Annotated in this window: 88 protein-coding genes and 1 pseudogene (2 of these 89 only partly in view); 51 read left to right on the top strand and 38 right to left on the bottom strand. The window is 64.6% G+C overall.

The window, feature by feature from the left end; all coding sequences use genetic code 11:
- Window positions 1-632 carry the 5' portion of an outer membrane lipoprotein chaperone LolA gene (lolA, locus tag K6G35_RS03375; protein WP_008643599.1) on the bottom strand. 13 nt of this gene lie to the left of the window's left edge, so 632 of the gene's 645 nt are visible here — the first part of the coding sequence; its start codon is at window positions 630-632; the stop codon falls past the left edge of the window.
- Between the two features lie 298 nt (window positions 633-930).
- Window positions 931-3,258: a DNA translocase FtsK gene (locus K6G35_RS03370; protein ID WP_495676092.1), complete on the bottom strand. Its 2,328-nt coding sequence runs from the start codon at window positions 3,256-3,258 to the stop codon at window positions 931-933.
- A 181-nt stretch (window positions 3,259-3,439) separates the two neighbouring features.
- Between K6G35_RS03370 and trxB the strand changes: the two genes are divergently transcribed.
- The 3 genes from trxB to K6G35_RS03355 all read left to right on the top strand — a co-directional run bounded on the left by trxB (window position 3,440) and on the right by K6G35_RS03355 (window position 5,841).
- Complete coding sequence (trxB, locus tag K6G35_RS03365; RefSeq protein ID WP_008643597.1) at window positions 3,440-4,393, top strand: thioredoxin-disulfide reductase; 954 nt, start codon at window positions 3,440-3,442, stop codon at window positions 4,391-4,393.
- Window positions 4,394-4,511: 118 nt separating this feature from the next.
- Complete coding sequence (locus tag K6G35_RS03360) at window positions 4,512-5,186, top strand: Smr/MutS family protein (protein ID WP_008643596.1); 675 nt, start codon at window positions 4,512-4,514, stop codon at window positions 5,184-5,186.
- Between the two features lie 7 nt (window positions 5,187-5,193).
- The gene (locus K6G35_RS03355; RefSeq protein ID WP_008643595.1) at window positions 5,194-5,841 is read left to right on the top strand and encodes a trimeric intracellular cation channel family protein; all 648 of its coding nucleotides are present in this window, start codon (window positions 5,194-5,196) and stop codon (window positions 5,839-5,841) included.
- 69 nt (window positions 5,842-5,910) lie between these two features.
- Here K6G35_RS03355 and glnK read toward each other — a convergent pair whose 3' ends face one another.
- Together glnK and K6G35_RS03345 are read right to left on the bottom strand one after the other, a co-directional pair.
- Window positions 5,911-6,249 carry a P-II family nitrogen regulator gene (gene glnK / locus K6G35_RS03350; protein WP_008643594.1) on the bottom strand — a complete coding sequence of 113 codons (339 nt, stop codon included), beginning with the start codon at window positions 6,247-6,249 and terminating at the stop codon, window positions 5,911-5,913.
- Window positions 6,250-6,362: 113 nt separating this feature from the next.
- Window positions 6,363-8,426, bottom strand: a complete 2,064-nt coding sequence (locus tag K6G35_RS03345; RefSeq protein WP_286879679.1) for an NAD(+) synthase — start codon at window positions 8,424-8,426, stop codon at window positions 6,363-6,365.
- 155 nt (window positions 8,427-8,581) lie between these two features.
- On the opposite strand from K6G35_RS03345, the gene K6G35_RS03340 reads away from it, so the two are divergent.
- Window positions 8,582-9,787 carry a GNAT family N-acetyltransferase gene (locus K6G35_RS03340; protein WP_495676091.1) on the top strand — a complete coding sequence of 402 codons (1,206 nt, stop codon included), beginning with the start codon at window positions 8,582-8,584 and terminating at the stop codon, window positions 9,785-9,787.
- A gap of 78 nt (window positions 9,788-9,865) precedes the next feature.
- Here the strand turns inward: K6G35_RS03340 and ppa are convergent, their stop codons facing one another.
- Complete coding sequence (ppa, locus tag K6G35_RS03335; protein ID WP_024570732.1) at window positions 9,866-10,393, bottom strand: inorganic diphosphatase; 528 nt, start codon at window positions 10,391-10,393, stop codon at window positions 9,866-9,868.
- Between the two features lie 164 nt (window positions 10,394-10,557).
- Here ppa and K6G35_RS03330 point away from each other — a divergent pair, with 164 nt between their 5' ends.
- From K6G35_RS03330 to K6G35_RS03315, 4 genes are all read left to right on the top strand, one after another.
- On the top strand, window positions 10,558-11,994 hold the full coding sequence (locus K6G35_RS03330) for an aldehyde dehydrogenase family protein (protein ID WP_495676090.1): 1,437 nt from the start codon (window positions 10,558-10,560) through the stop codon (window positions 11,992-11,994).
- Window positions 11,987-12,226, top strand: coding sequence for a hypothetical protein (locus K6G35_RS03325; RefSeq protein ID WP_008643588.1), 240 nt, complete (start codon window positions 11,987-11,989; stop codon window positions 12,224-12,226). The genes K6G35_RS03330 and K6G35_RS03325 overlap by 8 nt, the downstream gene beginning before the upstream one ends.
- A 70-nt stretch (window positions 12,227-12,296) precedes the next feature.
- Window positions 12,297-13,058, top strand: coding sequence for an SDR family oxidoreductase (locus tag K6G35_RS03320; protein WP_008643586.1), 762 nt, complete (start codon window positions 12,297-12,299; stop codon window positions 13,056-13,058).
- Between the two features lie 109 nt (window positions 13,059-13,167).
- Window positions 13,168-14,481, top strand: coding sequence for an MFS transporter (locus tag K6G35_RS03315; RefSeq protein ID WP_008643585.1), 1,314 nt, complete (start codon window positions 13,168-13,170; stop codon window positions 14,479-14,481).
- A gap of 72 nt (window positions 14,482-14,553) precedes the next feature.
- Here K6G35_RS03315 and K6G35_RS03310 read toward each other — a convergent pair whose 3' ends face one another.
- The 6 genes from K6G35_RS03310 to K6G35_RS03285 form a co-directional block, all read right to left on the bottom strand.
- Window positions 14,554-20,532 carry an Hpt domain-containing protein gene (locus tag K6G35_RS03310; protein WP_495676089.1) on the bottom strand — a complete coding sequence of 1,993 codons (5,979 nt, stop codon included), beginning with the start codon at window positions 20,530-20,532 and terminating at the stop codon, window positions 14,554-14,556.
- A gap of 32 nt (window positions 20,533-20,564) precedes the next feature.
- Window positions 20,565-22,766 (bottom strand): methyl-accepting chemotaxis protein, encoded by a 2,202-nt coding sequence (locus tag K6G35_RS03305; protein ID WP_035881477.1) that lies wholly within the window; start codon window positions 22,764-22,766, stop codon window positions 20,565-20,567.
- A 157-nt stretch (window positions 22,767-22,923) separates the two neighbouring features.
- Window positions 22,924-23,466, bottom strand: a complete 543-nt coding sequence (locus tag K6G35_RS03300; protein ID WP_008644881.1) for a chemotaxis protein CheW — start codon at window positions 23,464-23,466, stop codon at window positions 22,924-22,926.
- Between the two features lie 77 nt (window positions 23,467-23,543).
- Window positions 23,544-23,912, bottom strand: a complete 369-nt coding sequence (locus K6G35_RS03295) for a response regulator (protein WP_008644878.1) — start codon at window positions 23,910-23,912, stop codon at window positions 23,544-23,546.
- 34 nt (window positions 23,913-23,946) lie between these two features.
- Window positions 23,947-24,450 carry a response regulator gene (locus tag K6G35_RS03290; RefSeq protein WP_008644875.1) on the bottom strand — a complete coding sequence of 168 codons (504 nt, stop codon included), beginning with the start codon at window positions 24,448-24,450 and terminating at the stop codon, window positions 23,947-23,949.
- 377 nt (window positions 24,451-24,827) lie between these two features.
- On the bottom strand, window positions 24,828-24,998 hold the full coding sequence (locus K6G35_RS03285) for a rubredoxin (protein WP_008644874.1): 171 nt from the start codon (window positions 24,996-24,998) through the stop codon (window positions 24,828-24,830).
- A 245-nt stretch (window positions 24,999-25,243) separates the two neighbouring features.
- Between K6G35_RS03285 and hemL the strand changes: the two genes are divergently transcribed.
- Complete coding sequence (gene hemL, locus K6G35_RS03280) at window positions 25,244-26,536, top strand: glutamate-1-semialdehyde 2,1-aminomutase (RefSeq protein WP_035881475.1); 1,293 nt, start codon at window positions 25,244-25,246, stop codon at window positions 26,534-26,536.
- Here the strand turns inward: hemL and dapA are convergent.
- Entirely contained in the window at window positions 26,523-27,431 is a 909-nt protein-coding gene (gene dapA / locus K6G35_RS03275; protein ID WP_495676088.1) for a 4-hydroxy-tetrahydrodipicolinate synthase, read from the bottom strand. The two genes, hemL and dapA, sit on opposite strands and share 14 nt — an antisense overlap.
- Before the next feature lie 399 nt (window positions 27,432-27,830).
- Here dapA and K6G35_RS03270 point away from each other — a divergent pair, with 399 nt between their 5' ends.
- From K6G35_RS03270 to K6G35_RS03260, 3 genes are read left to right on the top strand one after another with little or no spacing between them, the layout of a single operon-like run.
- Window positions 27,831-28,433: a LemA family protein gene (locus K6G35_RS03270; RefSeq protein ID WP_008644868.1), complete on the top strand. Its 603-nt coding sequence runs from the start codon at window positions 27,831-27,833 to the stop codon at window positions 28,431-28,433.
- Window positions 28,434-28,446: 13 nt separating this feature from the next.
- Window positions 28,447-29,277 carry a TPM domain-containing protein gene (locus K6G35_RS03265; protein WP_008644866.1) on the top strand — a complete coding sequence of 277 codons (831 nt, stop codon included), beginning with the start codon at window positions 28,447-28,449 and terminating at the stop codon, window positions 29,275-29,277.
- 13 nt (window positions 29,278-29,290) lie between these two features.
- Window positions 29,291-29,827: a TPM domain-containing protein gene (locus tag K6G35_RS03260; protein WP_060784379.1), complete on the top strand. Its 537-nt coding sequence runs from the start codon at window positions 29,291-29,293 to the stop codon at window positions 29,825-29,827.
- Window positions 29,828-29,872: 45 nt separating this feature from the next.
- Here K6G35_RS03260 and K6G35_RS03255 read toward each other — a convergent pair whose 3' ends face one another.
- Both K6G35_RS03255 and K6G35_RS03250 read right to left on the bottom strand, forming a co-directional pair.
- The gene (locus K6G35_RS03255) at window positions 29,873-30,661 is read right to left on the bottom strand and encodes an MHYT domain-containing protein (protein WP_008644862.1); all 789 of its coding nucleotides are present in this window, start codon (window positions 30,659-30,661) and stop codon (window positions 29,873-29,875) included.
- Window positions 30,662-30,983: 322 nt separating this feature from the next.
- The gene (locus K6G35_RS03250; protein WP_035881473.1) at window positions 30,984-32,240 is read right to left on the bottom strand and encodes an MFS transporter; all 1,257 of its coding nucleotides are present in this window, start codon (window positions 32,238-32,240) and stop codon (window positions 30,984-30,986) included.
- A 77-nt stretch (window positions 32,241-32,317) separates the two neighbouring features.
- Between K6G35_RS03250 and K6G35_RS03245 the strand changes: the two genes are divergently transcribed.
- The 4 genes from K6G35_RS03245 to K6G35_RS03230 all read left to right on the top strand — a co-directional run bounded on the left by K6G35_RS03245 (window position 32,318) and on the right by K6G35_RS03230 (window position 37,449).
- Window positions 32,318-33,259: a LysR substrate-binding domain-containing protein gene (locus K6G35_RS03245; protein ID WP_008644858.1), complete on the top strand. Its 942-nt coding sequence runs from the start codon at window positions 32,318-32,320 to the stop codon at window positions 33,257-33,259.
- Between the two features lie 1,030 nt (window positions 33,260-34,289).
- Complete coding sequence (locus tag K6G35_RS03240) at window positions 34,290-35,666, top strand: sigma-54 dependent transcriptional regulator (RefSeq protein WP_008644856.1); 1,377 nt, start codon at window positions 34,290-34,292, stop codon at window positions 35,664-35,666.
- Between the two features lie 34 nt (window positions 35,667-35,700).
- The gene (locus K6G35_RS03235; RefSeq protein ID WP_495676087.1) at window positions 35,701-36,147 is read left to right on the top strand and encodes a GtrA family protein; all 447 of its coding nucleotides are present in this window, start codon (window positions 35,701-35,703) and stop codon (window positions 36,145-36,147) included.
- 75 nt (window positions 36,148-36,222) lie between these two features.
- The gene (locus K6G35_RS03230) at window positions 36,223-37,449 is read left to right on the top strand and encodes a glycosyltransferase family 87 protein (protein ID WP_186426336.1); all 1,227 of its coding nucleotides are present in this window, start codon (window positions 36,223-36,225) and stop codon (window positions 37,447-37,449) included.
- 24 nt (window positions 37,450-37,473) lie between these two features.
- On the opposite strand, the gene K6G35_RS03225 is transcribed toward K6G35_RS03230, so the two are convergent.
- The 3 genes from K6G35_RS03225 to K6G35_RS03215 are packed head-to-tail and all read right to left on the bottom strand — an operon-like array spanning window position 37,474 to window position 41,028.
- The gene (locus K6G35_RS03225; protein WP_024570737.1) at window positions 37,474-38,490 is read right to left on the bottom strand and encodes a glycosyltransferase family 2 protein; all 1,017 of its coding nucleotides are present in this window, start codon (window positions 38,488-38,490) and stop codon (window positions 37,474-37,476) included.
- A 41-nt stretch (window positions 38,491-38,531) separates the two neighbouring features.
- Complete coding sequence (locus K6G35_RS03220; RefSeq protein ID WP_035881468.1) at window positions 38,532-39,770, bottom strand: glycosyltransferase family 87 protein; 1,239 nt, start codon at window positions 39,768-39,770, stop codon at window positions 38,532-38,534.
- A gap of 1 nt (window position 39,771) precedes the next feature.
- Window positions 39,772-41,028, bottom strand: a complete 1,257-nt coding sequence (locus K6G35_RS03215; protein WP_495676086.1) for a glycosyltransferase family 87 protein — start codon at window positions 41,026-41,028, stop codon at window positions 39,772-39,774.
- A gap of 1,093 nt (window positions 41,029-42,121) precedes the next feature.
- Here K6G35_RS03215 and K6G35_RS03210 point away from each other — a divergent pair.
- The 16 genes from K6G35_RS03210 to K6G35_RS03135 all read left to right on the top strand — a co-directional run bounded on the left by K6G35_RS03210 (window position 42,122) and on the right by K6G35_RS03135 (window position 56,109).
- Window positions 42,122-42,295: a Flp family type IVb pilin gene (locus K6G35_RS03210; RefSeq protein ID WP_008644847.1), complete on the top strand. Its 174-nt coding sequence runs from the start codon at window positions 42,122-42,124 to the stop codon at window positions 42,293-42,295.
- A gap of 91 nt (window positions 42,296-42,386) precedes the next feature.
- Window positions 42,387-42,560, top strand: a complete 174-nt coding sequence (locus tag K6G35_RS03205; RefSeq protein WP_008644846.1) for a Flp family type IVb pilin — start codon at window positions 42,387-42,389, stop codon at window positions 42,558-42,560.
- Between the two features lie 40 nt (window positions 42,561-42,600).
- Window positions 42,601-42,774, top strand: a complete 174-nt coding sequence (locus K6G35_RS03200) for a Flp family type IVb pilin (protein ID WP_017511530.1) — start codon at window positions 42,601-42,603, stop codon at window positions 42,772-42,774.
- Between the two features lie 37 nt (window positions 42,775-42,811).
- Window positions 42,812-43,315: an A24 family peptidase gene (locus K6G35_RS03195; RefSeq protein WP_186426335.1), complete on the top strand. Its 504-nt coding sequence runs from the start codon at window positions 42,812-42,814 to the stop codon at window positions 43,313-43,315.
- A gap of 43 nt (window positions 43,316-43,358) precedes the next feature.
- Complete coding sequence (locus tag K6G35_RS03190) at window positions 43,359-44,771, top strand: DUF8689 domain-containing protein (RefSeq protein ID WP_495676085.1); 1,413 nt, start codon at window positions 43,359-43,361, stop codon at window positions 44,769-44,771.
- Window positions 44,772-44,816: 45 nt separating this feature from the next.
- Entirely contained in the window at window positions 44,817-45,662 is an 846-nt protein-coding gene (gene cpaB, locus K6G35_RS03185) for a Flp pilus assembly protein CpaB (protein ID WP_495676084.1), read from the top strand.
- 87 nt (window positions 45,663-45,749) lie between these two features.
- Complete coding sequence (locus K6G35_RS03180; protein ID WP_495676083.1) at window positions 45,750-47,615, top strand: type II and III secretion system protein family protein; 1,866 nt, start codon at window positions 45,750-45,752, stop codon at window positions 47,613-47,615.
- Window positions 47,616-47,650: 35 nt separating this feature from the next.
- The gene (locus K6G35_RS03175; RefSeq protein WP_008644454.1) at window positions 47,651-47,998 is read left to right on the top strand and encodes a hypothetical protein; all 348 of its coding nucleotides are present in this window, start codon (window positions 47,651-47,653) and stop codon (window positions 47,996-47,998) included.
- Between the two features lie 46 nt (window positions 47,999-48,044).
- Window positions 48,045-49,325 carry a pilus assembly protein TadG-related protein gene (locus tag K6G35_RS03170; RefSeq protein WP_008644460.1) on the top strand — a complete coding sequence of 427 codons (1,281 nt, stop codon included), beginning with the start codon at window positions 48,045-48,047 and terminating at the stop codon, window positions 49,323-49,325.
- 21 nt (window positions 49,326-49,346) lie between these two features.
- Window positions 49,347-49,877 (top strand): TadE/TadG family type IV pilus assembly protein, encoded by a 531-nt coding sequence (locus K6G35_RS03165; protein WP_008644461.1) that lies wholly within the window; start codon window positions 49,347-49,349, stop codon window positions 49,875-49,877.
- On the top strand, window positions 49,874-50,332 hold the full coding sequence (locus K6G35_RS03160; protein WP_495676082.1) for a TadE/TadG family type IV pilus assembly protein: 459 nt from the start codon (window positions 49,874-49,876) through the stop codon (window positions 50,330-50,332). Before K6G35_RS03165 ends, K6G35_RS03160 begins: the two co-directional genes overlap by 4 nt.
- Before the next feature lie 50 nt (window positions 50,333-50,382).
- Entirely contained in the window at window positions 50,383-51,576 is a 1,194-nt protein-coding gene (locus K6G35_RS03155) for a CpaE/TadZ family protein (RefSeq protein ID WP_495676081.1), read from the top strand.
- Between the two features lie 98 nt (window positions 51,577-51,674).
- The gene (locus tag K6G35_RS03150) at window positions 51,675-53,045 is read left to right on the top strand and encodes a TadA family conjugal transfer-associated ATPase (RefSeq protein WP_186426333.1); all 1,371 of its coding nucleotides are present in this window, start codon (window positions 51,675-51,677) and stop codon (window positions 53,043-53,045) included.
- Window positions 53,046-53,087: 42 nt separating this feature from the next.
- A complete protein-coding gene (locus tag K6G35_RS03145; RefSeq protein ID WP_495676080.1) occupies window positions 53,088-54,065 on the top strand; it encodes a type II secretion system F family protein in 978 nt (325 codons plus the stop codon).
- Window positions 54,066-54,116: 51 nt separating this feature from the next.
- Window positions 54,117-55,088, top strand: a complete 972-nt coding sequence (locus K6G35_RS03140; RefSeq protein WP_008644466.1) for a type II secretion system F family protein — start codon at window positions 54,117-54,119, stop codon at window positions 55,086-55,088.
- Between the two features lie 232 nt (window positions 55,089-55,320).
- On the top strand, window positions 55,321-56,109 hold the full coding sequence (locus tag K6G35_RS03135) for a metallophosphoesterase (protein ID WP_008644467.1): 789 nt from the start codon (window positions 55,321-55,323) through the stop codon (window positions 56,107-56,109).
- A gap of 133 nt (window positions 56,110-56,242) precedes the next feature.
- Here the strand turns inward: K6G35_RS03135 and tssJ are convergent, their stop codons facing one another.
- From tssJ to K6G35_RS03085, 10 genes are all read right to left on the bottom strand, one after another.
- On the bottom strand, window positions 56,243-56,812 hold the full coding sequence (tssJ, locus tag K6G35_RS03130; RefSeq protein ID WP_035881517.1) for a type VI secretion system lipoprotein TssJ: 570 nt from the start codon (window positions 56,810-56,812) through the stop codon (window positions 56,243-56,245).
- A 36-nt stretch (window positions 56,813-56,848) separates the two neighbouring features.
- Entirely contained in the window at window positions 56,849-57,931 is a 1,083-nt protein-coding gene (gene tssG, locus K6G35_RS03125) for a type VI secretion system baseplate subunit TssG (protein WP_035881461.1), read from the bottom strand.
- Between the two features lie 17 nt (window positions 57,932-57,948).
- Window positions 57,949-59,769 carry a type VI secretion system baseplate subunit TssF gene (gene tssF / locus K6G35_RS03120; protein ID WP_495676079.1) on the bottom strand — a complete coding sequence of 607 codons (1,821 nt, stop codon included), beginning with the start codon at window positions 59,767-59,769 and terminating at the stop codon, window positions 57,949-57,951.
- A 21-nt stretch (window positions 59,770-59,790) separates the two neighbouring features.
- Window positions 59,791-61,383, bottom strand: a complete 1,593-nt coding sequence (gene tssA / locus K6G35_RS03115) for a type VI secretion system protein TssA (RefSeq protein WP_495676078.1) — start codon at window positions 61,381-61,383, stop codon at window positions 59,791-59,793.
- Between the two features lie 156 nt (window positions 61,384-61,539).
- On the bottom strand, window positions 61,540-65,010 hold the full coding sequence (locus tag K6G35_RS03110) for an ImcF-related family protein (RefSeq protein ID WP_495676077.1): 3,471 nt from the start codon (window positions 65,008-65,010) through the stop codon (window positions 61,540-61,542).
- Window positions 65,007-66,248, bottom strand: coding sequence for a KPHS_23130 family T6SS system protein (locus tag K6G35_RS03105; protein WP_035881458.1), 1,242 nt, complete (start codon window positions 66,246-66,248; stop codon window positions 65,007-65,009). Before K6G35_RS03105 ends, K6G35_RS03110 begins: the two co-directional genes overlap by 4 nt.
- The gene (locus K6G35_RS03100; protein WP_008644479.1) at window positions 66,249-66,506 is read right to left on the bottom strand and encodes a PAAR domain-containing protein; all 258 of its coding nucleotides are present in this window, start codon (window positions 66,504-66,506) and stop codon (window positions 66,249-66,251) included.
- A 527-nt stretch (window positions 66,507-67,033) separates the two neighbouring features.
- Window positions 67,034-67,933, bottom strand: coding sequence for a tetratricopeptide repeat protein (locus K6G35_RS03095; RefSeq protein WP_495676076.1), 900 nt, complete (start codon window positions 67,931-67,933; stop codon window positions 67,034-67,036).
- On the bottom strand, window positions 67,930-70,533 hold the full coding sequence (locus K6G35_RS03090; RefSeq protein ID WP_008644481.1) for a glycoside hydrolase family 19 protein: 2,604 nt from the start codon (window positions 70,531-70,533) through the stop codon (window positions 67,930-67,932). The genes K6G35_RS03095 and K6G35_RS03090 overlap by 4 nt, the downstream gene beginning before the upstream one ends.
- Window positions 70,534-70,542: 9 nt before the next feature.
- Window positions 70,543-72,897 (bottom strand): type VI secretion system Vgr family protein, encoded by a 2,355-nt coding sequence (locus K6G35_RS03085; RefSeq protein ID WP_495676075.1) that lies wholly within the window; start codon window positions 72,895-72,897, stop codon window positions 70,543-70,545.
- A 288-nt stretch (window positions 72,898-73,185) separates the two neighbouring features.
- On the opposite strand from K6G35_RS03085, the gene tssB reads away from it, so the two are divergent.
- The 8 genes from tssB to tssE all read left to right on the top strand — a co-directional run bounded on the left by tssB (window position 73,186) and on the right by tssE (window position 82,840).
- Complete coding sequence (gene tssB, locus K6G35_RS03080; protein WP_495676074.1) at window positions 73,186-73,701, top strand: type VI secretion system contractile sheath small subunit; 516 nt, start codon at window positions 73,186-73,188, stop codon at window positions 73,699-73,701.
- 25 nt (window positions 73,702-73,726) lie between these two features.
- Entirely contained in the window at window positions 73,727-75,304 is a 1,578-nt protein-coding gene (tssC, locus tag K6G35_RS03075) for a type VI secretion system contractile sheath large subunit (RefSeq protein ID WP_035881455.1), read from the top strand.
- 116 nt (window positions 75,305-75,420) lie between these two features.
- Entirely contained in the window at window positions 75,421-76,767 is a 1,347-nt protein-coding gene (tssK, locus tag K6G35_RS03070; RefSeq protein WP_080709661.1) for a type VI secretion system baseplate subunit TssK, read from the top strand.
- The gene (locus K6G35_RS03065) at window positions 76,764-77,414 is read left to right on the top strand and encodes a DotU/TssL family secretion system protein (RefSeq protein ID WP_035881454.1); all 651 of its coding nucleotides are present in this window, start codon (window positions 76,764-76,766) and stop codon (window positions 77,412-77,414) included. Before tssK ends, K6G35_RS03065 begins: the two co-directional genes overlap by 4 nt.
- Window positions 77,415-77,424: 10 nt before the next feature.
- A complete protein-coding gene (locus K6G35_RS03060; RefSeq protein WP_186426021.1) occupies window positions 77,425-79,143 on the top strand; it encodes an OmpA family protein in 1,719 nt (572 codons plus the stop codon).
- Between the two features lie 14 nt (window positions 79,144-79,157).
- Window positions 79,158-79,643: an Hcp family type VI secretion system effector gene (locus K6G35_RS03055; RefSeq protein WP_008644490.1), complete on the top strand. Its 486-nt coding sequence runs from the start codon at window positions 79,158-79,160 to the stop codon at window positions 79,641-79,643.
- Window positions 79,644-79,727: 84 nt separating this feature from the next.
- A complete protein-coding gene (gene tssH / locus K6G35_RS03050) occupies window positions 79,728-82,409 on the top strand; it encodes a type VI secretion system ATPase TssH (RefSeq protein WP_495676073.1) in 2,682 nt (893 codons plus the stop codon).
- On the top strand, window positions 82,406-82,840 hold the full coding sequence (tssE, locus tag K6G35_RS03045; protein ID WP_286879658.1) for a type VI secretion system baseplate subunit TssE: 435 nt from the start codon (window positions 82,406-82,408) through the stop codon (window positions 82,838-82,840). Before tssH ends, tssE begins: the two co-directional genes overlap by 4 nt.
- Before the next feature lie 292 nt (window positions 82,841-83,132).
- Here the strand turns inward: tssE and groL are convergent, their stop codons facing one another.
- Complete coding sequence (gene groL, locus K6G35_RS03040; protein ID WP_495676072.1) at window positions 83,133-84,776, bottom strand: chaperonin GroEL; 1,644 nt, start codon at window positions 84,774-84,776, stop codon at window positions 83,133-83,135.
- Between the two features lie 84 nt (window positions 84,777-84,860).
- Entirely contained in the window at window positions 84,861-85,151 is a 291-nt protein-coding gene (groES, locus tag K6G35_RS03035; protein WP_008644494.1) for a co-chaperone GroES, read from the bottom strand.
- 361 nt (window positions 85,152-85,512) lie between these two features.
- Here groES and K6G35_RS03030 point away from each other — a divergent pair, with 361 nt between their 5' ends.
- On the top strand, window positions 85,513-90,123 hold the full coding sequence (locus K6G35_RS03030; protein WP_495676071.1) for an autotransporter outer membrane beta-barrel domain-containing protein: 4,611 nt from the start codon (window positions 85,513-85,515) through the stop codon (window positions 90,121-90,123).
- Between the two features lie 75 nt (window positions 90,124-90,198).
- Here K6G35_RS03030 and K6G35_RS03025 read toward each other — a convergent pair.
- The 3 genes and pseudogenes from K6G35_RS03025 to K6G35_RS03015 form a co-directional block, all read right to left on the bottom strand.
- A pseudogene (locus K6G35_RS03025) lies at window positions 90,199-91,656 on the bottom strand (sensor histidine kinase); the annotation flags it as partial.
- Between the two features lie 290 nt (window positions 91,657-91,946).
- The gene (locus K6G35_RS03020; RefSeq protein ID WP_008644506.1) at window positions 91,947-92,654 is read right to left on the bottom strand and encodes a response regulator; all 708 of its coding nucleotides are present in this window, start codon (window positions 92,652-92,654) and stop codon (window positions 91,947-91,949) included.
- 159 nt (window positions 92,655-92,813) lie between these two features.
- On the bottom strand, window positions 92,814-93,560 hold the full coding sequence (locus K6G35_RS03015; RefSeq protein WP_008644507.1) for a TetR/AcrR family transcriptional regulator: 747 nt from the start codon (window positions 93,558-93,560) through the stop codon (window positions 92,814-92,816).
- A 245-nt stretch (window positions 93,561-93,805) separates the two neighbouring features.
- Here K6G35_RS03015 and K6G35_RS03010 point away from each other — a divergent pair, with 245 nt between their 5' ends.
- The 6 genes from K6G35_RS03010 to K6G35_RS02985 all read left to right on the top strand — a co-directional run bounded on the left by K6G35_RS03010 (window position 93,806) and on the right by K6G35_RS02985 (window position 104,610).
- Window positions 93,806-95,518, top strand: coding sequence for an AMP-binding protein (locus K6G35_RS03010; protein WP_495676070.1), 1,713 nt, complete (start codon window positions 93,806-93,808; stop codon window positions 95,516-95,518).
- 4 nt (window positions 95,519-95,522) lie between these two features.
- The gene (locus K6G35_RS03005) at window positions 95,523-97,130 is read left to right on the top strand and encodes a carboxyl transferase domain-containing protein (RefSeq protein WP_035881452.1); all 1,608 of its coding nucleotides are present in this window, start codon (window positions 95,523-95,525) and stop codon (window positions 97,128-97,130) included.
- Between the two features lie 13 nt (window positions 97,131-97,143).
- The gene (locus K6G35_RS03000) at window positions 97,144-99,183 is read left to right on the top strand and encodes an acetyl/propionyl/methylcrotonyl-CoA carboxylase subunit alpha (RefSeq protein WP_008644510.1); all 2,040 of its coding nucleotides are present in this window, start codon (window positions 97,144-97,146) and stop codon (window positions 99,181-99,183) included.
- 201 nt (window positions 99,184-99,384) lie between these two features.
- On the top strand, window positions 99,385-100,317 hold the full coding sequence (locus K6G35_RS02995; RefSeq protein WP_008644511.1) for a hydroxymethylglutaryl-CoA lyase: 933 nt from the start codon (window positions 99,385-99,387) through the stop codon (window positions 100,315-100,317).
- Window positions 100,318-100,400: 83 nt separating this feature from the next.
- Entirely contained in the window at window positions 100,401-102,188 is a 1,788-nt protein-coding gene (locus K6G35_RS02990) for a SulP family inorganic anion transporter (RefSeq protein ID WP_186426016.1), read from the top strand.
- A gap of 118 nt (window positions 102,189-102,306) precedes the next feature.
- The gene (locus tag K6G35_RS02985; protein ID WP_186426015.1) at window positions 102,307-104,610 is read left to right on the top strand and encodes a patatin-like phospholipase family protein; all 2,304 of its coding nucleotides are present in this window, start codon (window positions 102,307-102,309) and stop codon (window positions 104,608-104,610) included.
- Here the strand turns inward: K6G35_RS02985 and K6G35_RS02980 are convergent.
- From K6G35_RS02980 to K6G35_RS02970, 3 genes are all read right to left on the bottom strand, one after another.
- Window positions 104,607-105,830, bottom strand: coding sequence for an alpha/beta fold hydrolase (locus K6G35_RS02980; protein ID WP_008651102.1), 1,224 nt, complete (start codon window positions 105,828-105,830; stop codon window positions 104,607-104,609). The genes K6G35_RS02985 and K6G35_RS02980 overlap by 4 nt on opposite strands.
- Window positions 105,827-107,116 (bottom strand): MASE1 domain-containing protein, encoded by a 1,290-nt coding sequence (locus K6G35_RS02975; RefSeq protein WP_495676069.1) that lies wholly within the window; start codon window positions 107,114-107,116, stop codon window positions 105,827-105,829. Before K6G35_RS02975 ends, K6G35_RS02980 begins: the two co-directional genes overlap by 4 nt.
- Before the next feature lie 133 nt (window positions 107,117-107,249).
- Window positions 107,250-107,534: a helix-turn-helix domain-containing protein gene (locus K6G35_RS02970; protein ID WP_008651105.1), complete on the bottom strand. Its 285-nt coding sequence runs from the start codon at window positions 107,532-107,534 to the stop codon at window positions 107,250-107,252.
- Window positions 107,535-107,782: 248 nt separating this feature from the next.
- Between K6G35_RS02970 and K6G35_RS02965 the strand changes: the two genes are divergently transcribed.
- Window positions 107,783-109,027, top strand: coding sequence for an efflux RND transporter periplasmic adaptor subunit (locus tag K6G35_RS02965; protein ID WP_035881510.1), 1,245 nt, complete (start codon window positions 107,783-107,785; stop codon window positions 109,025-109,027).
- Window positions 109,028-109,046: 19 nt separating this feature from the next.
- Complete coding sequence (locus tag K6G35_RS02960; RefSeq protein WP_008643550.1) at window positions 109,047-112,244, top strand: efflux RND transporter permease subunit; 3,198 nt, start codon at window positions 109,047-109,049, stop codon at window positions 112,242-112,244.
- Window positions 112,245-112,289: 45 nt separating this feature from the next.
- On the opposite strand, the gene K6G35_RS02955 is transcribed toward K6G35_RS02960, so the two are convergent.
- Window positions 112,290-112,664: a cupredoxin domain-containing protein gene (locus K6G35_RS02955; RefSeq protein ID WP_008643552.1), complete on the bottom strand. Its 375-nt coding sequence runs from the start codon at window positions 112,662-112,664 to the stop codon at window positions 112,290-112,292.
- Window positions 112,661-113,551: a metallophosphoesterase family protein gene (locus tag K6G35_RS02950; protein ID WP_017514820.1), complete on the bottom strand. Its 891-nt coding sequence runs from the start codon at window positions 113,549-113,551 to the stop codon at window positions 112,661-112,663. The genes K6G35_RS02955 and K6G35_RS02950 overlap by 4 nt, the downstream gene beginning before the upstream one ends.
- Before the next feature lie 231 nt (window positions 113,552-113,782).
- Here K6G35_RS02950 and K6G35_RS02945 point away from each other — a divergent pair, with 231 nt between their 5' ends.
- Entirely contained in the window at window positions 113,783-114,412 is a 630-nt protein-coding gene (locus tag K6G35_RS02945) for an RNA polymerase sigma factor (protein ID WP_495676068.1), read from the top strand.
- Complete coding sequence (locus K6G35_RS02940; protein ID WP_008643558.1) at window positions 114,399-115,199, top strand: anti-sigma factor family protein; 801 nt, start codon at window positions 114,399-114,401, stop codon at window positions 115,197-115,199. The genes K6G35_RS02945 and K6G35_RS02940 overlap by 14 nt, the downstream gene beginning before the upstream one ends.
- 97 nt (window positions 115,200-115,296) lie before the next feature.
- Here K6G35_RS02940 and K6G35_RS02935 read toward each other — a convergent pair whose 3' ends face one another.
- Window positions 115,297-115,343, bottom strand: partial view of a xanthine dehydrogenase family protein molybdopterin-binding subunit gene (locus K6G35_RS02935; protein ID WP_008643559.1) — the end only. The gene runs 2,206 nt beyond the window's last position; only the last 47 of its 2,253 coding nucleotides appear in the window; its start codon lies beyond the right edge, outside the window — the gene reads right to left on this strand; the stop codon is at window positions 115,297-115,299.

Raw genomic sequence — 115,343 nt, 5'->3', positions numbered from 1 at the left:
ACATCGGCGCCCTTGGGCACCGTGAAGCGGAATGCATCGGCGGGCAGCGACGGATTCTTCTGGATCGCCGAGAAGGTCAGGATGGTCGTGTTGCCGAAGGCGTCACGCAACTCCATCGCCTCGAGGTTGCCGCCCTTGAAACCGATGCCGATCCGCTCGAACTGCGTGTCTTTTTCCTTCGGCGTCAGTTCCAGCCATTCCACGCCATCGCGCGTGGCCCCGTTCTTCACGTCGAAATTCTTCGACAGGTCATTGCTGCCGAACAGGATGGCCGCCGGGCTCGACCCAAGCGCGCCATCGAGCTTACGCTCGGTCACCTGGTTCAGGTCCTTGTCGTAGATGTAGAGGATCTGGCCGTCGGCCTGCAGCAGTTGCTCGTATGGCTTGGTATAGCGCCACGCGAACTTGCCGGGGCGCGAGAACGCGAATGTCCCGCTCGACGTGCTGGCTACCTTGAGATCGGCGCCCTTCCCCTTCATCTGCTGCTGCGTGAATTCGCCGCGAGCCGTCTTCACGCTGGTCACGAAGGTCTGCAACTGGTCGGTTGCCGCCGCCTGCGCGACAGGCGCGGCCGCCAGCAGTGCCAGTGCGGCGCCCAGGGAAACCAGGGGAGCAAGAATGCGATATCGCATGTATCCGATTCCTTTCTTGAGTGGCTGATGCCCGGCGCTGGCCGGGATGTCGGGTTAGAGCCGGAGTCGGCGCCCTGAATTCCGCAGCGGCTTGTGAGCGGCGTAACGGTATATTAACCGTCACTTGCGAGGGGCCCGAAGCCGTGTGAAACGCGCTATGACGCGTTTCATCCTCCTCACGCCTTAGAAGCGCTGTCAAAATGATTCTGGCGTCGTTGCGCGGCCTTGCCGTACCACTTGTACTGTCTGCGGCCGCGCGTCTAGCCAGAACCGCTTTGCTTCATCTTGATAGCGCCTCTTACTCGTCGTGCGCGCCCGCGCCGGCCGGCACGAGGATGTCACGGTTGCCGTTGCCCGACATGGCCGAGACCAGTCCGGCCTTTTCCATGTCCTCGAGCAAGCGCGCCGCGCGGTTGTAGCCGATGCGCAGATGGCGCTGCACCAGCGAGATCGATGCGCGGCGATTCTTGATCACCACCTCCACGGCCTGATCGTAGAGCGGATCGGCCTCAGCGCCACCACCGCCAATCCCGGCACCGCCGCCCAGGCTATCGCCCGCGCCATCGCCGTCAACCAGACCGCCTTCGAGAATGCCCTCGATGTAGTTGGCTTCGCCGCTTTCCTTGAGCTTTTCGACCACGCGATGCACTTCCTCATCGGATACGAACGCCCCGTGGACACGCACCGGCAAGCCTGTGCCCGGCGCGAGGTAAAGCATGTCGCCCATGCCGAGCAGTGCTTCGGCGCCCTGCTGATCCAGAATCGTGCGCGAGTCGATCTTGCTGCTCACCTGGAATGCGATGCGCGTCGGCACGTTGGCCTTGATCAGGCCGGTAATCACGTCCACTGACGGCCGCTGCGTGGCCAGCACCAGGTGCAGGCCAGCCGCGCGCGCCTTCTGGGCGATCCGGGCGATCAGTTCCTCGACCTTCTTGCCGACCACCATCATCAGGTCGGCCAGTTCGTCGATCACGATCACGATCGTCGGCAGCCTGTCGAGCGGCTCCGGCGCGTCCGGCGTCAGGCTGAACGGGTTCGGAATCTTCTCTTCCCTGGCGGCGGCTTCGTCGATCTTCTTGTTGTAGCCGGCCAGATTGCGCACGCCGAGCTTGCTCATGAGCTTGTAGCGGCGCTCCATCTCGCCGACCGCCCAGTTCAGCGCGTTGCCGGCCTGGCGCATATCGGTGACCACCGGGCAGAGCAGATGCGGAATGCCTTCGTAGACACTCATTTCGAGCATCTTCGGGTCGATCAGGATCAGGCGAACCTGATCCGCCTTGGCCTTGTAGAGCAGCGACAGGATCATTGCGTTGATACCCACCGACTTGCCCGAGCCTGTGGTACCCGCCACCATGCAGTGCGGCATCCTGGCCAGATCGGCCACCATCGGCTTGCCGGCGATGTCCTTGCCGAGCGCCATGGTCAGGTGCGACACGCTCTCGTTGTAGACCTGTGAGCCCAGGATCTCAGACAAGCGCACGGTCTGGCGCTTCGGGTTCGGAAGCTCCAGACCCATGTAGTTCTTGCCCGGAATCGTCTCGACCACCCGGATCGACACCAGCGACAGGCTACGCGCCAGATCGCGGGCCAGATTGACCACCTGGCTGCCCTTGACGCCGGTGGCCGGCTCGATTTCGTAGCGCGTGATGACCGGGCCCGGATAGGCGGCCACGACCTTGACCTCCACGCCGAAGTCCTTGAGCTTCTTTTCGATCAGGCGCGAGGTGTATTCGAGCGTTTCGGCGCTGACCGTTTCCTGATGCGCAGGTATCGGGTCGAGCAGCGACAGCGGCGGCAGGTCCGAATCCTGGATATCGGCGAACAGCGGCTGCTGCTTCTCGCGCTCGACGCGCTCGTGCTTAGGCACCGCCTGCGGGCGCACGATCTGGATCGGCGGCGCCTCTTCCTGCCGGACGCGCTGCACTTCCACGGTCTCGGTGCGCTCCACCTTGGCAGCGGCGCCGATGATGCGGTCCTGCTTGTTCTCGCGGCGAGCCTTGATGCCCATGAACAGGGTTTCGACGAAGGCGCCGACGTGCTCGGCCACCGACAGCCACGAGAAATGGAAGAACAGGGACAGGCCGATCGCGAACAGCAGCAGCAACAGCAGCGTGGCGCCGGAGAAGCCGAGCGCAAGCTGCAGCCAGCCGCCCAGCAGGTCACCCAGCACGCCACCGGGCGCGCGCGGCAGGGCCGAGCGCAGCGGATACATGCGGATCGCCTCCAGGCCCATGCTGGACACCAGCGTCAGCCCGAAGCCAATCCAGCTGATGACCGTGCTGTGCTGCGGCTCCTGCACGCGCTCGGGCAGTTCGGCGGTCAGCTCGCGCCAGCCACGCCAGCAGCGGCGGATCAGCAACACGCTCCACCAGTAGGCCGAGAATCCGAAGATGAAGAACAGGACGTCGGCCACCCAGGCGCCCACACGTCCGCCAAGGTTATGGATGTCGGCCACCTGGCTCGCATGAGACCAGCCGGGATCGGCCTTGCTGTAGCTGGCCAGCACGCAGAGAAAGCCGAGCGTGACGGCCAGCAGCAGGAACCAGCGCACCTCGCCCAGCAGCTTGCCGATACGCGATGGAAGTGCCGACGGGTCGGTCCGGGTAGTCGTGGTAGCGCGCGCCATGCGTCAGGGTCGGTTCGAGAGTACGAAGTGAACGATGGCGGCCATTTTAACCTTGGCCGGGCTATCGCCCTCATTGGAATTTGCAACAGTCGGCAAAACGCCATGCCACTTATAATGGCGGTTTCGAGTGACACCGGCGCAACCACCGTGCCGGTGCACGCGCTGCCTACAGGAACGCATCATGTCCGCAAAACACGCAAAAGTGCTGATTCTCGGGTCTGGTCCGGCCGGCTACACCGCCGCCGTCTACGCTGCCCGCGCCAACCTGAACCCGGTGCTGATCACCGGCCTGGCCCAGGGCGGCCAGCTCATGACCACGACCGACGTGGAAAACTGGCCCGCCGATCCTAACGGCGTGCAGGGCCCGGACTTGATGCAGCGCTTCCTGGCGCACGCCGAACGCTTCAACACGGAAATCATCTTCGATCACATCCATACGGCCAAGCTGACGGAAAAGCCGATCCGCCTGATCGGCGATTCGGGCGAGTACACCTGCGACGCCCTGATCATCGCCACCGGCGCGTCCGCCCAGTACCTGGGCCTGCCGTCGGAAGAAGCCTTCATGGGCCGCGGTGTCTCGGCCTGCGCCACCTGCGACGGTTTCTTCTACAAGAACCAGGAAGTGGCCGTGATCGGTGGCGGCAACACCGCCGTGGAAGAAGCGCTCTATCTGTCCCATATCGCCAGCAAGGTCACGCTGATCCACCGCCGCGACAAGTTCCGCGCCGAGCCGATCCTGGTGGACCGCCTGATGCAGCGCGTGGAAGAAGGCCGGATCGCCCTGCGCTACGACAGCACGCTGGACGAAGTGCTGGGCGATGAGTCGGGCGTGACCGGCCTGCGCATCCGCGACACCAAGGACGCCGCCAAGACCGAGGATCTGAAGCTCGCCGGTGTGTTCGTGGCCATCGGCCACAAGCCGAACACCGACCTGTTCGAAGGCCAGCTCGAGATGAAGAACGGCTATATCGTGACCAAGAGCGGCCTGTCGGGCGACGCCACGGCCACCAACATCCCGGGCGTGTTCGCCGCCGGCGACGTGCAGGACCACGTCTACCGCCAGGCCATTACCAGCGCCGGCACGGGTTGCATGGCCGCGCTCGACGCGCAACGCTATGTGGAAGCGCTGAAGTAATCGCTCCCGGGTACCAGGTACTAGCGTCACCGAATCGGGCCGGTTTTTACCGGCCCGATTCCTTATTGGATTCCTTATAATCGACGCCGAGCCACCTGCCCCCTTAGAGAATCGCTCCATGTCGCACGGCGCCAAACCCACATCCAAGCCCCCCCAACGCATGGGCCTGCACGATCTGGCCACGGTGCGCGACGGCCTCAAGGCCGACGCCGAGCGCCGCGAAGCCGAGCGGCAAGCCGCCGAGGCCGCCGCCAGGCGCGCCGAGGAAGAAGCCAACGTGTTCCGCACCAGCGTCGGGCAGGTCAGCAACCTGCGCGACCGCAACCGCGTCGAGCATCCCGTGAAGAAGCCGACCCCGGAGCCGGTGCAAACCCGCCTCAACGACAAGGCCGTGCTCGAGGCATCGCTGTCCGATGAATTCGATGTCGAGAACCTGCTCGATATCGACGAGACGATGTCGTTCCGGCGCCCGGGCATCGGCGAGGACGTCATCAAGAAGCTGCGCCGCGGCGAATGGGTACCCCAGGACAAGGTCGACCTGCACGGCCTGCGCTCCGACGAGGCCCGCGAGGCGCTGGCCAACTTCCTGCGCCGATCGGTGCGCAACGGCGTGCGGTGCGTGCGCGTGATCCACGGCAAAGGCATCGGGTCGCCAGACAAGCTGCCGGTGCTCAAGGGCAAGGTACGTAGCTGGCTGGTCCAGAAGGAAGAAGTGATCGCCTTCGTCCAGGCACGCGAATCGCAGGGCGGCGCCGGCGCGCTGATGGTCCTGCTACGCCAGCCCAAGACCTGAGAACCGGATGCAATATCACCTGCCGTTCGATTTGCTGATGGGGCGACTGCCCCTGATCCTGCACGTGATGGAAGTGATCGGCGTGCTGGCGTTCGCCGTCTCCGGCGTGGTCGATGCCCGCAAGCAGCGGCTGGATGTGGTCGGCACCTTCGTCGTCGCATTCGCCACGGCATTTGGCGGCGGTACCTTGCGCGACGTGTTGCTCGACCGCCGGCCCTTCTACTGGGTGGACCACGAGTACTACGTCCTGCTGATCTTTGTGATGTCGTTGGGCGCGTCGTTCGTCCTGCGCGTGGCCAGCCGGGTGGCGTCGGACCGCACCATGCTGGTGGCCGATGCGATCGGGCTCGGATTGTTTTCGGTCACCGGCACCTCGCTGGCGCTGGTAGCGCAGATGACGCCGACCGTAGCGGTGATGATGGGCATCATTTCGGCGGTGTTCGGCGGCGTGGTGCGTGACGTGCTCTGCAACGAGGTGCCGATGATCCTGCGCGACCGCTCGCCGTATGCCACCTGTTCGTTCGTCGGCTGCTGGATCTACGTGGGGCTGACCTGGCTGCGTGCCGACCAGGAGGTGGCGCTGCTGGCCGGCGCGCTGGTCACGATGGGAATGCGGCTGGTGTCGGTGCAGTTTGGCTGGAAGCTGCCGAGCTAGCGCAAGCCCGCGACGCGACCCAAAACAAAAGGCCGGCATCTGCCGGCCTTTTTGCCATCTCAGTCTCGATCAGACTGCGGCTTCGTCCTGCTCGCCGGTACGAATGCGGATCACACGTTCGATCTCGGTCACGAAGATCTTGCCGTCACCGATCTTGCCGGTGTGGGCGGCCTTGACGATGGCGTCGAGCACCGTGTCGAGCTGGTTCTCGGCCACGACCACTTCGATCTTGATCTTCGGAAGGAAGTCGACCACGTACTCGGCTCCGCGATAGAGCTCGGTGTGGCCCTTCTGACGGCCAAAACCCTTGACTTCGGTCACCGTCAACCCCGTCACGCCGACGTCGGCCATTGCCTCACGCACTTCGTCGAGCTTGAACGGTTTGATGATGGCGGTAATCTGCTTCATGGCTGGCCTCTGTCTCTAAATATGTCGGAAGATGAAGGATTCTAGCCCGAAACACCACATGACGATTGCGGGCAGACCCACATTGCCCGCAATCGCACCCGATTTCTGCCGGTTCAATCCGGGATCCGCGCGAGATCCCGCATCCACACGACCGACTCGCCATCGCTCGGCGCGCGCCAGTCGCCGCGCGGGGAGAGCGAGCCGCCCGAGCCGACCTTGGGCGCGTTCGGAATACAGGAGCGCTTGAACTGGCTGGTGCGGAAGAAGCGGTCGACAAAGATACCGAGGACGCGCTTGATTTCGGGCAGTTGATAGACGTTGCGGGCCACATGAGGCCCGTTCGGCCACGTTCCACGCGCCGCGTCGCCCCAGGCATGAAGCGCCAGGAATGCGACCTTCGACGGCGTGAACCCGAAGCGCAGCGTGTAGTACAGGTTGAAATCCTGCAACTCGTACGGCCCGATAATCTGCTCGGTCTTCTGCTCGGGTGCCTTGTCCTGCCCGGCCGCGGTTGCCCCGCTGGGCACCAGTTCCGGGCTGATGTCGGTGGCCAGCACCGCCAGCAGCACATCCTGGCCTCCCTCGGCCACCTGCCCGGTCTCGGCCACCCAGCGCACCAGGTGGCTGATAAGCGTCTTGGGCACGCTGGCGTTGACGTTGTAGTGCGACATGTGGTCGCCCACGCCGTAGGTACACCAGCCCAGCGCCAGTTCGCTGAGATCGCCGGTGCCGATCACGATCGCATGGTTGTGATTCGCCAGCCGGAACAGATGGTTGGTGCGTTCACCGGCCTGCACGTTCTCGAACGTGACGTCGTAGACGGGCTCGCCGCGCGAATACGGATGATCCAGATCCGCGAGCATTGCCAGGCAACTCGGCCGGATATCGATCTCGCGCGCGGTGCAGCCCACCAGTTTCATCAGTTCGCGCGCCTGCTGCAGCGTGCGGTCGCTCGTGGCAAAGCCCGGCATCGTATAGGCCAGGATGTTCGAGCGGGGCAGGCCGAGCCGGTCCATCGCCTTGGCGCATACCAGCAGGGCATGCGTGGAATCGAGCCCGCCCGAGACGCCGATCACCACCTTCGAGATCTTGCTCGACGACAGCCGCTGCACCAGCGCCTGCACCTGGATGTTGTAGACCTCCATGCAGCGCTCGTCGCGCTGGCGCGGGTCCGACGGCACATACGGGAAACGCGCCACCTTGCGTTGGAGCGGCATGGCCTGCGTGGACGGCACGTCGATGTGGAACGACACGGTGTCAAAGCGTTCCACTTCCTCGCGGTGGCGGCGCACCGACTGGCCAAACGACGTCTGGTGCATCCGCTCGCGCGACAGCCGCTCGAGGTCGACATCGGCGAACAGCAGGTGAGAGCTGTCGGCAAACCGCTCCGATTCGCCCAGCAGTTCACCGTTTTCATAGATCAGCGCCTGGCCATCCCAGGCCAGATCGGTCGTCGATTCGCCCTTGCCGGCGGACGTGTACAGGTACGCGGCCAGGCAGCGCGCCGACTGCTGCGACACGAGCTGATGGCGATACCCCGACTTGCCAATCACGATATTCGATGCCGACAGGTTCACGAGTACGGTGGCACCGGCCAGCGCGGCAAACGACGACGGGGGAATCGGCACCCAGACGTCTTCGCAGATCTCCGCATGGAAGCGGAAAAATGGAATGCTCTCGATCTCGAACAGCAGATCGGCACCGAACGGCACCTCCGCGCCGAGCAGCGAGACCAGCGGCGTGGCCGCGCAGTCCGCGGAGCTGAACTGGCGTGCCTCATAGAATTCCCAGTAATTGGGCAGATAGCTCTTGGGCACCACGCCCTGAATCTTGCCGCCGGCCACAACCACCGCGCAGTTGAACAGCTGGTGCTCCACCAGTACCGGCAGGCCGACGATCAGCGCCGCATTGATCCCGGCCGACGCCTCCACGATCCGTTGCAGCGCCAGTTCGCATTCGCGCAGCAGCGCCCGCTGGTGAAACAGGTCATCGCACGTGTAAGCCGACAGGCCCAGTTCCGGAAACGCCACCAGCACGGCGCCGCCGTCGGCCGCCTGGCGCGCCAGCAGGATCGTCTGCTCGGCATTGAAGGCCGGATCGGCCACGCGGCACTCGGGCACGCCCACGGCCACGCGCGCGAAGCCGTGGGAATAGAGGTTGAAGAACGGGTGAGTCATGGATGGCCCAGGATTGGGGGGCTGAGGATGCCTGCATTCTACGACGCACACGCGGCACGTGCTGCCCCGCATCCTGCGCCGCAGCATCGTTTCCGGTAGACTCGACCAGCACCTGGCCGTGGACAACCCGCCCTCCCCCGCCCTCCCCAGTATTCATGAGCGAATCGCGCCTCAGCCCCAACTACCGCACGGAAATCGTGCAGGACCTTGCCGACATCGACGCCAACGACTGGGATGCGCTGCTCGCCGCGCAGGCCGAGCCCACGCCGTTCCTGCGCCACGCGTTCCTGCAGGCGCTGCACGCCAGCGGCAGCGCCACGGACGAAACCGGATGGTCGCCGCGCTTCCTGGCGCTGTGGGTGCCCGACGGCAAGGAACCGGGCCGGGACCAGCTGGCTGCGGCAATGCCGCTCTACGCCAAATCCCATTCCTACGGCGAGTACGTGTTCGACTGGGCCTGGGCCGATGCCTACCGCCAGCACGGCATCCCCTACTACCCAAAATGGCTGGCCGCGATTCCGTTCACACCGGTGCGTGGCGCGCGGCTGCTGGCCGAGGATGAACTGTCGCGCCGAGTGCTGCTGCGCTTCGCGCTGGCGCTGGCCCAGGAGAGCGAGCTCTCGTCGCTCCACGTGCTGTTTCCGTCGGACCATGAAGCCGACCTGATGGACGAGGCCGGGATGATGATGCGCCACGGCGTGCAGTTCCACTGGACCAATCCGGGCTACGAGAACTTTGACGCGTTCCTGGCCACGCTATCGCAGAAGAAGCGCAAGAACATCCGCGCCGAGCGCCGTCGCGTGACGGAGGCCGGCATCACGTTCCGCCATCTGCGCGGGGCCGACATCGACGACGATGCGTGGAAGCTGTTCAACCGCTGCTATCGCCAGACCTACCGCGATCACCACTCCACGCCCTACCTGAACCTCGATTTCTTCCGCCGCATCGGCGCGGCGATGCCCGAGCACCTGCTGCTGGTGATAGCCGAGCGCGAAGGCCGCGACATCGCCAGTTCACTGCTGGTCTACGATGCCGATCCGGCGGTCAGCACGCTGTACGGCCGCTACTGGGGCGCGCTGGAACACCATCCCTGCCTGCATTTCGAGACTGCCTACTACCAGCCACTGGAGTTCTGCATCCGCGAAGGCATCGGCACGTTCGAAGGCGGCGCGCAGGGGGAACACAAGATGGCGCGCGGCTTCCTGCCCGTGGCCACGCGCTCCGCGCACTGGCTGGCGCACCCGTCGTTCGCCGACGCGGTCGAGCGCTTCCTGGAGCGGGAGCGTCAAGGGATCGATGCGTATATGGATGAGTTGAACGAGCGGAATCCGTTCGCGGGCGCGCGCGCGTACCGAGAGTAGCGCGTGTAGCGCGTAGTCCCCGGCAACAAAAAAACCCGCCAGATGGCGGGTTTCTTCGACAACGCGGCAGGCAGCGAATTACTTCTTGAAGTTCGCCACGCCGTCGCTGATTTCCTTGTGGGCTTCTTCGATGCCAGCCCAGCCTTCCACCTTGACCCACTTGCCGGCTTCGAGTGCCTTGTAGTTCTCGAAGAAGTGCTTGATCTGGTCGAGCGTATTTTGCGGCACATCCGACAGGCCCTTCATGTGGGCGGTAGCCGGGCACAGCTTGTCCATGGGGATGGCCACGAGTTTGGCGTCCACGCCCGACTCGTCGGTCATCTTCAGCATGCCCAGTGCACGGCAGCGCACAACGGCGCCGGCCAGGATCGGGAACGGGGTGATGACCAGCACATCCACCGGGTCGCCGTCGCCCGACAGCGTTTGCGGGATGAAGCCGTAGTTGGCCGGGTAGCGCATGCCGGTGCCGATGAAGCGGTCCACGAACAGCAGGCCGGTCTCCTTGTCGGCCTCGTACTTCACGGGATCGCTCTGGGCCGAGATCTCGATGATGACGTTGAAATCGTTGGGAAGGTCCTTGCCCGGGGAGACGAGGTTGAAGCTCATGAGAGTTCTCCGAATGCCTGTGTGTTGGGATGGCCGGCATTATAGCGGTTTGCTTCTTACCTCTGGCTGACATCCGGGTGCCTTGCACGCCCCGCGCGGTGCGCGATAATGCGGCATTCCCGAATTCAGCAATGGCTCCATAACGGAGCCCGTGGAGACCCCGCATGCACGCCCAGCATTTTGTCGCCAACCGCCTGATCGCCCCGGACTCCGGCCTGCGCATCAAGGTGTTCGACCCGTCCAGCGGCCAACCCTTCGCCGAGATCGCCCGCGGCAACGCCACGGACGTCAACGTGGCCGTCCACGCGGCCCGCCGGGCGTTCGACGGCGCCTGGGGCGCGATGTCCCCTGCCGACCGCGTGCGTCTGCTGAACCGCGTGGCGCTCACCTTGATAGCGCATGAGGACGAACTGGCCGCGCTGGAAGCACGCGACACCGGCAAGCCGCTGCGCCAGGCCCGTGCCGACGCACGGGCGGTGGCACGCTACTTCGAGTTCTACGCGGGCGCGGCAGACAAGCTGCATGGTCAGACGATCCCCTATCAGGCCGGCTATACCGTCCTGACCGTGCGCGAGCCGCATGGCGTAACCGGCCACATCATCCCGTGGAACTACCCGCTGCAGATCTTCGGCCGCAGCGTGGGCGCGGCGCTGGCCGCCGGCAACGCGTGCGTGATCAAGCCGGCCGAGGATGCCTGCCTGTCGCTGCTGCGCGTGGCCGAACTGGCCGCCGAGGCCGGCCTGCCCGAAGGCGCCCTGAACATCGTCACCGGTTACGGCCACGAGGCGGGCGCGGCACTGGCCCGGCACCCCGGCATCAACCATATTTCGCTCACAGGATCGCCCGAAACCGGCAAGCTCGTATCCCAGCTCGCGGCCGAAAACCATGTGCCGGTGACGCTGGAACTCGGCGGCAAGTCGCCGCAAATCGTCTTTGCCGATGCCGACCTCGACGCGCTGCTGCCCGTGGTGGTCAACGGCATCGTGCAGAATGCGGGCCAGACCTGCTCGGCGGGCAGCCGCCTGCTGGTGGAACGTCCGGTCTACGAGGAGTTGCTCGACCGCGTCGCCAGCGTCTTCGAATCGCTGCGCGTGGGCCCATCGGAACTCGATCTCGAATGCGGCCCGCTGATCAGCCGCAAGCAGCAGCAGCGTGTCTGGGACTTCGTCTCCGATGCGCAGCACGCCGGCATCTCCGTGATGGCGCAGGGCCAGATCGTGGCGGAAGCGCCTGAGTCCGGCTACTACCAGGTGCCGATGCTGTTCCGCGACGTGCCGGCCACGCACCGGCTGGCGCAGGAGGAAGTCTTCGGCCCGCTGCTGGCGGCCATGCCGTTCGATACCGAGGACGAAGCCCTGCAACTGGCCAACGGCACCGCGTACGGCCTCGTGGCCGGGGTCTGGACGCGCGACGGCGGGCGGCAGTTGCGCCTGGCGCGCAAGCTGCGCGCGGGCCAGGTATTCATCAACAACTATGGCGCCGGCGGCGGCGTCGAGCTGCCGTTCGGCGGCACCGGCCAGTCAGGCTACGGCCGCGAGAAGGGCTTCGAGGCCCTGTACGGATTCACCACTCTGAAAACCATTGCCATTCAACATGGGTAACATCAATTTCCTGTCGGTCGCGTTCGCCATCTTCTTTTTCTGGATGGCCTGGCACGTGAGAAACAAGCGCGCCACGAACCCGTCCGGCATGCCGCGCCTGCAAGTCTTCAAACGCAAATGGGGCGAGTCGCTGGGGGATCGCATCCACTGGTGCCTTTATGTCGCCCTGCCCTTCCTGCTGGCCATCATGATGGTCGGCAATGCATTGCGGGGCAAAGGCCCCTTCCACTGAGCATCCGTAGCTGGACGGTTACCAGGCGCGGCATGCACCGCGTCCGGACCACAATCACAGGAGACAAACGATGGCCAGACTGTCTGGAAAGGTAGCGGTAGTCACAGGTGGGGGTTCGGGCTTTGGCGAGGGCATCGCGCACACGTTCGCGCGCGAAGGCGCCAGCGTGATGGTGGCCGACCTGAACCTGGAAGCCGCCGAGCGTGTGGCGGCGGCCATCCGCGAGGCAGGAGGCCAGGCGCGCGCGATGCGTGCCGACGTGTCGCAGGGCGATGACGTGGCCGCGATGCGCGATGCGACGCTGGCCGCGTTCGGCGACGTCCACTGCGTGGTCAACAACGCCGGCACGACCCATCGCAACAAGCCGATCCTGGAAGTCACCGAAGCCGAGTTCGATCGCGTCTACGCGGTCAACGTCAAGAGCATCTACTGGTCCGCGCATCACTTCATCCCACATTTCCGCAAGCGCGGCGGCGGCAATTTCGTCAACGTGGCCTCCACCGCCGGCATTCGCCCCCGCCCCGGGCTGGTCTGGTACAACGGCAGCAAGGGCGCGGTCATCGTCGCCAGCAAGGCCATGGCCGCCGAGCTTGGCCCCGACAATATCCGCGTCAACTGCGTCAACCCCGTCATCGGCGCCACCGGCCTGCTCGAACAGTTCATGGGCCTGCCTGACACCCCGGAGAACCGCGCGAAGTTCCTGGCCACAATCCCGATGGGTCGCATGTCGACACCGCAGGACGTGGCCAACGCCTGCCTGTACCTGGCATCAGACGAAGCCGCGTTCATCACCGGCACCTGCATCGAAGTCGATGGAGGACGCTGCGTCTGATCCACACCCCGGATTCACATCCGATGTGAATCCGAGTCGCCCCCGATTCGTTTTTCCAACCCAGCGGTAACGTCGTATCCCAAAGCAAAACCCGAAAGAGGAGACAGCAATGACAACGACCGCAGTCAGTTCCGGCGCGCAAGACGCCGGCTTCGAGGACGCCACCTACCGCAAGGTGAGCTGGCGCCTGGTGCCCTTCCTGTTGCTCTGTTACGTGGTGGCCTATCTGGACCGCGTCAACGTGGGCTTCGCGAAGCTGCAGATGCTCAACGACCTCAAGTTCAGCGAGACGATCTACGGCCTCGGCGCGGGCATCTTCTTTATCGGCTACTTCATCTTCGAAGTGCCGAGCAACGTGATCCTGCACAAGGTGGGGGCGCGCATCTGGATCGCGCGGATCATGATCACCTGGGGCCTGATCTCGGCGGCGATGATGTTCGTCACCACGCCGATGATGTTCTACGTGCTGCGCTTTCTGCTGGGCGTGGCGGAAGCGGGTTTCTTCCCCGGCATCATCCTGTACCTGACCTACTGGTACCCGGCCAGCCGGCGCGGACGCACGACCACGTACTTCATGACGGCCATCGCGCTGTCCGGCGTGATCGGTGGCCCGCTGTCCGGGTGGCTGATGCAATCGTTCGACGGCCACAACGGCTGGTCGGGATGGCAATGGATGTTCCTGGTCGAAGGCATCCCGTCGATCCTGGTGGGCCTGTGGGTGCTGGCGTATCTCGACGACCGCATCACCCACGCCAAGTGGCTGACCGATGACGAGAAGGCGCTGCTCCAGCGGAATATCGCCAGCGAGGACCAGCACAAGGAAGACCCGCCCGTGGCCCAGGTGCTGTCGAGCCCGCGCGTGTGGCTGATGAGCGCGATCTACTTCAGCTTCGTGATGGGCCTGTATGGCGTGAGCTTCTGGCTGCCGACGATCATCAAGCAGACCGGCGTGAAGGGGGCGCTCGACGTGGGCCTGCTGACCGCGATCCCCTACGGGTGCGCGGTGATCGGGATGATCCTGTTCGCGCGCAGCGCCGACCGTCGCGGCGAGCGGCGCTGGCATATCGCGATTCCGGCGCTGGCCGGCGCGGTGGGTCTGGTGCTGTCGGTGCAATGGCACAGCGACACGACCATGGCGATGGTGGCCCTGACGATCGCCACGATTGGCATCCTGACCACGCTGCCGCTGTTCTGGAGCCTGCCGACGTCCTTCCTGGCCGGAACCGGCGCCGCCGCGGGCATCGCGCTGATCAATTCCCTCGGAAATCTGGCTGGCTTCCTGAGCCCCTACGCGGTGGGCTGGCTCAAGGACATGACGCAAAGTACCGACTCAGGCATGTACCTGCTGGCGGTCTGCATGGTGGTGGGCGCTGCGCTGACGCTGTCGGTGCCGGCGCGGATGGTGAATCAGAAGAAGGATTGAGGGATAGAAGGTTTGGGTTGAAGCGCCGCTCTCCCGTAGGACGGGAGAGCGGCGCCGGCCGAAGCGAACGGCTTACGACTCGCCCAACATCTGCGCCACCGACCCGGCCGCTGCAGCGGCCTTCTCGCCGATCAGCTGCTGCAGCGTGCGCAGCAATTCATCCTCGTTGAACGGCTTGCCCAGGTACACGTTCACGCCAATCTCCGCGGCATAGCGACGGTGCTTCTCCGCAGTGCGCGAGGTGATCATCACCAGCGGCATCTGGCTCGTGCGGTTGTCGGCGCGAACATTGCGCGTCAGGTCGAAACCGTCCATGTTCGGCATCTCGATGTCGACGAGCATCGCATCGGGCATCACTTCCTGTAGCTGACGCAGTGCGTCGACGCCGTCGCGGGCCAGCACCACTTGGTAGCCGGCACGCGTCAACAGCCGCTGGCTGGCCTTGCGCACGGTCAGCGAGTCGTCCACCACCATCACGGTCGGCTGTGTGATCAGACCCGCCACGGGCACCGCTTCGCCATTGCCCGCAAACTCGGCCACGGCGCCCATCGTCTCCGGCGCCCGCAGGTGTACCGGCGCGGACGGCGCCACGCCGCCGCGCTCGCGCATCCACCGCTGCGCCAGCACCACCGGGTTGTAGATCAGCACGATCTCGCCATCGCCCAGCGTGGTTGCGCCGGCAATGCCTTCCAGGCGAGCCAGATGCGGGCCGATGTGCTTCACCACCACTTCGCGGTTACCGATCACTTCGTCCACGTGCACGGCCACGCGCTCGGCGCCCGAACGCACCACCACCACCGGCGAGTACTTGCGGCCCGACGCCATCGGCGCGGTTTCCTCCAGCAGCGCGCCGAAGTAGTAGAACGGCGCATCCGCGCCCGCAGGACCAAAGCGGCGGGCATTGTAGGCATCGAGCAGCGGCTTTTCGCGCAGCTGGTGCACCTGGTCGATCATGCCGCTCGGGATGGCGTACAGACGTCCACCCAACGAGACCAGCAGCACCTGCGTGATAGCCGTGGTCAGCGGCAGATGCACCGTGAAACTGGTGCCCCGTCCAACTTCCGTCGAGAGCGTGATACGGCCACCCAGCGCCACCGTCTCCGATCGCACCACGTCCATGCCAACGCCCCGGCCCGCGAGTTCGGACACCGCATCGGCCGTCGTAAAGCCCGGCGCGAAGATCATCTCGGTCAGGCGTGCGTCGCTGGCATCCTCGTCATGCGCCAGCAGGTGCCGCGCCACCGCGCGTTGACGAATGCGAGCAAGGTCAAGGCCGCCACCGTCGTCGAAGAACGTCAGCACGACCTCGTTGCCTTCCTGCTGCACTTCCAGCGTCAGCGCGCCCGTGGCCGACTTGCCGGCGGCACGACGCGCGTCGGCCGGCTCGATGCCATGCACCACGGCATTGCGGATCAGGTGTTCGATCGGGCCAGCCATGCGGTCCAGCACCGAGCGGTCGATTTCCACCGTGCCGCCCTTGATCAGCAGGCGCACTTCCTTGCCAGTCTCGGTCGCGGATTGCCGCGCCACGCGGTAGAGACGCTCGGCCAGCGCATCGAACTGCACCATGCGAGCCTGCATCAGCCCGCGCTGCAAGCCACGCGTGAGTCGCGCCTGCGCTGCCAGGTCGCCCGACGCGCGGTCAAAGCCGCGCTGCAGGTTCTGCTCCACGGTCGCCACGTCGTTCACCGACTCGGCCATCATCCGCGTCAGTTCCTGGAAGCGCGTGAAGCGGTCGAACTCGAGCGGGTCGAATTCCTGGTTTTGCTGCGCGTCGGCGATGCGCGATGCCATCTGCGTCTCGGCCTGGATTTCGATCTCGCGAAGCTGCATCCGCAGACGCGCGACGTTATCGTTCAGTTCACCGAGGTAGCTGCGCAGCGCCAGCAGTTCGCTATCCAGACGCGCTCGCGTCGCGCCCACTTCACCCGCATCGTTGATCAGCGTATCGAGCGCGCGGGCCTGCACCCGCACCAGCGCGCGCTGGCGATCGGCATCGGTCGGCAGGTTCGCCGGCACCGGCATCGCCTGCGGCGCGGCCGGTAGCAGATCCTGCGTAGGCTGCTGCGTCACGTCCATCGACACCACCGATGTAACCGGCACAGCCGGCACGGCGGATTCGGGCTCGGCCGCGATCAGCCCGTTGACCACATCGGCATCGTCCACCGGCAGCAGCCGGCCGCTCTGCAACGCATCAACGTGCGCGAGGATGCGGTCGTACCAGGCATAGAGGCGGCCGAATAACTCCGGCGCCATGCGCTGGCCACGCACGCTCGCTTCGAGCAGCGTTTCCATTTCGTGCGCGGCCTGACCCAGGGCCATCGCGCCAGCCATGCGCGCGCTGCCCTTCAGCGTGTGCAGCCCGCGCAGGATCAGCCCGCCGTGCTGGGTATCGGCAGGTGCGGATTCCCAGGTGCGCAACATCTTGCCGAGGTCGGGCAGACTGCCTTGTGCTTCCTCAAGGAAGATCTCCACCAGTGCCGGATCGAGTGACGAGGCGTCGGTCGACAAGTCGACCTGCGGTGCGTCAAGTACGTCAGGAGCGCCCGGCGATACGTGCGCGACGGCTGCCGACTCATGGCGCGGCGTCGGCAACGAAATCACCACCGCATCATGCACCGGCGTCTCGGCGTCGGCCGGACCGACTGTCGTCAGCGTTGGCGCCGAGACCGGCGGGAGCGATGTGATCGGCGTCAGCTTGACCGGCGGAAGGTTCGTCACCGCGTGCGGCTCGGGCAATTCCCGCAGATCGGCATCATCGGTATCTTCAGCAGGCTGCGACTGACCGAACAATCGCGCGACCGAGCCCACCTGTCCCGACACATCGGTCTCCGGCACCGCTGCGCGCGGGCGCATCAGCGCTCGCTCGCCAAAATCGTTCAGGTCGCGGACGACCGCGGCATCGGCATCAGGCCAGATGCCCGCGGCGAACTGGTGCAGCATGCCACGCAGCCGTTCGACGGCCTGCTCCAGCAAGCGGAAATCGCCCGGATGCATCGCGACCGGGTGCCGGCCCAGCAGCAGCAGAAGCTGCTCCAGCGCCTCGGCGATCTCGCGCACCGGCTCCAGGCCCACCGTCGACGCGCTGCCCTGCAGCGTGTGAGCCACGCGCAGCGCAAGCTCGCTCGGACAAGGATGTTCCTCGTGCTTCCACTCGGACAGATCGGTCGCGAACTGCCGCAGCAGATCGTCGGCTTCCTGCAGGTAGACGTTGTAGAGCGGCAGTCCGATCCGGACCGGGCCAATCACCTTGTAGTTGTCGTCGTCGCTGGCGAGTCCGCCGGACAGGCGGAACGGCAGCACGTTGTCCTCGACCGGAACCTCCTCCGCAGCCACATCTGGCTGCGCGGCCGGCAGCGTCAGCAGCGCATCGAGCGGGTCCAGCGGCGCAGTTGCCTCAACGGCAGCGTCGACGACCGCGTGGGCCGGCGCCGAGTCTGGATCGCGCACACGCTGCGCGGCGGCAACGAGTCCGGCGATGTCCCGTACGGTCGACGGGTCCTGCTGCAACGCCTGCGCCCATTCGCGCAGCAGATCGTGTGCCTGGTGCAGCAGCACGAGCAGTTCGGGCTGCGGCTCGCGTGCTTCGGCAATCCACAGATTCATGACCTGTTCGACGGCCCACGCGGCTTCGCCGTAGCGGCTCAGGCCAACCATGCGGCTGGAGCCCTTGAGCGTATGGAAGCCGCGACGCACGCGGCTCAGCACATCGGTATCGCGCAGTGCCTCGAGCCCGCCCTGCACGTCGGCGGCGATACTCCCGAGCACCTCTTCGGCCTCGGAGAGGAAAATCTCAAGCAGCTCGGCGTCGATCGCTTCGGCATCCACCGGCATCGGCGCGGCGGCCGGCGCCACGGTGGCTGCGGGTGCTGCAGCCGTCGCCGGCAGTGGATCGGCCAGTGCCACGATCATACGTTCGGCCGCCGAATCGCTGCCGGCCAGCCATGCATGGAGTTGCGTGGTGGCTTCGCTGGCCTGACGCCGCAGTGCTGCGTCGTCGTCGATGGCGGCCTGATCGGAGACCGCCTGCAACGCGCCGCGCAGCCGCTGGATCTCTGGCGAGTCGGCGCCTGCCGCGACGCGGATCGCATCCATGGCCGCGCCACGCGCCACCGCCAGCACGCCCTGCGGCGCCGGATCGCGATGCTGCAAGTCCGCGTAGATGTCGTCTTCCGTGACATCGGCCTTGGCCCGTCCAAACTCCAGCAGATCGGCAAAGGCATGTACCGCGCCAAGCTCGGCGGCGATATCGGACAGCATCGCGATGCGCGACGCTTCCTCGACAGTTCCGGGCAGGACTTCCAGCCACCGCAGCACGGTCCGCACCGCTTCCAGCGCCGCCTCCGCCGCTTCGTCGATGCCATCCCGCATCGCCGCGCTGACGTACACGCGCTCGAGCGTGGCAAGCAGGGATTCGAATGCCTGTCTGGCATCGGCCAATGCTTCGCTGGCGTCAGGACGCGCCGCGTTGCGATCATACGTATCGAGCCATGATTCGCCGCTGTCGAGTTGCGCGCGCAACTGAGCGACCGCTTCCGCACGCATTGCCTGGGCACTGGCGGCCTCGACCATCCCGGCGAGCCAGGCCGGTGCCTGGGCATCGGGATTGGCCAGGCAGGCAGCCAGCGCGTCGCAGCGCTGCGCGAATTCCTGTGCCGATGCGTGACCTGACTTGCCATGCACACGCCACGGCATTGCCAGCGCCTGCGACAGGAACAGCGCCACGCCAGCACGGCCCAGCGCGTCGTTCGACGGACGGCGGCCCGCATGAGCAGCCACCGCGGTCAGGCATTGCTCCAAAGCCGGTTGAGCAAGCGGCAGCGCCGCTTCGGCGAGCGAGGCCACCGCCAGCTCCCAGCCGGCCTGATCCTCGCCTGCCGCACGCTCGATCGACCGCGCGGCCTGCTGCAGATTGCGGGTGTCGATGGCATCGAGCCAGCCGTAGTAGCGCTGGCGGAAGTCGGCACGCGCCACCACATGCGCCGGGTCGACACGATATGCCTGCAGGCTGCGAGCGATATCGGCGCGCAGCACCTGCACGGCAACTTGCACGGCGGGCGTCGCGATGTCGTCGGATTCATCGGCGGCCAGCCCGGTGCTGACCAGGAAGAAAATCGCATCGTTCAACAGCGCCTGCGGCACGCGCACCTGGCCTTGCAGGTACTGGCGCACCAGCAGGTGCGTGCGTGCAGCGAAACGCTTGGCCAGCAGATCGGACGGCAGCAGGCCATGAGCGAGGCCACGGAACACCATGGCCAGCGTATGCCAGATACCGCGATCAGGCGTGTCTGTGGCGCGGCGCGCCTCCTGCTCCTGGTTGCGCACGTCGTCGAGCGCCAGTTGCAGCGGCAGCCAGGCCTCGCGCAGCATGGACGTGTCCGGGCACGGCGCGGGCAAGCGCAGCGCGCGCAGCAAGGCAGCCTCGAAGCGCTGGCGCGCCCGGGTGACGGCCGATGCCGAAAGCGTAGGCAGCACGATACCCGGCAGCATCTGCAGCTCATCGAGCCACAGGTCCGCCGGATGCACGCGCTCTTCCTTCATCAGGTTCAACGCGGTGGCATAGGGCTGGTACAGGCGCAGCGGGTCTTCGGCATCGCCCGCCATCAGGTCGTCGACGTACTCGGCCAGCGCCTGCGCGCCGGTGCGGAACACCACGAGCGTTTCCTGGCTGGCGGGCACCGTGCCGGCGTCGATGGCCTCGAGCAGGCGGCGCAATGCCTGGCAATAGGCATCCACGCCGCGCAGCCCGACGATATGCACCGCGCCTGCGGCCTGATGCAGTTGCTGGCCGGCCAGCCGCAGCGAAGTGGTATCGCGCGCGCCCAACGCCTCCGGCGTCTGCTGGATCTCGTCCACGTAGTGGCCGAGTTCGATGGCGGCATCGTCGAGCGCGGTACGCAGGCTTGGCGCGAGCCAGGCCAGCACCGACAGGTCGCGCTGCGGCGCGGCGGGTGCCTCCGCCGCCGGAACGGGAGCAGGCTCCGGCGTGGATGACAGTTGCGCCGCGGCCGCCTCGGCCACTTCGCTCGACAGGATGGTATTGAAAGACATGACCAGTTCCGTTGCGCCCTTGCGGGCGGCCGTCAGGCGATCTTGAACCGCGATACCGAGTTACGCAGCTCTTCGGTCAGTGCGGTCAGCTGGCGCACCGACGCGGCGGTCTGGCGCGTGCCGGCGGTGGTCTGCGCGGTCACTTGCAGGATGCCGTCGATGTGGCGGGCCACGTTGGTGGCCAGGCCCGCTTCGTGCGATGTGGTCTGCGAGATCTGTTCGATCAGCTCGGCGAGCTGGCGCGACACGCGACCGATCTCGACCAGTGCGGCACCCGCGTTATCGGACAGGCGCGCGCCCTCGACCACGCCCTGCGTGCTCTGCTCCATGGCGTGCACGGCGTCCTGGGTGTCGGTCTGAATCGTGCGGATCAGCGCGCCGATCTGCTTGGTTGCCTCGCCCGAACGTTCGGCCAGACGCTGCACCTCTTCCGCCACCACCGAGAAGCCGCGGCCGGCTTCGCCTGCGGAAGCCGCCTGGATGGCGGCGTTCAGTGCCAGCACGTTGGTCTGTTCGGTAATGTCCGAGATCAGCTCGACGATTTCACCGATCTCCTGCGACGATTCGCCCAGACGCTTGATCCGCTTGGACGTTTCCTGGATCTGCTCGCGAATGCCGTTCATGCCCGCGATCGCGTTCTGCACGGCGTGCTGGCCCTGCTCCGCCGCGGCCAGCGATGCGCGTGCCACGTTGGCCGATTCGGCCGCACCGCGTGAAACCTGCGTGATGCGGTCCGCCATCTCCACCACGGATTCGCCGGTCTGACGAATCTGGCGCGACTGCTGCTCGGTCGTGGTGGCCAGTTGCACCGAGGTTTCCTGCACCTGCGTCGAGGCGTGCTGCACGTCTCCAGCGGTCTGCTGCACGCGGCCCACCAGTTCCTTCAGTTCTTCCACCGTGTAGTTCACCGAGTCGGCGATGGCGCCAGTGATGTCCTCGGTCACGGTGGCCTGACGCGTCAAGTCACCGTCAGCAATGTCCTGCAGCTCATTCATCAGTTGCAGAATGGCCTTCTGGGTGGCGTCGTTGTTGCGCTTTTCATCGAGTCGGCGCGCTTCGGCTTCGTGCTCGCGCGCCTCGGCTTCGAGCGCCCGGACGCGCGAGTCGCGCAGGTAGAGGGCCGCGAGACCGGCCAGGCACAGCAGCGTGGCCAGCGCGGAGATAACCATCGCGCCCAGTGTCCAGGGGCGGAAGCGCACATCCTGCGCATAGGCCGACTGCAACGCCGACAACTCGCCGCGCAGGGCTTCGTTGTCGTTGAAGATCTGCTGCTGGGCGCGCTTGGCGGCGATCAGGCCAGGCAGGTTCTGCAGAATCGTCTGCGTGGTCTTCTGCACGGCGTCGAAGCGCTGCGAAAGCTGCTGCAGGTAGCTGCGCGTCTCGGCATCGTGCGCGGCGGTCAGACGCAGCGCTTCGGAGCCGTTGATCAGGCCGTCGAGTGTTTCGCGGAACGTGTTGGTGTCCTTGCCAAGCAGGAACGCGGTTTCAGGGTTGACGCCTTCGCCCGAGAGGAACTCGTTGAGGTTCTTGCCCAGACGCTGCGTCAGCATCACCAGCTGAGCGGAAGCCGCCACCTCACGTGTATTGGCACCCGACTGCAGCTTGATGGCCGCCACCTGTTCGGCGGCTTCGAGCAGTTCGGGGTTGGACGCGTTGAAGATCTGCAGCGTCTGGCCGATCGTCGTCAGAATGGCCTGCTGGGCGAGCACGTCGGCGGCGCTCTTCTCGGAACGCTTCCACGAGCCCATCGCCTTTTCCAGCAGCGGCTCGCCCGGCCCGCTCGTGGCCCGCACATGCTTCTCGTCGCTGCCGTTCTGCAGCGCCAGCATGTCGGTGGTCAACTGCTCTTTCGACTCTCGCAGCTGCTTGAACGCCTGGGCGTTACCGAGCAGCGCCACAGGCACCGCCTTACCGAGACGCTGCGAGTGCATCAGCATGTCGCCGGTCACCTCGATCTGCGCCGCGCCGTTGCTGGCCTGCCGGTTATCAAGGTACACGGAGGCGAGCAGCGCCGACAGCGACACCACCACGCCCACGGTCAGCGCGCGCTGCTGCGCCGAGAACGGCATCCGCGTCAGCCAGCCCGACATCATCTCGACAGGGGTCTGGCCAAGGCCGCCCTGCTGTCTGGCCGCGCCGGCCGCCGCAAACGCGGCGCCACCCGGCGCCGCCACTTCTGCGGCAGCGCCCGCGGCTGCGGTGCGGCGACCCAGGCCGATCTTCTTGATACCCATAGCAACCCTCTGTTCGTTCGTTATTATGAAGCCGCTTCAGAATGATTCCGGCGTCGTTGCGGGGCCTTGCCAACCCACTTGTACTGTCTGCGGCCCCGCGCCCAGCCAGAACCACTGCGCTTCATTCTGAAACGGCTTCATTTCCAGATTCCGCTGATCAAGCCACGGTACGGCCGGCCTGCAGAAACACAGGCGACGCCAGCAACTGCCCGATATCAAGCACCTGCCAGCCACGCCCCTCCCTGTCCGCGAAGCGCAAGCCCTGCCAGCCTTCGGGTTCCTCACCCTGAGCCGGCGTCAGATCCGCCGCATGGCGCAGACCCAGCACGCGCGTGGCGATGATGCCGCACGCACGTTCGACGTGACGCGACAGGACGACGATCTTGCTGCCCGGCTGTACCGGCGTGGGGCCGTCGCCACAGAACATGGCGAAATCGATCACGCCCAGCAGGTTGCCGCGCGCGTTGACCAGGCCGCGATACCAGGGCTGCGTCAGCGGCACGCCGGCAGGCTGGCGCATCTCGATCACCTCGCCGGTTTCCAGCAACGGCAGCAGCCAGTTGCGCTGGCCCACCACCACACCCAGGTAGCTATCGACGGCCGGCAGGTTGCGCGCGTCGCGCAGACGTCGGGCCAGCATGGCCTGGTAATCCTGCAGGCGGGTCTGGCGGGCACGAAGGTCTTGGCGCGGCGCGTTCATGATGGGGATACCGGTAGGTGAAACCTTGGGGCAGTGGTGCCGGAGCGCGTTGCCCGCTTGCTGATGGGCTGGCTGGCTCAGTTCGCCAGCGCGGCGATCTTCGACAGCAGTTCCTCGCTGTCCACCGGCTTGACGACGTAGTCCGACGCGCCCTGCCGCATGCCCCAGATCCGGTCGGTTTCCAGGCCCTTGCTGGTGCACATGATCACGGGGATGTCCTTGAAGCGGTCGTCGCGCTTGATCGCGCGCGTGGCCTGGTAGCCGTTCTGACCCGGCATCACCACATCCATCAGGATCAGGTCGAAAGCGTCCGCCTCGAGCCGGGCCATGGCCTGGTCGCTGTTGCCGGCCACGGAAACCTTGAAGCCCTTCTTGCCGAGCAGGTCGGACATGAACAGGGCTTCGGTGGGCGAATCGTCGACGATAAGGATTTTGCTGATGGTCATTGTCTTGTTCCTGGATGCTTCGGGCGGCCGGTTGTCAGGCCGCCACGGCCGCACCCTCGTCGGCCACGCAACCCGTCAGGCAGGACTGGACGGCCTGCAGCAGGGCTTCGCGGGAAAAGGGCTTGGCAAGATGGTTATGCGCGCCGACAAGCTTGCCGCGCGAACGGTCGAACACGCCGTCGCGAGACGACAGCATGATCACGGGAATGGCGTGGAAGCGTGGGCTCTTCTTGATGAGAGAGCAGGTCTGGTAGCCGTCCAGACGGGGCATCAGGATGTCGCAGAAGATGACGTCCGGGCGCAGGTCGCCAACCTTGGCGAGCGCCTCGAATCCGTCCTCGGCCAGCATGACCTGATAGCCAGCGTTCGTCAGGAAGATTTCCGCCGTGCGGCGGATGGTGCTGGAGTCGTCGATGACAAGAATCTTGCCCGACACCCTGCGGCCCGACACCGCAGATGCCTCGTCGGCGCCGGCATCGGCACCGATTCTGACCCCGTCGACAGACTTGCTGTCTATTTCTGTTTGCGTGACCCGCATGTTGTTCCCGCGACCAACTGCCCGCAGAGAAGCACGGACGCCGGCATTCACTTGAGAACTCCCGCACGGCATCACCCATGGCGTGCCGGCGGCCCCCGATTTCAACTTTCCCAATCAACAAACCCGGCTACCCGGCCGGTCCGGCGGCGCGTTCTGACTGCTCGCGCCTGCCTTGCTGGAAGCCGCCTTGACCTGGCGGCTCCTTTTATTCTTGTAGCTGCATACCACCGCGCTCAGCCTGCGTGCGCAGGCCGGACCGGGGTGCAGTTTTGCCGCAAAGTGTGACAATTCATAGTTAGGCCGTCAATCCGGGGCTTCCGGCCCGGCCTGTCGAACTGTCTCTTTCCCGCGACGGGAAACGGTTACGGCGAATGGCTTCAGATCGCCACCATCTCGAAATCTTCCTTGCGCGCGCCGCATTCCGGACAGGTCCAGTTGATGGGCACGTCTTCCCATTTGGTACCCGGGGCGATGCCGTCTTCCGGCGCGCCAGCGGCTTCGTCGTAAATCCAGCCGCAGATCAGGCACATCCAAGTCTTGTATTCCATATGCAGGCTCTTGCCAGTCTCCATTAAAATCAAGCGCAGATGGTACCGAATCAGCGCCGATGACGCCACCCATGCCCCGGCGCGTTCACACCAGTTTCGTTTGCGTTCGCGCATGTTAGCGTGCAGATGCCGCCCGAACGGCACGCAATTCACCCGATTTGCTCATATTTTGAGCATTTCGAAGCCGACGCGGCCCCCGGCCGGACGCATGTTTTTCCTCCTGAATCCTTTTCAGCCAGATTCCCATGTCCCGTAACCAGCAGCTTTTCGATCGCGCCCAGCAGACCATTCCCGGCGGCGTCAACTCGCCCGTCCGCGCCTTCCGTTCGGTGGGCGGCACGCCGCGCTTTATCACCCGCGCCGAGGGCGCCTATATGTGGGATGCCGACGGCCAGCGCTATATCGACTACATCGGCTCCTGGGGCCCGATGATCGTCGGCCACGCGCATCCGGACGTGGTGCGCGCCGTGCAGGAGACCGCCACCCAGAGCTTCTCGTTCGGCGCGCCGACCGAGGCCGAAATCGACATGGCCGAGGAAATCTGCAAGCTCGTGCCGTCGATCGAGCAGGTGCGCCTGGTGTCGTCGGGCACCGAGGCCACCATGAGCGCGCTGCGCCTGGCACGCGGCTTCACCGGCCGCGACCTGATCATCAAGTTCGAGGGCTGCTACCACGGCCATGCCGACAGCCTGCTGGTCAAGGCCGGCTCGGGCCTGCTGACGTTTGCCGACACCACGCAGAACGCGCCGTCGTCGGCGGGCGTGCCGGCTGATGTCACGCGGCACACGATGGTGCTGGAGTACAACAACGTCACCCAGCTCGAAGAAGCGTTCGCGCGCCACAAGGGCGAGATCGCCGCCGTGATCGTGGAGCCGGTGGCCGGCAACATGAACCTGGTGCGCGCCAGCGCGGCATTCCTGACCGCCATGCGCAACCTGTGCAGCGAACACGGCAGCGTGCTGATCTTCGACGAGGTGATGACGGGCTTCCGCGTGGCGCTTGGCGGCGCGCAGGCGCACTACGGCATCAAGCCGGACATGACCTGCCTGGGCAAGGTGATCGGCGGCGGAATGCCGGCGGCGGCGTTCGGCGGCCGGCGCGACATCATGGCCAAGCTGGCGCCGCTCGGTGGCGTCTATCAGGCCGGCACGCTGTCCGGCAACCCGCTGGCCGTGGCCGCTGGCCTGACCACGCTGCGCCTGATCCAGGCCCCGGGCTTCTACGACCGACTGGCCACGCAGACGCGCAAGCTGGCCGACGGCCTGACCAAGGCCGCCCGTGAGGCTGGCGTGCCGTTCTGCGCGGACGCGATCGGCGGCATGTTCGGCATCTACTTCACCAACGAAGTGCCCGGCAGCTTCGCCGAGGTGACCAAGGCCGACGTGGGCCGCTTCAACCGCTTCTTCCATGCAATGCTGGCCGAAGGCGTCTACCTGGCGCCGTCGGCCTTCGAGGCCGGCTTCGTCTCGGCCAAGCATGACGATGCGATCATCGAGGCGACAGTGGCTGCCGCCGCCAAGGCCTTCAAGGCTGGCTGACCGCCCCGTTCACGATATCCATCGCATCGAACATCGCCGCGAGCTGGTTCGCCAGTTCCGGCGATGCGCGGGTCATCGGCGCGCGCAGTTCGTCGCGCAACCAGCCCTGACGCGCCAGCAGCGCCTTGATCGGCCCCGGGTTCGGCTCCGCGAAGAGCGTCTGGATCAGCGGCATCAATGCGTAGAACAAGCGGCGCGCCTCGTCCAGCCGACCCTCGGACACGGCGCGCCAGATCGCCACGAACCGCTCCGGATGGAAGTGCGCGCAAGCGATGATCGCGCCCTGCCCGCCCAACGCCAGCGTGCCGAGAAGCTGGTGATCCTCTCCCGCCAACACCGCCAGCCTGCCATCGGCGATCAGCGCCTGCGTGTTAAGGGCATTGCCGCCGCAATCCTTGATCGCGCCGATATTGCCGTGATCAGCCAGCGTCAGCAGCGTCTCCAGCGTCAGCGTCGTGCCGGTTCGGTACGGAATGTCATAGAGCACGAGCGGGGCGCGCGAGGCATCTGCCAGTCGCCGGAAGTAGTCGCGCAATCCGTCCTGCGACGGACGGATGTAGTACGGCGCGGGGGCCAGCACGCCCGCCAGCGGCCGTTCGTTGCAGCGGCCCAGGCGTGCCAGCACATGGCCCAGATGGTTGCCAGCCAGACCCATGATCACCGGTAGCCCGTTGGCGCATTCGAGCACCGTGTCGAGCACAGCCAGTTGCTCGGGCTCCTCCAGCGCAGCCGCCTCGCCAGTGCTGCCGCATACGACGAAGCCGGCGATGCCCGTTACGCTGAAGTGGCCAACCAGACGCTGCAAGGCGTCGAAATCGACTTCGCCACGATGAAAAGGGGTCACGAGCGGCAGCCAGATGCCGCGAAAACCAGGATGGGACTGCGTGTTCTGCATGAAAGGACTCCGGATCGACCGATTCGGAAACCGTCAGAGCGCGACGCGGCAGGACACGGGGAATGCAAACGCGGGCAGATCGCCCCTTCGACCGGTACTGTTCCGTCGCCCATCTGACGGAACAGTGCGCTCCGGTCAGACGAGCGACTGTTTTTTGGCTTTGGCGCGCGCGGCCTGACCCACGCCCTGGAGGGCGATGCGAGTCGTGGAGGCATTGGATACGCGCGGCATGGGGGAGAATCTAGCCGGCACGGCGGGCGTGGTCAAGTGCCCGGATACCAATCCAGCGCCCTGCCCGCTTGCCGGAGCGTGGCGCCTTGACAGCTTTTGACAATGTACGGCAATCACCCTGCGCTACACTTCAACGTTATCGACCCCTGACATTTGCCGGAGCCCTAGATGCGCGCTGCCTCTTCCACCGCCCTGTTCCGCTGGCTGGCGATCGCCATGCTGGCAAGCCTGCTCTCCGCCTGTGGCTACAACGACTTCCAGGCCAAGGACGAAGCCGTCAAGGCGGCATGGGGCGAGGTCATTAACCAGTACCAGCGCCGCGCTGACCTGATTCCGAACCTGGTCGCCACGGTCAAGGGCTACGCCACACACGAACGCGAGACGCTTGAAGCCGTCACCAAGGCACGCGCCGAGGCCACCAGCATCAAGGTCACGCCCGAGACCCTCAACGATCCCGAGGCTTTCGCGCGGTTCCAGCAGGCCCAGGGACAACTGACCAGCGCGCTGTCGCGCCTGCTGGCCGTCTCCGAGAACTACCCGCAGCTGAAGGCCGACGCCTCGTTCCGCGACCTGCAATCGCAACTCGAAGGCACCGAGAACCGCATCACGGTGGCGCGCCAGCGCTACATCGCAGCCGTGCAGGATTACAACGTGCTGGCACGCAGCTTCCCGACCAACCTCACGGCGATGATCTTCAAGTACCCGGTCAAGCCGTCGTTCACCGTGGAGAACGAGAAGGCCATCTCCACGCCGCCCGCCGTGAAGTTCTGATACCACGACCATCATGATGCGCAAGGCCGTCGTTTTCTGGTTCCTGGCGCTGATGCTGGCGCTCCCGGCATGGGCAGCGGACGGCTTCGTCGCCGTCCCCGCGCTCACGCAACGCGTGACCGATCTGACCGGGACGCTGAGCGCCGATCAGCGCAGCTCGCTCGAAAACGTGCTGGCCGAATACGAGCAGCAGCGCGGCAGCCAGATCTTCGTGCTGATGGTGCCGACCACCGCGCCGGAGACGATCGACGCCTACAGCATCCGCGTGGCGGACGCCTGGCGCGCGGGCCGCAAGGGCGTCGACGATGGCGTGATCGTGCTGATCGCCAAGGACAATCCGCCCGGACTGCGGCGGATGCGCATCGAAGTGGGCCGTGGCGTGCAGGGGTCGCTGACCGATGCCATGTCGAATCGCGTCCTTCAGGACGTGATGGCTCCCCATTTCCGGCAAAACGATTTCTACGGCGGACTCTCCGCCGGCATTTCCGCCATCCAGGCATTGATCGACAAGGAAGGACTGGCCGCGCCCAACCGCGCGCGCCAGACGCCCACCGAGAACGTGGCCAACTGGCTGCCGGTGCTCTTCCCGCTGGCGATCATCGTGTTCTTCTTCCTGTCCGCCATCCTGCGCAGTAGCCGCGGCCCGCATGTCGTCACCGGCCGGCGCGGCTGGCCCGACGTCACCGCCGGCGGGCTCGGCGGCATGACCGGTTACGAAATCGGCCGCCGTTGGGGCGGTGGAGGTGGCGGTGGCGGTGGCTTCGGCGGAGGCGACTCCGGCGGTGGCTTCAGTGGCGGTGGTGGCGGCGGCTTCGACGGCGGCGGCTCATCCGGCAACTGGTAACGGAGAGACCATCATGAAAAAGGCCAGCCATCCGCGTCCGCCGTTTCATCAGTCGCTCAAGCGCGCGCTGCGGCATATCGGCACGGGCCACAACGTCGCGCGCAGGGCGTTTCCCGACGAGGCAAGGCACCAACTCCAGGTGGCCGTGCACACCGGCGAGCAGCATCATCGCGGCGAGGTGCGCGTCGTCATCGAGGCAAATCTGCCCCTCTCGCTGGCCTGGCGTGGCGTGACGCCGCGCGCCCGCGCCCGCACGCTGTTCGGCGCACTCGAAGTGTGGAACACCGAGGACCATACCGGCGTGCTGCTGTACATCAACCTGGCCGACCATGCGGTGGAACTGCTGGCCGATCGCGGCATCGACGCACGCGTGAAGCCCGAGGCCTGGCATGACATCTGCGCCCATCTGGCGCAAGGCTTGGCGCGAAACGTGTCGGTGGAGCCGGTGCTCGAAGCCATCGCGCAGATTCACACGCTGCTGACGCGCCATTTCCCGGCCAGTGGTGGCAACAATCCCAACGAACTCGACGATCGACCGATCGTGCTCTGACCTGTCACGCAACCGGGCGGAGCCATGCCCCGCCCGCGTTGCGCATCAGCGGCGGCCGCTGGCCGACACCACCGAAACCGATTGCGACCCACTGCGCGTCGCCTCGATCACCAGAATGAAAATCAGCACCACAGCTGTCAGCGCGAAGACCGCATAACCCATGTTGTCGCCTTCCAGCGCGAGCAGCGTCGGCGAGTAGGTGCGGCCGGTGCAGATCATGGTGCCCGCCGTCATGCCCGTGTAGTGCATCCCGCAAACCGCCACGGCCATCACCAGCGCGGCGCCGATCTGCTGCGCCACGGTCTTCACGTTGGTGGCCAGCCACAGGCCGACCGCGGACACGACAATGGCGATCAAGGCGGACAGCGCCACGATGAACAGATCCCACTCGAACACGCTGTTGGTGTGAATCGCGGCCATGCCGGTGTAGTGCATCACCACCACGCCGGTGCCCGTCAGCACGCCGCCCTTGATCGTATTGGTCAGGGGATTACCCGTGGGACTCGATGCCTTCGCCAGACCGGCGGCGGCAAACACCATCACGGCCAACAGCGAAGCCAGCGTGACCAGCAGGCTAAATTCCATATGGGTCGGCGTCTGATACGCGACCATGCCGATAAAGTGCATCGCCCAGACCGCGCCACCGCCGAGCGCGACGCTCGCGCACATCAGGCGATCCACATCCAGGCGGCCGTTCGGTTTTCGGATACCCCGGCACCATCGCAACGCCACGTAGGCCCCGCACGCGGAGATCAGGAAGGACAGGCCCACCATGAGCCAGTTGTACGAATACGGCACGACTGCGCCGGGGACGGCTGCAAATCCGTTAAACATGTAGACCCCTCGTAGGACACCGACTGTTTTCCGCCTTCGGGCGAAGGCGTCGTTGTTACGGCAAAGACATCTTGGGAATGCAATGCGTCGACAGCAGGTGATGCGGCGGATGCGCGCGAGGATAAGGACTGCAGTGGCCCTTTCTTAATGATTTCTTACTGCGGATGCCCCCGCGCGGACGCTCCGTCCGGGGGAGTATGGCGGGCGTGCGGGAGCACGCCAATAACCCATTCCGAGTAATTCCGGACGCCAGAAAAACCGCTGCGGCCGGAGGTTTCGAGGCGCCAACGGGGCGTTAAGATCGGCGCCTCCCGGAGAACGCTCAGGAGCGTTTTTCCATCAAGTACCAGATGGCAGCAAGCACCTGGATCACCACCAGCCCGGCCCACACCATCAGGTGCGCCGACGCCGGGTAACGGTCGCCATTCAATGGGAAGAAATCGAGCACGAAGCCGATGCCCACCTGGAACACGAAGGTGGCCAGGAACACGGTCAGCGTCATGGCAGTGGTGGCCCGGCCAATCAGCGCGTCGGGAAAGCGTCGCGCCAGCAGCGCGTACGTCAGGATGCCGGTGGAGCCGAACACACCGTACAGCGCCCACAGCAGCCCCAGCGGCAGGAATGGCAGCCGGGCCATCAGCAGCAACTGGATCACGATGAAGCCAATCATGCCGGAGCCGGCCAGCGCATACAGGCTGATGCCACGGCGCTCCAGGTGACGCGCGGCCCAGCCCGCGCCGATGCAACCGGCCATCATCGCAAACCCGATCACCGACACCAGACGCGCGCTCTCGCCGGGCCCCAGATCCTGCACATCGCGCATGAACGCGGTGACCCAAAGCGTCTGCACCGCCAGGAAAATACCCTGGTTCAGCAGCGTCAGCGGCACCACGCGCCAGAAGCGCTCGCTGCTCAGGATCTGCCGCGTGCCACGCAACTGTTCGGCAAAGCTCTCCTTGCCCTGGCGCTTCACGTCGGGCACGCCAAACCAGAGCAGCGCGGCCATGCCGAACGATATGACGGCCATGCCGGCGCTGATGGTGCGCCAGTCGGTCCATGACAGCAGCCACGACAGCGGCGCACCCACGACCACCGCACCCAGCCCGCCGATGGCCATGACCAGCCCGTTCAGCAATGGCATGCGCGACAGCGGAAACCACATCGACAGCGCCTGGATCGCGGCGCCCAGGCAGACCGATACGCCCACGCCGATCATCGCCCGCCCGGCAGCAAGCCCCACCATCCCCGGCGCCCAGGCAAACACGAGCGAGCCCGCCACGGCCAACATCAGCATGACGGCCTCGGTACGGCGCGGGCCGAAGCGGTCGAGCAGGATGCCGGCCGGCAACTGGGCGCAGGCAAACCCGAGGAAATAGAAGCTCGTGAGCAGCCCGAGATCGCCTGCGGTAAGTCCCAGTTCGCGCGTCAGATAGGGCGCGAAACCGAGATTGACACCCCGGAACACATAAGAGACCAGGAAGCCGAGCGAGAAGAACGCCAGCACGCGCCAGCGCGCGCCAGACGCATGGTTAGGCTGGGAGGCCATGTCAGTGGCCGGATTGGTAGTGGATGCAGTCATGCATGCATTGTCGTCACCGGCATGGTGCAAGACCAGCGAAAGATACCTGCGGCAATTGTGAGTAGAATTTGACGACCATGACCGATTCGCGCCCCCCGCGTCACTCGCGCTCCCCCCATCTGCCCCCGCTTCAGGCGCTTCGCGCACTGGAGGCGGCCACGCGCCACCGCAGCTTCACCCGCGCAGCCGAGGAGTTGGCCCTGACGCATAGCGCCATCAGCCACCACATCCGCGCGCTCGAGAGCAACCTTGGCACCAAGCTGTTCCAGCGCACTGGCCTCAACATGACGCCGACCAGCGCCGGCACGCGCCTGGCCGAACAGGTGCGCGGCGCGCTTGACCAGCTTGAATCGGCCCTGCGGGAAGCCGGCAGCGTGTCAGGCCCACCCGTGGTGCAACTGCAGGTCAGTGTGATGGCAGACCTTGCTAACGCCTGGCTGATCCGCCGGCTGCCGAGCCTGCACGCACAGGCGCCCGAGCTCGATCTGCATCTGCGGCTGCATGCGGAGATTTCGCCGCCCGACCCCTACGCGGTAGACGTCGGCATCTGGCACCAGCGCGTGGACCTGCCCGGCTTCGAATGCCACAACCTCCTAGAGGACTACGTGATCGCCGTGGCCAGCCCTTCGCTGCTGGCGCGGTATCCGGGCTTCACCGTGGCGGACCTGCCCCGGCTGCCGATGCTGCGTTTCGCGCTCCGGCCATGGCGCGACTGGCTGCTGCTGGCCGGCCTGCCGCCCGACGAACCCGTGCGGGGGCCGATCTTCCAGGATGCCGGCCTGATGCTGCAATCGGCCGTGGCCGGCCTGGGCGTGGCCACCGCTCGCGCGCAGCTCGCGCACGACTACATCGCCAGCGGACAACTCGTGCAGATCGGCACCACGCGGATTCCATCGAGCCTGCATTACTGGGTGACCTGGCGCGAAGGCAATCCGCGCGAAAAGGCGATCCTGCGCTTTCATGCCTGGCTCAAGGAGCAGATTGCCGGCATTGCGCCGGAAAATGACTCTCAATTGTGAAACAGGTTGCGCATTTGGTTGGATAGCCAGTTTCAGAATTGCAACCATCTGACTCCGAAACTGGCAAATGCGTCCCTTACCCCTCCGAACTCATCCGTAAAGGCGAGGGCAAGTGAAAAAAATAGACCAAACGATGGACTGGAGCCGATATTTTCCCGATGGAATGGGCTCGGCATCGAGAATGAGTTTCAGCAACTTCCGGATTCTCCCTGGCGCAGGTCCCAGGCCAAGACTTATCTCAAGGCAAGTCGTCCAGAAAAGTATCAGAAGAGAGACATCAGTCCCATGAAACTTTTCTACAGAATGACTTCCAGAGAAACGTGCTGATCGTATTAAACACCCCCGTCGAGGGGTAAAAACATGCAATGGCGAGCATATGGGCTAATCAATTATGGGGACTAGCCCCTGGGCGAACGCCGTGCGCCTGCCGATCATCAATCGCGCCAAGGTTTCATCAACGAAACACTTTTTGCGACGCCATCCTGCAATTTCCACGCACAAAAATGAAAACCCTTAAAAATCATGTGCTTAGCGAGATTGAGAGATCCACGACTATATTCCCGTCAAAGGGCTGATTCCAGGGACGGGTCAGTCGTGCGGCGCCGGAGTGCTCCCAGGCAATTCGATCCGCAAATAAGCGATGGACCGACGCAGTGATGCGCGGATCCAATCCGCGTGGTGGCATCTGGTGCAACAGCCGGGTGCCACCACGACGCCATAGTCCCGGGGTTTCTTTTCGTAGTTTGCGGCCTATTGGGGTAAGCAGTCAGTCCGGAAGGCCGGCCGGGAAAATGCTTGCGGGAAAACGGGAATCGGCGAATCCAACAGCCGGAATCCGGGGGTTAGTCACGATCACTACCAGGCGGCATGGGTTGCGCTTTGGTTCGTGACGTGCAGCCGGGCGCAGTCGCGCCGGGCAGGCTTGCCTCCAGCGTTCCAGCATCCCCCTTCTCCCTTGAGCAACGTGGCCGAAGGCGTCCATGGCGCCTCGCCGCGCAGCGGGAAAAACAAAAAAAGGCTGGGGGAAAAAATGAGTCACTATGTCAACCGCCCGTTGCTGTATGTCTCCAGGCATCACGACGCGTCGTTGTGCCGTTATCTATCGCAGCACGGCTGGAAGCTGGTGTTCGCGAACAGCCTCGAGGATCTGGCCGCGCTGCCGCTCGACGGACCATTCTCGGCGGGCCTGCTCGACTTCCAGAGCGGCTTCAGCGATGCCGATCTCGAACTGATGGAGCCTTGGCTGGCGACGCGCCAGATCGGCTGGATTGGCGCGATCAGCTGCGCCGACGAGCTGACGGACACGGCGCGCAAGCTGCTCGGCCTGTACTTCATTGACTACTACACGGCGCCGTTCGACATGGCCGAGCTGAGCCGGACGCTCGGACACGCGGTTGGCATGGCAGCCCTGCGGCCGGGCCGCGAGCAGCCAGCCGTGCCGCTGACGCGCCCGCACGGGATCATCGGCGAATGCAATGCCATGCAGGCGCTGTTCCGCAGCATCGAGAAGGTGTCGCGGTGGGACACGCCGGTACTGATCTCCGGTGAATCCGGCACCGGCAAGGAACTCGCCGCGCAGGCCATCCATCGCGCCTCGCGCCGGGCCAACCAGCCGTTCGTCGCAGTCAACTGTGCGGCCATCCCGCCCACCTTGCTGATGTCCGAACTGTTCGGCTACGAGCGTGGCGCCTTCACGGGCGCGACCAAGCGCAAGCCGGGCCGGATCGAGATCGCGCAAGGCGGCACGCTGTTCCTGGATGAAATCGGCGACATGCCGCTCGAGAGCCAGACCAGTCTGCTGCGCTTCCTGGAAACAGGCCGGATTGAACGGCTGGGTGGTACCGAATCCGTCGCCGTCGATGTCCGGGTCATCTCGGCCACGCACGTCGACCTCGAAGCCGCCGTGGCGACCGAACGGTTCCGTGGCGACCTCTTTCACCGCCTGTGCGTGCTGCGCGTCAAGCAGCCACCGCTGCGCGAACGCGGCTCCGATGTGCTGCTGCTGGCCGAACATATCCTGGATTCCGTCCGCAAGGACTCGCCCGAGCACATCCGTGGCTTTTCGCCCATGGCCCTGCGCGCCATCACCACCCATGTCTGGCCAGGCAACGTGCGCGAGCTGCTCAACCGGATCCGCCTTGCCGCGGCGATGTGCGAGAACGGGGTCATCCAGCCCTCCGACCTCGAACTCGACACACCCGTGGAAAGCAAGCCGCCGACGCTGGCCGCGATTCGCGAAGCGGCCGAGCAGGCCGCGATCCTCGAAGCGCTGCAACGCCACCACGAACGTCTGATCGACGTGGCGGCCGAGCTTGGCATCTCGCGAGTCACGTTGTTCCGGCTCATGCGCGACTACAAGCTGCAGGTGCGGAAGGGCAACGTGGGACTGGTCTGCGTGCAGAACTGAAGGCTGGTGTCGATCCACGACGCGGAGTTCGAACATGCTGCAAGTCCAGTCCCGCTCCCGAGACGAGCCAGGCGAGCCCGCCGGTCATGCCATCTGGCATCGCCTGCCCGCGCGGGACACACTGGTCCGGCTCTTTCGATTCGGTGTATCCGGCGTCATCGCCACCGGCATCCACGTGGCGGTGGCCACCCCGTTGATCTACCTGCTCCATGCCTCGCAGGTGGGCGCCAACGGCGTGGCGTTCGTCGTCGCCAATATCGCGTCGTATCTGCTCAATACGCTGTGGAGCTTCGGCGCTATCCCCACGCGTGACAGCTACGTGCGCTTTCTGATCGTATCGCTGCTGGGTCTGGGCCTGACACTTGGCATCTCTGCCGGCGCGCAGGCGCTTGGCCTTGGCTATTGGGCCGGTCTCGCCGCGATCCTGTCGGTGGTGCCGGCGGTCACGTTCATGCTGCACCGGACCTGGACGTATCGCTGACCGAGCAGCCACACCATGCCACCGGGCGGGCGTGCCTGGCCCGGCCGGCCATCCGCATCACCTCGAGGAGCCCCCATGCCAGCCGCCACCGACACGCCCAAGACGGCTTCGCTCGACAGCGCCACCCCTGTCCGCTGGCTCACGCCGGGACGCATCTGCCTGTATGCCGCCACCTTGCTGGTGCTCGAATGCGTCGTGGTCACGGCGTGGTGGTACGGCCACTCGGTCATTGCCAATCCGACTGTGCCGCGTCTGGGTTGGGATTTCGTCGTCTACTGGTGCGCCTCGGGACTCGCGCAGATGCATGGCGCGGTCGCTGCCTACGATTGGGAACTGCTGCGCGTGGCGAAGACACCGCTACTGCCGAACACATTCGGTCCGTTCGCCTATCCCCCCACGTTCCTGCTGATGATCTACCCGCTTGCCGCGCTGCCTTTCAGCATGGCGCTTGTCCTGTTCGCGCTGACGGGCATCGCGCTGTATCTGGGCTATCTGCGCGCCGTGGTCGGCCATCTGCACCGTTACTGGTTCGTTCCCGCGCTCGCATTCCCAGGAGTCTGGACCACGCTGATTTCGGGTCAGAACTCGCTGTACACCCTGGCAGCCGCGGGTGGCGCGCTTTGGCTCATGCGTCGTCACCCGGTGGCTGCGGGGGCCTGCATTGCGCTGCTTTGCGTCAAGCCGCAGCTCGGCGTGCTGTTTCCCCTGATGCTCCTCTGCGAGCGGCGCTGGACCACAATGGCTGCGGCGGCGGGATGCTCTGCGTTGTTCGTCGGCCTGACTGTCATGGCCTTCGGCGTCGACATCTACCCGGCGTTCCTGCACAGCCTGGCGATGTTCCGGGAAACAGTGGCCGTGAACATCGACACGTTGCGCGGCGCGCCGACGGTCTTTGGTGTGCTGTACGTGGCCGGTGCCAGCATTCCGCTGGCTAACAGCGTGCATGCCGCCGTGGCGCTCTGCGCGATCGCGGCATGCGTGTGGGTATGGTGCACCAGGCCTCGGCTCGCGCTGAGCGCTTCCACGCTCGTGGTTGGTACCCTGCTCACGCAGCCCTATCTGATCTACTACGACCTTGCGTGGCTGGCCATTCCCGTGGCCCTGCTCTGCGTCGACATGATCCGCTTTGGCAGCCGTGGATGGGAGCGCCTGCTGCTGATCGTCACCTGGTTCGCGCCGATGCAGGGCCTCAGCCCCTTCTTCATCGACCACGTCCCGCAACTCACGCCCCTCGTGCTGGTGTGCCTCCTTGGCCTGATCGTCCTGCGTCATCAAGCCGCGAGAAGCACCGCCCAATCCTGAACGGAAGGGCAGCTTCAAAAGCTCTCAGTGCCGCTTGGCCGCCGCCGCGATCGGGATGACGCGGCCATTGCCCACAGCGCGGCCTTGCGGACGGCGCTCCTGGTAGCGGCGCTTGACCAGATAGATCGGGCGGCCCTTCGATTCGTCGTAGATGCGGCCGATATACTCGCCCAGCACGCCCAGCCCGATGAGCTGGATGCCACCGAAGAACAGCAGCAGCGACAGCACGGAGGCATAACCCGGCACGTCGACCCCCAGGATCAGCGTGCGCGCCACGATGAACGTGCCGTAGCAGAAGGCGATCATGGCGATGAACGACCCGACGTACGTCCAGCTTCGCAGCGGCAACGTGCTGAAGCTGGTGATGCCTTCGAGCGCCAGGTTCCAGAGCCGCCAGCCTGAGAACTTCGATTCCCCGGCGCAGCGCGGCGCGCGCTCGTACTGGACGACTACCGTATTGAAGCCAACCCAGGCGAACAGCCCTTTCATGAAACGGTGCCGCTCGGGCAACTGCTTCAGCGCGTTGACAACGGCGCGGTCCATCAGCCGGAAATCCCCGACGTTCTCCGGAATCTTCAGGTCCGACAGCCAGTTATGCACGCGATAGTAGGCCGTCGCGGTGACACGCTTCAGGAACGAATCGCTGGCGCGGCTGGCACGCTGCGCCAGCACCACTTCGGCGCCCTGCCGCCATTTCTCGACGAGGGTGGGAATCAGCTCCGGCGGGTCCTGCAAATCGGCGTCGATCGGGATTACCGCGTCACCGAATGCTTCGTCGATGCCCGCGGTCAATGCCGCCTCCTTGCCGAAGTTGCGCGTAAGGTCGATCACACGGATGCGGCCATCGCGCCGCGAGATGTCGACGAGCCGCGCGAGCGTGTCGTCGGCACTGCCATCATTGACGCAGACGATCTCGAAACGCGTCGCTGGCACCGACTCAAGGATCGGCACCACGCGGTCGAAGAACGTCTGCAGCGCAGTGCCCTCGTTGTAGAACGGCACCACCAGCGACAGGAGCTGGATGTTGTCATAGTCGGCCATGATCTCTTTCCTCCCGGCACGCGTTGCCGCGCGCTCCGTCATCAGGCATTGAACGATGCCTTGTCCATCCTTTCCAGCCGGATTCGCCAGACGCCCAGCGCCAACGCGAGCATAAGCCCGAGCGGCAACGGCTGGAATCCGATCTCCGGACCTGTCACACGGCTCCACAGCGGCATCAGCCACAGCAGCACCAGCAACTCCCGCTCGCCCCGCAACCAGCCGGCGCGATGGCCGTGCGCGCCGAGCCAGGCAATTGCCAGCCCGAGGAACACGAGGTCGTAGTCATACAGGTAGGCCGGCACCAGCAACCCGGCCACCACAAGCACGGCGGCACGCAGCGCGAAGCTGCAGGGCCGGGACCACGCATACACCACCGACGCCAGCGCAGCCGCTGCCACCAGACCGTGTATCGCGTAAGGCAACAGCAAGCCGCCACTGATCAGCTTCATTGAGGCAAACACCGTTGGCATCCGCGCCATCAGTGCGGAGCCCTGCTCCACCGACTCGCGCGCCATGGCGGCGTTGCGCAGGAATGCGGCGAAGGGCTCCGAGCCGAACACCAGCAGCGACGCCACCGTCAGCACCAGCGTCGTGCAAGCCATGGCGCCCAGCGCACGCCAAGCGCGCGCGCAAAGCAGCGCCACCGGGACCATCAGCGCGAGCTGTGGCTTCATCGCCACCACGCCCAGCAGCACCCCCGCAAGCAACGGACGCGAGCGCAGGCACGTCAGTGCCAGGCCGGCGCAGCCCGCAAGCCACAGCGAGTTCTGTCCGGTGGCCAGCACCACCACGATGCCGGGAAACGCAACCGCCGCCAGCCGGGCATCGCGCCATGGCAACGTGCGACATAGCGCCCACGCAAACCAGGCAACGCCACCCACCAGAAACACGAACGTGGCCAGTCCATAGGGCACCAGCCCGAACGGCAGTACGAACCACAACGACATGGGCGGATACAGCCAGGGCAGCACACCATCGCCGATGGCAAGCCCGGGCACCGCGGAGAGTTCCACATGCCGCAGCGCGCCCAGATCGTAGGGCGCGGCCGCCCCACTGGATAGCGCCAGCTTCGCCGTGCTCCAGAACACGACGAAATCGCCACCCGGTGCGAATACGCCCGGTACCTTCAGCACGCAGGCGCGGAACAGCCAGATCCCGAAGTACAGCGCGTAACAAGCAATCGCCACGCACGAATAGAGCCGCAACCGGCTGGCATCGAGCCAATGCGAGCGTGACGCATCGTCCCGTGCCCGGCGCGCGGCAGCCTGCAGCGTGGCCATGTCAGGTTCCCACCGGCGCCGGCACCGACGCGGACGCAGTGCGGGCCATGGTCCGACGAACGGCCACGATCACAAGCAATGCCGAGATAACGGGGCCGATCTGCGGCATTCCGAGCTTGGGGTTCATCTGTTCGAAGATCGGCAACCACCACGCCACCAGGAACAAGAGGCGCTCGCGGTTGGACAGGCCATGACGAATGCCATCGCCGACGAGACCCGCGACCGCGATCCCCAGCCACGTCAGTTCGTAGTGACGGACATACGGCGTGGCCAGCAACGCGGCGGCGGCGAGCACGGCGGCGCACAGTGGCGCCTCGCGCGTGCGGGACCATACATAGACGACGGCGGCCGCGGCGGCGAGCGCTGCCAGCCCTTGCACGGCGTAGGCCGAAGCGCGGTTCAACCCTGACAGTTGCGCGGCGGCCAGCACCGATGGCATGCCGTACCACCCTTCCGGCGTGCCTTCCACAAGATTTGCGCGGGCCCACGCGACACTGTTCAGGAATGCCGGAATCGTCTCCCAGCCGCAGATCACGACGCTGACCGCCGCGAAGATCGCCGCCGTGGCGGCGGCGCTCGCCAAAGTACGAAAATGGCGACCCGCGATCAGCGCCACCGGAATCAGCAATGCCAGCTGCGGCTTGATGGCCAGCAGCCCGATCAGGACGCCGGCCAGAACCGGCCGCTTGCCCAGCAGGCAGATCGCCCCACCGACCAGCGACGCCGTCAGCAGCGAGTTCTGCCCGAGGATGACCGAGACCAGGACGGCCGGCGACGCCAGCACCGGCAGCCACAAGCCGCGCCGCAGCATGGAGCCGGCTCCGACCAGCCCGCCAATCGCGCACAGGTAGGCATAGGCGCTTGCGGTGATGAACAGCACGTAACTGAACGCGAACGGCAATGTGGCCAGCGGCAGGACCACCAGCAGGAACGTTGGCGGATACAGCCACGGCAGGACGGCAGTGTTGCCGATGTCGAGCGGCCCGTAGGTCGCCATCACCTCCAGGTGCCTGGCCACGTCGTAGGCCCGCACTGCCCCCTCGCTCAGCGCCAGATACGATGCGCTCCAGAACACGGCGAAATCTGTACCCGGACGACTGACGTGGCTATCGGTGAAGCCCTCGGTGTACCAGGCCCACGTCACCATCAACACCATGAACAGGAACAGCACGGCCGCGCTGTAGACGCGGGCGCGATCCAGATCCAGCCACGCCCCGCCTTGCCTCCCCGTGTCCGCCCGCACTGCTTCCTGACTCATGACTCACCCCGTTCCCTTATGTTCTTGCCTTATGTTCTTGCAGGTGCCATGCCGCGGTCTTGTCCGAACGTCGGCAACGCCTGGTGTTGCCTAAGTCTTGTCACGCGAGCGCGTTAGCGCAAGGCGCCCCAAGGGGTCGAGAACGAGCCGGCGCCCCGGAAAACGCGATCCGTGCGCGCGATGTTTCCTTCCTGAATCACGCGCGGATTGGAGGTGGAGAATGGCGTCGCACAAGCGATTGCGGGCGGCGCGCGATGCCAGCGCACGTGCCGCCCCGCAACGCAGGCAACCACGCGCGTTTCCATTCGGAAACGTTGCCCTCCGCAGGGTCCGCTTCATCCATCAGTCGGGCCGGCGCAGGCATCGCGCAGTCATGCATCCACGGTTGTCATCCTCCAGGGCGAACGGTCTGCGTAATGCGCCGCACCTGACTACTTCTTTTGGATGAGCGACACATCCGCCCGACCTAGTGATGTCGGCGATCCATTCATACTGGGGCTGACCCGCCGGTGGGCTCATCCAAAATAAATCAGGGCCCAGCGTTTCCGGCTGGCAACGACGCGGGCCCGAAACGCGGCATTCCGCCCGCATCGCCGCAGCCCCCACCAGGCGGGCCTCCCCGCAAAGCCTTGTGGCACAACGAATTCATCAGGGCTGGCCCACGGATTGCCTATGTCAGCCTGCAGCACCGTCACTCACGGTAAGCCGCAACTGCCAGCGAGCTGTTCGCCGCCGGCAGGAAAACAAAGATTCGGGGAGCAACACCATGCCAGCTATCGGTCAGCTCGTGAGAATGCATCGGACCATGGGTCGCATCGCCGCCGCTCGCAGCGGCGGCAGCGTGCCCTACCGTTGCATGGTTCGCGCAAGCCACGCCCAACACGCGGCACGGTGCATCCACGCCTCCGCCGAGCGACGGCTGCAGGCGCGTTGCCCTCACGGCGCAAGCGTCGGCGCTGGCCGTTGGCCATTTCATTGCTGCGCGATCTGCGCGCCACCGTCCTGCCGCTTCCTCCCGCTCTGAAATCACAGATGTCTGTTCGAAGTTTCTGTCCGTAGTCGCAAGCGTGCTTTTCAACCCAAGGAGTCCACCATGCAACGTCTGACCCAAAACCTGAAGCGTTTCGTCCGTGACGAAGACGGCGTTACCGCCATCGAATATGGCCTGATCGCCGCACTGATCGCCGTAGTGATCATCGCCTCGGTGCAACTCGTCGGCACGAACCTGAGCAAGGTCTTCAGCCTCATCGGCGCCGAACTGGCCTGACGGCTCGACGGTTCGCGGCGTGGCCGGTTCATGTGCCACGCCGCGAACCGTTGATACCGGCCATCACGGATCACCTCCCAAGGAGAGCCACATGTCCAACCACTTCGTCAGCTTGAAGGCGTTCCTCCGCGACGACGACGGCGTCACCGCCATCGAGTACGGCCTGATCGCCGCCTTGATCGCGGTCGTGATCATCGCCTCGGTGCAGCTCGTCGGTACGAACCTGAGCAGCATCTTCAGCACGATCGCCTCGGAACTGTCCTGAGCCTAGTCACCCGACACGACACGCCATCGAGGAGACCACCATGTCCAGTCTCAAGACCATGTGCGACACCTTCCGACGTGACGCGCGCGGCGTGACGTCCATCGAGTACGCGTTGCTGGGGGCGCTGATTGCCATGGTCATCATCGGCGCGGTGAGTCTCCTCGGCACCAATCTCAAGGCGCTCTACGACATGGTCGCCGCGGAGGTGCCCTGAAACGGGCCGCACCCAACCAGAACGAGCCGAGCACGCCATGACCACCATCCCGACGCTCTCACCCTATATCGGCCCCATCGTTATCGCGGTGGTGCTGACCGCCGCCGCCACGGATCTGCAGCGGCGCCGCATTCCGAACTGGCTGACGTTTGGCGCGTGGCTGGTGGCGTTGCCCATCCAGATGACGATCCACGGCCTGGCCGCCGGCGCGTCCGCCTGGGCGCTGGGCTGGCTGACGGGCCTTGGCATCTTCCTGCCCATTTACCTGCTGCGCGGCATGGCCGCCGGCGACGTCAAGTTGATGGCCGCCGTGGGTGCGTGGCTCGGCGCAAGCCTTGCCGCATCGATCGCGCTGGCGTCGTTCGTCATTGGGGGCGTGTGGGCCCTGACCCTTGTGCTGGCATCCGGCAAGGGCCGCCAGGTCGTGCGCAACCTCGGCGGGATCGCACTCACTGGACAAGGTGGCGCATCCGTCGGCTCCCTGCCCTATGGGGTGGCGATCGCGGCCGGCACGCTGACCATGCTGTTCGCCAGCACGTGATGGACCAACCGGACCACAAGGGACAAACACAAGGGGAACGGCAATGTTAGAGCACCATGAAGCAGGCCAGGCAACAAGACTCCCCGAGGCAGTCGCCTCGATGGTGCGGCATGCCCAGGCTGATCACGACGCGCTGCCGGCCTGGCACGTTCCGCCGCGATCCATCGCGGATACCGGTCTGGAGATCTCGCTGCTGCTTGGGCTGTTGCTGAAGGCCGCCTACCTGCACCGCAGCGTCTCCCTGACGATCCTGACGGACACGCTCAAGCTGCCTGCCTCTGTGGTGAACGAGATCGCGGCGGTCGCCGTTCGCGAGCGGCTGCTGGAAGTGGCCCATCGCGGCGCCAGCGACATCGACGTGCGATTTCGCCTGACCGACGCCGGCTACGCCCGCGCCGCGGAGACCTCGGCCCGCTGCAGCTACGCCGGTGCCGCGCCGGTCACGCTTCAGGCTTACCTCGATGCGATCCAGCATCACTCGATCCATCACACATCGGTCACGAAGGCGGATGTCACCGCGGCATTCCACAACCTGGTGGCGCCGGTCCATCTGCTCGACAGCATCGGCATGGCGCTGAACACCGCCCGCGCACTGATGATCTACGGCCCGCCGGGCAGCGGCAAGACCTACCTGGCGCAGCGACTTGGCGCGCTCTTGCCCGGTGCGGTGCCCGTGCCCCATGCGATCACCGTGGCGGGCGAGATCATCCAGATCATGGACCCGCTCGTGCACACGCCGATCGACGACAGCGAGGCTTCGTCCGCCCGCCGGTCAATGGACCGCCGCTGGGTCGTCTGCCATCGTCCCGTGGTGCTGACCGGCGGCGAACTGACGCTGTCGATGCTCGACCTGCGCTACGACAGCAACTCGGGCTTCTATCAGGCGCCACCGCACATGAAGGCCAACAACGGCATCTACATCGTGGATGACCTTGGCCGGCAGATGGTCGGCGTCGACCAGTTACTGAATCGCTGGATCGTGCCGCTGGACCGCGGCATCGACATGTTCACGCTTCATAGCGGCGTGCGGTTCTCGGTGCCCTTCGACGTATGGCCTGTGTTCTCGACCAACCTTTCGCCCACGGACCTCAGCGACGATGCCTTCCTGCGCCGGCTTGGCAGCAAGCTCTACGTCGGCCCGCTGTCGATCGACGACTACCGCGAAGTCTGCCTGCGCACCGCCACCGAACTCGGTCTGACGTGGCCGGAGCCCGCCTTCGATTTCCTGCTGGAGAGCCTGCATTTCTCCAGCGACACACCCCTGCTCGCGTGCATCCCGCGCGACCTGTTGCGGCTTGTGGCATCGCACGTGCGCTACCACGGCCACGCACCGCAAGTCACGGAAGAAAGCCTGTGCCGCGCCTGGCAGAGCTACTACGGATTGCAGGGCAAACCGGAAGCACCACCGCCGGACAACGAACACCGCTGGCCCGCCGGCCATCGTGCAGCGGGCTGAGTCAGCCCAACCAGGAAGCAAGTACATACGTAGGGGAGAGTCATCATGAAGAACACGCGAGCAATCCTGATGCTGCTGATTGCGCTGGTGGCCGGCGCGGCGGCGGTGGTTTCCGCATCCCGCTGGCTGCTGCAGCAGTCGTCCAGCTCGGTCAAGCAGGTGGTAGTAGCCGCGAACGATCTCGATCTCGGCCAGCCGCTCAACGGCAGCCAGCTCAAGCTCGTCAGCTGGCCCGCCGGCAGTGTGCCGCCCGGTGCATTCGAAGACCCCAAGACACTGGACGGGCGCGTGGTCCGCACCAGCCTGCAACGCGGCGAGCCCATTATCGACGCGAAGCTGGCGCCGGTGGGTACCAAGGGCGGCCTCTCCGCCGTCATCAACGACGGCAAGCGCGCTATCACGGTTCGCGTCAACGACGTGGTGGGCGTGGCTGGCTTCGCGCTGCCAGGCAACTACGTCGATGTGATCGTCAACACCAACGAGGACTCCAAGAGCGCGCAGAACGGCAGCATCTCGAAAATCGTGCTCGAGAAGATTCTGGTGCTGGCCGTGGCGCAACAGGTCAGCCGCGATGACACGCAGCCGAAGGTGGTCAACGCCGTGACGCTGGAAGTCTCGCCGGATCAGGCCGAGAAGCTCGACGTGGCGCGCAGCGTGGGAACGCTGTCGCTGGTGCTGCGCAATCAGATGGACGTGGCCGACATCAACACTGGCGGCGCCACCAAGCACACGCTGCTCGGCAAGGCCGAACTGCCCCCGCCGGCTCCGCTCGCTGCGCCGGCTCCCGTTACGCGCACGGTGGTCAAGACCCGTACGGTCGCCGCCGCACCGCGCGCTGGCAACTGTGTCGGCGTGCTCGCAGGCATCCAGGGCAGCCTGGAGTGCTTCTGACCGCAATGGATGAAACAGCCGAAGCACCGAGACACCCAGACGCTTAGCGCATCCAGATCCGCTTCACTCTCCGGGGGGAGATCAAAAATGAACCAGAAGACAACTGAAGCAGCACGCGGCACACGCCACTTCGTCCTGGCCGCCATCCTCTGCACACCACTCGCCGCCGCAGCACAGGTCGCGGTAGAAGCCGGCAACGTTGCCAGGTCGACCACGCCGGCGGCCTCGCCAGCGGTCAAGGTCCCGGGAGGGCCGGTGCAGATGACCATCAGCATGGCGCCCGTGCCCGCCGCCCCCTCGATTGCCGCTGACGCCCGTGGCCCGAACTGCTCCGGCGCGATCCGCAACGAATCGAGCGTGATCGTGCCGATCGGCAAGTCGCAGCTGATTCCGCTGCCTGAGCCAGTGCGCAACCGTACCCTGGGCAACCCGAACGTCGTGCAGGCCACGATGGTGTCGCCGCAGACGCTCTATGTCCTCGGGCGCACCGTGGGCACCACCAACATGATCGTGCAGGGCCGCAGTGGCGGTTGCAGCATCATCAACGTGGTGGTCAACGCGGACGCTAACGGATTGCAGACCTCGCTGGCCCAGTTGCTGCCGGGTGAATCGGGCATCCGCGTGATGACCGCCGCGGACAATCTGGTGCTGACCGGCAGCGTCTCCAGCTCACAGGCGGCGCTGCAGGCCATGGATATCGCCCAGGCGTACGCCAACGCGGCACAGGGCGACGGCGCCAACGGCAAGAAGGGCGGCGTGCTCAACATGATGTCCGTCGACACCCCGCAGCAGGTGATGCTGGAGGTGAAGGTTGCCGAAGTCTCCAAGACGCTGCTCAACCAGCTCGGTTCGGCAGTCAATATCCAGGGCGGCTTCGGATCGTGGACCGGTGGCGTGATCTCGAACTTGCTCACGGGCGCGGCGGCCGGCATCTTCGGTAGCAAGGCCAATAACAAGCCGTTCAATCTCGCGATCGACGCGCAGAAGAACGACAGCCTGGTAAAGGTCCTGGCCGAACCGAATCTCGTCACCATCAGTGGTCAGGAAGCCAGCTTCCTCGCTGGCGGCAAGATCTACATCCCGGTCGCGCAGAGCAACGCGCTCGGTGGCGCCTCCACCATCACGCTGCAGGAAGAAGAGTTCGGCGTGGGGCTGAAGTTCACCCCGACCGTGCTGGCCAACGGACGGATCCACCTGAAGGTGTCGCCGGAAGTCTCGGAACTGTCGCCCACTGGCGCAACAGTCAGCGGCAGCACGCTGACCGGACAGACGATCCTGCCGCTCATCACGACACGCCGCGCCTCCACCACCGTGCAGATGCGCGATGGCGAGAGCTTCGCGATCGGTGGCCTGCTGCAGGACAGCGCACGTGGCTCGCTGAAGGCACTGCCTGGTGCCGGCGAGGTTCCGGTGCTTGGCACGCTGTTCCGCAGCACGCAGTTCCAGCAAGACCTGACCGAGCTGGTGTTCATCATCACACCGCACCTGGTCAAGCCGATGCAGACGCAGAACTACCCGCTGCCGACCGACGGCTTCACCACGCCTGACCCGCTGTCGCTCTACTTCATGGGCAACATGGAAGGCAAGGGCAGGCCTGCTCCGCAGCCGGCACCGGCGCCTTCGCAACCCGCCGCGCCCGCCACGGCACCTGCTCCCGTGCCTTCGACCCCGCGCAGCGAAACCGGCCCGACCACGTCGGTTCCCACCAGCCCCACTCCGATCGGCAAGCTCCTGGACGAGCCGGCGCCGTCGGCCCACGCGGCTTCGCCAGCGCCAGTGGCAACCGTGGGGCCACGGCCGCCCCAGGGGCCCGCGCGTGACCTCGTAGCCGCCACCCCTCCCGAGGACAACAGTGCGCGTGTCGCGCGCATCGAGGCCACCGCGCTCCGCCTGGCCCAGGCAAGGGCCGGGGCCGGGGCCGCGACCACCACCGGCACCACGGGCAGCAACTGATCCGCCGCGCGCAAGGGAAACCAAGGAGAACGATCATGAACAAGACACTCAAGCTTTCGCGTGGCGCCACAGTGCTGGCGATTGGCACCCTGGCCTGCATCGGACTGTCCGGCTGCATGACCTCGACGCCGTCGTGGGACCAGCATCGCGGCGAGGCCCTCGCCGCGGTCAAGCAGCAGCAGATCATCAACCCGGATGCGCCGGCCGGATTGCCGACCATGGACGGCACCGACGGCAAGACCGCCGTAGCCGCCATGCGTAACTTCGACCGCTCGCTGATCCGCTTCCAGACCGGAACGGGCAGCCCCGTCGGTGGTTTCGGCATCGACTTCGGCGCGGGCGGATATGGCGGCGTGGGTATGGGCGGCGGCAGCCAACGCTAAGCAAACCGCGGGGAGCACCATCATGTCCACAACCAGGTCTCGCGGCATGTCACTGCCTCGCATTCACGAGAGGCAGCGCGGCGCCGTTGCCATCATCGTCGGCCTCATGATCGTGGTGCTGGTCGGCTTCATCGGCCTGGCACTCGATCTCGGCAAACTGTATGTGAGCAAGAGCGAGTTGCAGAACCGCGCGGATTCGTGCGCGCTGGCCGCAGCGCGCGACCTGACCGGTGCTACCCCGCTAACGGTTTCCGAAGCCGCCGGCCTGACCGCGGCGGCCCGCAATCTGGTGCTGTTCCAGGGCAACCTGGAACAGCAGCCGAACATCACATCGGCCGAATCCGTGACCTACAGCGATTCGCTGGCGGATCCCTTTCTGGACAAGAACTCTGTCACCTATGCGCTGAACACGATCAAGTACGTCAAATGCGACGTCTCGCGCGGCAACATCGCGAACTGGTTCGCGCAGGTACTGAATGCAATTCCCGGCATCCACATCGGAGCGAATACTGTTGGGGCCTTCGCTGTCGCAACGACGACTTCGGCGCAGACCACCTGCGCGATTCCTGTGTACATCTGCAGACCCGACACCGCTACGCCGGCGGTGCCCGGCGGATACACGATCGGTCAATGGCTGACAGCCAAGATAGGGACCTCGGGCGGGGGCGTCTACGGAGGCGGGAATTTCGGCTGGGCCGACCTGAGCGGTGGCAAGGGCAACACACCTGCTCTGGACACCCAGCTTCAGGGAGCGGGGCAATGCAATCTGCCCGCCTTGAACACCCAGATCGGTACGACCGGCAACAAGGCCTCGCTCTCGGACGCGTGGAACAGCCGCTTCGGCATCGCCACGAACAAGACCACCGGCGTGACCGACTTTACGGGTTTCGCCTACACGAGCACAACGTGGACGGCGCAGAGCAACGCTTACAACGGCACATCGACCGACAGCAAGGGTACCTCCCAGCCGAACTTCCTGGCTGCCCGCAAGGCTTATCAGCCCTATCAGGGGGACTCCGTTACCGGCCTGAGCACGAAAGGCACAGCCGCGTCGCAGGCCACCTATCAGGCTGGCGCTGACCGGCGCCTGGTGCTGGCGCCGATCGTTGACTGCTCGACGTTCAGCACGCCGGGCACCCATCAGGCCAACGTCACGGGCTGGGCCTGCGTGTTGATGGTCGACCCCATGCAGCAGGGCGGCAACATCGACACGGTACATCTCGAGTATCGCGGCGACTCGAGCCTGCCAGGCAGCCCCTGCGCCACGCAGGGCATGCCGGGTGCGAGTACCGGCGTCGGCCCGCTCGTCCCAGTGCTGGTGCAATAGGCGTCAAAACGGGAGTCGATCATGAAACGACTGACCAACGCACACAGGCAATCACGCAGGCGCCAGCGCGGCGTCGCCGCAGTCGAGTTCGGCATCATGCTCGTGCCGATGCTGCTGATGGCGTGCGGCGTGGCCGAGTTCGGCCGCGCGATCTACCAGTACGACACGCTGACCAAGGCCACCCGCTCGGCAGCGCGCTACCTGTCGCAATACTCGCCCGATGACGTCGCCTACCCGACGGCGGCCACCAAGTGTCTGGCGGCCTATGGGAACACCGCCTGCTCGGGCCAGCCTCTGGCACCCGGGTTGACCACCGCCATGGTGATCATCTGCGATCGCGTCGATTCGTCCGGCTGCCCCGGCGCCACCCAAACGTTCAGCAACGTCGCAACCTACGACAGCACCAGTGGTGGCAGCGGCACGCAGGCCGGCACCGTGAACCTGATCGCCGTCAGGATCAGCGGCTACACCTACACGCCGCTGCAGTCGTTCATCAACGTGTCCGGCCTGACTTTCGGCGACATCACCACCGTCATGAGGCAAGTGCTATGAAACATCGCGCCCATCCGCTCCGCGTCGCACGCCAGCGCGGCCTGGCCGCCGTGGAGTTCGCCCTTATCGCCGGCATGTTCTTCACGCTGCTGATCGGCATCATGGAGTTCTCGCGCGTGCTGTTCTACTGGAACACTGCGGCCGAAGTCACGCGCATGGCCGCGCGATCGGCCGTGGTCTGCGACTCCGGCGCCAGCATCATCAAGACCAGGATGGAGAGCATGCTGCCGCTGCTGCAGGACTCGAACATCAGCGTGGTCTACGCCCCGACGGGCTGCGACAGCGATCCCGCCACGGCGCGCTCCACCTGTCAGACAGTAACCGTGAGCGTGTCCAACGTGACCATCGCCACCATGATCCCCGTGACGCGGTTGCGCATCGGCATGCCGCCGTTCACGACCACCATGACGCGCGAGAGCATGCAGACATCGACCGGCGGGTCGGTTTGTAGCTGACATCCAATACACCCATTCCATCCATCCGACCCGAACATCGCGAGGACACCATGCTGAAGATCCTGATTGCATCCGATGACACCGCACGGCTGGCGGAGATCAATCGGCTCGCTACCATCGCCGGAAACTTCCAGACCACGTCGCTGCAGGAAGGTCTGGCTCGGCTGCCGTTCCAGGCGAGCCGGCTGCGCATGGCCGATCTGCTGGTGCTCGACCTGCCCGAAATCGGACCTGCGCAGATGTTCGGGGTGGAAACCCTGCGCCAGCAGCACCCCGAACTTCCCTGCATCCTGATCACGCAATCCCAGGACTCCAGCGTGCTGATCCAGGCGATGCGCGCCGGCGTGCGCGATGTGTTGCCCTGGCCGCTGGACAAAGGCCAGCTTGTCGAGGCGCTGAAGCGCGTGGAAGCCACACACGTGCCGCGCATGCAGGAGGTAGCGCAGGTCATATCGATGATCTCCTGCAAGGGTGGCGCGGGCACCAGCTTCGTGGCCGCAAACCTTGGCGACGCCCTCGCCCGCCACTTCGGCAAGCGCGTGCTCGTCGTCGACCTGAACCGCCATTTCGGGGATCTCACGTACATCGTCTCGGACAAGGCGCCGCCCAGCACGTTGTCGGAGATCTGCAGCCAGATCGATCGCATGGACGCGGCGTTCCTGGAAGCCTGTCTCGTTCACGTGGACAACGGATTCGACATGCTGGCGGGCGCGGCCGACCCGGTGCGTGCCAGCCAGATCCAGAAGGAAAAGCTCGAGTGGATCCTGTCGGTCATGCAGCCGAACTACGACTACGTGATCTTCGATGTCGGGCAGAGCATCGACCCGCTGTCGATCAGCATGCTCGACCACAGCGACCGCATTTGCGTAGTGACCGAGCCGAGCATCGCATTCGGCCGCCCCAGCCGACGGTTGCTCGACATCCTGCGAGCGCTGCACTACCCCGACGACAAGATTCGCGTGGTGCTGAATCGCGTAGGCCGCAAGAACGAAGTGCCCCGAACCACGATGGAGGAGATCTTCGGCATGAAGGTGTCCTTCACCCTGCCAGACGATCCGTCGGCCGTGGACGAAGCCGTCAGCCATGGCGAGCCGGTTGCGAAGCTGAGCAAGCGCAGCAGCATCGCCCGGGCGCTGCAGACGATGGCCATGCAGTTGGCGCCCTCGCACGAAGCCGAGCGCCGCAGCCGGCAGGAGGGCGTGTCGCCGTTGCGCAAGCTGATGCTGCGCGCCCGTAGCACCTGAATCCGCAGGCCACCGAACCATCAGAGCCATCAGAACCATCAGAGTCGTCAGTGCCATCCGTGCCACCCGAACCGAATACGCTTAGCAAGGAGTCCATCATGTCAATCCGCGAACAGCTCGCCAGCGCCGGGACACCCTACACGGCAAATGGTCACGCCGCGATCCATTTCTCGATGGCCACCAACACGACATCGCCCGGGTACCACGCGCTGAAGCGCGACGTGCACGAGACCGTGCTGGACCGCGTGGAGCTGGAACGCCTGGCGCACTTCCCGCAGGAACAGGTGCGCCAGGAGATTGCCTCGCTGGTAAGCCTGATCATCGAGGAACATAAGGTGCTGCTCAATGACAACGAGCGGCGACAACTCACCGTCGAGATCTATGACGAGATGTTCGGCTTCGGGCCGCTGGAACCACTGTTGAAGGACCCTTCGGTCTCGGACATCCTGGTCAACACGGCACGGCAAACCTACGTGGAGCGGCGCGGCAAGCTCGAGCTGACGAATGTGGTGTTCTATGACGACGCTCATCTGATGAAAGTCATCGAGAAAATCGTGTCGCGCGTCGGGCGCCGCATCGACGAAACCAGCCCGATGGTGGATGCGCGCCTGCCGGACGGCTCTCGCGTCAACGCCATCATCCCGCCGTCTGCCATCGATGGTCCGCTGCTGTCGATTCGTCGCTTCTCGGTGAACCCGTTGCAAGTGTCCGACCTGGTCGAGCTGAAGAGCCTCACGCAGCCGATGGCGCAAATGCTGCAGGCGCTGGCGCATGCCAAGATCAACGTGCTGGTCTCGGGCGGCACGGGCAGCGGGAAAACCACGCTGCTGAACATCCTGTCCGGTTTCATCCCGGAAGACGAACGCGTGGTGACCATCGAGGATGCCGCCGAACTCCAACTGCGCCAGCCTCATGTCCTGCGCCTGGAAACCCGGCCGCCCAATATCGAGGGCAAGGGAGAAATCACCCAGCGCGCGCTAGTGCGCAACGCCCTGCGGATGCGCCCTGACCGCATCATCCTCGGCGAAATCCGTGGCGGCGAGGCCCTGGACATGCTCAACGCCATGAACACCGGCCACGAGGGCTCGCTCACGACGATTCACGCCAACACCCCGCGCGATGCGCTGACGCGGCTCGAGAACATGGTCAGCATGGCAGGCCTGACCATGCCGGCCAAGGCCATGCGCCAGCAGATCGCCTCGGCGATCACCGTGATCGTGCAGGCGGCGCGTCTGACAGACGGCCGGCGCAAGATCATCAGCATCCAGGAAATCACCGGCATGGAAGGCGACATCATCAACACGCAGGAGATCTTCACGTTCCAGCGCACAGGTGTGGCCGAGGATGGCGCGGTCCGCGGCCACTTCAAGGCCACGGGCGTGTATCCGAAGTTCGCGGAGCGGCTGCGCGTCTTTGGCGTCGGGCTGCCGGACGAGACCTACGATCCCGCGCGGCGCTACGAAGTCTGAGCCCACGCACTGATCAACGACAACATATCCGGGGGGTAACACATGAGCACGATCTTCTATGCCTTCGGCATCCTGCTGTTCGTCGCCGTGGTGCTCAGTGTCGAAGCCATCTATCTGTGGTGGAACAATGCCCACGGCCCCGCGGCCAAGCGCATCGAAGCGCGGCTGAGAGCGCTTTCGGCCGGCGGACACGTCAGCGCCGAACGGCTGTCCATTCTCAAGAAGCGCCTTCTCAGCGATTCGCCGCGGATGCAGCGCTGGCTAATGAGCGTGCCGCGTATCGGCGCGCTGGACCGCTGGCTCGAGCAGTCCGGCAGCACATGGTCCGTGGCACAGCTGTTCGGCTACTGCGGCCTGGTGGTGCTGTGCGCGGTGGCGCTGATTCCGTTGGTGCCGGTGCCGCTGCCGATCATACTGGGCTGCGTGGCATTCGTCTGGTTGCTGCCGTTCCTGCATGTCATGCGGCTGCGCACCAAACGGCTCAAGCAGATGGAAGTGCAGCTGCCCGACGCCGTCGACATGATCAGCCGCGCGCTGCGTGCGGGCCACTCGTTCGCCGGGGCGCTTGGCATGGTCGGCCAGGAGATCAAGGCGCCGCTGGGTCCCGAGTTCCGCACCACGTTCGAAGAGATCAACTATGGCGTGGCGCTCGACGAGGCCATGACGAACCTCGCCATGCGTGTGCCTGTGGGCGACCTCCGCTACTTCGTCATCGCCGTGCTGATCCAGCGCGAGAGTGGCGGCAACCTGGCGGAGATCCTCGACACGATCGGCACGATGGTGCGCGAGCGGCTGAAGCTCTTCGACAAGATCCGCGTGCTCTCGGCCGAAGGGCGACTCTCCGCGTGGATTCTCGGCCTGCTGCCGTTCGGCACGGCGGGCCTGATCATGGTGGTCAACCCGGGATTCATGCGGGTGCTGTGGGAAGACCCGATTGGATGGCGAATGGTGGGTACCGCCATGACGTCGATGATCTTCGGCGTGCTGTGGATGCGCAAGATCATCCGCATCCGGGTATGAGTCAGATAACAACAGGCAGGCTTGAGCGCGCATCCTGAGGGGGAGTCGATCATGCAAGACATCATGCAGGGGTTTCGGGCAGACCAGTTGATCGTGCTGGCGCTGGTCTTCGTTGCGGCATTCGGCACGGTACTTGGCGTGCTCTATGTGTTCTCGCCAGACCGCATGCGCGGCAGGATGGAACAGATCGCCAACGAGACTGGCACTGTCCCGGGCAACGCCGGGCAGCAGCAGGCCTGGGTCGAGAAGCTCGTGAAATGGGCGCAGCCGGTCTCGCGGCTCTCGTTGCCCAAGGAGGGTTGGGAGAATTCGCAGCTGCGCGTGCGCTTCATGAACGCCGGATGGCGCGATGCGAGCGCCGCCCCGCTGTACTTCGCCGCCAAGACGCTGCTGGCGGTGGCGCTCCCGATGATCGGACTGATCGCGACAAGCAGTGTCCCGGCATTCCAGGAACAGAGCATGATGTTCGCGGTGCTGGCAGTGCTGGCCGCGATCGGTTACTACATTCCGAATATCGTGCTGTCCCGGAAAGTGACGGCACGCCAGAGAACGGTGTTCGAGGAGTTCCCCGACGTCATCGACCTGCTGACGGTCTGCGTGGAAGCCGGCCTCGGCCTTGATGCCGCACTGATGCGCGTGGCCGACGAACTTGCGCTGCGCTGCCCGGTGCTGGCCGACGAACTGCAACTGATGCTGCTGGAGCTCCGCTCCGGCTTCTCGAAGGAGAAAGCGTTGAGCAATCTGTCGCTGCGCACCGGCGTCGAGGACGTCGACAAGTTCGCGTCCATGCTGATCCAGGCGGACCGTTTCGGTACCAGCCTTGGCGAATCCTTGCGGGTGCTGTCCGACATGCTTCGCACCAAGCGCCGGATGCGCGCGGAGGAGCAGGCGGCGAAGATTGCGCTGAAGCTGCTGTTTCCGCTGATTTTCACGATCTTCCCCACACTCCTGCTGGTGTTGCTAGGGCCCGCGTTCATCCAGATCTACCGCGTGTTGCTGCCAACCATGACCGGCACCAACTGACGGTCGCACAAGCGGCGCCTTGCCATAGCGGTTCCCCCGGCTGTCTCGCCCTGGTGCAACACCAGGTGGACAGTCTTGCCCGGACAGTGTCCGGGCTTTTCTGCTTTCTGCGGCGACGACGCGTCAGTGACCCGGTCGTGGCTGGCGGCTTGACCCGCGCGCCAGTCTTCTGAAAAATACTGGGCAAACCCATCCCCCACCCCTGTCCGTACAGTCATCCGGGAGCCGCCGCATGAAGATCCGCATCCTGAGCGATCTGCACATCGAACACAACATGCCCGAGGAGGTCCCCGCCTGTGGCGCGGACCTCACGATCCTGGCCGGAGACATCGCCAACGGCCGCGACGGCATCGACTGGGCGGCGCGCGTGTTCGAGGGGCCCGTGCTCTACGTGCCGGGTAATCACGAGTACTACGAAAGCACGTTCGACGCAGTGGATCGGCAGATGGCCGACGCGGCCGGGGAGTCGGGGAATGTCACGCTGCTCAGCGACGGCATCGCCGAGTTCGAGGACGCCGACGGCCAGCGCGTGCGCGTGATCGGCACCACGTGGTGGACCGACTACTGCCTCTATGGCGTCGATCGTGTCGACGAAGCCATGCAGGCGTGCTCGCGCGTGATGTTTGATCATCGCCTGATCGCTACCGCCGATGCCGACGGCCAGCACCGCCCATTCACGCCCGCCGATGCGCTGGCTCGCCATCACGCGGCCACGGCGTGGCTGGCCGGTGCACTGGCGCAACCGTTCGACGGCAAGACCGTGGTGGTCACCCATCACGGCCCCGACCTCGGCAGCCTCGACGCACGCTATGCGCACGACATCGTCTCGGCCGGCTTTATCTCCCGCCGCCCGGATCTAGTGGCCCAGGCCGACCTCTGGATCCATGGCCATACCCATACGAGCTTCGACTACTGGATCGACAGTTCACGCGTGGTGTGCAACCCGCGCGGCTACATCTCCCGACGCAGTGGCGAGCCGGAGAACCCGGCGTTCGACTGGAGCAAGGCTGTGGCGCTTTGAAGCGGCTTATGAATACGAATCTTGATTTGTGTTCATAAGAGACATACTGCCTACGCCGTACTCCGGCAAGCGCGGGCCGGTCTCGTTACTGCCGCGCATCTCGCCGCATCAAGGCGACAGGCGCCGACGGTCGTCACGTATCGCTCGTTGCGCCAAGCTGTGACGCCTGCGACTTGAGTGCACCTGACGGCACCCCGATACGTTCGAGGACATTCCCACGCGCCTCGATCTTCACGGGATCGGTCTTCTTCCACTGCTTCTTCGGGATGACCAGCTTCCACACCGCGTTGTTGCCCACGTCGCGGAACAACGCCGCGACGCCAACGTACTCGCAGTCCTCTCGCATCGGTTCTGCAAGACTCACGCTCGCCGCCGGGCGCAGCACCACATCGTTGCTTGCGAGCAGATCCGCCTTCAGCGACTCCAGGTCATTTGTCTGCAACTGCACGTAGCTCAGCTGTTCGAAAGCCTGCGGCGTTTTCAACTGATAGATCCGCACCACTGTCGACAACGATTCGCCTGCGCTGTTTGTATTCAACGACGACCGGCTGACGAGATCGAGGTTCATGGTCTTGACCTGCGTCGTGAAGGCCCACTTCGCTGCTTCCACTGTGCTGTTCTTCACGGCTTGTGCGGCCCCGCATCCGGCAACGGTAAGGGTGGCGACTAAGGCTATGCCCCCGTTTCGCAGCGCTTGCTTCATCGTGTTCATCCCTTCGTTCTAGTGTGCGGCTTGATTTCATTGACTGCGATGGCTTGGCGGCGCGGATGCACCGGCGCTGAGTCCATTCCATGTTCCCAACTGCACGCGCGTGATCGCGTCTTTCCGGGTCGCGTTGGCGGTGGCCACGGAGTACTGGAGTTGCGTGCTATATCCAAGGTTCACTTCATTCGAGTTCAGGACCGGAGCCGGCATCAGCGCTGGCCTCACCTGCATTTCCAGATGCGCGTGCGCGGCATGGCCGAGATAGAAACGCAACAGCGCCATCAGCTCCCGGTGCATGGCCCGACCCGGCATCAGCCCAAGCACCGATTCGGGCGTCTGGGGCGTGATCACCACACGCACGGTGTTCGCCCGGTCGTAGAAGCCGCGTCCCAGCACGCAGTTCTCGCCGAGTGGCATGCGCTCGGTGGCATCGAGGCGCACCCACACGGGGTAGAACTCCTCCACCAGGATCTGCGCATCCGGCACGGCATGCTGCAATACGCCAGCAAGACCCTCGGCAGTCCGCGTGCGCTGGCTGGCCAGTCCCAGCATCGACAACAGCTTGCGCGGGCTGACGGTACCTTCGACGTGTTCGCCCTGTGCAACGCTTGGCTGCCCGGCTCCCGGCTCGCGCAGCCCCAGCCCGAGCAGACTGAGCAGGTAGCGTGAAACCTCGTCTTGTCCGCCCGGCAGGAAACCCATCGGATAGCGATACTTGCGCGCGACCCGGTAGAACTGCGTGACAACGCGGTGGTGAAACAGGTCCAGGAAGGCCGCCAGCGGCTCCGCGCCATCGCGACGCTGGGCAATCTCGTCCACGAAATACGACGGCATACGCGCGTCGACGCCGTACAGGCCAAGGAAGGCCGTGCGGATGACTGGTGGCCGGTCGGGGTCGTCATCGTCGTACTCAACCGCATCGATCTCACGTCCCGGAAATCCAAGCCCCCCACTGGAGCGGAAGCGCACCGGTTCGTCGGCCAGGGAATCCGTGGTGCCCAACGGCGGGCGATGCGGCGCGGACAGCTCGATCAGTTCACAAAGCCGGAAGAAATTCATCCGGTGTGCATTGGCGAGCAACGCTCGCAACAAGGGGCCTTCCTTCGGGGGTGACATGGTCTGACTCGGTGCGCTCAAAACGGAGCCCCCTCCCCTTTGCTGTCGGGCCACACCTGGCGCTTGCCGCTAGGCTGCGACACGATCACCAAGCGCGTATAGAGATTGACGGTTGCGTATAGCGACAGGAAGCGGTTAAGCATCTCGCCAAACAATTCCACATCGCCTTCGCCGGCAAAGCGCGTGCTATCCAGCACCACTTCGATCTCCACGCCGCGCAACAGGCCGCCTTTGACGAGCTTCTGAAGCGGGCGATGTCGCACGTCTGTGATGGCCTCGATACGCCGACGGTTCAGTTCCCCATCGGTCCAGTCGTACAGCGCCAGGCTGCCGCGCAAAACCTCGGCGTCGAGCAGCGACAGGTAGTTGGGCGCCAGGTGCGACAGCACGCGCCAATGGAAGCGATCGGCGGTAGGTGGATACACCGGCAGCGTCGGCGCGGTCAGGTTGCGCACGGTGCCAATGTGCGTAAATCCCCCGCTCGTGCGGGTGATGCCTGCCTCGCGCAGGCCCTTGCGCGGCAGCATGCCGTTGGTGCCGGTGACCGACAGTGACAGCGTCTCCTCGGGCAGGGACTGTTGATGATCCCAGGCGTGCCCCCCCAGTACCACCCAGGTGTCGAACCTCCCCGAAGGACCGCGGCGCACGCGGGTGTGGAAATAGCGCTCCGGCATCTCGTGGCGCAGCATGCCACCCCGGTGGCGGAACGCGGCAAACGGCGCGTACTCGAAGCGCTTGCCACTGCCCGCCTCGAAGCCCCGTACGGTTTCCACCGAATAGGGCTCCACATGTTGACCATGCTGTTCCATGACCCGCACCCGGTACTCGGTCTCGAAGTGGGTGATGGTGATCGGGTCGGCTTCCAGCTCGAACAGGTTGATGATCGGCGTGCAAAAGAGGCGCACGTTATCGGCCGAGAAGCGCATGTCGTCCGGGAACGGCTGCTTGAGTACCACCTCCACATCAAAGTGCTCGATGCCTTCCGGGATGGCGTCCAGATCGAGCCCCACGAGATCTACGAACATGAACTTCTCGGGGAAGGTGAAGTACTCCAGCAACAGTTGGTAGCCCCCGAAGGCGTTGTCAGCCTTCGGCCACAGGCGTTCCTCGGTCGCGAATCCGGCTGGCTCCAGCCGCACCCCCGTCATCGGCTGCGGTGCGCCGGGCCGGTCGGCCGGATAGCCCGGTACCCGCACTTGTATGGCCAATGGCTCAGCGGTGAGCGCCGAATAGAGCGCCAGCGCCAGCGGACGATCGGCATGCAGGTAGAGCCGCAGGCGCGGCACCGCCAACTGCTCGCGGCGCCCCTGAGTTTGTAGTGCCAGCCGCAGCCGGATGACCGAGCGGCCATCCTCGCGCGCATAGGCGTTGGCTTCAGTGAGCCGCAACGGGTATAGATCGACCGGTTGCGTGGTCCGGTAAGTGCATTCGACACTGCCCTCACTCCCGCCTTGTATCGCGAGCGCGATGGGGTCGGAGACCACCTCCAGCCCGGCCGGCAGCGTTTCATGGCGCTGCAGCGTTCCGCCGTTCGGGGTCAGTTCCAGGATCGACAATGACGGGATCATGCGCAGGTAATGCGGCCATAGCATGCTGACCAGGCCCTCGGTCAGTTCCGGCAACTCGTCGTCCAGCTTATGGCGCAGCCGCCCCATCAGGAAGGCGAAGCCCTCGAACAGCCGTTCGACGTGGGGGTCCCGCTCGCCGATACGGTCGATGTTGAGCATGCGGGCGCGGTCAGGGAACGCCTGTGCGAACTCCTTTCCGGCTTCGCGCAGGTAGCGCATCTCCGCTTCGTAGTAACGCAGGATCTCGTTGTCTTGGGTGGGATGGTTCATGCAGTACAGGATGGGTACGCTTTAGGCGGCGGCGGCGACGGCCACGGCCACGGCCACGGCGCGGGCAGGATCGATGGCGATCAGGTCGCCCACCAGCGCCTCGATGCGCGCGCTCAGGGCTGCCTTGTCCGCGTCCTTGCGGGTGAGGCGCACTTTCAGCAGGCGCAGCAGTTGCTGCTTGACCTCGAACGCGAGGGCGGGCTCCCAGTTGGCCAGCTGATAGCGCTGGGTGCCAGATTCGAGCGCGGACAGCAGGTGCAAGGCAGTATCGGCCCGGTCGGCGCGCTCGGCCACTCGCGCCATCACCAGTTGCCGCACAAAGCGATCGCGCTCGCCAGCCGGTGCCGGCAACCCCTGCAGCCAGGCAAAGGCAGCCTCCAGGCTCTGCTGTGCGGCGAGGTCGGCCGCCTGCGCTTCCGTTTCCGCCAAGTCGGTACTCACAGAGGCCACCGCAACCGGCGTCACAGGTTCGCCGCGCTCGATATCCCGCACGGTGGCGTAGCGCGCAATCCATTCGAGCGTGGCGTCGTCAGCAAACGGCGTGCCGTCCGAGAAGGCAAGCTGGTCCAGGCCCGGCAGACGTTCCAGCATCAGGGCGCAGTCGGTGGCCAGCAGGTCGCGCACGCGTGCGTAGGCGCCACCCGCCTGGTCCTGCGCCATGAACGCGTAGTACTGCAAGTCCAGCCAGAAATGATTGGCGCCCTCGGCGAAGGCCGGCTCGATCCGGTCGAGCAATTCCGGCCACTGCTTTTGCAACGCCAATCGCTTGATTTGCGCGCGTAGTTCGGCGCGTGGGGCTATCAGACGGGTCCTGCCGCTAGCTTCATGCGGCGGCGCCTCGGTAAGGGTGTCCCAACGCACGCAGCGCATCAGCCGGTAGGCGGCGAGATAGCCGTCGGGCTGCTGGCGCAGGAACAGCGCCATCTGGCGCGCCCGATCCACCAGGTCGCGCGTGGAGGCCACCTCTCCGTCCAAGAGCGACGCCGTGGCGAGGGCTTTCGGAGCAGCGATGTTCCCCTCACCCTCCGCCGACAACGGCGTCTCGACCCGTTCCTCGAACCGGCGAAACAGCGCGTCGAGCGCCGGACGGGTTGGCTTGGGCCACTGTCCGGTGCCCTCCAGGATCAGCGCCAGCGCCGACAGCGCGCGCTCCAGGGGCGCACCGGACAGTCCCTGCACCCGGTCAAGCTGCTCGGTAAAGGTGGAACCGGCCAACCACTCGAGTGCGGCCTTTCGGCTTTCCGCCCGGGCAGGTAGCAACTGGGGACCGAAGCGATCGATCAGTGCCGCCAGCAACTCGAAGCCGGCTGCGACCCCTTCGGCACCGTCGCGCCTCATACGACCATAGATGTAGTAGACCGCCAGGCGGACATCCTTGGCGCTGGACTTGAGCAGGCGCTCGGCCGACTCCACGATCAGGGCCTCATTGATATCCGAGCGTCTGGCCACTTCCTCCTTGATGGCGAGGAAGTCATCCTCGTAACCCGGGTCGTCTCCGACTGGTGCCTCCTGACGGACCGGCTGCAGCCATGGCTCCCACCGGGCCAGCGTGGAGCGGGCCAGATCGGCGGGGGCACGGGCACCGAACAGCGCGTTGAACAGGTTATTGAACATGCGCTTCCTTCGCGTGCTTTACGTGCTTCAAGTGCGCGTTGCCTCGCGCAGCCGAAAGGTCGAGGCATAGGCAGACCCTTCCATCGCCAGTGTCAGGTGCCCCTGCGGCGAACGGACATGGGCGAAGTGCCGTGACGTCGATCATCCTCGTATTCATCACAAGCCTCCGCGTTTGGCTTTCCGTGCTGCGGGCGATAGCACATCCACTGCTGAGCCGCCCTTGCCGACCAGGAACACGCGCTGCGGCAGCTTGAGGCCGATCAGGGGCAGCAGTTCCAATATCCCTTGGCCAGCCTCACTACGCATCAGGAAGCGAATCTCGTAAGGCGCTTTGGCAGACCGGGCGTCGGTGGATTCTTCCAAGGGGCCACGTGTATCCGGTGCAGCGGGCCACGTGATTTGCACCGTGGCGCTATCGATCGGGGCAATATGGCCATGTCCGATCATGCGCAGCAGCGCAAAGCGTCCGCCATATTCGTAGTTCTTGTTGGTGCCTGCCTTCTCGGTTTGCCATTGCAGAAGCGTGCCCGGATCCTGGAGGTTGCTCGCGGGCCATGTCATCCGTTGCCAGGTTTCACGCTGGTTGTAGTAGTGCAGCTTCTGGCCGTCGATGGTGAGCTTCGTATCGGTGAGTCCCGGCGTCGCGATCGGCTTGAGTTCGAAGCGGTACTGCGGGTCCCCCTGGACCAGTATGTGGGCGCCGATGCGCTGCAGGGTGTTGATGGTCTTGAGGAATTCCGGGTCAAACGTAATGCCACGCGCGCCCGCTGCAGCCACCCACTGACCGCCCTGCAACTCCAGCACCCCTGCGAGCTGGGTGGCCAGGAACGTCTGGATGGTGCCACCCTCCGGACGCAGGAACTGCGCGAGTTCAGGCAGTGAGGCGTCGTTGGCCGTGTTGGCGAATGGATAGCGCCCGGCGAAGATCCGATTCCACTCCGCCACAATGAACCGTTGCCAGACGTCGTTCAGACTGGCCTGTGCCGGCAGCACGATGGCCTGCGTCGCCTGCGCAACCGGACGCACAAACAGCGCTTCGCCCATGCCCGCCCATTCCGCGCCGAGGCTCGCCGCGACCAGTTGCGCGTAGGCCTGCGTATCGGCCAGATCCGAACTCGTGCCCCGGAACATCGCCTGCGCCATCTGGCGGGCCCGGTCATCCGCGTCGGCGCCGACACTGACCTGTTGCAGGCGCAGGCGCAAAGCCGTGATGCGGTCCAGATATCGCTGCAAACTCAGATCGCTGTTGCCGCCTTGCCCTGCTTGGCCGGGGTGTCCCGCCAGGCGCAGCACCGGGCCAAACGCGGCGTCCAGCGGGCCGGTCGGGGCCGCCTTCGCGCTGTCAGGCGCGTCGTCCTTCTTGCCAAGGATGTCCTTGGCCTTGCTCACCAGCGCGTCCGACAGGGAAGTCTTCTGCACGCCCGCGCCGCCCTGGTAGGCAAGCGACTTCATCAGCGCGATCGCCGGGGATTGGCGCGCATCGGCCAGCAGCTTGAGCTGGTCGATGGCGCCGGGCAAGGTGGCCGCCGACTCCCACTGCAGGCTGTTCATGAAGTCCTGCCAGTGCGCGGCATACTCCGCAAAGTACTGCTCGGTCAGGGCCGCACGCAGTTCGTCGGAGGATTTGGTAGCCATGACGCCGGCCACTTGGCTGCCGGTCAGTACCCAGTCGGCGGCGACATCGCGACGCGTGGCGGCGGCGTCAATCGCGTTCGCCACATAGCCCTCGTACGCCTGGCGCGTAAAAACGCCAGGTACAGCGGCGGTGGATCGCAGCAGGCCGCGCGTATCCGTACCAGCGGTCAGCGACGGCAGCGTCAGGTCCGGATACTTGTTGCCGGCGCCGCTCAGGATGCCCCGGTACAGCGTCTCCTGGGCACTGCGCGCGCCGATGACCGCCAGCAGCGTCTGGCGCGCACCGGCCACCAGTTCGGGGCGGGGCTCAATCTTCCAGTCCGGGTTGGCCTTCAGGTGCCGCGCGTAGAACTTGAAAAGGCGCTCGGCCAGATCCTGTTTCTCTCCCGGTGTGATGCGGGCTTCGGTGGACCAGTCCTGCGGGAGACGCCTGGCAAGGAAATCAGGCTCGGTGCGCTCCGGATGGGCCAGCATCAGGTAGGCTTTGAGGTCGTCACGACCGCCGAGCGCCCACTGGCTGGTCTTGTCGTCCAGCGCCGTAGTCTGCAACTGGCCGAGGTCCACCAGCGTCGCCTCCAGATTCTGCTGCACCGGCGCGACAAGCCTCTCACGGCTGGCCTTCGCGTAGGGCTGCCACAGGGCGGCCAGCACATCGGCGTCACGGTTCAGGCCGAAGCGGGTCAGCAGCGGTGCGTGCTGCTGCGTGCGGTATTCGTAGCGCTCGATCTGCTGCTGCAGGGCCAGCAGTGCATGCAGGCGGGCGGCGGGGTTCGATGCCGAACGGATCTCCGTGACGGCTTGCAGCGCAGCATGAACATCCCGGCTGTTGAACCAGCTTGATGCCAGCATGCCTGCGAACCACAAGCCGACTGCCGCCAGCGCGAATCCAGCGCACACCGTCATCGGGTGCCAGCCGATTCGCTTGCCGGGCTGGCGGCGAGCCGCCTCACTGAGGTAGCGCCAGTGCGGCAGATTGGCACTGCCTAGCATCTCGGGCTGAGTGCTCGTCCCCGAGGGGTATGGGGCAAAGGCGATGCCACGAATGGGAATGGCCCAACGCTGGCGAGCAGTCAGACCGGCGCTCCAGTCAATCAGCGCCTTGCTGCGGGTATCGAGTTGCTGGGATAGTTTGGCAAGGTAGGAATTGCGATCCCCGTGAGCTAACTGCGCCATGCCACGCTGCGCCAACTGGCCGCCTAGTGACCGCAGTGCTACCTCGATGGCGGTCGCATCAGCGTGATTCGACAATTCACAGGCGACGACCGGCGAGTTGCTGCTGCCTGCAGCGTTCGTTGCCGCCACATCCAGCATGTAGACCGGCGCCGACCACCGCAGGGCCTTTACGACACGCGCGAGACTCATGCCATAGGGGTGAGTGCCGTGGCGCTGGCTCGGAAGATCCGCCTCGCCGTCGGTTACAGCGATCACCGCATCCACTGGACGGTGGCGTCGCAACTTGTAGAGCTGCTTGAGCCACGCGACGTCCGGCTGACCGCTCTGGCTGGCCCCGGACCACAGCAGTACGCCATCGTCGGTCAATAACCACCCGGAGGTAACGAGGCCTGGCAGGAGGCGAGCAATAGCCGTATCGTTGCATGTGAGCAGCAGCCACGGCTGGCGAAAGCGCCAACGCCAACCCCAATGCGCACGCAGCGCCTCGCGCAATGCTCGGCACTGCTCCTTAGCGTCCAGACTTGATTGTCCGGCATTTGCAGCAGCACCGAGACTGTGCTTCTGCTGCAAATGCGCCCGCAAATATCGAATCGCTTTCATGCTGGCAATCCACAAGAGAACAGCGTGCAACACCTTCAGGAATACCAGCCCGAGTAGCAACAGTACCAGCAGGCACAGTTCCGTGATCACCAACCACTCAGTCGTCCAGCGCCGTTCAGACACCAGAAGCGGCGCCGTCAGTGCCAATGCGACATAGACAAGAAACAGGGCTACGCCAAGATAGAACTCTGCGGATAGTTTGGGATTGTTATCGCTCATACCTGCTTTCTGCACACTAAGGCGACGATGTGGTCATCGTTTTGGGAAACAACAATCTGCGGGGATTCGGTGCGAGAGGCGTATTCGATAGCAAGCACCGTGGCAAGCCAGGCTCCGGCGCTAGCGCAGTCGCCAACCGCAGCATCGATATCGAACCATGGCGCATGCGGATCGAACGCAGACACGCCCTTGATCTGCCGCACCGCACCCTCTGTCAGCGCATGAGCCCAAATTACTTGGGCTTGTGGGGCCGCAGCTTTTCCCCAGCGCACGGCAAGATGCGCAGCCTGGCCCGCGTTCTCAAGCGAGTCGATGGCTGGCCGATGCAAGAACAGCGGCGCCATCAAAGGCGACGCACTGCGAGCGAGTTCGGGTCGAGTCACCAGCAAGGCCACACCTGCCTCCGCCACTCCGTCCTCCAACCGCTGGCTAATGGCGGGACGAAGCCGCACCGCTAACAGCAAATGCGCATCGTGCGCCGCCAATCCGTCGTGCCACACATCTGCCTCAGACAGTGGCATCTCGTTTGCGCTCACAGTAGTGGTCACTCGCAATGCGGGGGTGGTAGCCGAAATGAGCTTCGCTAGGCCAAGACGCACCTCTTCCACTTCGCACAAGGCTTGCAGGCTCAGATGCACGTGAAGGGAGCAACCCGCCGGCAACACCAGCAAACCTGCGCTGATCCGCTCGACCAGTCTGCCAAGCAGCCAGTCAGTGATTACCTGTTGGCGAACGAACTCGGTCTGCGCGTTGCCAGGGGGAAGCGGTTTACCGGGTATTTCCAGCCAGCGCGCCTGCACATCAGTACCGGGCTCCGCGCCACTGGATCTCAAGCCCAATAGTGTCGCGCCGCTGACGATGCCATCGACATCGTCCTCTTTCTCGTCACCAGCAAAACACCAGCCATGCCCAAGCACCGCGAGGGGCACGCTGGCCTCCGCGTGACATTCGACGTCAATCTTGTCACTGGCGGCATTGTCGGCAATGGTCTGACGGCATCGCAGATGACCGTGCCCAAGGTATAGAAAGAGTAGGAATGCCCACAGAAACGGCGCATAGGCGACACAGCAAAGCCAGAAAAACGCATCAAGCGGCTTCCCGGCAGGCCACGACGTAATGGTGAGCGCGGCCCCGGCCCCCATGATGACCACGAACAGCAGCGCCCACACCACCACCGACGGTTGAGGCGACTCCGGCACCGCGACGCGCGGCGGAACTCTAGCAAAATCGACAGGCATCTATCGAACCGTCGCGCCTTCCGAGGTAGCAATCAGGACGCTGCCGCATTCGGTTTGGTCTCCATCCCGTGCCAAAGGAACACCAGCGTCGGTCATGCGGGCGCTTCCTGAGGTAATCGGATTGTCCCCATGAATCGGGCACGACACGATGTCGCCAACACGGGCGGCCCGCCGCCCCTTCACCTTAATGCGGTCGGAGCCCGTCAGGATCTTGCCGCCGTGGGTCGTGTCGTCGTTTTCGCATGCAAGGTTTTTCACGTATTCATTCCTACTAGGTTATCTTTCAACCTTTGCGAACAAGGAAGACATCTTTGCGGCACAAAGTTATTAGCCAAAATGCAATAGGTTTTCGTATCAACTACCGGGCAACACTGTCGACTGGCTACGTAACTTGTTACCCGCCCGGGACTATCACCGACCACGAGCCCTGATAGTTGACAGGACGACATATCTTCCGTTGGGCGATACACGAGAATAATCTGCACCAGAAAAGAAGGCACCTCCCGTGGAGGTCATTCTCTCGGAGGACAGGAGTTCCACCACCTCCCCTCGCGACTTTATTAACGTCGCCCGCCTCCAGCCTTTCCCAGATACTTTCTGATCCTGACCATGAAGAGGACCGGAGAATTCCATTTGAAATTTATCATTTACCGGAAGAGTCCTTTTGCTCGACATCACGGCAGATGCGAAAAATGCAAGGCGTACCACTTCCACTCAGATTTTTTCCGAGTATTAATATATTATATATAGTTATAATAAGCCCCCCCAACACAAAGCAATCACCTCTATTTAATTCTCTCAATAACTCGAGATGGAATTTTACCGCCCATATTTTTCGAAATCATACCGTCATAATATTGGCCATATAATTTCCTTGCCTTCCGACCAATATCGACATTCCAGTAGGCGTCCGCCAGATTCAATTTTGCGACGATTCGATCTGGAAATTCTTTTACTACTTCCTCCAGGAGAGCTATAGCATCACCAGATCTCCCATTTTCTATCAAGAAATACGCAATATTATTGAAATCTGCCACATTATCTGAATCAACATACTCAGCAAGCTCAGATACGTCATAAGGCGCCATCGAGGACAAATAGGCTCTTAGGGTATCCTTGCCTCTACTTGCCTGCCGAAAGGCACTTAGATTAGCTTGAATCTTCTTGCGGACATCTACGACTGATTCATATCCATATGAGTCGGTTGACCCAATGATCGCGCAACCAGAAACTCTAGCCACTCTCTCTGACGAATAATATTTTTCATTAACAACATCGGCACGCTCACCCGTAACCCGCCTAACAAGGCACCAATTCGAGTAATTTGAGTTCCATTCATATACATCCCTGTATATTTGTCCACCATTACTTGAACAGCTACCGTCAATCGCGATTCGACGAGTATTTTGAATTTTGTAAATTGACATGGAACTACATTCATCAAATTTATCAATCGAATATTTGAACGTCTTATTTAGGAACTGTGATTTATATTCAACATAAATTCCGCCCCCACTATCGCGATATATTATTCTTCCTGGCATTCCGTTGTTTTCAAAATCATCTACCAGATCGAAGTCAGCTGGATTGGCCAGAGCCAATGCATAACCTCCAGCGTCAGTTAGCAGGAACAAGAAAAAATGGAAAATATAATATATCTGACGGAAGCTCAATATTGATTTCACGATGAAGCCTCCAATGCTGCAAGTCTGTTCTGCACGTATGTTTTAACCGAGCCAGATATTCCATACCAATTCTTGTCTTTTGGCTGGCCGGCTACATCTACTGGGCTTCCCGCTGCCAAGTCGAGTTCCAGATAGCGTTTGTACCCCCTCTTCGCCTCATCGTTACTTTTCCTCGCTATTCCGCCTTTGCCAAGCCCAGAGTCGTTCCACATGCCCCATGCGCAAGATGCCCTCTTCTCGTTGTAGGCACGACTTTCCTCGAATCGATACTTGCCATCTCTGTTGAGTTTGAGGCAACCCTGAAGATTTAGGGACTGTACTGCCCGGTTGAAATATTTAAGGCGGTCATCGTATCCGTTAAATCCACCATTAATAACTCTAGTAATCCAAATAAAATCGTCGGCATTACTTGGATCACGCAATCCTTCCTTAACAATATAAAACCAGGCTGCAGACAACAATGCATGATTTGGTTTCTCAAGTTCAGCCATGGCCATCTGATTGGATGTGCAATCCACTCCGGAATAGGCCTGATATTCTTTGTAGTTCTTTTCAAAAGTTATCTGCATTAACCCGCGGCCACGCCAAGGGTCATATGTTTTCGCCCCACCGAGTTCTTTGGTGAATTTGAACTCACCACTTTCGTGAAGAATTTGCGCAAGAAAATGCCCCTGAGATATACAAGAATCGAATCTGTGATCGACAAAAGCACGATTTAGAGGGCTAACGTACTCATCAAGCAGCTCATCCGATGTTGCTCGAGCTACCTGTTTCAGCATATCGGTGGTAATTTCCAGAGCCTTGCAGTTTTCCCTTGCAAAATTCCCAACCAATCCAATCGGATGAATATGAAACACATCCGATCCCGGCAGATCACTCACACCGGCCTTCACCTCATCCCACCAGACCAGCTTCTCGATACGCTTCTGCTCGGCCTCGTGCTGGACTTGCGGCCCGGTTCGTGTCTCAATTTCCTGGATAAGGCGCCTCCACTTGACCGGGTTAGCCCATTCGCTTTCGTGTTTGATAATCAGGCGTGACATGCGCAGCGCGCGCCACGGATCGTTGGCGGCATCGCACAACTCATCCGCCGCCTGTCTGCCGTCCCCGGTGGCGTAAATGGCCCGATATACCTTTGCCATCAAGGGACTGAGTTTGGCGAGTGCGCCTGGAGCGGGGACATCGGCACCCAGTAAGTAATCGACATACGCCTTGGTGGTGGCGAACATCGTATGTGTCGGATCGTGCGGGTCGTCGAAAGAAGCATCGAAGTCAATCCAGGCCTGCGCAAATTCGCGGGTCACCCGGCCGCCGGCAAAACTCTGCTCGCGCACCCAACCACTGACGACCCGGCTTCGCACATCCGCACTGTCCACCTTCCACCACGGCCGCTTCTGGTTGTCTGTACCCGGCGTGGTCTCCATGACCTTGTTGTCTTTCAGCCTGGCCAACCCGGCCAACGACAGCACCTGGATGACGCCGGTCTGCGGGGCGTCTTGTCCTTCGTTGAGGGCGGCCTTGTACAGCTTGGTCTGCCTGGCAATCCGCAAAATAGTTGGCTCGCTCGGTAGCCCGAGTTGCTTCCAACGATCGGGAAAGGGAGAGTGTTGCTCAATCCAGGCGCGACCTTGTTGGAGGAATGGCTTGATGGCGTCGCCGCAGAAGACCTCGATATGCACCATCTGATTCGATGTCTGCTGACCCAACGAGTCATAGCGGCCCAGGTAGCCGATCAGGTCGCCTGCTTTGATGGGCACCGGTTGGGGTGGCACCACCACTTGGTCCAACATGGAGTCCGGCATGACCGCTTCAGCTACATAGCCACCATGCTCCTTGCCCAGAAACGCCCAGCCACCGACCGCAGCGGATGGCGCGACGTACGCCCCCACAGTCGGCGGATACGCCTGTGTCCCGTGTATATCCTTGATCTTGCCCCAATCGCCCGCGCGTTCGCTGATGCTGAACTGCGTGCCTTGCGGCAGGATGCAACGGGGTGCGCCGTGCGGATGGGTGGCCCGGACCCTCAGGCCTTTCTGCTCCGACGGCGCAGTCACGCCGCGCGGGCTGACATGGGGCTTGTCCTGGGCATATTCTGTAACTTTGAATTCCGGAGTCCAGTAAGCTGGCTTGGGCAGTGTCGCATCGCTCTCGTACCCAGCGAGGTCCTGCAGATGCATGTACAGGCTGAAGAACGTAAGTTTGGTGCCCCTGGGGAACTCCATCGCATGGCGCACCAGGGCAAAGCCCGTGCTGTAGGGGGCACTGAAAGCTGGCTTGCCGTTTTGCGCAGGCAGTTCGCTGATGGGGTAGCTGCGATTCAGGCGCCATGCGACCACGTCACCGTCGGCGATGCAACGCACACCGCCTTTCAGGTCAAGGGCTTGGCCGGCGCCAGCTTCCGATATGTGGATGCCACCGTGCCACATTCCCTTGCTGCTGAGGGAATACGTCCCGGATGGCTCGTTCTTCAGGATTCTGTGAAATTCGTGCTCGTCCGTAATCTCGATGGATGCGGTGCCATTGCCTTTCTTGCGGAACGGGAACGTGAAGCGCAATAGCTTCAGTGGTGGCAGAGACGGAGTCGTCGGGGTAGTCGCCATGCGCTTGCCTTACTCGGAGAACCCGAAGTTCATGTCGCCCTTGATGTCTTTCACCGGGGCGTTTATCCAGTTCGGGAAAGTAAAGTTGCCGCCTGCGGGATCCTCGACATTCAGGTTGCCCCTGGCTTCGATCTGACCGCTCGGGCTGGCCAGCACGATCTTTCCGTTGCCAATCGTGATGTACGCGCCGGAGCCGTCGCCCAACGTGATGCCCTGAGACGCGGTGACCATGACCTTGCCCTCGGACGAACTGACGACAACATCCTTCAGCGCCATCAACTCCAACGCATCACCTTGCGCCTGGATCTGAACCTTGCCCTTGGCCGCAAAGAGACGGATACCCAGCTTCGCGGCAAATAGCGATATGGCCTCCCCAGCGGCGACCGTCATTCGTTTAAGAACGCCGATGTCCAGACCACTGCCAGCGGTCACGAACATTTGTTTGCGCGCTGCCAGTTGCATGTTCTCCCCACTCGTCACGCCTACGCCATGCGGGGCCGTGGCAATGAGGACAGGCTTCTGCAGGCTCAGCAGCTTCTGTTCAATGAGCGTGCGTTGCTGGTCGATGTCTGCGAGCCAAGCCTTGGCCGCGCTGGCCGAGTCGTTGAGGGAGCTTAGTATCTCCTTGCCTTGCTTGAGCGTGGCTTCGACATCCTGCATGTCGAGCTGCTGGCCTGTCGCCCCCGGCTGATCATCCGCCGATAGGAACAGCCCCTTGCCACCCCGGATCGCACCCCAACCCGAAGTACGCAGCTCAAACCCATCGCCTCGCTTTTTCTTCTTGTGATCGACGAGGTAGCCAAGATTGAGCTGGGTCTTGCCACCGTACTCCGTGGATAGCTTGACGCTCTCCTGCCCCTGCCAATCCTCGAAGCGCAGCTTGTTATTGGCCTGCGTGCGGAAGACGCTGCGTGACATCCACCGGTCCTGATTGGTGACGTGATCGGGCTGCAGGCTTGCGTGTAATGCGCCACTAATAAAAGGCTTGTTGGGATTCCCATCATGGAAGGCAATCGCCACCTCGGTACCGTCAATCAGCGGAAAGTGAAATCCCGTCTGCAAGGCCCCGGCAAACGGCTTGGCGAGGCGTAGCGGCACGCTCTCGCCGCCCTTGGGCCACTCGTCAAAGTCGAAGTCGAACCGGACGATGTAGTGCCCGTCCTGCGTCAGGTACGCATACTTGTACTGGCCTGGCGACGTGATCCGGCCACTGAGCGCTCCGGCAATGCGCGGCCATTTTGACTCGTCCATCGGCAGGCGGAAGCGCCGGTCGCAAGGAATGGCCTTGTAGGTATTGCGGTACGCTTGATCGCGGGCGCCGGTGTGGATGACTTCGGTGATGACCTGCCCATTGGGCGCGTCCGGCAAGGTCGTGTCGATGCGCAAAATGCGCGCCGGACGCAATGCCAGCACGTTACTTTTACCCGCGTAGACAAGCTGCCAAGCGATAGCCGCTTCGTGCCGCAGTTGCGCTTGCCATTTCGCTCCGGCCTGGTCCAGGTGATGCGTGCCGTAGACGTAGGGCTGGCCGTAGGTCGTCTTGTCCTTGTAGGCGATGTTGGCCTCGACCACTTTTCGTTCCCACGAATCGGCCGAGTTGTAGTCCGCCACCTTGACCGACGCCGGCACCGTTACTGCGTGCGTCTGGATTTCGTAGACTGCTTCCAGGCCCGACTCAAGGCCTGCTGTTTCGCGGTAGGGCACGCGCAGCTCGGGCTGGTAGATGTAGTGGTCGATGTCGTCCCCGAACACCACCATCTCGCCGAACTTGCCCGGCGTGAAATAGCAGTACAACCCTTCTTGTTCCATCAGCAGCCGGATGTAGTCCCAATCGGACATCTCGTACTGCATGCGAAAGGCGAGCTGCGGATAGGTGCGCCGGGTCTTGAACGCGAACTGATGCCCCTTCAGCTCATGGCCACGCAGGATGGCCTCGATAATCTGCGGGGCAGTCTTCTGCTGGTAAATGCGATTGCGTTTCGTCAGCCTCAACCGCGCGACCTGCGGCACAACAACCACCTCGTAAGCGCAGAAGTCGCGGGTCTGACGGGTCTTCGAGAACTCCGAAATCCAGCCCGCGAACTTGCGCGGCTCACTGTCGTCGATCGCATTGATGATGAAGGTGGCGTCCCGGTTCAGGTACTCGGCCCGGTCCAACTCCAGCGGATGTGTCAGCCGTACCCGAACTTCATAGGGTTCGCCCAGGCGTTCCACTGCCTCGAAAGACACCACAGACAACTCTGCGGCACTGGCGGTGCCTGGTACCTCGAGGAAGTACGCCTGCCGCCCGGTAACCGTCATGGCCACCGCATTGCGCGGCGCCCCAGCTCCGTTCGCCTTTAGTCCATCCAACTCACCCGCCATGCTTCTTGCTCCGTTGTCAGCGTGATCGAACCAGCTGCAAGGAGCCAACATCTAGCGACGATGTACGCTCCCGCGCATCGAACGCTACCCGCAAATGACGGTGCCGGAAATGCGATTTCAGCCGCAGTTGAGTGCAAAACAATGTCCAGTGCAAAACCGGATAAATGCTATATCCGCACCTACTGGATTCCACTACCCTGCCCGCCGGATCGTTGTTCCTTGGTTGCACCAACCTTCGGAATTGAAGATCGCTTAATTGCGAATTTCGCGAATTAAATAGGATTGCATATGGCCGAGAGTTTTCAGAATGAAGTGCCTAAGGCGCGGGTCAACATCAAGCTCGACCTGCATACGGGTGGTACGCAGAAGAAAGTCGAGCTGCCACTGAAGCTGCTGGTGATTGGCGACTACAGCAACGGGCAGGAAACGCAAGCCCTCGCTGAGCGCGAGAAGGTGTCGATCAACAAGAACAACTTCAACTCCGTCCTCGCCGACTTCAACCCGAAGGCGCGGATCGCGGTCGAGCACACCCTCGCACAGGATCGTTCGGAACTGTCGGTCGATCTGGACTTCAAGTCGATGGATGACTTCAAGCCAGAAGTGGTTGCGAGCCGCGTGCCCGAGCTGCGAGCCCTGATGGCCGCACGCAACCTGCTGCGCGACCTCAAGTCGAATCTGCTCGACAACGCCATGTTTCGTCGCGAGCTCGAAAAGATCCTTAAGGACCCTGGTCTTTCCGAGCGCCTGCGGGCCGATCTGCAGAAGATCGGCGAGGCTGCACCGATTTCCCAATCTGCCCAGTAACCCGAATTCTTGAGGATTGAGCCCCATGGCCCAGCATGAAATGTCCCCCAGCGCCAACAGCGAAACCGACACCGTCGTCCTGGATGCGCCGGGCAAGAGCGTCTATGAGTCCCTGTGCGAGAAGATCAACCTGACCCCGGTCAAGGCCGCGCGCCCGATGGAGTCGTTCCAGAGCGCCGATGCGCTGTCCGAATCGTCGCTGGATGAGCGTGTCGCCCAGGCGATGACCGTGTTCCTGAGAATGATCCAGGACTCATCGCAACAGGTCGATCGTCTAGACAAGAGCCTACTCGACTTCCATATCGCGCATCTGGACCAGCAGATCAGCCAGCAGTTGGACGCGATCATGCACCATGAGACATTCCAACAGATCGAGTCGGCGTGGCGCGGCCTGAAGTTCCTGGTCGACCGGACGGACTTCCGCAAGAACGTCAAGATCGAAGTGCTGGATGTGTCTAAGGACGCGCTGCGCCAGGATTTCGAGGACACCCCAGAGGTCATCCAGAGCGGGTTGTACCTGCACACCTACATTCAGGAGTACGACACCCCCGGCGGTGAACCCATCGGCTCGATCATCTCCAACTACGAGTTCGACCGCAGCCAGCAGGATATTGTCTTGCTGCGCAATATCTCCAAGGTGTCCGCCGCCGCCCATATGCCGTTCATCGGCTCGGTGTCGCCGAAGTTCTTTGGCAAGGACTCGATGGACGAGGTGGCCAGCATCCGCGATATCGGTAATTACTTCGATCGCGCCGAGTATCTGAAGTGGAAGAGCTTCCGCGATTCAGATGACGCCCGCTATATCGGCCTGACCCTGCCGCGCTTCCTCGCGCGTTTGCCCTATGGCCCGGATACGGTACCTGTGCGCGCCTTCAACTACACCGAAGCCGTCAAAGGGCCGGATCACAGCCGCTATCTGTGGGGCAACGCCTCGTTCGCCTTTGCCGTGAACATGGTGCATAGCTTCATCAAGAACGGCTGGTGCGTGCAGATCCGTGGCCCGCAGGCCGGTGGTCTCGTCGAGGATCTGCCGATCCACCTGTATGACCTGGGCACCGGTAATCAGGCCAAAATCCCGACCGAGGTGCTGATCCCAGAGACGCGCGAGTTCGAGTTCGCCAATCTGGGATTCATCCCGCTGTCGTACTACAAGAACCACGACTTCGCGTGCTTCTTCTCGGCCCACTCTGCCCAGAAGCCAGCGCTCTACGACACCAGAGAGGCTACGGCGAATAGCCGCGTCAATGCGCGCCTGCCATATATCTTCCTGCTGTCACGCATCGCCCACTACCTGAAACTGATTCAGCGCGAGAACATCGGTACCACCAAGGACCGCCGCGTGCTGGAGTTGGAACTGAACACCTGGATCAAGACGCTCGTCACCGAGATGACAGATCCGGGCGATGAACTTCAGGCCTCGCACCCGCTGCGCGAAGCCAAGGTGATCGTCGAGGACATCGAAGACAACCCGGGCTTCTTCCGCGTCAAGCTCTTCATCGTGCCGCACTTCCAGATCGAAGGGATGGATATCAATCTATCGCTGGTCTCGCAGATGCCCAAGGCGAAAGCCGATCGACTGCTGTCGGCTTCGACGGCGATTTAGACAGCTCGCAGACATGTCGTAGGCCTGCCGCACGGTAGCTATGAGTCACCGTGCAGCGTCTCCCATGTGGAAAGGGTTGTTTCGGCGTATGAGCCGATCACGATGAATCGATCACGATGAAGATAGCAAGGCCACTGTGGGCGCAGGGCATTTTCATGACCCCGCAGCATTTCCAGCAACAAGCGCTGTGGGAACAGTACACCAACGAGCACATTGCGCGCATCGCGAGCCCCGAGCCATGGGGTACGGTGCGCGTGGAGATCGATTCGCAGGCGCTATCCATCCATCGACTGATGGTCAATGCGCTGGCGATCCGCCTGCCGGATGGCACGGTGATCGACACGGACACTGTAGACCAGACCCCACCCACACGCGATCTCGCCGACGTGCCGTCCAACGTCGACAGCGTCGTGGTGCTGATCGGCCTGCCTCTGGTCGATACGCAAGGCGGCAACTGCGTCGAGACCGGCGAGCGGCCCGTCCGGCCGCGGCGCTTCCTGCGCGAGTATCTCGAAGTCGCCGACCTGCATGGGGAAGGCAAGGAAGAGATCAGTGTCGAGCGGCACGCACTGGCCCTGCTCTTCGATTTCGAGACGCACGGCGACTACGTGACCTGCCCGATCACGCGGCTGGTACGCACATCGCAGGGGCGTTTCGAACTCGATCCGGTGTTCGTGCCGCCATGCCTCTTGCTGTCAGCGAACGACCGGCTCACCGAGCGCATGCGCCGACTCTCGGAGATCCTGGCTGCCAAGAGCGCGAGCCTTGCTGTGCGCAGGCGTGAGCGTTCCGACCAGATTGCGGATTTTGCAGTCGCTGACGTCGCACTCTTTTGGCTATTGCACAGCGTGAACGGAACCTGGCCGGATTTGGCCCGCCTGTGCGCAGCACCGCAGCAGCATCCGGAGCGGCTTTATGCTGTTCTCTCCCGTCTGGCCGGGTCGCTCCTGACCTTCTCCACCACAGAAACGCTGCAGGCCATCCCGGCCTATGACCACCAGACGCCCGAACCGATGTTCGCGGAGCTGGAATCGCTTATCCGTACGCTCCTGGATACGGTGATTCCGTCGCGGGTCGTCCCTGTGGCGCTTGAGCAAATCCGGCCCACGGTCTGGATGGGCAAGATCCTCGACGAGCGGCTTGTCGAAGGCGCCGAATACTACCTGTCGGTCCAGGCGAGACTACCCGCCCAGATACTGATCGAGCAACTGTCCCGTCTGTGCAAGGCGGGGGCGCCCGATGAGGTCGAACAGATCGTCAATTCGGCCTTGCCGGGGATTCCATTGCGAACCATGTCACGTCTGCCCGCAGCCATTCCGGTTCGGATCGAGAATCAGTATTTCGCGCTCGACAGTGGCCATCCAGCATTCCAACGCATGTTGGCTGCTCGGGCCTGCCAGTTCTACATCCCCGCTTCTGTGCCGGACGTCTCCCTTGAGCTCTTTGCGGTATTGCCAGCATGACAACGCTGACCACCATTCTGCCCCTCGCCCTGCGCGACACCGCGCTCACCGTAACGGAGCTAGCCGATGACGCTGCGCCCGGCGATACCTTCGCAGTATTTCGAAAAAAGTGTCTCGATCAAGTGACCCGCCTGCGGGAGGAGTTCCAGGCCGCGGGCCACGCCCAGGCCGTGGCCGAGGATGCTGCCTATGCGCAGTGTGCCTTGTTGGACGAGTACGCATTGCGTCGGCTCGCCGGCGACGAGCGTAGCGCCTGGGAGCGCGAACCATTGCAGGTCCAGGAGTTCCAGAGCCATAACGCGGGCGAGGAGTTGATTGCGCGCATCGAACGCAGGCTGGCGGAAGCGCAGCCGGTCATCCCCCTGCTGGTCGTCTTTCATACGGTACTGGGCCTGGGCTTTCAGGGAAAATTTGCGTTGGAGGGCAACGCCGCCCGCGAGGCGCTGGTGCACGCCATCGATGAGCGCCTCAAGCACGCCGGCGTGCAGAAGACTACCGGGCCGGTCATCGTCACCGCCGGCAAGGCGCGGGGATGGCGCGGCCTGTCGCCACTGGCCTGGGTAGCCATTGCACTGGTCAGTACTGGTCTGGTGTATTTTGCGCTGGATCGATGGCTGGCCGTCTCTATTGCCCGGCTGGCGAGCTAAAAGGGACGTCGTGACCGGCTACCCCTACCGCAGCCTGTTCGGCTGGATCGCGGCACTCGCGCTGGCCTGGCTGGCGTTCAGTTCGCCCTGGCGGCCTGCTTGGAACCTGTTACTCGGGGCATTCGTCATCGCGGTGGTAGCTACCGCCATCGTGGTAGCCACACGGCGCGTTCGCGCACGCCAACGCGCCTCCCGAGACGTGCTTGAGGCCATCAACGTGTTGCTGGATGCGCTGCCGGGCGATACTCGCCGTAACACGCCGTTGGCGCTGGTGGTGGGAGATCGCGACGGAGCGCCAGCGAGGGCATTCGGCGAGGCGTTGGTCCGGATCACCGATACAGCGATCTGGGTGCGCGTCGATGATGCAACGCGGCTAGCGCATGTGGCCGACGCACTCAAGCGCTGGCGCGAAGGACAGGGCCCGGACGCCGTTGCCTGCCTGATTGCAGCGGACCACGCTCGCGACGCCGCCGCGCTGATCGTCGGACTCAGGCGCTGGCGTGTCGCCGTTGGCGAAGCCAGCCGGGCTGTTGGCTATTCCTTGCCCGTCTGCGTTGCCGTCTATGCCGAAGAAGCCGGCGGACCGGCCGACGATTGCGCGTGGTTCGGCGTGTCCGGCGGCACCGTCCCTTCAGCCGAAACGCTGTGCTCGCAGCTTTGGGATGGTCTCATGAGCTTGCCACAGGCGGCCGTCCCTGCAGACCGCGAGGCACGCATGCACCGTGCGGCCCGCCTCGACGCGCTAATCAGGTGGGCATCCGGCGCCTTGTTGCCGCCGTTGCGTGACGACGAGCGTAATGGCTTACGCAGCGGTCCCCCCGTCGATATCAGCGCGTTTGGGGTGACCGCCATCGACGGTGCGCCGGTCCCTGATTCTCTCTATGCGCGCTTCGTTACGCAAGTAACCGGGTTGGCACGCGGCACGGGAGTGGGGCGCAACGCGTCTTATCCCTTGCCGGAGCCGCTACTGCGTGGCATCGCCTTGCAGCCTGTGCAGCGGGCTATGCCGCGTGCAATAGCGCATGCACTCGCCTGGCTCGCGCTCGCCTTCTGCGCAGCGGCTGCGGCCTCCGCGTGGCAAAACCGTGCCCTGGTCGCACGTGTCATGACCGACATGGCTCGCTATCGAGTGATCGGCCCGGACCATGATGTTGCGCGCGTGGATGCACTACAGGCGCTCAAGCGGGACCGCGATGAGCTCGATCAATACGGCCGGTCCGGCGTGCCGCCTCGCCTCGGGTTGGGCTTCTACCGGGGTGCCGCACTGCTCGCGCCCCTCAATACTCTGATCGCCGCCTATCAACCCCCAGCGCCGCTGCCCGCGACCATCGAACTCGACAGCCTGTCGCTTTTCAAGAGCGGTAGCGCGCTGCTCAGCCCCGGCTCCAATCGCGTGCTGATCGGTGCGTTGGAGATGATCAAGGCCCATCCCGAGAAGCGCGTGCTCGTGGCTGGGCACACAGACTCGGTGGGAGATCCGCGAGCCAACCTGAAGCTTTCCGAAGCGCGCGCCGCGTCCGTGCGGGATTGGCTGGCGGACGCCGCCGACCTGCCGGTCACCCGCTTCGCCATCCAGGGCTACGGCGAGACCCGTCCCAAGGCTCCCAACGAATCGGAAGCCGGGCGCGCGGCCAACCGCCGTGTCGAGATCACGCTAATCCCCGATTGTCGCGACGAACATCACGACAACCGGGAATCCCTGGGCCATCCGGCCTGTTCATTGCAGTAGAAGGAGCAAGAAAAATGGCAATTCCCGCATATATGTGGATCAAGGACGACGGTGGCGCCGACATCAAGGGCTCGGTCACTGTCTCGGAGCGTGAGGGCAGCGTCGAAGTCGTGGCATTCAATCACTCGGTCAGCATCCCGACCGACGCCAACACCGGCAAGCTGACTGGCACACGCGTGCACATGCCGATCCTGTTCACCAAGGAAACTGACGCTTCGACCCCGTATCTGTACAAGGCGGTCACCAGCGGCCAGACGCTCAAGTCGATCGAGATCAAGTGGTACAGGATTGACGACGCCGGCAAGGAAAAGGAGTACTTCAACACCAAACTGGAGAACGTGAAGGTGGTTGGCGTCACGCCCAAGATGCTGGACATCAAGAACCCGGTTTTCGAGAAGCACAATCACCTCGAAGACGTCGAGCTGCGCTACGAGAAGATCACCTGGTCGTACAAGGACGGCAACATCATCCACGCCGACAGCTGGAACGAGCGCTCGTAAGCGCCATCGCGGCCGGTGCCTGGCGTCGGCTTGCGAACCAGCGCTCTCGTCTCCCCCATTGCGCCACCGCAGCGATACGCCACCATGACCACCCGCGACTACTCTCCCTTTCTGCGACGCCTGAACGACCACTGCGCCCGTGCTCTGGCGAATGCAGCCAGTCTTTGCGAAACCCGCGCGCACCGTGACATCGAGGTGGAGCACTGGCTGATCAAACTGCTGGAGCAAGGCGAAGGCGACCTGCTTGCCATCCTGCGTCGCCACGAACTGGATGCCGATGGGATCTGGAACGGACTGTTGGCTGCGGTCGACCACCTGCCGCATGACCTCCGGGGCAAGCCGGGGCTATCGCAGCGCCTGGGCCAGTGGCTGGAGGCCGCGTGGATGCGTGCCTCGCTCGAATCCACGGCCCCGGGCATAGACAGATCGATTCGTTCGGCCCACTTGCTGGCGGCGCTGGCGGAGACGCCGCACCTGTTGCGCGCCCCGGATGCCTGGCCGCTGCTGAGCGTGTCTGCCGCGCAGATTGAGCGGCTGATGCCTGAACTGGACAAGATATCTGTCGAGGCAACATCGCCGGTCACGCCGAGCCATGGACCGCCGAGCATCGCTACAAGGCGCCCTGCCGACCAGCCCGACAATTCAGCCCTCTCTCGTTTCACCACGGACGTCACGCAGAAGGCGCGCGATGGCAAGATCGACCCCGTGTTTGGCCGCGACTTCGAGATCCGGCAGATGGTCGATATCCTCGCCCGGCGCCGCAAGAACAATCCGATTCTGGTCGGCGAACCGGGGGTGGGCAAAACTGCGCTCGTCGAAGGGCTGGCGCTCAAGATCGCCGAAGAGGACGTGCCCGCAGCCATCCGGGACGTGACCGTACTCACCTTGGATATGGGCCTCCTGCAAGCCGGTGCGGGCGTCAAGGGCGAGTTCGAGCAGCGCCTCAAGAATGTCATTGAGGCCGTCCAGCAGTCGCCGACGCCCATTCTGCTTTTCATCGACGAGGCGCACACCCTGATTGGCGCCGGCAATACGGCCGGAGGCGCCGATGCCGCCAACCTGCTCAAGCCTGCACTGGCGCGGGGCGAATTACGCACGATCGCGGCGACCACCTGGTCCGAATATAAGCAGTACTTCGAGCGCGACGCGGCGCTGGAGCGCCGCTTCCAGATGGTCAAGGTCGATGAGCCCGATGATGAGAACGCCTGCCTGATGTTGCGCGGGCTCAAGGATCGGTACGCGCAGCACCACAACGTCCATATCACCGATGCCGCCGTCGCAGCCGCCGTCCGTCTTTCACGTCGCTATCTGATTGGGCGCCAGCTCCCCGACAAAGCGGTTGACCTGATCGACACGGCGGCTGCGCGGGTGCGCATGAGCCAGGAGGCCAGGCCCGTGGCGATCTGCACTCTTGAAGCCGAACGTGCAGCGCTGGGGGTCGAGTCCTCGGCGCTGCAGCAGGATCAGGGGGCCACCGGCGAGGACAAGCGCAATCGTCTGTCGGCCATCAAGACGCGCCTACGCGAGCTTGCCATCGAACTCGGACAGCTCGAGTCCGAATTTGCGAAGCAGAAAGACGCTGCCGACAAGCTGATGGTGCTGCGTGCCCAATGGCAGGCCGCGACCGACGCTTCCGAGCGCCACGATCTCGCGTCCTCCATTCAGGCCGCCCACCAGGTCCTGGCCGCGCACGGTCAGGCGACACTTCTACATGCAGAAGTTGCTGAGACTGTCGTAGCACAGGTAATCGCCGACTGGACCGGCGTGCCGGTTGACAACCTGTTGTCGAATGAACTGGCCACCCTGCTGGAACTGGAGGCACGCCTCGGACGGGTCGTGGTTGGGCAGGACGAGGCTCTTGCCGCGCTCGGCAAGAGCCTGCGCGCCGCCAAGGCGGGCTTGAAGTCCGAGGAGGCACCGCTGGGCGTCTTTCTCCTCGTGGGGCCTTCTGGGGTCGGCAAGACCGAAACGGCGCGGGCACTGGCCGATCTCATGTTCGGCGGTGAACGCTCGCTCATCACGATCAACCTGTCGGAGTATCAGGAAGCCCACACCGTATCGCAATTGAAGGGGTCGCCGCCGGGCTATGTCGGCTATGGCGAGGGCGGCATCCTGACTCAGGCTGTCCGTCAGCGACCCTACAGCGTGGTCCTCCTGGACGAGGTGGAGAAAGCCCATCGGGACGTGGTCAACCTGTTCTACCAGGTCTTCGATCGCGGCTTCATGCGCGATGGCGAAGGCCGGGTCATTGATTTCCGCAACACCGTCATCCTGATGACGTCGAATCTCGGCAGCGAGCAAATCCTGGCGGCCACCGACGCCGCAACGGAGGCTGGCGGGGAAATCCCCGCCAGCGCGCTGATGGAGACCATCCGGCCGCTCCTGATCGACCGCTTCCAGCCCGCGCTGCTGGCGCGCTTCCAGACCATTGTGTACCGGCCGCTCGCCGCCGAGGCCATGGCCACGATCGTACGGATGAAGCTAGCCAAGGTGGCCGAGCGCATCGAACGCCGGTTCGGCGTGCCGCTGTGCTGTGACGACGCCCTGGTGGCCGAACTGGTGCGCGCCTGTCTGTTGCCCGATTCCGGCGCACGCAATATCGACAACCTGCTCGACCAGCAGATCTTGCCCGTGCTGTCGCGTGAGTTACTGGTACGCATGACCAGCAAGCGGGCACCTGCATCTATCCGCCTTTCGTTCTCTGAGGACGACTGCATTGGGCTGGACTTCGATGATGCGGCAACCACCACAGAGGAACACGCGTGACGCGCGGCGGGCCAGGTCTCTTCGAAGCGGTTACCGGGTTCTTTGCGAATGGCGTTGCCGTTGACGAGTTAGATGCCTCGACCCAGACCTTCCTGTCGGTCCAGGACAACATCCAGCGCATCCTTAACAGTCGGCGCGGTGGCCTTGCGCATCTGCCTGACTACGGACTGGGAGATCTGTCCCGCATCTACCGCCACCTGCCTGCCTCGGCGCACACGCTCAAGCGGGAAATCGAGACGACGCTCCTGCGCTACGAGCCGAGATTGAAGGCCCTCGACCTCGAGATCGAGGAGCCCGAACCGGGCATGCTGTTGAGCTTCACGATGACCTGCCATTTGCATCAGTCTGGACTGGTGCGATTCGGCACGCATTTCATGCCGGACGGCAAGACACGGCTCAAGCTGCTGAGGTCGGCGCACGATCATGACTAACCACCAATCCCCCCTGAGCGCTGCCAGGGATCTCAGCGGCACATGCCGCCGCACACTACTAAAGCACCGAACGCGCCGGCGGCAGCACCAACGACATTGCCGAACAACTGGCCAAACTGCTGCCCGAGGTGATTTGCAGCCCCGAGCGCATTCTGGATAGGCTGACCGCCGCTGCGGACGCGCTTGGAAAGGCGTTGTCCGCGATCTGAACGGCCAATGAAAAACCCCCGAGGGCTCGCGCTCTCGGGGGTTTTTCTCAGACAGGCTGATTGGCTCAGCAGTCCGGCATGAATTACATCATGCCTTCCATGCCGCCCATGCCGCCCATGCCGCCCGGCATTGCCGGAGCCGACTCTTCCTTCGGCGATTCGGCCACGGCGCAGTCGGTCGTCAGCATCAGCGAAGCCACCGAAGCGGCGTTCTGCAGCGCGGTGCGGGTCACCTTGGTCGGATCCAGCACGCCCATTTCCACCAGGTCGCCGTACTCGCCCGAAGCCGCGTTGTAACCGTAGTTACCCTTGCCTTCGATAACCTTGGCCACCACGACCGAAGCTTCTTCACCAGCGTTCAGCACGATCTGGCGCAGCGGCTCTTCCATGGCGCGCAGCACGATCTTGATACCGGCGTTCTGGTCGGGGTTCTCGCCGTGCAGGCCAGCGATCGCAGCACGAGCACGCAGCAGGGCCACACCACCGCCCGGGACGATGCCTTCTTCCACGGCAGCACGGGTAGCGTGCAGTGCATCTTCCACGCGTGCCTTCTTTTCCTTCATTTCGACTTCGGTGGCTGCGCCAACCTTGATCACGGCAACACCGCCGGCCAGCTTGGCCACGCGCTCTTGCAGCTTCTCACGGTCGTAGTCCGAGGTCGCCTCTTCGATCTGGGCGCGGATTTGCTTCACGCGGCCTTCGATCGCCGATGCGTCGCCGGCGCCGTCGATGATGATGGTGTTTTCCTTGCCGATCTCGATGCGCTTGGCCTGGCCCAGGTCCTGCAGCGAGGCCTTTTCCAGCGTCAGACCGATTTCCTCGGCGATCACGGTACCGCCGGTCAGGATGGCGATGTCTTCCAGCATGGCCTTGCGGCGGTCGCCGAAGCCCGGAGCCTTCACGGCGGCGGTCTTCAGGATGCCACGGATGTTGTTCACCACCAGCGTGGCCAGGGCTTCGCCTTCCACGTCTTCAGCGATGATCAGCAGCGGGCGGCCAGCCTTGGCCACTTGCTCCAGCACCGGCAGCAGGTCACGGATGTTCGAGACCTTCTTGTCGAACAGCAGAACGAACGGGCTGTCCAGCTGAACAACCTGCTTTTCCGGGTTGTTGATGAAGTACGGCGACAGGTAGCCACGGTCGAACTGCATACCTTCCACGACTTCCAGCTCGTCGGCCAGCGACTTGCCGTCTTCGACGGTGATCACGCCTTCCTTGCCAACCTTGTCCATGGCTTCGGCAATGCGCTCGCCGATCGAGGCGTCGCTGTTGGCCGAGATCGCGCCAACCTGGGCGATTTCCTTGCTGGTGGTCGTCGGCTTGCTCAGCTTCTTCAGCTCTTCGACGGCGGCGCCAACGGCCTTGTCGATGCCGCGCTTCAGGTCCATCGGGTTCATGCCGGCGGCAACGAACTTCATGCCTTCGCGCACGATCGACTGGGCCAGCACGGTTGCGGTGGTGGTACCGTCACCGGCGTTGTCGCTGGTCTTGGAAGCCACTTCCTTGACCATCTGCGCGCCCATGTTCTGCAGCTTGTCCTTCAGTTCGATTTCCTTGGCCACGGACACGCCGTCCTTGGTCACGGTCGGGCCGCCGAAGCTGCGCTCCAGCACCACGTTGCGGCCCTTCGGGCCCAGGGTCACCTTCACTGCGTTGGCGAGGATGTTCACGCCTTCGACCATCTTGGCACGGGCGGCGTCGCCGAACACTACGTCTTTTGCTGCCATGTTCTGAATCTCCGAATCTGGATGGATGCGTCCCGCTGGATTGTCAGGGGGACGATCGGGAATTGGGTGGCTTGTGGGCGTCGATTACTTGTTGACGACAGCCATGATGTCTTCTTCGCGCATGACCAGCAGTTCCTGGCCATCCACCTTCACGCCCTGGCCGGCGTACTTGCCGAACAGCACGCGGTCACCCACCTTGACGTCGAGGGCGATGTTGTTGCCCTTGTCATCCTTCTTGCCAGGGCCAATCGCCAGCACTTCGCCTTGATCGGGCTTCTCGGCAGCATTGTCGGGAATCACGATGCCGGATGCGGTCTTGGTTTCATTGTCCAGACGCTTCACGATCACGCGGTCGTGCAGAGGACGCAGGTTCATACGGACTCCTAGATACAAAAGTGAGTGTTAAATCACAAAATGGTCGTCTGATAGCGACGACCATCGGGTTTCGGGTACCGCGGGGGCGACTGTTAGCACTCTCCCCCAGCGAGTGCTAATTATAGGGACGGGGTATTTCGTTTTCAAGACGCGGGCTGAATGGGGGTTTTCCCGTACAGATCACAAGAATGCGCCGAGGGAAACAGTCCCAGCCGATGAATACGCTCCATAGATCACACAAAAATCTGGTCCTCCCACCCCGAATTCCCTAGTTCTTGGGATTCCCTGTAGTTGTTGCAATTTGTAACTTCGAGGCTTTGCCGCCCTCTGGGGCATTCGCAGCCACCGGGGAGGCCGCACCTTGAACCACATCTATCGACTTGTCTGGAATCGCACGCTGTGCGCATTGAAGGTGGCGCCGGAAACGGCCGGAAGCCAGGGCTCGGGAGGCACGGGCACCGCAACCATCGCCCCAACGGCTTCCCGGCGGCGTGCCGGCTGGAGCGTCGGCTTGCCGGCACTGTCGGCGCTTTCCGCGGGCCTGCTCCCCGCCATTGTGATGGCTGCCACACCGATTGCCGGAACGCTGCCAACCGGCTCGGTCTGGATCAGCGGGAGCGGGACTGTCAACTCGACAGGGACCACCACGACGGTCAATCAATATTCGTCATCGGGCACGATCAACTGGTCCTCTTTCGATGTCGCTTCGAACAGTACGGTCAATTTCACGCCGAATACGGGTGCGAGCGCCGTCACCCTCAACAACATTTCTGGCACTACGGCCAGCCAGATCTACGGAACCGTGTCGGCAGCCGGGCAGACGATCCTTGCCAATGCAAACGGCCTGGTTTTCGGTGGCACGACATCAGCCGGCGGACTTCTCGCCACCTCGCTCGGTGTTTCCGCCCCTGCCACGACGGGAGGCAGCTACAGCCTTGATGCAGCGGCCATGCGCGGCACCGTAGCGTTTGCTGGCGGTGCAACGTTCATTGGCAACTCCGCGGCACTCGTCGGCGCCGGCGTGTCGAACAATGGCGTGCTGACGGCCAATGGCGGGCGAATCAGCCTGGTGGCCGCGGACCACGCAACGATGACGTTCGACGACAAGGGTCTGATGAATGTTGCCATTGCCGGCGCACTGAGCACCGCGCAGGGCGGCACCGCGGTCGTCAATACCGGAACCCTCCAGGCAACCGGCGGCACGATCATCATGGCGGCAGCAGCCCAGCCGGGGTTGTACGGCACGCTAGTCAACAACAGCGGCGTCATCATCGCGAATGGTGGAAACGTCAGCCTCAGCGCAATAGGGGGCGCCGTAGTCAACAACGGCAGCATCGACGTCTCGCAGGGTGGCCAGTCCCAAGCTGGGCAGGTTCAGATCACGTCAGACGCCGCCGTGAGCCTGGGGGGCAACATCGACGCGTCGGGCACGACGACGGGCGGCTCGATTGCCATCTCGGGTGGTAGTGTCCAGCTCGGTGGCACGCTGACCGCCGGGACAGGCCAGATCAGCCTGCAATCGTTGGGGGACGTCCTCCAGACCTGGGGCAGCCTGACAGCGGGAACCCTGACAGGCAGCGCCGTCGGCAGCATGAAGCTCGACCAGAGCAGCAACAGCATCGCCGCGCTCGGGCCGATCAGCACGGGCAGCGACTTCGCGTTGACCACGACCCGTTCGCTTGGACAATCCGGCCCGTTGTCGATCGGTGGCGATACCACGATCAACGCGGGCACGAACGCCATTACGCTGACCAACGCCAGCAATTCGTTCGGTGGCGCGGTAAACCTGACCGGTGGCACCACGCAGATCACCAGTGGCGCGGGACTGAACTTGGGCACCGTCAACGCCGGCACATTGACCGCCACAAGCTCGGGTGCGTTGGTCTTCGGCACCACCGCCGTGAACGGTAGCCTGTCGGCAACGAGCAACCGCGGATTCATCATGCAAAACGGTACGCTCACCATTGCGGGCAACAGCACCTTCAATGCCGGCACGGGCGCTATCTCGCTAACCAACATCGGCAACTGGTTTGGTGGCACCGTGAACCTGACCGGTGGCGCCACGATAATCAGCAGCGCCTCGGCCCTGACCTTCGGTAACGTCAATACGGATACATTGCTTGCCACGAGCCTGGGTCCAATGAACCTTGGCACCGGCACGGTGCGTGGCTACCTGTCGGCATCCACCAACGACAATGCCATCACCCAAAGCGGAGCGCTCAGCGTTGCCGGTAGCACCACCATCAGCGCCGGCACTGGCGCCATCACGTTGACCGACGCGAGCAACAGCTTTCAGGGCCCGATCGCTGCAACGGGGTCCAGCGTGGCATTGCGCGCGGCTGGCGATCTGCGCGTCTCGGCGCTAAACAACAGCACGAACGGCGCGGTCAGCCTGACCGCTGGCGGGGCGTTGACGCTACCGGTATCGGCAATCAACACCGGCACGAGCAATCTGCAACTCGCGGCCAACGGCGGCACGTTGCTAGCCAATGCCGCGTTGAGCGGCAGCAATATCACGATCTCTGCCCGCGACAGCATCGCGCTGTACGGGCCAGTGACGGCCAGCGGACAACTCGCGCTCAGTACAAGCACCGGCCAGTGGATCTTCGCGCTGGGGGACGTGCAGGCCGCCACCACGCAAATCGGCAGCGGCACACTGCGCATCGGCAACGGCACCACCACCGGCAGCATTGGCGGCAACGTGGTCAACAGCGGCACACTGATGTTCAACCGGACCGACAGCATCGGCTATGCCGACGTCATCAGTGGCACCGGGAATCTCGTCCAGCAAGGCACCGGCACCTTGACCCTGACTGGCGTCAACACCTATACCGGCGCGACACAGGTCGCCGGCGGCACGCTTGCCCTGTCCGGCGCGGGCAGCATCGCAAACTCCAGCGGTGTGCAAGTCGATGCGGCAGGCATCCTCGACATCTCCGGCATCACCGCCGCACAGGCCAGCTTCCGAAGCCTGAGTGGCGCTGGCCAGATCAAGCTGGGCACCAGAACGCTGGCAACGGGCGGTGACAACAGCAGCGGCACCTTATCGGGCGCCATCTCGGGCACGGGCGGCTTGCTCAAGACCGGCAGCGGCACGCTGACGCTTGGCGGCGACAACAGCTTCAGTGGCGGCACCGCGCTCAAGCAAGGACGCATCGACCTTGGCAGCAACGGCGCGCTGGGGACCGGCACACTCTCGATGGATGACGGCACCACGCTCGGCATTGCCACCGATGGGCTGCGCATCGCCAATGCGATCCGCCTGACGGGCAGCAACGATCCTGTGATCGACACTGGCGCCTTCAATGCCACGCTCGCCGGGGCCATCAGTGGTTCGGGCTTTCTCACCAAGAACGGCAGTGGCGCCTTGACGCTTGCCGGCGCCAACGACTACGCCGGGGCCACCAACGTTGCGGCCGGCACGCTGCGGGCGGGAGCGGCCAACACCTTCAGCGCGGCATCCGTTCACACGGTGGCCAGCGGCGCCACGCTGGATCTCGCCGGTTTCAGCCAGAGCGTCGCGGGACTGAACAACGGGGGCGTGGTCTCGCTGATGGGCACGACACCCGGCGCGACCTTGACGGTGACGGGCCCCTACACGGGCAACAACGGCACGCTGCGCATGGGCACTGCGCTCGGCGACAGCACCGGCGTGAGTGACCGGCTGATCCTCAGCGGCCCCGCCGCCATCGCCAGCGGTCAGACCACGCTGCAGATCTCCAACCTGAATGGGCTTGGCGCGCTGACCGCGGGCAACGGCATCGAGGTGATCAGCGCCGTCAATGGCGCCAGCACCACGGCGCAGACCAGCAAGAGCGCGTTCGTGCTCGCAGGTGGCCATGTAGATGCCGGCGCCTACCAGTACCGCCTGTACGCTGCCGACGCCAAGGGATCGGGCGAGAACTGGTATCTGCGCTCCAATGGCGAGACCACCGAAACCACCCCGACCACCGAACCTGCGGACCCGCCCGTCACGACCTACCGTGCCGAAGCCGCGTTGTACGCGGCGCTGCCGAGTCAACTGCGCCAGAGCAACCTTGCCATGATCGGCAACCTGCACCAGCGCGTGGGCGATGACGACCCGAGGTCCGCCACATCGGGCACCCTATCCGGCACCCCATCGGGCACCCCTGCCGGTCGCGATCGCCGGGCATGGGCCCGCGTGCTGACCACCGATGTCGACGTCAGCCAGGACGGCACGGTGGCGCCCAAGAGCAAGGGCCGGTTGACCGGCTTCCAGGCCGGCACGGATTTGCTGGCCACGCAGGACTGGCGCGCTGGCCTCTACGTCGGCCAGCTGGATGGCAACGTAAGCGTCAATGGCTTCATCGGCGGCATCGACAATGCTGGCGCCGGCCGCAACGATCTGCACAACCAGTATCTGGGCTTCTACGGCACATATGCCGGGAACAGCGGCATCTACGCCGACGCGGTGCTGCAGTTGGGCCGTCACCGCTACACGGTGACGCCAGCGTCCAGCTCCGGGGTCGAGACCAAGGGAGACAGCCTGCTGGCATCTCTGGAACTGGGACGCGCCTTTCCACTTGGCGGCAGCGCCTGGAGCATCGAACCCCAGTTGCAGGTGATTCACCAACGCATTCACCTCGACAACGCGCAGATCCCCGGAGCAATGGTCCAGACCGACGTGAACAGCAGCTGGCTCGCGCGCGTCGGCGCGCGGGTGAAGGGTGAAATGGAGGCAGGCTCCGCCGCGTTGCGGCCATATGGCCGCGTCAACCTCTACATGGCATCGAACGGTAGCGACGTCGCCCGCTTCACAAACCCGGCCGCCACCACCGACATCGTGGCAGCGACCGGCGGCACGAGCATCGAGGTGGCCGCGGGCCTAACCGCGGCCCTGAACCGGCGCTTCAGCCTGTACGGCGAGGTCGGCAGGATCTGGGCCGCCGGCGGCAATGCCAAGGTCAGAAACTCGATCCTTGGCTCCGCCGGGTTGCAGGTCAAGTGGTAGGCCAGTGCCACCAGCATCGAGCGGGATATGAACGGCCAGCACGGTCCCCTCTCCCGTTGATCGCACGCTGAACGTGCCGCCAAGGCGCTCGGTACGCGCCCGCATGCTGCGCATGCCCGCACCGGCGTACCGCCCGGCGGCGGCCGGATCGAAGCCAACGCCGTTATCGCTGACCAACAGCTCCAGCCCGCGCGTGCCGACGCGTACCGCGACGTCCGCGCGGCTGGCCTTGCTGTGCTTCATCACGTTGGTCAGTGCTTCCTGCAAGGTCCGCATGACATCGAGAATCCGCGAATTCGGCAGATGGCATTGCTCAAGGCCATCGAGCTGCCAATGACACGCGATGTCATGGCTCTCCAGCAACCGGCTAAGGCGGTGGCGCAGCGGCACGATCTGCCCCGCCAGCGCCGGCTCGCCGAACTGCTGGCTGGCGGTCGTATCGACGATGATGCGCAGGTCATCGCGCAACGCCCGGAGCATCGACAGCACCTGCCCGGGCGGGATGTCATGCGGGCTGCGCTCCAGCGTGGCGATGCCGCTGACGAGTGTGCCGCCGAGCCCGTCGTGCAGGTCGTGCGCCAGATTGAGCCTCTCGTTGAGCCGCGCGTTGGCAACCTCGTACTCGCGTTGGCGCCCCAGGTTGACGACGAGTTCGGCCTTGGCTTCGGAAACCTTGCCGTGCAACTCGTCGTTGAACCGTTCGATCCGACGCAGGTTGGCCACGAAGCGCCATGCCAGCACCAGCGCCATAGCGATCATCTGGACCTGCGAAGTCAGCGCCGCGTAGTAGGCGTTGTCCGTCAGGATGCCGAGAAAGGACAGCAGGTCGTGCACCGCCGCGACGAGGAAGATGGCGATGCAAACCGACAGGATGCGATGATCGGTGCGGCCATGACGCCAGGCGAAGCCCAGGAACACAATGCACGTCGCGAAGAAGACGCACGCTGCCCACAGCGTGAGCACATTGCGCACCGTGGACAGGGATTCGGTCGGCGCCCAGATCACCGCCGCCGCTCCCACCGCGGCAAGCAGCCAGAGTCCGCCTTCGACACGCGGCAGACGCCGCTCGCAGAATCGCGCCATGGATAACATGTACGCGACGCTGTAGACCAGCAGCGCGACGGTGTTCGCACGCTCCCAGGCGTCGGTACTCGCGAACGGCCAGGTGGTAGTCGCCACCTGGTTCAGCGCCACGCACCACCAGGCCAGCGACATCAGGCTGAACCATCCGTAAGCCGCTTCCTGCCGACGCATCACCCAGAGCGAAAAGAAGAGGCAGCCAAGCGCGACGGTGACGGCAAGGCTGATCAGTTGCAGATCGTGCCGCAGCCAGTACGCGCGATCGTATGCGGGCCGCAGGTGTTCAGGGGCGGCGATCGATACGGGCCCGAGGCCAGGCTGGTAGGCCGACAACCCCGAGACGCGAACCAGCAGCGTGTTGGCGCCCTCTCGCAGCAGCGCGGCAGGCAGCAACTGGTAGCGCGGGGTATTCCAGGCACGCGTGAGCGGTTCGACCAGGCTCGTGTCGCGCATCAACAGGCTGCCATTGAGATAGACCGCGCCGGCCATGTTCAGGTAGTCGAGCAGCAGCGCCACGGGCTGGCGCGGGTCAGAGCCCTGCCAGCTCAGGCGATACCAGACCACACCGTCGAAGCCGGGCCAGCGCGTGGACCAGATGTCCGGCAACGACACGGGCACCCAGCCCGTGGCGGGCGGGCCATCGTCCTGCCAGGTCGACTGTGCGGCTTCGATTCGGGTAAAGGTGACGGCCTCCGATTGCGCCCGGGCGCTGGCTGCGCCGGCAAGCAGCACGACGCCGCAGATCAGCGCAATAAGCCAGAGGCACGCGCCTCGAAGACGGCCTGGGTGCGGGAGTGAACTGCCAGTTTCTTGTATGTGTTTCTGATATGGCATTCGACCGTCAACTTTGATAAGGACAGCACCTCCGCAATTTCCCGATTGGTCAGACCCTTGCTTACCAGCGAGAGGATTTCTATTTCTCGCGCGCTCAGTGGCGACGCACCGACCATTGGCTCGGCCTGGACTTCCGCGCCGCCAGCCAGCGGCGCCATCTTGCCAGCCAGATCGAGAATGCGCCTGGCCACGAAGGGGTCGATCGGCGCACCACCCCGCAGCGCGCTGCGAATCGACAGGATGATCTCGACGTCGTCGCGCTCCTTGAGCAGGTAGCCGGTGGCACCGGCCTGCAGCGCGCTTACGATGACCCGTTCCGTATTCCACGTGGAGATTACCAAAATTGGCAAGGCCGGGTCTTGCTCGTGCATCACCCGAATGAGGTCGATACCGTTGCCGTCGGGCAACCCCACGTCAACCAGCGCCATGGCGAACGGCTGCGTGGCCAGCAACGTGTTGGCAGCCTCGAGGCTGCCGGCAAACCATATGGCGTCGTCGCTATAACCCAGTGCGGCCAGGATCGTGCGTAGCCTGGACTGCATCGGCGGCTCGTCTTCAACGACCAGCAGGGGCGCTGGCAATACCGATTCAGCCGTGTCGGGCAAGGGTTGGATCATGGGGTGACAGTGGTGGGGGCGCGGCCTGAGTGTAGCCGTACTACCGCCGGGCTTGGCGAACGCCCGGACGATTCCGGACGAGGTCATGCCAGCCTGCCAGAAACGGGCCGTATGTGGCATCCCCGATTACAGGTAGCCGGGGATACCGGCGATGCGGCGTCAAGAGGCTTCGGAACCCTCGGCGGGGCCTTCAGCGGAGCCCGCCGCCCCGCCCGCCGCCTGCACCCGCGCCAGCGCCGCGCTGACCTCGCCATAGAACTGCCCCAGCGCGGCGGCATGCAGGTTCTGCGGCTGCAGCGCGGGCCACAGCAGGGCGATCATGTCTTGCGTGGTGCGGTCAATGTCGACCGGGCGGCCGCTCACGATGGCATCCCAGAGAATGTGCTCCATCGGGCCCAGGATGGCCGAACGCATCAGCCGCAACGGCATGTCGGCCCGGATCTCCCCACCCGCCTGCGCGGCAGCCAGCAGCGCCATCAGCGGCGCCGTGTAGCGCCGTTGCAACGGCACGAACACCTCGTCGAGCCCCTGCCCCTTGGCGCGCCCTTCCGACAGCACCAGCGCGCACAGGCCGGTGCCATGGATCAGGAACAGCCGCAGGTGCGTGCCGATAAAGAACTCCAGTTGCGCCCGGGCGGTGCCCTCGCGCGGCATGCCGCCCTCCATCGCCGCGATGATCTCGTCGTACCAGTCCTGGATCACGCGGACACACAGGTCCCGCTTGCTGTGGAAGTACGTGAAGATCGTGCCCTCGGAAATCCCCAGGCGCTGCGCGATCTCGGTCGTGGTCGCCCGCTCGTAGCCAAGCGCCGAGAACACTTCGCGGCCCACGCGCAGGATGTCGCGAATACGCTGCTCCGCCTTGGCGCCTGCCGGGATACGACGCTGATTCACGATCTGCTGCATTTGCGGTCCCTGTTGCGTAACCTGAACGGTGATGGCCCGGAATTATAGGGCGCGAGCGGCGCTCGGCACGCCTGTCCGACCGCGTTCGCCCGAAAGTTGAATACCACTCAAATTTCGTTTGCCCTTTGACTCAGCAGAGTATACAGTCTCCGCATCGTATTCCTAATATAACGCTCAATAGGCTTGATTTCCTGAGATTGAGTATTACTCAATTCACGGCGATCCGGCCGCGACAGGAGACAGGTATGGCGATGCAACCGGGAACCTCCCTGCCCATTGGGGGGCTGTCTTACGTGAAAGGGGCCGACACCCCACCACTCAGCGAACTGACGGTGCCTGCGCTGCTGGCGAACACTGCCGCGCTCCACGGCAGCCGGCCAGCGGTGGTATTCCGGGAGCAGAACATCCGCTGGACCTGGAATGAATTCAGCGCCGAAGTGGACAGGATGGCCGCCGGCCTCCACGCGCTGGGCCTGCGCAAGGGCGACCGGGTCGGCATCTGGTCGCCCAACCGCTTCGAGTGGCTGCTGACGCAGTTTGCAACGGCCCGGGTTGGCCTGGTCATGGTCAACATCAACCCGGCGTACCGCCTTGCGGAACTCGAATACGCGCTGAACAAGGTTGGCTGCAAGGCGATCATCGCGCCGGAAGCATTCAAGACCTCGCGCTACCTGGACATGCTGGCAACACTGGCCCCCGAGTTGGCCAAAGCCGAACCGGGCGCGCTGAACGCCGCCCGGCTGCCGCTGCTGCGCTGGGTTATCCGCATGGAAGACGTGCCGACGCCCGGCATGCTGACCTTCCGCGAATTGCTGGCGCGCGGCGCAAACGTGCCAAAGACTGCGCTCGACGAGATCACCGCCGGACTCGACGCGCGCGACCCCATCAATATCCAGTTCACCAGCGGCACCACTGGCGCGCCCAAGGGCGCCACGCTCACGCACCGCAACATCGTCAACAACGGCCGTTCGATCGCGGGCGCGATGCGCTTTTCCGAACAGGACAAGCTCTGCATCCCGGTGCCGTTCTACCACTGCTTCGGCATGGTGCTGGGCGTGCTGGCCTGCGTGTCCACCGGGGCCAGCATGGTGTTCCCGGGCGAGGCATTCCACCCCGGCGCCACGATGGCCGCCGTCAGCGAGGAACGCTGCACGGCCCTGCATGGCGTGCCGACCATGTTCATCGCGCAACTCGACGACCCCGACTTCTCGAAGTACGACTTTTCCAGCCTGCGCACCGGCATCATGGCCGGCGCGCCCTGCCCGGTGGAAGTCATGAAGCGCGTCGTGGCGGACATGCACCTGGCCGAGATCACCATCGCCTATGGCATGACCGAAACCAGCCCGGTGTCGTTCCAGAGCGCCACCGACGATCCGATCGACAAGCGGGTATCGACGGTCGGCCGCGTGCAGCCGCATCTGGAATGCAAGGTAGTCGACGTGGACGGCCAGACGCTGCCCATCGGCGCCACCGGTGAACTCTGCACGCGCGGCTACTCGGTGATGCTTGGCTACTGGGACGACGAGGAACGCACGCGCGAGGCAATCCGCGACGGCTGGATGCACACCGGCGACCTGGCCACGATCGACGAAGAGGGCTACTGCAACATCGTCGGCCGCGTGAAGGACATGCTGATCCGCGGCGGCGAGAACGTCTACCCGCGCGAGATCGAGGAATTCCTGTTCCGGCACCCGAAAGTCCAGTCCGTGCAGGTCTTCGGCGTGCCCGACGAGAAGTACGGCGAGGAAGTCTGCGCCTGGATCGTCCTGAAGCCGGGCCAGAGCGCCACCGACGAGGAAATCCGGAATTACTGCCGCGACCAGATTGCCCACTACAAGATCCCCCGTTACATTCGCTTTGTAGACGAGATGCCCATGACGATCACCGGCAAGGTGCAGAAGTTCGTCATGCGGGACCAGATGACCCAGGAACTCGGAATCAGCCCCAAGGCCAAGTGAAGCCATGCCAACCATAGAAACCAAACTCAACGCCCGCTCGGAGTCGTTCAAGGCCAATGCGGAGACGATGCAGGCGCTCGTGGCCGATCTCCGGCAGAAGATCACGAAGCTGGCCGAAGGCGGTGGCGAGGCCGCGCGCGACAAGCACCTGTCGCGCGGCAAGCTGCTGCCGCGCGACAGGGTGCAGCAACTGCTCGACCCGGGCACGCCGTTCCTGGAACTGTCGCAACTGGCCGCGTACGGCATGTACGACGATGCGGCGCCCGGCGCGGGCATCATCACCGGCATCGGTCGCGTGGCCGGCCAGGAATGCGTGATCGTCTGCAACGACGCCACGGTCAAGGGCGGCACGTACTACCCGATGACGGTCAAGAAACACGTGCGTGCGCAAGAGATCGCCGAGCAGAACAACCTGCCATGCATCTACCTGGTGGATTCCGGCGGCGCGAACCTGCCGAACCAGGACGAGGTGTTCCCCGACCGCGACCACTTCGGCCGCATCTTCTACAACCAGGCCAACCTGTCGGCGCAAGGCATTCCGCAGATCGCCGTGGTGATGGGCTCGTGCACGGCCGGCGGCGCGTATGTGCCGGCGATGAGCGACGAGTCGATCATCGTCAAGAACCAGGGCACGATCTTCCTGGGCGGCCCGCCGCTGGTGAAGGCAGCCACCGGCGAGGAAGTGACCGCCGAGGACCTGGGCGGCGCCGACGTGCATACCCGCCTCTCGGGCGTGGCGGACTACTTCGCGCAGAACGATCATCACGCGCTCTCGCTGGCGCGCAATATCGTGCAGCACCTGAACCGCCGCAAGCCGGATCAGATCCGCCTGCACGAGCCGGCCGAGCCGCTGTATCCGCCCGAAGAACTGTACGGCGTGATCCCGACCGACACACGCAAGCCGTACGACGTGCGCGAGGTCATCGCCCGCATCGTCGACGGCTCCGAGTTCGACGAATTCAAGGCCCGCTACGGCACCACGCTGGTCTGCGGCTTCGCGCGGATCTGGGGCTACCCGGTCGGCATCGTCGCCAACAACGGCATCCTGTTCTCGGAGTCGGCGCTGAAGGGTTCACACTTCATCGAGCTGTGCTGCCAGCGCAAGATCCCGCTGGTGTTCCTGCAGAACATCACCGGCTTCATGGTCGGCCGCAAGTACGAGAACGAGGGCATCGCGCGCAATGGCGCCAAGATGGTGACGGCGGTGGCCACGGCACAAGTGCCGAAGTTCACGGTGATCATCGGCGGCTCGTTCGGTGCGGGCAACTACGGCATGTGCGGACGCGCGTATTCGCCGCGCTTCCTGTGGATGTGGCCGAACGCGCGGATCTCCGTGATGGGCGGCGAGCAGGCCGCCAGTGTGCTGGCAACGGTGCGCCGCGATGGCATCGAGGCCAAGGGCGGCCAGTGGAGCCCGCAGGAGGAAGAATCCTTCAAGGCACCGATCCGCGACCAGTACGAACTGCAGGGTCATCCGTACTACGCCAGCGCGCGGCTCTGGGACGATGGCGTCATCGATCCCGCGCAGACGCGCACCGTGCTCGGCCTGGGCCTGTCCGCCAGCCTCAACGCCCCGATTGGCGACATGAAGTTCGGCGTGTTCCGCATGTAAGGGGAAAACAATAATGTTCACGAAGATCCTGATTGCGAACCGTGGCGAGATCGCCTGCCGTGTGGCGGCCACCTGCCGCCGCCTCGGCATCCGCACCGTGGCCGTCTACTCCGACGCCGACGCCAACGCGCGACACGTCGCCTTCTGCGACGAGGCCGTGCATATTGGTGGCGCCGCCGCGCGGGACAGCTACCTGCGCGCGGACCACATCATCGAAATGGCGAAGGAGACCGGCGCCCAGGCGATCCACCCTGGCTACGGCTTCCTGTCCGAGAACGAGGACTTCGCGCGCGCCTGCGCCGAAGCCGGCCTCGTGTTCATCGGCCCGCCGGCCTCTGCAATCCACGCGATGGGCAGCAAGAGCGCCGCCAAGCAACTGATGGAAAAGGCCGCGGTACCGCTGGTGCCCGGCTATCACGGCGAAGACCAGGACGCCGCCCTGCTGCGGCGCGAGGCCGACCGTATCGGCTACCCGGTGCTGCTCAAGGCCAGCGCGGGCGGTGGCGGCAAGGGCATGCGCGTGGTGGAAGCTGGTGATGGCTTCGACGCCGCGCTGGCCTCGGTGAAGCGCGAGGCGTCGGCCAGCTTTGGCGACGACAAGGTGCTGGTGGAGAAATACCTGACCCGGCCGCGCCATATCGAGATCCAGGTCTTTGCCGATTCGCACGGCAACTGCGTCTACCTGTTCGAGCGTGACTGCTCGGTGCAACGTCGCCACCAGAAGGTGCTGGAAGAAGCGCCAGCGCCAGGCATGACCGAGGAACGCCGCCGCGCGATGGGCGAGGCGGCGGTGGCCGCGGCGCGCGCGGTGGGTTACGTGGGTGCGGGCACCGTCGAGTTCATCGCCAACCAGGACGGCTCGTTCTACTTCATGGAGATGAACACGCGCCTGCAGGTGGAGCATCCGGTCACCGAGATGATCACCGGCCAGGATCTGGTGGAGTGGCAACTGCGCGTCGCGGCCGGCGAGGCGCTGCCGCTGGCGCAGGAGCAACTGGCCATCCACGGTCATTCGCTGGAAGCGCGCATCTACGCCGAGAACCCAGACAAGCAGTTCCTGCCGTCCACGGGCACGCTGCGCTTCCTGCGCACGCCGCCCGCGGTGCAGTTCATGCGCGGCGGCGATGCCAACGCACCGGCTGCGGTCCGCATCGACGCGGGAGTGCGCGAAGGCGACACGATCAGCCCGTACTACGACCCGATGATCGCCAAGCTGATCGTCTGGGGCCGCGACCGCGACCAGGCACTGGCGCGCATGGCCCAGGCACTGGCCGGGTATCACGTGGTGGGGCTGTCGACCAACGTCGCCTTCCTGCAGCGGCTGGTGAAATCGGAGGCTTTCCGTACCGCCGACCTCGACACCGGCCTGATCGAACGCAACCAGACAGTACTGTTCCCGCCGCAGAAGACGGCTGGCATCGAAGCGATCGCGCTGGCGATGGCGGCACTGCTCGAACGCGAGACGCGCACACGCCGCATCGACGAGGCGGACCGCCACTCGCCGTGGACCCACGCGGGCGGCTGGCGACTGAACGGCCGCGACGTGCGCACGTTGCACTTCCACGGCGGCGGCCACAAGCTCGAGGCCGTGCTGAAGGGCAACGCCAGCGACACCAGCAAGAACACACTGATCTACGCCGACCAGGCCGCGCCGTTCGCGTACACGTTCAATGCCGACGATATCCGCGTCGACCTTGGCACGCGCCGCACGCACGGCCAGGTGCACGTGGAAGGCGACACGTTCCACGTCTTCCACGACGGCCGCCATACGGTGCTGGAGTGGCTCGACCCGCTTGCGCACGCCAGCGAGAGTGAAGGCGAAGGCGGCAAGCTGACCGCGCCGATGCCGGGCAAGGTGATCGCCGTGATGGTCGAGGCCGGCAGCAAGGTCACGCGCGGCACGCCGCTGCTGGTGATGGAAGCGATGAAGATGGAACACACGATCACCGCGCCGGCCGATGGCGTGGTGAGCGAGGTGCTCTACGGCGTGGGCGAACAGGTGAGCGAGGGCGCGCAACTGCTGGCATTCGCCTTGGCGGAGGCAGCGGCCTAAGACGCTGTTTCAACATGAAGCGAAGCGGTTCTGGCTAGACGCGGGGCCGCAGACAGTACAAGTCGTACCGCAAGGCCCTGCAACGACGCCAGAATCGTTTTGAAATGGCTTATAACTGTTTTGGCTCCCCTCCCCCGCTGTGCGGGAGAGGGGCAGCGCATCACATCGGCCTGGCGTGACAAACAGGCTCTGGAGACCCCCATGACAATCCCCCAATACGTAAAGATCGTCGAAGTCGGCCCGCGCGACGGGCTGCAGAACGAAAAGGCGATGGTGCCCACCGACGTCAAGGTGGCGCTGATCAACCGGCTGACCGACGCGGGCTTCGTCAACATCGAGGCCGCATCGTTCGTCTCGCCGAAGTGGGTGCCGCAGATGGCTGACGGCGCCGACGTGATGGCCCGCATTACGCGGCGCCCCGGCACGCTGTACTCGGTGTTGACGCCGAACATGAAGGGCTTCGAGGGCGCCGTGGCCGCCGGTGCCGACGAGGTGGTGATCTTCGGCGCGGCCAGCGAGGCGTTCTCGCAGAAGAACATCAACTGCTCGATCGCCGAGTCGATCGCCCGCTTCGAACCGGTGGCTGCTGCCGCGAAGGAAGCCGGCGTGCGGCTGCGCGGCAGCATCTCGTGCGCGCTCGGCTGCCCGTATCAGGGCGAGGTATCGGTGCATGCCGTGGTGGACGTCGTGCGCCGCCTGCGCGAACTCGGCTGCGACGAGATCGACATCGCCGACACGATCGGTGTGGGCACGCCTATCCGGGTGCAGGAAGTCATGCGCGCCGCAGCGGCCGAGTTTTCGATCGACCGCCTGTCCGGCCATTTCCATGACACCTACGGCCAGGCGCTGTCGAACATCCTGGCCAGTCTGGAGGTCGGCATCGCCATCTTCCACGCGTCCGTGGCCGGCCTGGGTGGCTGCCCCTACGCGAAAGGCGCCACCGGCAACGTGGCCACCGAAGACGTGCTGTACATGCTGCACGGCATGGGTCTGCATACCGGCATCGAACTCGATGACGTGGTGCGTGCCGGCGATTTCATCTCGCAGGCCATCGGCCGCGCCAACAGCTCGCGCGTCGGCCGGGCGTTGCTGACAAAGTGGGCCTCTCAGGCGGGCGAGGCGACCTGCGCGTAACCTGACCACTGACACGCCGTCCTTGCGGCGGCCGTGATCGCGCCTAGACTCAGGTTCTGTGAAGTCCGCTCGGAAACAGAACCATGAGACGACAACGGCGGCCGCACCCCTGCCCCCTGCTGTCCAGGCGCCAGTCATCTGGCGCCGCCACGCTGCCCATCCCCGGGTGGCTGCTGACGTACCGGAAGGAATGGCTGGCGCCCGACGTCATTGCCGGGCTGACCGCCGCCGCCGTGGTCATCCCCAAGGCGCTGGCATACGCCACCATCGCGGGCCTGCCCGTCGAGGTCGGCCTGTACACCGTGTTCGCCCCAATGCTGATCTACGCGCTGCTCGGCAGTTCGCGCACGCTTAGCGTCAGCACCACCACGACACTGGCAATCCTCGTGGCCGCCGCGTTCCGGCATGTGGGCCCATCGCCCAGCGCCGAAACGCTGATCACGGCCTCGGCCACGCTGACCTTCCTGGTCGGCGCCGTGCTGCTGGTTGCCCGGCTGTTGAGGCTGGGCTTCGTGGCCGACTTCATCTCCGAGCCGGTACTGATCGGCTTCAAGGCGGGCATCGGGCTGGTCATCGTGGTGGACCAGATCCCGAAACTGCTCGGGATGCATTTCCCGAAAGGCCCGTTTTTCCACAACGTGCTGGCGATCATCCAGAACATTCCGCACGCATCCGTCGCCACGGCCGCGGTCGGCATCCTCATGGTCCTGCTGCTGTTGGGCATGGAGCACCGGTTTCCACGTGCCCCGGCGCCATTGATCGCGGTGGCCGTGGGCATCATCGGCGTATGGCTGCTGAATCTGACCGCGCATGGGGTAGCCATCGTCGGCGCGGTGCCAACCGGCCTGCCGCCGGTCACCGTGCCTGACCCGACGATGATGGAACGGCTGTGGCCCGAAGCGCTGGGTATCGCGCTGATGAGCTTCACGGAAACCATCGCCGCGGGGCGCGCGTTCACCCAGGTTGGCGAGCACGCGCCTGCCGCGAACCGCGAGTTGACGGCCACCGGACTGGCCAACCTCGGCGGCGCGTTCCTCGGCGCGATGGCCGCCGGCGGCGGCACAACGCAGACCGCCGTCAACCGGCTCTCGGGGGCGCGCTCGCAACTGGCCGGCCTGGTCACCGCGCTGGCCTCGCTTGGCACGATGCTGCTGCTCGCCCCGCTGGTCGGCCGTTTGCCGGAAGCCACGCTGGCCGCGGTGGTCATCGTCTACTCCGTCTCTCTGATCAAACCCGCCGAATTTCTGGCGATCCTCGGCATCCGCCGCACCGAGTTCATCTGGGCGCTGGTCGCCCTGGCTGGCGTGGTGGCCCTGGGCACGCTGCAAGGCATCGTCGTGGCGATCGTCGTATCGATGCTGGCCCTGGCCTATCAGACCTCCGATCCGCCGGTCTACAAGCTGGCGCGCAAGCCCGGCACCAACGTATTCCGTCCGCAATCGGACGCACACCCGCACGACGAGACCGTGCCCGGCCTGCTGATGCTGCGGCCCGAGGGGCGCGTCTACTTCGTCAACGCGCGGCGTATCGGTCACAAACTTCGGCCAATGATCCTGCACGACAAGCCGAAGGTGGTCGCGCTCGACCTGACCGCGGTCTCTGACATGGAGTACACGGCACTGCACATGCTGACCGATGCCGAACGAGTGCTGCGCGAGGAGGATGGCGTCATGCTCTGGCTGATCGGGATGAATCCCGACGTCCTAGACATGGTCCGGCGCTCGGCGCTGGGCCAGACCCTGACGCATGAGCGGATGTTCTTCACGATGGACCTGGCCGCGGTCCGGTTCCAGACGGAACACGCCGATGCCGTGTGGGGGCCCGTGACACAGCCAGGCACGCCGCCGCCCGAGTCCCGCCCACCCGGTTAAACTCCTGCCTGGTGGATTTCCCCGTCCGCCCTGTCGGCGCCAGACGGAGGCATCGCGACGTATTCGCGGCCTGCCTCCGCCCGGCGCTGCCGATCGTTCCCCTCCCGGCACCGCCATCATGTCGAGACTCGTTTCCGGGCCGCGCTGCGCACCGCTGCGCTGGCTGCCCTTGTTTTGCCTGCTCATTGCGGGCCTGTTCCAGCAGGCTTACGCCGAGTGCAGCGCCAGCCACACCTCCGCCGCCGATGCCGCACGACCGCGCATCGGCCTGGTGCTGTCCGGCGGCGGCGCGCGCGGTTATGCCCACATTGGCGTGCTCAAGGCACTGGAACAGATGCACGTGCCAATCGATTGCATTGCGGCGACCAGCATGGGGGCGGTGGTCGGCGGACTGTATGCGAGCGGGATTCCGGCAAACGAACTCGACACCCGGCTGTCGCAGATCAACCTGAGCGACATCGTCTTCGACCGTAACGAACGCGCGCACCTGCCGCAGACGCTGCGCGAGGACAGTTTCGAATACCCGATCGGCCTCTCGGTCGGCTATGGCGACGGCAAGGTCAAGCTGCCCGGCGGGCTGGTGCAGGGCAACCGGCTGCTGGCACTGCTGCAGGACTGGACGGCGCCGTGGCCCGGCGATATCGATTTCGACAAACTGCCCATTCCATTCCGCACCATCGCCACGGACCTCAGCTCGGGTGCGCCCGTGGTGCTCGAGAAAGGGTCGTTGCCGCGTGCGATCCGCGCCAGCGCGGCCGTGCCGGGCCTGTTCGCGCCGTTCAAGGTGGATGGGCGCACGCTGGTGGACGGTGGCCTGGTCAGCAACCTGCCTGTGCAGATGGCGCGCGACATGGGCGCCGATATCGTCATCGCGGTCAATGTGGCCTCGCCACTCGACGACCCCTCCAACCTCGATTCGCCAGCGGCCGTCACCCAGCAGATGGTGACGATCCTGATGAACCAGAACCTCGCCGCGCAAAAGGCATTGCTGGGGCAGCGGGATGTGCTGCTGGAACCCGATCTCGGCGATCTGTCGTTCACCGACTTCTCCAATGCGCGCCGTGGCGTGCAGCTTGGCTACACGGCGGCTGAAGGCATCGCGCCACGGCTTGCCGCGCTGGCCTTGCCGCCCGACGCTTGGGACCAGTACATCGCCGCCCGGGAGACGCATAGCGCGCGATTCGAGCCCAAGCGCATCGACGCGATCGAGATCCATGCCTCGGGGCGCATTCCGCCCGCCTACATCAAGCAGTATCTGCGAACGCGCGAAGGCGACACCTATGACGCCGAAGCGATCAACCGCGACCTCTCGCAGCTCTCCACCACCGGCAACTTCGAAAGCGTGACGCAGGATGTGGTTACCGAGAACGGCCGGTCCGTGCTCAAGATCGACGCGCAGGAGAAATCATGGGGGCCGCAGTTCCTGCTGTTCGGCTTCGGCATGTCCACGACGTTCGACGGCAAGGGCGCGTTCAACCTGCAACTGGGTCACCGCTATCCGTGGCTGACGCAAAGCGGTCTGGAATGGCGCAACGACATCGTGCTGGGCAGCACCCAGGCCAAGTGGCACACGGAGCTTCGCCAACCGGTGCTGGACCGGCTGGGCTTCTATATCGCGCCATACCTCGAATACGGCCGCAAGCACGTCGACATCTACCCCGACAGCAGCCCCACCCGCAGCACCACGCCGCTCACCGCCGTGCGCGTGGACACGGCGCTGGCAGGCGTCGACCTCGGGTTGCCGATCGGCAGGCTGGGCGAGTTCCGGGTCGGCGCGAACTATCAGCAGGTCCGCTATTACTCTGACTATCTGATTGGCGCGGCAAGCAACGGCAAGTTCAGTGCCTCGGTGCAGCAGCCGGTGGTGCGGGCGGAACTGACGATCGACCAGCTCGATGACCCGCTCTTTCCGCGCAAGGGCTACTACTTCAATGCGGTGAACCAGCTATCGTTCGGCGGCACGGACAACAGCTTCGACGACGTCCACGGCAAGGCCCTGTGGGCGGGCAGCTACGGGCGCCATACGCTGAACCTGGCGGCCGAGGGGGCGATGACCTACAACGACCACCGCACCTCCGGCAGCGTCAGTGGCGGGCTGGGATTCACGCTGGGTGGATTCCAGCGCCTGTCAGCCTATGCGCCGGACCAGTTCTCGGGCAACTACCTGCTCTACGGCCGCATCACGTACCTGAACGATCTGCGTGAATTCGTGCTGCCGGGGCTGCGCACAACGGTGTTCGGCTCCAGCCTCGAAGTGGGCGACGTCTGGCTCAGGCGCCGCAACTTCGGCAGCGGACCCTACAAGTCCAGCGCCAGCCTGTTCATCGGCGGCAACAGCGTGATCGGCCCGCTCTACTTTGGCGTCGCGGCGGCGCCGCAGGGTGTGTGGAATATCTACCTGCAGCTGGGCCGCGTGTTCTAGCCCGCCTGGCGGACCAGCGGCGCATCGCTGTCCGCCGCCGATTCGGGACGATATTCGACCGCGCGGATGCGGCCGTTGGCCAGCCGTAGCGTCTGCGTGCCACGGCCATCCATTGGCTGACCGTCGAACCGGTACGACGCCGCGATGTCGATTTCCACCGTCTGGCCGTCGATGCGCGGCGCGCCGGCCACCTCGATCCGCACGGTATCGCCGGCCAGTTGCGCCACGCGCTGGAACAAGCCAATCACGGCATCCCGGTCTGCATAGACCCCTGCCAGCGGGTGCTCACCCAGATGGCGCCATTCGATGGCCGGATCGAGCAGCGGATAGACGGCCTCGAAATGCCGCGTGGTCAGCGCGGAGAGATACTCGCCCACCAGCGTGGCGACGGCTTCCTCCGCCATCGGCACCTCCACGGACCGACGCGCGCGGGGTCTGCCAGCGGACGCCTCCAGCCCCAGGAACTCGAGCACGCTGGCGATGACCTGCTCGCGATCGTTATCCACGCAGATCATGTGATAGCTGTTCTCGAGCACCACACCCCGCACCTGCGGCACCGCGCCGAGCAGGAAATCGTACGAGCGCAGCGTGGTCAGCTCGTCCTCGCGCGCGTTGACGACCAGCGTCGGGCAAGGCACGCGGTGCGCGCTGTCCAGCACCCAGCGGCGCAGACGGTCCACCTGCCGGATGCAGGTCAACGGCACCCAGCGATAGTGGAAGTTGTCGCCGCGCTCGAACTTGGCCTTGACGATGGCGCGCACCAGGTCGTTCTTGATGCCGAACGGCTCGTTCTCCTCTACCTTGATGCGCGTGGGCAGCCCCGGCAGGTGATAGACCACGTGCCGCAGCCAGCGGTAGGACGGTGTGGACCAACCATCGATATAGACCGGGGCAGCCAGCGCCACCAGTTGGCCCTTGCGATGCTGGCGCCGCGCGACCAGTTCCAGCGCGAGCAGCGCTCCCATGCACATGCCGATGACATGGAACGTGTCGTACTGGCCGACCAGTTCGTCGTAGGACTGGGTCACCACGTCCATCCACTGCTCCGCCACCACGGGCAACAGGTCCTCGGGCACGCCGCCATGACCGGGCAGCGTGACGGCGTGCGTCTCCACGCCCGCGCGGCGCAGCACCTTGTGCATCGGCCCGAGGTCGTACTGGGTACCGCCCAATCCGTGAATCAGCAGGGCTCCGGTGCGTGGAGCCTGTTGCGTTGTCATGCTGCGCGCCGCCCTTCCGTGTCGTGGGAGGCGATCACGCGCCATGCGCCGGCAATCAACGCGACGGAATCGTCGCCGTCGAGCAGCGGGCCACTCATGTCGACGATCGTCGTGGTGGCGCCCGCCGGCAGCAAGAGCCGGAACGTCAGGTCGCCGCGCATCTCGCCATCACATTCGCGCAACCAGCGGCGGCGCACCTCGGCGCGGTCGTCCGGATGCACGCGGGCCAGGACATCGTCGAGCGTGGACAACGCCGAGTCGTGCAGGCCCAGCGCGCGTTCCACGCTGCCGCTCCAGCGCAGCCGCCCGCTATGTGGATCAAGTCGGTAGACGAGTTGCCCACTGGCAGCCAGCGCGAGTTCCACGTCGTTCTGGCGTGCGGCGGCCTGCGCGTTCGTCTGCTCGCGCGCCGTTCGCAGCGTGTTGATCAGCAGCGTCAGCAGCGCGGCGACGGCCAGGTAAAGCTGCGCGATCAACAGAGAGTCACCGTGGTACAGCGCGGTTTCGGCAAACGGGCCGTCGCCCTGCGCGGTATTGACCAGCACAAGCACGGTCAGCAACGCCACGGCGACCGATCCGCCACGCCCACCCAGCAGCAACGCCACGATGGCCACGAAGAACAACGGGATATAGGTCAGCGCATAGGCCACGCCGAGCGAGAGCTGCGCAATCCGCGTGCCGTCGAACACCAGTGCGGCGGTCACCAGCACACATGCCAGCGCGGCCAGGCCGAAGAAGAACTCGCCGGGCTGGCGGCCGCCCGAACGCGCGGCGCGAAAACGCGCCCATCCGGCGAAGACCGGCGTGACGATCAGCACCCCGACGAAGTCCGCCGCGGCCCACACCTTGGCGGTAGCCCAGAACGGCACATCAAGGAACAGCCAGAACCAGCCCGCGCCGATGACCGCCCCGCCGACACTGGCGATCACGCCGGCCAGCAGCAACCCGCGCAGGAACGCCAGCCCTTCCAGCGAGAACTTGGTCAGATGGATCACGGCCACGGCCAGCGCTGCGAAGCCGATCTCGTCGAGCGAGAACAGCAGCATCCGGAACGCATCGCGCCCTTCCACCATGCCCAGCAGCATCTGGGCCACCAGGAACGCCAGGCCGAGCCCGAGCCAGCGGCGCATCGGCGCCAGCATGAAAGCGGCCACGGTCACGCCGGCCGGCAGCCAGATGTAGCCGGCGGCCGTGAACGGCCCATTGAATTTGTGCGAAAAGTATCCGAGGACGAAATACAGGATTGCCCAGAGCGGCAATGTGACGGCCCGGTTGGTGAGATTCACTGTGATGTTCCCGATTCAGTATGACTGACTATCACCATGATCTGAACGGCAAGACGAGGCCCGCCGTTGACCTGGGCCGCCAGAAGTGTGGCGGATTGTACACAGCAGGGTCAGACGAGACCCCGCTGCGGTGTCAATTCATGCCGCTGGCGTCGACGTAGCCGAGCGCCTCGCGCACAGCCACACGGGCCTTGAGCGTATAACAGACGCGGCGGTCGCGAATCGCCAGGGCCAGAATCTCGCCCTGGGTCATTTCCTGGAAGTGGTGCGCAGCGTGGCGCAGCGTCAGGCCGGCCAGTTCGGCCAGCTCCGCCGCGGACATGCCTTCCTCGCCCGCATCGAGCAGGGCGCGGCAGATCGTGACGCGGACGGGAGCCGTCAGCAGTGCCAAGACGAGGGCGCTTTCCTGAGTCTCCATGGTCTACCCCTTTTCTCTAACCCTTTCGTTGTTGTGACAGGCCGCCGGCCACGAATTGCGGCCTCCCGCCTATCTTCTACGCTGCACATCGTGGCAGCGCAATAGGAGATTGGATGGAGGGCCACGCAAGGGCCCGAGGCTTGACGCGCGAGTCACATCGTGAACCTGAAATAAACGGTAATAAGGCGGTCATATCTCACATGACAGCCACCGACTATGCTTGTCGAGTCAAGCGACCAATGTCACGCATGTCTGCTTCGCCTCCTCCCCGCCGGCGGCCATTGGCCATCGCCCTGTACGTCGTCATCGCCATCGTGGTCGTCTGGCTGGTTGCCAGGCCATTGGGACGATGGCTGTTCCCGCCCAAGGCCGCGCAGGCGAACCCGGCCATCGTAGTGACCACCGCCGCGGCGCAGGGCGAGGACGTGGACATTGGCCTGACTGGCGTCGGCACAGTCCAGGCCATGCAGACTGTGACGGTCAAGCCACGCGTGGATGGGCAGCTCGAGCGCGTTGGCTTTGTCGAAGGCCAGGACGTCAAGGAAGGTCAGGTGCTGGCGCAGATCGACCCGCGCACGTTCCAGGCGCAATTGCAGCAGGCGCAGGCTACCAAGGCGCGCGACGAGGCGCAGCTTGCCAACGCCCGCCTGGACCTGAAGCGCTACGAGGAACTGATCAAGGTCGACTCGACCACGCGCCAGACACTCGACACCCAGCGCGCGCTGGTCGACCAGCTTGCCGCCGCCGTGCGCAATGACGAAGCGCAGATCGCGCTGGACAAGGTGCAGCTCGATTTCACGACCATCACGGCGCCGCTCTCCGGCCGCGTCGGCGCCCGGCTGGTCGACCCCGGCAATATCGTCCATGCCACCGACACCACCGGCCTCGTCGTGATCCGCCAGATCGACCCGATCGACGTCGTCTTCACGCTGCCCGACGACGCCTTCGGCCGCATCAACCGCGCGATGCAGGCCAGCCAGTCGCCACTGGTAGTGTTCGCCCACGAGCGCGGCACCGATGCCGACCTCGGGCACGGCGGCCTGATCCTGCTGAACAACACGATCGACACCACCAGCGGCACCATCCAGCTCAAGGCGCGCTTTCCGAATCCGAAGCACCTGCTGTGGCCGGGCCAGTACGTCAACGCCCGGCTCGTGCTGGGCCAGCGTGACCGCGCAGTGGTCATTCCGGCGTCAGCGGTGCAACGTAACGATGCCGGCACCTACGTCTATGCCGTGCAGGCGGACCAGACCGTGAAGCTGCAGCCGGTGGAGGTAGCGGAACTCCAGGGCGCGCGGGCCGTGATCGCCAAGGGCGTCCAGGCCGGGGAGCGCGTGGTGGCAGATGGCCAATACAAGCTCAAGCCCGGCGCGTTGATCGCCGAGGCGCCCGCGCGGCCAGGCGCCGCACCGACTGGCGGGTCGACCGCCGAATCCACTGCCGGCACCTCCCCTGCTGTCGCCGCCAGCGCCACGGCCGCCGCGCGCCAGTGAGCCTTCCGATGAGCCACCCATGAGTATTTCGGCCACCTTCATCAAGCGGCCGATCGGCACCTCGCTGCTGGCGCTCGCGTTGCTGCTCGTTGGCCTGGCCGCGTGGCCGCTGCTGCCGATCGCCCCGCTGCCGCAAGTGGACTTTCCGACCATCCAGGTCACGGTCAACCTGCCAGGCGCCAATCCCGAGACGATGGCGTCGAACGTGGCGCAGCCGCTCGAACGGCAGTTCTCGCTGATCGCGGGGCTGTCGCAGATGACATCGACCAGCGCGCAAGGCACAACGCAGATCACGCTGCAGTTCGACCTGAACCGCAGCATCGACGCCGCCGCCGTGGACGTGCAGGCCGCCATCAACGCCGCGGGCGGCCAGCTTCCGTCCAACCTGCCGACACCGCCAACGTTCCGCAAGATCAACCCCGCCGACGCGCCAATCCTGGTGCTGGCGGTGCAGTCCGACGCGCTGCCGCTGACCACCGTCAATGACTTCGCCGACAACATCCTGGCGCAGCAGATCTCGCAGATCGAAGGCGTGGGCCTGGTCAACATTGGCGGCCAGCAGAAGCCGGCCGTGCGCATCCAGGTAGACCCGGCCAAGCTCGCGTCGATGGGCCTGAGCATGGAAGACATCCGTGGCGTGATCGCGGCGACCACGGTCAACCAGCCAACCGGCGCCACCGATGGCGCGACCCAGGCCTTCAACGTCTACACCAACGACCAGATCACCCGCGCGGCGCCGTGGAACGACATGGTGCTGGCATGGCGCAACGGCGCCCCGGTGCGCGTGCGCGATGTCGGCGTGGCGGTGGATGGCCCCGAGAACAACCGGCTCGCGGGCTGGGCGTTCGCCGGCGCCGCCGCCCCCGCTGACAACACGTTCCACAACGGCCGCGCGATCATCCTGGCCGTGACCAAGCAGCCGGGCGCCAACGTGATCGCCACGGTGGACCGCATCAAGGCCGCCCTGCCCCGCCTGCAGCTCTCGATCCCAGCCGCGGTCAACGTCAACGTGCTGGCTGACCGCACGCAGAACATCCGCGCCTCGGAAGCCGATGTCGAGTTCACGCTGATCCTGACCATCGTGCTGGTGGTCGGCATCATCTTCGTGTTCCTGCGCGACGTATGGGCCACGGTGATCCCGAGCATCACCGTGCCGCTGGCGCTGCTGGGCACGGCCGGTGGCATGTACCTGCTGGGCTACAGCCGCGACAACCTGTCGCTGATGGCGCTGACGATTGCCGTGGGCTTCGTCGTCGATGATGCGATCGTGATGCTTGAGAACATCTATCGCCACGTGGAAGCGGGCATGTCGCCGCTGGAGGCCGCGCTGCAGGGTGCCGGCGAGATCGCCTTCACGATCGTGTCGATCTCCGTGTCGCTGGTGGCTGTGTTCATCCCGCTGCTGCTGATGGGCGGCATCGTCGGCCGGCTGTTCCGCGAGTTCGCGGTCACGGTGACGCTGACGATCGCGGTATCGGTGATCGTCTCGCTGACGCTGACGCCGATGATGTGCGCAAAATTCCTGCAGCCGCACGACCCGGCCCACGCCCGCCATCACGGACGGCTCTACCTGATGTTCGAGCGCGGCTTCGATGCGATGCTCGGTGCGTACCGGCGCGGGCTCGATCACGTGCTCGATCACCAGTTCCTGACGCTGTGCGTGTTCCTGCTGACCGTGGCCACCACGGTGGTGCTGTTCGTGATCATCCCGAAGGGCTTCTTTCCCCAGCAGGACACCGGCTTCGTGTTCGGCACCGCGGAGTCCGCGCAGGATGCATCATTCAAGTCGATGAATGCGCGCATGGTGGCGCTGGCGGATGTGGTGCGCAGCGACCCCGACATCTCGGCCGTCGGCATGACAGGCGGGCAGAACACGGTCAACACTGGCAACTTCTTCATCGCGCTGCGCCCGAAGGAGGAAGGCCGCACGGCCACGGCCGACGAGATCATCGCGCGGCTGCGACCGAAGCTGGCCAAGGTGGAGGGCGCCAACCTGTTCCTGCAAGCCGGACAGGACATCAACGTTGGCGGACGGCTGTCGCGCACGCAGTACCAGTACACGCTCACCGACGCCAATCTCGCCGAACTCAACGACTGGGCGCCGCGCGTCCTGGAGCGGTTCCGCCAGTTGCCGCAACTGGCCGACGTAGCGTCCGACCAGCAAAACTCCGCAGCCGCGGCCATGCTGACAATCGACCGCGCGCGGGCGTCGAGCTTCGGCATCACGCCAGCGCTGATCGACGCCACGATCTACGACGCGATCGGCCAGCGCCAGGTGGCACAGTACTTCACGCAGATCAACAGCTACCACGTGGTCCTCGAAGCCACGCCGCAACTGCAGGACGACCCACGCCTGTTCGACAAGCTCTACCTGACGTCCCCGATCACCGGCGAGCAGGTGCCGCTCTCGTCGTTCGTGAAGATCGACACGAACCGCACGGCCTACCTGTCGATCGGCCACCAGGGGCAGTTCCCGGCCGTGACCATCTCGTTCAACCTGGCGCAGGGCGCGTCGCTGGGCGATGCCGTGGAGGCCATCAACAAGGCCCTGGCCGGCATGGGGCGGCCACGCACGCTGGGCGGCGCGTTCCAGGGTACCGCGCAGGCATTCGGCGCGTCGCTGGCTTCGCAGCCCTACCTGATCGCCGCCGCGCTGATCGCGGTGTACATCGTGCTGGGGCTGCTCTACGAGAGCTATATCCACCCGCTGACGATTCTTTCGACGCTGCCATCCGCCGGCGTCGGTGCGCTGCTGGTGCTGATGCTGGGTGGCTACGACTTCACCGTGATCGCGCTGATCGGCATCATCCTGCTGATCGGCATCGTCAAGAAGAACGGCATCATGATGGTCGACTTCGCGCTGGTGGCCGAGCGCGAGCGCGGCATGTCTCCGCGCGACGCGATCTACGAGGCGTGTCTGCTGCGCTTCCGCCCGATCATGATGACCACGATGTGCGCGCTGCTGGCGGGGCTGCCGCTTATGCTCGGGCACGGCGCGGGGTCCGAACTGCGTCGGCCGCTGGGCTACGCGATGGTCGGCGGGCTGGTGGTATCGCAGATGCTCACGCTGTTCAGCACGCCGGTGGTCTATCTCTACCTGGATCGCGCGCACTACTGGTACGTGCGCCGCAAGGCCGCGCGCGGCGGCAAGCCGCCACCCACGCAACAGACACCGCACGGCAAGACGCACGAGTACATGGGTGGCGAAGGCGAGTGACGGCCTTTCGGCCCGAGAAACGCCAGAACCATTCTGATGGCGTCTCTACGTCACCTCGATGAGGCCGCTCATGTTCTCGTGCCCCGACCCGCAGAAGATGTCGCACAGGAAGCCATAGCTGCCGGGCTTGCCCGCCGTCAGCGTCACCTTGATCGCCTGGCCGGGCGGCAGGTCCGCACGGACGTCGAAGTCGGGCGCGGAAAATCCCATCACCACGTCTTCCGCCGTGATCGACAGCACCACGGTCTCACCCGCCTTGAGCTTCACGCGATCGGGGATGAACACGAAGCGCCGCGCGCGCATCGGGATCACGCGCGGCGCCGCGGCATCACTCCGGCTCACCACCGACACCACGGGCACCACCGCGGCGGCCAGCATCCAGCCCAGCAGCGTGCGACGGCTTGCATTGGCTGTGCTCATGCCTTGCTCCCGTTAACGGAGACCTCGGCCAGCTGGAATCCGTCAGGCGACGGTGTCGCCGTCACCTGACGCCAGCCCAGACCCTGATACGGATGCGCGGCATCCCACGGTATGGGCAAACGCTTCGGCTGCGACCCCGCGACCGGCAGCGGAAACATCAGCGAGCGCGCCGCATGGTGCGCGATGTGGCCGGTCATATGGTGATGCTCCTGGTGGATATGGCCGTAGAACACCGTGACGTTGCGGTACGGCATCAGGATGTCGATGACCTGCGCGCCGTCGCGCGTGGCCCAATCCCACTGTGGATAGAGATCGAACAGCGGCCGGTGCGTGAACACCACGATGCGCGCGTCGCGCGACTGCTTCGCCAGGTCGTCGGCCAGCCACTTGCGTTGCGCCTCGCCCACCATGCCGGCCGGATCAGACACGTTGTCGAGCACGATGGCGTGCAGGCCCTTGTGATCGAAGGTGTAGTGCGTGGGCCCGAACAGCTCGCGGAATGCCTCGCCCGCGTCCAGGCTGGCATCGTGCTCGCCCGGCATCAGGTGCACCGCGCCCGCACGCAGCGGCGCGATGATGTCGCGTACCTCCGTCATGCGGCGGCGGCGCTCGGCCGGATCGTCGGTGGAATGCGTCAGGTCGCCCGTGAACATGATGAAATCGGGCTGGCTCGGCAATGCGTTGACGGCCGCCACGGCCTTGGGCAACGTGCCGCGCGCGTCCGGATTCGGCGGCCCTTCGAACCCCCAGTGCGAATCGGACAATTGCACGAACACAAAGTCCTCGTCACGCCCCGCCGCCCAGCCGGGCAGCGCCGATGCGACCACGGCACCGCCTGCCGCGCCCGCCAGGCGCAATATGTCGCGCCGACTCCAGTTTCCGTGCATGACAGCCTCCTTCGTTTTGTGGGTGGTGACTGTCATACCGGAGGCGCCCGGCGTTTATTCCCGGGACCGTGGGATTCTGATGCACCACTGCCGTGCCACCACACAGGAGTGGTGAGAACACCATTGGCGCCGGACAAGCGCCGGGAATAGAATCGGCCCAGCGCCGGTATAACGGGGGAGACGCACTCATGCCGCTATGCCATTTCGACCAGCCGACACGCAAGGACTGACTTGGACGCCGCCAACACGCGCCGCCGCTTCGACGACCTGGTGCTGCCGCATCTGGACGCCGCCTACAACCTCGCCCGCTGGTTATGCGGCAATCCGGGCGATGCCGATGACGTGGTGCAGGAAGCATTCCTGCGCGCGTTCCGGCTGTTCGGCAGTTTCCGCGGCGACCAGCCCCGGCCGTGGCTGCTGGCCATCGTGCGCAACACGTGGTTCACCACGTGGCAGAAGCGCAAGGCGGCTGCCGAGGTGGAGTACGACGAAGCCGCGCCACCGGGTGAGCTGCCCGACTGGCATGGCGGGCCCGGCGACCCGGAACAGTGGCTGGTGCGCGAGGAGGATGTGCGACTGGTGCATGCCGCGCTGGAGCGACTGCCGGTCGTGTTTCGGGAGGTTCTGGTGCTGCGCGAACTGGAGGAACTGCATTACCGCGACATCGCACGCATCGCCGATATTCCGGTCGGCACCGTGATGTCGCGGCTGGCACGTGGCAGGCGAATGCTGGCCGCCACCGTCGTGGCCTTGCGCGACGAAGGCGCGGTACGGCTGGCCCATCCCGACGCCCCCAACACCGCCAACGCCCCGGCCGATATCGTTCAACCCGCAGGAGGCACCCGCCATGGACTGCAATGACGCCCGCAACCTGCTGCAGGCCTGCGCCGATGGCGAAGCCGGCGCGGCCGACAGCGTGCGCCTGGAACGCCACCTCGAAGATTGCGAGTCGTGCGTCGACAGCCTGCGTAACCTGCAGGCGCTGCGCGCGGCCACCCGTCATGGCGCGGCCTATCATCGCGCGCCAGCCGATCTGCGCGCGCGCATCGTGGCATCGCTACCCGCCCCCGCAGAACCCGGATTTGCCGACTCTGGCGCCGCCGAGCCCGCGGGCTGGCGCAGTTGGTTCACATGGTCGCCCGCCGCCAACGCCGCACTGGCCACGATCACGGCTGCGGCCGTGGGACTGAGCCTGTTCCAGTTCAATCAGCAGCCGTCAGAGGGCGACCTGACCGCGAACGCGATTGTCGCCAGCCACGTGCGTGGCCTGATCTCGAATCGCGCGATCGACGTCGTGTCGTCGGACCAGCACACCGTCAAACCCTGGTTCAACGGCCGCATCGACTACGCGCCCGACGTGCGCGACCTGGGCGCGGCGGGATTCCCGCTGGTAGGCGGACGGCTCGACTACGTCGATGGTCAGCGCGTGGCGGTCATCGTCTACCGGCGCAACCAGCATCCGATCGACGTGTTCGTCATACCGGGCAACAACTCGGGGTCACTGGGGGAACGGGAACGCCAGGGCTACCAGATCGAAACCTGGGGCGCGCACGGCATGCGCTACTGGGCCGTGACCGATGCCTCGGCCGGCGACCTGCGCGCTTTCGTGCAGGCGTGGAGGAATGCGGAAGGGGGAGTGGAACGGTAGGAGCCGTGGGATTGCTCGTGTTGCGCGCCCCCGCTCCCATTTGTGGGAGCGGGGGCAGCAAACCCACCTTAACGCAAACACGCAAACGCGCAAACGCTCAGGTCAGCACAAACGGCATCTGACGCTGACGCTTGCCCGTCAGCC

This window comes from Cupriavidus sp. HY129 (assembly GCF_059492215.1).
This window is presented reverse-complemented; position numbering and strand designations above follow the sequence as displayed.

What these genes read in the sequence shown, in the direction of transcription:
- K6G35_RS03370 (WP_495676092.1), bottom strand. Translation starts at nt 3,258, where the DNA reads ATGGCGCGCGCTACCACGACTACCCGGACCGACCCGTCGGCACTTCCA.
- trxB (WP_008643597.1), top strand. Translation starts at nt 3,440, where the DNA reads ATGTCCGCAAAACACGCAAAAGTGCTGATTCTCGGGTCTGGTCCGGCC.
- K6G35_RS03360 (WP_008643596.1), top strand. Translation starts at nt 4,512, where the DNA reads ATGTCGCACGGCGCCAAACCCACATCCAAGCCCCCCCAACGCATGGGC.
- K6G35_RS03355 (WP_008643595.1), top strand. Translation starts at nt 5,194, where the DNA reads ATGCAATATCACCTGCCGTTCGATTTGCTGATGGGGCGACTGCCCCTG.
- glnK (WP_008643594.1), bottom strand. Translation starts at nt 6,249, where the DNA reads ATGAAGCAGATTACCGCCATCATCAAACCGTTCAAGCTCGACGAAGTG.
- K6G35_RS03345 (WP_286879679.1), bottom strand. Translation starts at nt 8,426, where the DNA reads ATGACTCACCCGTTCTTCAACCTCTATTCCCACGGCTTCGCGCGCGTG.
- K6G35_RS03340 (WP_495676091.1), top strand. Translation starts at nt 8,582, where the DNA reads ATGAGCGAATCGCGCCTCAGCCCCAACTACCGCACGGAAATCGTGCAG.
- ppa (WP_024570732.1), bottom strand. Translation starts at nt 10,393, where the DNA reads ATGAGCTTCAACCTCGTCTCCCCGGGCAAGGACCTTCCCAACGATTTC.
- K6G35_RS03330 (WP_495676090.1), top strand. Translation starts at nt 10,558, where the DNA reads ATGCACGCCCAGCATTTTGTCGCCAACCGCCTGATCGCCCCGGACTCC.
- K6G35_RS03325 (WP_008643588.1), top strand. Translation starts at nt 11,987, where the DNA reads ATGGGTAACATCAATTTCCTGTCGGTCGCGTTCGCCATCTTCTTTTTC.
- K6G35_RS03320 (WP_008643586.1), top strand. Translation starts at nt 12,297, where the DNA reads ATGGCCAGACTGTCTGGAAAGGTAGCGGTAGTCACAGGTGGGGGTTCG.
- K6G35_RS03315 (WP_008643585.1), top strand. Translation starts at nt 13,168, where the DNA reads ATGACAACGACCGCAGTCAGTTCCGGCGCGCAAGACGCCGGCTTCGAG.
- K6G35_RS03310 (WP_495676089.1), bottom strand. Translation starts at nt 20,532, where the DNA reads ATGTCTTTCAATACCATCCTGTCGAGCGAAGTGGCCGAGGCGGCCGCG.
- K6G35_RS03305 (WP_035881477.1), bottom strand. Translation starts at nt 22,766, where the DNA reads ATGGGTATCAAGAAGATCGGCCTGGGTCGCCGCACCGCAGCCGCGGGC.
- K6G35_RS03300 (WP_008644881.1), bottom strand. Translation starts at nt 23,466, where the DNA reads ATGAACGCGCCGCGCCAAGACCTTCGTGCCCGCCAGACCCGCCTGCAG.
- K6G35_RS03295 (WP_008644878.1), bottom strand. Translation starts at nt 23,912, where the DNA reads ATGACCATCAGCAAAATCCTTATCGTCGACGATTCGCCCACCGAAGCC.
- K6G35_RS03290 (WP_008644875.1), bottom strand. Translation starts at nt 24,450, where the DNA reads ATGCGGGTCACGCAAACAGAAATAGACAGCAAGTCTGTCGACGGGGTC.
- K6G35_RS03285 (WP_008644874.1), bottom strand. Translation starts at nt 24,998, where the DNA reads ATGGAATACAAGACTTGGATGTGCCTGATCTGCGGCTGGATTTACGAC.
- hemL (WP_035881475.1), top strand. Translation starts at nt 25,244, where the DNA reads ATGTCCCGTAACCAGCAGCTTTTCGATCGCGCCCAGCAGACCATTCCC.
- dapA (WP_495676088.1), bottom strand. Translation starts at nt 27,431, where the DNA reads ATGCAGAACACGCAGTCCCATCCTGGTTTTCGCGGCATCTGGCTGCCG.
- K6G35_RS03270 (WP_008644868.1), top strand. Translation starts at nt 27,831, where the DNA reads ATGCGCGCTGCCTCTTCCACCGCCCTGTTCCGCTGGCTGGCGATCGCC.
- K6G35_RS03265 (WP_008644866.1), top strand. Translation starts at nt 28,447, where the DNA reads ATGATGCGCAAGGCCGTCGTTTTCTGGTTCCTGGCGCTGATGCTGGCG.
- K6G35_RS03260 (WP_060784379.1), top strand. Translation starts at nt 29,291, where the DNA reads ATGAAAAAGGCCAGCCATCCGCGTCCGCCGTTTCATCAGTCGCTCAAG.
- K6G35_RS03255 (WP_008644862.1), bottom strand. Translation starts at nt 30,661, where the DNA reads ATGTTTAACGGATTTGCAGCCGTCCCCGGCGCAGTCGTGCCGTATTCG.
- K6G35_RS03250 (WP_035881473.1), bottom strand. Translation starts at nt 32,240, where the DNA reads ATGACTGCATCCACTACCAATCCGGCCACTGACATGGCCTCCCAGCCT.
- K6G35_RS03245 (WP_008644858.1), top strand. Translation starts at nt 32,318, where the DNA reads ATGACCGATTCGCGCCCCCCGCGTCACTCGCGCTCCCCCCATCTGCCC.
- K6G35_RS03240 (WP_008644856.1), top strand. Translation starts at nt 34,290, where the DNA reads ATGAGTCACTATGTCAACCGCCCGTTGCTGTATGTCTCCAGGCATCAC.
- K6G35_RS03235 (WP_495676087.1), top strand. Translation starts at nt 35,701, where the DNA reads ATGCTGCAAGTCCAGTCCCGCTCCCGAGACGAGCCAGGCGAGCCCGCC.
- K6G35_RS03230 (WP_186426336.1), top strand. Translation starts at nt 36,223, where the DNA reads ATGCCAGCCGCCACCGACACGCCCAAGACGGCTTCGCTCGACAGCGCC.
- K6G35_RS03225 (WP_024570737.1), bottom strand. Translation starts at nt 38,490, where the DNA reads ATGGCCGACTATGACAACATCCAGCTCCTGTCGCTGGTGGTGCCGTTC.
- K6G35_RS03220 (WP_035881468.1), bottom strand. Translation starts at nt 39,770, where the DNA reads ATGGCCACGCTGCAGGCTGCCGCGCGCCGGGCACGGGACGATGCGTCA.
- K6G35_RS03215 (WP_495676086.1), bottom strand. Translation starts at nt 41,028, where the DNA reads ATGAGTCAGGAAGCAGTGCGGGCGGACACGGGGAGGCAAGGCGGGGCG.
- K6G35_RS03210 (WP_008644847.1), top strand. Translation starts at nt 42,122, where the DNA reads ATGCAACGTCTGACCCAAAACCTGAAGCGTTTCGTCCGTGACGAAGAC.
- K6G35_RS03205 (WP_008644846.1), top strand. Translation starts at nt 42,387, where the DNA reads ATGTCCAACCACTTCGTCAGCTTGAAGGCGTTCCTCCGCGACGACGAC.
- K6G35_RS03200 (WP_017511530.1), top strand. Translation starts at nt 42,601, where the DNA reads ATGTCCAGTCTCAAGACCATGTGCGACACCTTCCGACGTGACGCGCGC.
- K6G35_RS03195 (WP_186426335.1), top strand. Translation starts at nt 42,812, where the DNA reads ATGACCACCATCCCGACGCTCTCACCCTATATCGGCCCCATCGTTATC.
- K6G35_RS03190 (WP_495676085.1), top strand. Translation starts at nt 43,359, where the DNA reads ATGTTAGAGCACCATGAAGCAGGCCAGGCAACAAGACTCCCCGAGGCA.
- cpaB (WP_495676084.1), top strand. Translation starts at nt 44,817, where the DNA reads ATGAAGAACACGCGAGCAATCCTGATGCTGCTGATTGCGCTGGTGGCC.
- K6G35_RS03180 (WP_495676083.1), top strand. Translation starts at nt 45,750, where the DNA reads ATGAACCAGAAGACAACTGAAGCAGCACGCGGCACACGCCACTTCGTC.
- K6G35_RS03175 (WP_008644454.1), top strand. Translation starts at nt 47,651, where the DNA reads ATGAACAAGACACTCAAGCTTTCGCGTGGCGCCACAGTGCTGGCGATT.
- K6G35_RS03170 (WP_008644460.1), top strand. Translation starts at nt 48,045, where the DNA reads ATGTCACTGCCTCGCATTCACGAGAGGCAGCGCGGCGCCGTTGCCATC.
- K6G35_RS03165 (WP_008644461.1), top strand. Translation starts at nt 49,347, where the DNA reads ATGAAACGACTGACCAACGCACACAGGCAATCACGCAGGCGCCAGCGC.
- K6G35_RS03160 (WP_495676082.1), top strand. Translation starts at nt 49,874, where the DNA reads ATGAAACATCGCGCCCATCCGCTCCGCGTCGCACGCCAGCGCGGCCTG.
- K6G35_RS03155 (WP_495676081.1), top strand. Translation starts at nt 50,383, where the DNA reads ATGCTGAAGATCCTGATTGCATCCGATGACACCGCACGGCTGGCGGAG.
- K6G35_RS03150 (WP_186426333.1), top strand. Translation starts at nt 51,675, where the DNA reads ATGTCAATCCGCGAACAGCTCGCCAGCGCCGGGACACCCTACACGGCA.
- K6G35_RS03145 (WP_495676080.1), top strand. Translation starts at nt 53,088, where the DNA reads ATGAGCACGATCTTCTATGCCTTCGGCATCCTGCTGTTCGTCGCCGTG.
- K6G35_RS03140 (WP_008644466.1), top strand. Translation starts at nt 54,117, where the DNA reads ATGCAAGACATCATGCAGGGGTTTCGGGCAGACCAGTTGATCGTGCTG.
- K6G35_RS03135 (WP_008644467.1), top strand. Translation starts at nt 55,321, where the DNA reads ATGAAGATCCGCATCCTGAGCGATCTGCACATCGAACACAACATGCCC.
- tssJ (WP_035881517.1), bottom strand. Translation starts at nt 56,812, where the DNA reads ATGAAGCAAGCGCTGCGAAACGGGGGCATAGCCTTAGTCGCCACCCTT.
- tssG (WP_035881461.1), bottom strand. Translation starts at nt 57,931, where the DNA reads ATGTCACCCCCGAAGGAAGGCCCCTTGTTGCGAGCGTTGCTCGCCAAT.
- tssF (WP_495676079.1), bottom strand. Translation starts at nt 59,769, where the DNA reads ATGAACCATCCCACCCAAGACAACGAGATCCTGCGTTACTACGAAGCG.
- tssA (WP_495676078.1), bottom strand. Translation starts at nt 61,383, where the DNA reads ATGTTCAATAACCTGTTCAACGCGCTGTTCGGTGCCCGTGCCCCCGCC.
- K6G35_RS03110 (WP_495676077.1), bottom strand. Translation starts at nt 65,010, where the DNA reads ATGAGCGATAACAATCCCAAACTATCCGCAGAGTTCTATCTTGGCGTA.
- K6G35_RS03105 (WP_035881458.1), bottom strand. Translation starts at nt 66,248, where the DNA reads ATGCCTGTCGATTTTGCTAGAGTTCCGCCGCGCGTCGCGGTGCCGGAG.
- K6G35_RS03090 (WP_008644481.1), bottom strand. Translation starts at nt 70,533, where the DNA reads ATGGCGACTACCCCGACGACTCCGTCTCTGCCACCACTGAAGCTATTG.
- K6G35_RS03085 (WP_495676075.1), bottom strand. Translation starts at nt 72,897, where the DNA reads ATGGCGGGTGAGTTGGATGGACTAAAGGCGAACGGAGCTGGGGCGCCG.
- tssB (WP_495676074.1), top strand. Translation starts at nt 73,186, where the DNA reads ATGGCCGAGAGTTTTCAGAATGAAGTGCCTAAGGCGCGGGTCAACATC.
- tssC (WP_035881455.1), top strand. Translation starts at nt 73,727, where the DNA reads ATGGCCCAGCATGAAATGTCCCCCAGCGCCAACAGCGAAACCGACACC.
- tssK (WP_080709661.1), top strand. Translation starts at nt 75,421, where the DNA reads ATGAAGATAGCAAGGCCACTGTGGGCGCAGGGCATTTTCATGACCCCG.
- K6G35_RS03065 (WP_035881454.1), top strand. Translation starts at nt 76,764, where the DNA reads ATGACAACGCTGACCACCATTCTGCCCCTCGCCCTGCGCGACACCGCG.
- K6G35_RS03055 (WP_008644490.1), top strand. Translation starts at nt 79,158, where the DNA reads ATGGCAATTCCCGCATATATGTGGATCAAGGACGACGGTGGCGCCGAC.
- tssH (WP_495676073.1), top strand. Translation starts at nt 79,728, where the DNA reads ATGACCACCCGCGACTACTCTCCCTTTCTGCGACGCCTGAACGACCAC.
- groL (WP_495676072.1), bottom strand. Translation starts at nt 84,776, where the DNA reads ATGGCAGCAAAAGACGTAGTGTTCGGCGACGCCGCCCGTGCCAAGATG.
- groES (WP_008644494.1), bottom strand. Translation starts at nt 85,151, where the DNA reads ATGAACCTGCGTCCTCTGCACGACCGCGTGATCGTGAAGCGTCTGGAC.
- K6G35_RS03020 (WP_008644506.1), bottom strand. Translation starts at nt 92,654, where the DNA reads ATGATCCAACCCTTGCCCGACACGGCTGAATCGGTATTGCCAGCGCCC.
- K6G35_RS03015 (WP_008644507.1), bottom strand. Translation starts at nt 93,560, where the DNA reads ATGCAGCAGATCGTGAATCAGCGTCGTATCCCGGCAGGCGCCAAGGCG.
- K6G35_RS03010 (WP_495676070.1), top strand. Translation starts at nt 93,806, where the DNA reads ATGGCGATGCAACCGGGAACCTCCCTGCCCATTGGGGGGCTGTCTTAC.
- K6G35_RS03005 (WP_035881452.1), top strand. Translation starts at nt 95,523, where the DNA reads ATGCCAACCATAGAAACCAAACTCAACGCCCGCTCGGAGTCGTTCAAG.
- K6G35_RS03000 (WP_008644510.1), top strand. Translation starts at nt 97,144, where the DNA reads ATGTTCACGAAGATCCTGATTGCGAACCGTGGCGAGATCGCCTGCCGT.
- K6G35_RS02995 (WP_008644511.1), top strand. Translation starts at nt 99,385, where the DNA reads ATGACAATCCCCCAATACGTAAAGATCGTCGAAGTCGGCCCGCGCGAC.
- K6G35_RS02990 (WP_186426016.1), top strand. Translation starts at nt 100,401, where the DNA reads ATGAGACGACAACGGCGGCCGCACCCCTGCCCCCTGCTGTCCAGGCGC.
- K6G35_RS02985 (WP_186426015.1), top strand. Translation starts at nt 102,307, where the DNA reads ATGTCGAGACTCGTTTCCGGGCCGCGCTGCGCACCGCTGCGCTGGCTG.
- K6G35_RS02980 (WP_008651102.1), bottom strand. Translation starts at nt 105,830, where the DNA reads ATGACAACGCAACAGGCTCCACGCACCGGAGCCCTGCTGATTCACGGA.
- K6G35_RS02970 (WP_008651105.1), bottom strand. Translation starts at nt 107,534, where the DNA reads ATGGAGACTCAGGAAAGCGCCCTCGTCTTGGCACTGCTGACGGCTCCC.
- K6G35_RS02965 (WP_035881510.1), top strand. Translation starts at nt 107,783, where the DNA reads ATGTCTGCTTCGCCTCCTCCCCGCCGGCGGCCATTGGCCATCGCCCTG.
- K6G35_RS02960 (WP_008643550.1), top strand. Translation starts at nt 109,047, where the DNA reads ATGAGTATTTCGGCCACCTTCATCAAGCGGCCGATCGGCACCTCGCTG.
- K6G35_RS02955 (WP_008643552.1), bottom strand. Translation starts at nt 112,664, where the DNA reads ATGAGCACAGCCAATGCAAGCCGTCGCACGCTGCTGGGCTGGATGCTG.
- K6G35_RS02950 (WP_017514820.1), bottom strand. Translation starts at nt 113,551, where the DNA reads ATGCACGGAAACTGGAGTCGGCGCGACATATTGCGCCTGGCGGGCGCG.
- K6G35_RS02940 (WP_008643558.1), top strand. Translation starts at nt 114,399, where the DNA reads ATGGACTGCAATGACGCCCGCAACCTGCTGCAGGCCTGCGCCGATGGC.